Origin of the sequence: Promicromonospora sp. NFX87 (assembly GCF_048564965.1) — a bacterium.
Lineage (GTDB): Bacteria > Actinomycetota > Actinomycetes > Actinomycetales > Cellulomonadaceae > Promicromonospora.
In genome coordinates this window covers 1199003-1311800 of record NZ_CP183413.1, presented here as the reverse complement: position 1 = coordinate 1311800, position 112798 = coordinate 1199003, and the positions used below count along the sequence as shown (strand labels likewise).

The 112798-nt window shown below is 72.6% G+C and carries 103 protein-coding genes (2 of these 103 cut by a window edge); 34 read left to right on the top strand and 69 right to left on the bottom strand.

Annotated features, from left to right (window positions below; all coding sequences use genetic code 11):
* On the bottom strand, positions 1-257 hold the 5' portion of the coding sequence (locus ACNYC2_RS05825; protein ID WP_419706116.1) for a basic amino acid/polyamine antiporter. It extends 1180 nt beyond the left edge of the window; the window shows 257 of its 1437 coding nt (coding positions 1-257); the start codon lies at positions 255-257; its stop codon lies off the left edge, out of view.
* Positions 258-477: 220 nt separating this feature from the next.
* On the opposite strand from ACNYC2_RS05825, the gene dusB reads away from it, so the two are divergent.
* Complete coding sequence (dusB, locus tag ACNYC2_RS05820) at positions 478-1671, top strand: tRNA dihydrouridine synthase DusB (protein WP_419706115.1); 1194 nt, start codon at positions 478-480, stop codon at positions 1669-1671.
* Here dusB and ACNYC2_RS05815 read toward each other — a convergent pair.
* On the bottom strand, positions 1658-2893 hold the full coding sequence (locus ACNYC2_RS05815) for a hypothetical protein (RefSeq protein WP_419706114.1): 1236 nt from the start codon (positions 2891-2893) through the stop codon (positions 1658-1660). The two genes, dusB and ACNYC2_RS05815, sit on opposite strands and share 14 nt — an antisense overlap.
* Positions 2894-3091: 198 nt before the next feature.
* Between ACNYC2_RS05815 and ACNYC2_RS05810 the strand changes: the two genes are divergently transcribed.
* Together ACNYC2_RS05810 and ACNYC2_RS05805 are read left to right on the top strand one after the other, a co-directional pair.
* Entirely contained in the window at positions 3092-4918 is a 1827-nt protein-coding gene (locus ACNYC2_RS05810) for a protein kinase domain-containing protein (RefSeq protein ID WP_419706113.1), read from the top strand.
* A gap of 294 nt (positions 4919-5212) precedes the next feature.
* Positions 5213-6319, top strand: coding sequence for a helix-turn-helix domain-containing protein (locus ACNYC2_RS05805; protein ID WP_419706112.1), 1107 nt, complete (start codon positions 5213-5215; stop codon positions 6317-6319).
* A gap of 93 nt (positions 6320-6412) precedes the next feature.
* Here the strand turns inward: ACNYC2_RS05805 and ACNYC2_RS05800 are convergent, their stop codons facing one another.
* The 7 genes from ACNYC2_RS05800 to ACNYC2_RS05770 form a co-directional block, all read right to left on the bottom strand.
* Positions 6413-7993 carry an aldehyde dehydrogenase family protein gene (locus ACNYC2_RS05800; RefSeq protein ID WP_419706111.1) on the bottom strand — a complete coding sequence of 527 codons (1581 nt, stop codon included), beginning with the start codon at positions 7991-7993 and terminating at the stop codon, positions 6413-6415.
* Complete coding sequence (locus ACNYC2_RS05795) at positions 7990-9399, bottom strand: 2-oxoadipate dioxygenase/decarboxylase family protein (protein ID WP_419706110.1); 1410 nt, start codon at positions 9397-9399, stop codon at positions 7990-7992. Before ACNYC2_RS05795 ends, ACNYC2_RS05800 begins: the two co-directional genes overlap by 4 nt.
* A 41-nt stretch (positions 9400-9440) precedes the next feature.
* Positions 9441-10658: an NAD(P)/FAD-dependent oxidoreductase gene (locus tag ACNYC2_RS05790; protein ID WP_419706109.1), complete on the bottom strand. Its 1218-nt coding sequence runs from the start codon at positions 10656-10658 to the stop codon at positions 9441-9443.
* Between the two features lie 167 nt (positions 10659-10825).
* Positions 10826-11224 carry a Fur family transcriptional regulator gene (locus ACNYC2_RS05785; protein WP_419706108.1) on the bottom strand — a complete coding sequence of 133 codons (399 nt, stop codon included), beginning with the start codon at positions 11222-11224 and terminating at the stop codon, positions 10826-10828.
* The gene (locus ACNYC2_RS05780; protein WP_419707783.1) at positions 11224-12153 is read right to left on the bottom strand and encodes a metal ABC transporter permease; all 930 of its coding nucleotides are present in this window, start codon (positions 12151-12153) and stop codon (positions 11224-11226) included. The genes ACNYC2_RS05785 and ACNYC2_RS05780 overlap by 1 nt, the downstream gene beginning before the upstream one ends.
* Before the next feature lie 2 nt (positions 12154-12155).
* A complete protein-coding gene (locus tag ACNYC2_RS05775; protein ID WP_419706107.1) occupies positions 12156-12989 on the bottom strand; it encodes a metal ABC transporter ATP-binding protein in 834 nt (277 codons plus the stop codon).
* Entirely contained in the window at positions 12986-13969 is a 984-nt protein-coding gene (locus tag ACNYC2_RS05770; RefSeq protein ID WP_419706106.1) for a metal ABC transporter substrate-binding protein, read from the bottom strand. Before ACNYC2_RS05770 ends, ACNYC2_RS05775 begins: the two co-directional genes overlap by 4 nt.
* A 181-nt stretch (positions 13970-14150) precedes the next feature.
* Between ACNYC2_RS05770 and ACNYC2_RS05765 the strand changes: the two genes are divergently transcribed.
* From ACNYC2_RS05765 to ACNYC2_RS05740, 6 genes are all read left to right on the top strand, one after another.
* Positions 14151-15563, top strand: a complete 1413-nt coding sequence (locus ACNYC2_RS05765) for a glycine--tRNA ligase (RefSeq protein ID WP_419706105.1) — start codon at positions 14151-14153, stop codon at positions 15561-15563.
* Between the two features lie 240 nt (positions 15564-15803).
* Entirely contained in the window at positions 15804-16334 is a 531-nt protein-coding gene (locus ACNYC2_RS05760) for a hypothetical protein (protein WP_419706104.1), read from the top strand.
* A 158-nt stretch (positions 16335-16492) separates the two neighbouring features.
* Entirely contained in the window at positions 16493-17539 is a 1047-nt protein-coding gene (locus ACNYC2_RS05755) for a FecCD family ABC transporter permease (protein WP_419706103.1), read from the top strand.
* Positions 17539-18585, top strand: a complete 1047-nt coding sequence (locus tag ACNYC2_RS05750; protein WP_419706102.1) for a FecCD family ABC transporter permease — start codon at positions 17539-17541, stop codon at positions 18583-18585. The genes ACNYC2_RS05755 and ACNYC2_RS05750 overlap by 1 nt, the downstream gene beginning before the upstream one ends.
* Positions 18582-19376: an ABC transporter ATP-binding protein gene (locus tag ACNYC2_RS05745; RefSeq protein ID WP_419706101.1), complete on the top strand. Its 795-nt coding sequence runs from the start codon at positions 18582-18584 to the stop codon at positions 19374-19376. The genes ACNYC2_RS05750 and ACNYC2_RS05745 overlap by 4 nt, the downstream gene beginning before the upstream one ends.
* A 116-nt stretch (positions 19377-19492) precedes the next feature.
* Entirely contained in the window at positions 19493-20542 is a 1050-nt protein-coding gene (locus ACNYC2_RS05740; protein WP_419706100.1) for an iron-siderophore ABC transporter substrate-binding protein, read from the top strand.
* A gap of 114 nt (positions 20543-20656) precedes the next feature.
* On the opposite strand, the gene ACNYC2_RS05735 is transcribed toward ACNYC2_RS05740, so the two are convergent.
* The 5 genes from ACNYC2_RS05735 to ACNYC2_RS05715 form a co-directional block, all read right to left on the bottom strand.
* Positions 20657-21454 (bottom strand): isoprenyl transferase, encoded by a 798-nt coding sequence (locus ACNYC2_RS05735; protein ID WP_419706099.1) that lies wholly within the window; start codon positions 21452-21454, stop codon positions 20657-20659.
* Positions 21454-22200, bottom strand: a complete 747-nt coding sequence (gene recO / locus ACNYC2_RS05730; RefSeq protein ID WP_419706098.1) for a DNA repair protein RecO — start codon at positions 22198-22200, stop codon at positions 21454-21456. The genes ACNYC2_RS05735 and recO overlap by 1 nt, the downstream gene beginning before the upstream one ends.
* Before the next feature lie 62 nt (positions 22201-22262).
* Positions 22263-22892 carry a hypothetical protein gene (locus ACNYC2_RS05725; protein WP_419706097.1) on the bottom strand — a complete coding sequence of 210 codons (630 nt, stop codon included), beginning with the start codon at positions 22890-22892 and terminating at the stop codon, positions 22263-22265.
* An 83-nt stretch (positions 22893-22975) separates the two neighbouring features.
* Positions 22976-23731 (bottom strand): cytochrome d ubiquinol oxidase subunit II, encoded by a 756-nt coding sequence (locus ACNYC2_RS05720; protein WP_419706096.1) that lies wholly within the window; start codon positions 23729-23731, stop codon positions 22976-22978.
* A gap of 141 nt (positions 23732-23872) precedes the next feature.
* Positions 23873-24544: a nucleotidyltransferase family protein gene (locus ACNYC2_RS05715; RefSeq protein ID WP_419706095.1), complete on the bottom strand. Its 672-nt coding sequence runs from the start codon at positions 24542-24544 to the stop codon at positions 23873-23875.
* A gap of 91 nt (positions 24545-24635) precedes the next feature.
* On the opposite strand from ACNYC2_RS05715, the gene ACNYC2_RS05710 reads away from it, so the two are divergent.
* On the top strand, positions 24636-25628 hold the full coding sequence (locus ACNYC2_RS05710) for a type IV toxin-antitoxin system AbiEi family antitoxin domain-containing protein (protein WP_419706094.1): 993 nt from the start codon (positions 24636-24638) through the stop codon (positions 25626-25628).
* Positions 25629-25704: 76 nt separating this feature from the next.
* Here ACNYC2_RS05710 and ACNYC2_RS05705 read toward each other — a convergent pair whose 3' ends face one another.
* From ACNYC2_RS05705 to ACNYC2_RS05685, 5 genes are all read right to left on the bottom strand, one after another.
* Entirely contained in the window at positions 25705-26562 is an 858-nt protein-coding gene (locus ACNYC2_RS05705) for an ABC transporter permease (protein ID WP_419706093.1), read from the bottom strand.
* Complete coding sequence (locus tag ACNYC2_RS05700; RefSeq protein ID WP_419706092.1) at positions 26559-27353, bottom strand: ABC transporter permease; 795 nt, start codon at positions 27351-27353, stop codon at positions 26559-26561. Before ACNYC2_RS05700 ends, ACNYC2_RS05705 begins: the two co-directional genes overlap by 4 nt.
* A complete protein-coding gene (locus ACNYC2_RS05695; protein ID WP_419707782.1) occupies positions 27340-28098 on the bottom strand; it encodes an ABC transporter ATP-binding protein in 759 nt (252 codons plus the stop codon). The genes ACNYC2_RS05700 and ACNYC2_RS05695 overlap by 14 nt, the downstream gene beginning before the upstream one ends.
* Positions 28099-28172: 74 nt before the next feature.
* A complete protein-coding gene (locus tag ACNYC2_RS05690) occupies positions 28173-29219 on the bottom strand; it encodes an ABC transporter substrate-binding protein (protein ID WP_419706091.1) in 1047 nt (348 codons plus the stop codon).
* A gap of 150 nt (positions 29220-29369) precedes the next feature.
* Complete coding sequence (locus tag ACNYC2_RS05685) at positions 29370-29882, bottom strand: nucleoside deaminase (protein WP_419707781.1); 513 nt, start codon at positions 29880-29882, stop codon at positions 29370-29372.
* A 144-nt stretch (positions 29883-30026) separates the two neighbouring features.
* Between ACNYC2_RS05685 and ACNYC2_RS05680 the strand changes: the two genes are divergently transcribed.
* A complete protein-coding gene (locus tag ACNYC2_RS05680) occupies positions 30027-31001 on the top strand; it encodes a DUF2332 domain-containing protein (protein ID WP_419706090.1) in 975 nt (324 codons plus the stop codon).
* On the opposite strand, the gene ACNYC2_RS05675 is transcribed toward ACNYC2_RS05680, so the two are convergent.
* The 16 genes from ACNYC2_RS05675 to ACNYC2_RS05600 all read right to left on the bottom strand — a co-directional run bounded on the left by ACNYC2_RS05675 (position 30961) and on the right by ACNYC2_RS05600 (position 48102).
* The gene (locus ACNYC2_RS05675; RefSeq protein ID WP_419706089.1) at positions 30961-33816 is read right to left on the bottom strand and encodes a molybdopterin-dependent oxidoreductase; all 2856 of its coding nucleotides are present in this window, start codon (positions 33814-33816) and stop codon (positions 30961-30963) included. The genes ACNYC2_RS05680 and ACNYC2_RS05675 overlap by 41 nt on opposite strands.
* Entirely contained in the window at positions 33813-34661 is an 849-nt protein-coding gene (locus ACNYC2_RS05670; RefSeq protein WP_419706088.1) for an FAD binding domain-containing protein, read from the bottom strand. The genes ACNYC2_RS05675 and ACNYC2_RS05670 overlap by 4 nt, the downstream gene beginning before the upstream one ends.
* Before the next feature lie 11 nt (positions 34662-34672).
* Positions 34673-35506 (bottom strand): MurR/RpiR family transcriptional regulator, encoded by an 834-nt coding sequence (locus ACNYC2_RS05665; protein ID WP_419706087.1) that lies wholly within the window; start codon positions 35504-35506, stop codon positions 34673-34675.
* Positions 35503-36822, bottom strand: coding sequence for a Zn-dependent hydrolase (locus ACNYC2_RS05660; RefSeq protein ID WP_419706086.1), 1320 nt, complete (start codon positions 36820-36822; stop codon positions 35503-35505). The genes ACNYC2_RS05665 and ACNYC2_RS05660 overlap by 4 nt, the downstream gene beginning before the upstream one ends.
* The gene (locus ACNYC2_RS05655; RefSeq protein WP_419706085.1) at positions 36819-38042 is read right to left on the bottom strand and encodes a pyridoxal-phosphate-dependent aminotransferase family protein; all 1224 of its coding nucleotides are present in this window, start codon (positions 38040-38042) and stop codon (positions 36819-36821) included. The genes ACNYC2_RS05660 and ACNYC2_RS05655 overlap by 4 nt, the downstream gene beginning before the upstream one ends.
* Complete coding sequence (gene allB, locus ACNYC2_RS05650; RefSeq protein ID WP_419706084.1) at positions 38039-39511, bottom strand: allantoinase AllB; 1473 nt, start codon at positions 39509-39511, stop codon at positions 38039-38041. Before allB ends, ACNYC2_RS05655 begins: the two co-directional genes overlap by 4 nt.
* Positions 39508-40482: a factor-independent urate hydroxylase gene (gene pucL / locus ACNYC2_RS05645; protein WP_419706083.1), complete on the bottom strand. Its 975-nt coding sequence runs from the start codon at positions 40480-40482 to the stop codon at positions 39508-39510. The genes allB and pucL overlap by 4 nt, the downstream gene beginning before the upstream one ends.
* Positions 40483-40812, bottom strand: coding sequence for a hydroxyisourate hydrolase (uraH, locus tag ACNYC2_RS05640; protein WP_419706082.1), 330 nt, complete (start codon positions 40810-40812; stop codon positions 40483-40485). It abuts the gene before it with no gap.
* Positions 40809-41327, bottom strand: coding sequence for a 2-oxo-4-hydroxy-4-carboxy-5-ureidoimidazoline decarboxylase (gene uraD, locus ACNYC2_RS05635; protein WP_419706081.1), 519 nt, complete (start codon positions 41325-41327; stop codon positions 40809-40811). The genes uraH and uraD overlap by 4 nt, the downstream gene beginning before the upstream one ends.
* A 78-nt stretch (positions 41328-41405) precedes the next feature.
* Positions 41406-42173, bottom strand: coding sequence for a metallophosphoesterase family protein (locus ACNYC2_RS05630; protein ID WP_419706080.1), 768 nt, complete (start codon positions 42171-42173; stop codon positions 41406-41408).
* Positions 42174-42196: 23 nt separating this feature from the next.
* Positions 42197-42661 (bottom strand): DUF4383 domain-containing protein, encoded by a 465-nt coding sequence (locus ACNYC2_RS05625; RefSeq protein WP_419706079.1) that lies wholly within the window; start codon positions 42659-42661, stop codon positions 42197-42199.
* Positions 42662-42680: 19 nt separating this feature from the next.
* Positions 42681-43862 (bottom strand): amidase family protein, encoded by a 1182-nt coding sequence (locus tag ACNYC2_RS05620; protein ID WP_419706078.1) that lies wholly within the window; start codon positions 43860-43862, stop codon positions 42681-42683.
* A gap of 150 nt (positions 43863-44012) precedes the next feature.
* Positions 44013-45137, bottom strand: coding sequence for an acetamidase/formamidase family protein (locus ACNYC2_RS05615; protein ID WP_419706077.1), 1125 nt, complete (start codon positions 45135-45137; stop codon positions 44013-44015).
* Between the two features lie 46 nt (positions 45138-45183).
* The gene (locus ACNYC2_RS05610; RefSeq protein WP_419706076.1) at positions 45184-45807 is read right to left on the bottom strand and encodes a TetR/AcrR family transcriptional regulator; all 624 of its coding nucleotides are present in this window, start codon (positions 45805-45807) and stop codon (positions 45184-45186) included.
* Positions 45804-47426 (bottom strand): FAD-dependent monooxygenase, encoded by a 1623-nt coding sequence (locus tag ACNYC2_RS05605; protein ID WP_419706075.1) that lies wholly within the window; start codon positions 47424-47426, stop codon positions 45804-45806. Before ACNYC2_RS05605 ends, ACNYC2_RS05610 begins: the two co-directional genes overlap by 4 nt.
* Before the next feature lie 85 nt (positions 47427-47511).
* Positions 47512-48102: a TetR/AcrR family transcriptional regulator gene (locus ACNYC2_RS05600; protein ID WP_419706074.1), complete on the bottom strand. Its 591-nt coding sequence runs from the start codon at positions 48100-48102 to the stop codon at positions 47512-47514.
* 71 nt (positions 48103-48173) lie between these two features.
* Between ACNYC2_RS05600 and ACNYC2_RS05595 the strand changes: the two genes are divergently transcribed.
* The 4 genes from ACNYC2_RS05595 to ACNYC2_RS05580 are packed head-to-tail and all read left to right on the top strand — an operon-like array spanning position 48174 to position 50762.
* Positions 48174-49088, top strand: coding sequence for a DMT family transporter (locus ACNYC2_RS05595; protein ID WP_419706073.1), 915 nt, complete (start codon positions 48174-48176; stop codon positions 49086-49088).
* 27 nt (positions 49089-49115) lie between these two features.
* On the top strand, positions 49116-49535 hold the full coding sequence (locus ACNYC2_RS05590) for an ArsR/SmtB family transcription factor (RefSeq protein ID WP_419706072.1): 420 nt from the start codon (positions 49116-49118) through the stop codon (positions 49533-49535).
* Entirely contained in the window at positions 49532-50047 is a 516-nt protein-coding gene (locus ACNYC2_RS05585) for an SRPBCC family protein (protein WP_419706071.1), read from the top strand. Before ACNYC2_RS05590 ends, ACNYC2_RS05585 begins: the two co-directional genes overlap by 4 nt.
* Positions 50048-50087: 40 nt before the next feature.
* Positions 50088-50762 carry a GNAT family N-acetyltransferase gene (locus tag ACNYC2_RS05580; RefSeq protein WP_419706070.1) on the top strand — a complete coding sequence of 225 codons (675 nt, stop codon included), beginning with the start codon at positions 50088-50090 and terminating at the stop codon, positions 50760-50762.
* On the opposite strand, the gene ACNYC2_RS05575 is transcribed toward ACNYC2_RS05580, so the two are convergent.
* Both ACNYC2_RS05575 and ACNYC2_RS05570 read right to left on the bottom strand, forming a co-directional pair.
* Positions 50719-51504 carry a DUF3626 domain-containing protein gene (locus tag ACNYC2_RS05575; protein ID WP_419706069.1) on the bottom strand — a complete coding sequence of 262 codons (786 nt, stop codon included), beginning with the start codon at positions 51502-51504 and terminating at the stop codon, positions 50719-50721. The two genes, ACNYC2_RS05580 and ACNYC2_RS05575, sit on opposite strands and share 44 nt — an antisense overlap.
* 172 nt (positions 51505-51676) lie before the next feature.
* A complete protein-coding gene (locus ACNYC2_RS05570) occupies positions 51677-52627 on the bottom strand; it encodes a hypothetical protein (RefSeq protein WP_419706068.1) in 951 nt (316 codons plus the stop codon).
* A gap of 91 nt (positions 52628-52718) precedes the next feature.
* On the opposite strand from ACNYC2_RS05570, the gene ACNYC2_RS05565 reads away from it, so the two are divergent.
* On the top strand, positions 52719-54308 hold the full coding sequence (locus ACNYC2_RS05565; RefSeq protein WP_419706067.1) for a serine/threonine-protein kinase: 1590 nt from the start codon (positions 52719-52721) through the stop codon (positions 54306-54308).
* Positions 54309-54380: 72 nt separating this feature from the next.
* On the opposite strand, the gene leuA is transcribed toward ACNYC2_RS05565, so the two are convergent.
* Both leuA and ACNYC2_RS05555 read right to left on the bottom strand, forming a co-directional pair.
* Positions 54381-56099: a 2-isopropylmalate synthase gene (leuA, locus tag ACNYC2_RS05560; RefSeq protein ID WP_419706066.1), complete on the bottom strand. Its 1719-nt coding sequence runs from the start codon at positions 56097-56099 to the stop codon at positions 54381-54383.
* A 413-nt stretch (positions 56100-56512) separates the two neighbouring features.
* Positions 56513-58672 carry a hypothetical protein gene (locus tag ACNYC2_RS05555; protein ID WP_419706065.1) on the bottom strand — a complete coding sequence of 720 codons (2160 nt, stop codon included), beginning with the start codon at positions 58670-58672 and terminating at the stop codon, positions 56513-56515.
* A 219-nt stretch (positions 58673-58891) separates the two neighbouring features.
* Here ACNYC2_RS05555 and ACNYC2_RS05550 point away from each other — a divergent pair, with 219 nt between their 5' ends.
* Entirely contained in the window at positions 58892-59671 is a 780-nt protein-coding gene (locus tag ACNYC2_RS05550) for a 4'-phosphopantetheinyl transferase family protein (RefSeq protein WP_419706064.1), read from the top strand.
* 96 nt (positions 59672-59767) lie between these two features.
* Here the strand turns inward: ACNYC2_RS05550 and ACNYC2_RS05545 are convergent, their stop codons facing one another.
* Complete coding sequence (locus ACNYC2_RS05545) at positions 59768-61348, bottom strand: alpha/beta hydrolase family protein (protein ID WP_419706063.1); 1581 nt, start codon at positions 61346-61348, stop codon at positions 59768-59770.
* 68 nt (positions 61349-61416) lie between these two features.
* A complete protein-coding gene (locus tag ACNYC2_RS05540) occupies positions 61417-62022 on the bottom strand; it encodes a PadR family transcriptional regulator (RefSeq protein ID WP_419706062.1) in 606 nt (201 codons plus the stop codon).
* 82 nt (positions 62023-62104) lie between these two features.
* Between ACNYC2_RS05540 and ACNYC2_RS05535 the strand changes: the two genes are divergently transcribed.
* Entirely contained in the window at positions 62105-63310 is a 1206-nt protein-coding gene (locus tag ACNYC2_RS05535) for an FAD-dependent oxidoreductase (RefSeq protein WP_419706061.1), read from the top strand.
* A 7-nt stretch (positions 63311-63317) separates the two neighbouring features.
* Here the strand turns inward: ACNYC2_RS05535 and ACNYC2_RS05530 are convergent, their stop codons facing one another.
* Positions 63318-63659, bottom strand: a complete 342-nt coding sequence (locus ACNYC2_RS05530) for a winged helix-turn-helix transcriptional regulator (RefSeq protein ID WP_419706060.1) — start codon at positions 63657-63659, stop codon at positions 63318-63320.
* A gap of 79 nt (positions 63660-63738) precedes the next feature.
* Between ACNYC2_RS05530 and ACNYC2_RS05525 the strand changes: the two genes are divergently transcribed.
* A complete protein-coding gene (locus tag ACNYC2_RS05525; RefSeq protein ID WP_419706059.1) occupies positions 63739-64392 on the top strand; it encodes an FMN-dependent NADH-azoreductase in 654 nt (217 codons plus the stop codon).
* A gap of 178 nt (positions 64393-64570) precedes the next feature.
* On the opposite strand, the gene era is transcribed toward ACNYC2_RS05525, so the two are convergent.
* The 5 genes from era to ACNYC2_RS05500 form a co-directional block, all read right to left on the bottom strand.
* On the bottom strand, positions 64571-65539 hold the full coding sequence (gene era, locus ACNYC2_RS05520; protein WP_419706058.1) for a GTPase Era: 969 nt from the start codon (positions 65537-65539) through the stop codon (positions 64571-64573).
* Entirely contained in the window at positions 65536-66927 is a 1392-nt protein-coding gene (locus ACNYC2_RS05515) for a hemolysin family protein (RefSeq protein WP_419706057.1), read from the bottom strand. The genes era and ACNYC2_RS05515 overlap by 4 nt, the downstream gene beginning before the upstream one ends.
* 5 nt (positions 66928-66932) lie before the next feature.
* Complete coding sequence (gene ybeY / locus ACNYC2_RS05510; RefSeq protein ID WP_116676321.1) at positions 66933-67385, bottom strand: rRNA maturation RNase YbeY; 453 nt, start codon at positions 67383-67385, stop codon at positions 66933-66935.
* Positions 67382-68446 carry a PhoH family protein gene (locus tag ACNYC2_RS05505; RefSeq protein WP_419706056.1) on the bottom strand — a complete coding sequence of 355 codons (1065 nt, stop codon included), beginning with the start codon at positions 68444-68446 and terminating at the stop codon, positions 67382-67384. Before ACNYC2_RS05505 ends, ybeY begins: the two co-directional genes overlap by 4 nt.
* Positions 68447-68620: 174 nt before the next feature.
* A complete protein-coding gene (locus tag ACNYC2_RS05500) occupies positions 68621-68971 on the bottom strand; it encodes a histidine triad nucleotide-binding protein (protein WP_116676323.1) in 351 nt (116 codons plus the stop codon).
* Positions 68972-69222: 251 nt separating this feature from the next.
* Here ACNYC2_RS05500 and ACNYC2_RS05495 point away from each other — a divergent pair, with 251 nt between their 5' ends.
* Both ACNYC2_RS05495 and ACNYC2_RS05490 read left to right on the top strand, forming a co-directional pair.
* Complete coding sequence (locus ACNYC2_RS05495) at positions 69223-71004, top strand: helix-hairpin-helix domain-containing protein (protein ID WP_419706055.1); 1782 nt, start codon at positions 69223-69225, stop codon at positions 71002-71004.
* Positions 71001-71861, top strand: a complete 861-nt coding sequence (locus tag ACNYC2_RS05490; RefSeq protein ID WP_419706054.1) for an OmpA family protein — start codon at positions 71001-71003, stop codon at positions 71859-71861. The genes ACNYC2_RS05495 and ACNYC2_RS05490 overlap by 4 nt, the downstream gene beginning before the upstream one ends.
* Before the next feature lie 115 nt (positions 71862-71976).
* Here ACNYC2_RS05490 and ACNYC2_RS05485 read toward each other — a convergent pair whose 3' ends face one another.
* The 3 genes from ACNYC2_RS05485 to hrcA are packed head-to-tail and all read right to left on the bottom strand — an operon-like array spanning position 71977 to position 74935.
* The gene (locus tag ACNYC2_RS05485; RefSeq protein ID WP_419706053.1) at positions 71977-72744 is read right to left on the bottom strand and encodes a 16S rRNA (uracil(1498)-N(3))-methyltransferase; all 768 of its coding nucleotides are present in this window, start codon (positions 72742-72744) and stop codon (positions 71977-71979) included.
* 10 nt (positions 72745-72754) lie between these two features.
* Positions 72755-73876: a molecular chaperone DnaJ gene (gene dnaJ, locus ACNYC2_RS05480; protein WP_419706052.1), complete on the bottom strand. Its 1122-nt coding sequence runs from the start codon at positions 73874-73876 to the stop codon at positions 72755-72757.
* Positions 73877-73915: 39 nt separating this feature from the next.
* Positions 73916-74935 carry a heat-inducible transcriptional repressor HrcA gene (gene hrcA / locus ACNYC2_RS05475; protein WP_419706051.1) on the bottom strand — a complete coding sequence of 340 codons (1020 nt, stop codon included), beginning with the start codon at positions 74933-74935 and terminating at the stop codon, positions 73916-73918.
* A 362-nt stretch (positions 74936-75297) separates the two neighbouring features.
* Between hrcA and ACNYC2_RS05470 the strand changes: the two genes are divergently transcribed.
* From ACNYC2_RS05470 to ACNYC2_RS05455, 4 genes are all read left to right on the top strand, one after another.
* The gene (locus tag ACNYC2_RS05470; RefSeq protein WP_419706050.1) at positions 75298-75495 is read left to right on the top strand and encodes a hypothetical protein; all 198 of its coding nucleotides are present in this window, start codon (positions 75298-75300) and stop codon (positions 75493-75495) included.
* 98 nt (positions 75496-75593) lie between these two features.
* Positions 75594-78563 carry a helix-turn-helix transcriptional regulator gene (locus ACNYC2_RS05465; RefSeq protein WP_419706049.1) on the top strand — a complete coding sequence of 990 codons (2970 nt, stop codon included), beginning with the start codon at positions 75594-75596 and terminating at the stop codon, positions 78561-78563.
* Between the two features lie 81 nt (positions 78564-78644).
* A complete protein-coding gene (locus ACNYC2_RS05460; RefSeq protein WP_419706048.1) occupies positions 78645-79511 on the top strand; it encodes a DUF3097 domain-containing protein in 867 nt (288 codons plus the stop codon).
* Between the two features lie 36 nt (positions 79512-79547).
* Positions 79548-80084 (top strand): DUF4870 domain-containing protein, encoded by a 537-nt coding sequence (locus ACNYC2_RS05455; protein ID WP_419706047.1) that lies wholly within the window; start codon positions 79548-79550, stop codon positions 80082-80084.
* A 111-nt stretch (positions 80085-80195) separates the two neighbouring features.
* Here the strand turns inward: ACNYC2_RS05455 and ACNYC2_RS05450 are convergent, their stop codons facing one another.
* The 4 genes from ACNYC2_RS05450 to lepA form a co-directional block, all read right to left on the bottom strand.
* A complete protein-coding gene (locus tag ACNYC2_RS05450; protein WP_419706046.1) occupies positions 80196-81095 on the bottom strand; it encodes a hypothetical protein in 900 nt (299 codons plus the stop codon).
* Between the two features lie 89 nt (positions 81096-81184).
* Positions 81185-82252 carry a hypothetical protein gene (locus ACNYC2_RS05445; RefSeq protein WP_419706045.1) on the bottom strand — a complete coding sequence of 356 codons (1068 nt, stop codon included), beginning with the start codon at positions 82250-82252 and terminating at the stop codon, positions 81185-81187.
* A gap of 128 nt (positions 82253-82380) precedes the next feature.
* Complete coding sequence (hemW, locus tag ACNYC2_RS05440; protein WP_419706044.1) at positions 82381-83655, bottom strand: radical SAM family heme chaperone HemW; 1275 nt, start codon at positions 83653-83655, stop codon at positions 82381-82383.
* Complete coding sequence (gene lepA, locus ACNYC2_RS05435) at positions 83656-85536, bottom strand: translation elongation factor 4 (RefSeq protein WP_419706043.1); 1881 nt, start codon at positions 85534-85536, stop codon at positions 83656-83658. It abuts the gene before it with no gap.
* Positions 85537-85657: 121 nt separating this feature from the next.
* Between lepA and ACNYC2_RS05430 the strand changes: the two genes are divergently transcribed.
* Positions 85658-86215: a type 1 glutamine amidotransferase domain-containing protein gene (locus tag ACNYC2_RS05430; protein ID WP_419706042.1), complete on the top strand. Its 558-nt coding sequence runs from the start codon at positions 85658-85660 to the stop codon at positions 86213-86215.
* 64 nt (positions 86216-86279) lie between these two features.
* Here the strand turns inward: ACNYC2_RS05430 and ACNYC2_RS05425 are convergent, their stop codons facing one another.
* Together ACNYC2_RS05425 and ACNYC2_RS05420 are read right to left on the bottom strand one after the other, a co-directional pair.
* Positions 86280-87326: a CNNM domain-containing protein gene (locus ACNYC2_RS05425; protein ID WP_419706041.1), complete on the bottom strand. Its 1047-nt coding sequence runs from the start codon at positions 87324-87326 to the stop codon at positions 86280-86282.
* Entirely contained in the window at positions 87323-88720 is a 1398-nt protein-coding gene (locus ACNYC2_RS05420) for a hemolysin family protein (protein WP_419706040.1), read from the bottom strand. Before ACNYC2_RS05420 ends, ACNYC2_RS05425 begins: the two co-directional genes overlap by 4 nt.
* A 264-nt stretch (positions 88721-88984) precedes the next feature.
* Here ACNYC2_RS05420 and ACNYC2_RS05415 point away from each other — a divergent pair, with 264 nt between their 5' ends.
* On the top strand, positions 88985-89725 hold the full coding sequence (locus tag ACNYC2_RS05415; protein ID WP_419706039.1) for a maleylpyruvate isomerase N-terminal domain-containing protein: 741 nt from the start codon (positions 88985-88987) through the stop codon (positions 89723-89725).
* A 4-nt stretch (positions 89726-89729) separates the two neighbouring features.
* Here the strand turns inward: ACNYC2_RS05415 and ACNYC2_RS05410 are convergent, their stop codons facing one another.
* The 4 genes from ACNYC2_RS05410 to ACNYC2_RS05395 form a co-directional block, all read right to left on the bottom strand.
* A complete protein-coding gene (locus tag ACNYC2_RS05410; RefSeq protein WP_419706038.1) occupies positions 89730-90581 on the bottom strand; it encodes a transglutaminase family protein in 852 nt (283 codons plus the stop codon).
* Positions 90578-91507: an alpha-E domain-containing protein gene (locus ACNYC2_RS05405; RefSeq protein WP_419706037.1), complete on the bottom strand. Its 930-nt coding sequence runs from the start codon at positions 91505-91507 to the stop codon at positions 90578-90580. The genes ACNYC2_RS05410 and ACNYC2_RS05405 overlap by 4 nt, the downstream gene beginning before the upstream one ends.
* On the bottom strand, positions 91501-93135 hold the full coding sequence (locus ACNYC2_RS05400) for a circularly permuted type 2 ATP-grasp protein (RefSeq protein WP_419706036.1): 1635 nt from the start codon (positions 93133-93135) through the stop codon (positions 91501-91503). The genes ACNYC2_RS05405 and ACNYC2_RS05400 overlap by 7 nt, the downstream gene beginning before the upstream one ends.
* Positions 93136-93251: 116 nt before the next feature.
* The gene (locus ACNYC2_RS05395) at positions 93252-94139 is read right to left on the bottom strand and encodes an aminoglycoside phosphotransferase family protein (protein ID WP_419706035.1); all 888 of its coding nucleotides are present in this window, start codon (positions 94137-94139) and stop codon (positions 93252-93254) included.
* A gap of 112 nt (positions 94140-94251) precedes the next feature.
* On the opposite strand from ACNYC2_RS05395, the gene ACNYC2_RS05390 reads away from it, so the two are divergent.
* From ACNYC2_RS05390 to ACNYC2_RS05380, 3 genes are read left to right on the top strand one after another with little or no spacing between them, the layout of a single operon-like run.
* Positions 94252-95043, top strand: coding sequence for an alpha/beta fold hydrolase (locus ACNYC2_RS05390; RefSeq protein WP_419706034.1), 792 nt, complete (start codon positions 94252-94254; stop codon positions 95041-95043).
* A gap of 55 nt (positions 95044-95098) precedes the next feature.
* Positions 95099-95530, top strand: coding sequence for a type II toxin-antitoxin system PemK/MazF family toxin (locus tag ACNYC2_RS05385; RefSeq protein ID WP_419706033.1), 432 nt, complete (start codon positions 95099-95101; stop codon positions 95528-95530).
* A gap of 35 nt (positions 95531-95565) precedes the next feature.
* Positions 95566-96120, top strand: a complete 555-nt coding sequence (locus ACNYC2_RS05380) for a type II toxin-antitoxin system PemK/MazF family toxin (protein ID WP_419706032.1) — start codon at positions 95566-95568, stop codon at positions 96118-96120.
* Positions 96121-96190: 70 nt separating this feature from the next.
* Here ACNYC2_RS05380 and ACNYC2_RS05375 read toward each other — a convergent pair whose 3' ends face one another.
* Positions 96191-97315: a calcium:proton antiporter gene (locus tag ACNYC2_RS05375; protein WP_419706031.1), complete on the bottom strand. Its 1125-nt coding sequence runs from the start codon at positions 97313-97315 to the stop codon at positions 96191-96193.
* Between the two features lie 244 nt (positions 97316-97559).
* On the opposite strand from ACNYC2_RS05375, the gene rpsT reads away from it, so the two are divergent.
* The gene (gene rpsT, locus ACNYC2_RS05370; protein ID WP_116676346.1) at positions 97560-97820 is read left to right on the top strand and encodes a 30S ribosomal protein S20; all 261 of its coding nucleotides are present in this window, start codon (positions 97560-97562) and stop codon (positions 97818-97820) included.
* A 139-nt stretch (positions 97821-97959) separates the two neighbouring features.
* Here the strand turns inward: rpsT and holA are convergent, their stop codons facing one another.
* The 6 genes from holA to ACNYC2_RS05340 all read right to left on the bottom strand — a co-directional run bounded on the left by holA (position 97960) and on the right by ACNYC2_RS05340 (position 104858).
* The gene (gene holA, locus ACNYC2_RS05365; RefSeq protein ID WP_419706030.1) at positions 97960-98970 is read right to left on the bottom strand and encodes a DNA polymerase III subunit delta; all 1011 of its coding nucleotides are present in this window, start codon (positions 98968-98970) and stop codon (positions 97960-97962) included.
* 29 nt (positions 98971-98999) lie between these two features.
* The gene (locus ACNYC2_RS05360) at positions 99000-99827 is read right to left on the bottom strand and encodes a neocarzinostatin apoprotein domain-containing protein (protein ID WP_419706029.1); all 828 of its coding nucleotides are present in this window, start codon (positions 99825-99827) and stop codon (positions 99000-99002) included.
* Positions 99824-100513 (bottom strand): hypothetical protein, encoded by a 690-nt coding sequence (locus tag ACNYC2_RS05355; protein ID WP_419706028.1) that lies wholly within the window; start codon positions 100511-100513, stop codon positions 99824-99826. Before ACNYC2_RS05355 ends, ACNYC2_RS05360 begins: the two co-directional genes overlap by 4 nt.
* Before the next feature lie 10 nt (positions 100514-100523).
* The gene (locus ACNYC2_RS05350) at positions 100524-101315 is read right to left on the bottom strand and encodes a hypothetical protein (protein ID WP_419706027.1); all 792 of its coding nucleotides are present in this window, start codon (positions 101313-101315) and stop codon (positions 100524-100526) included.
* A gap of 169 nt (positions 101316-101484) precedes the next feature.
* Positions 101485-103869: a ComEC/Rec2 family competence protein gene (locus ACNYC2_RS05345; protein ID WP_419706026.1), complete on the bottom strand. Its 2385-nt coding sequence runs from the start codon at positions 103867-103869 to the stop codon at positions 101485-101487.
* A complete protein-coding gene (locus tag ACNYC2_RS05340; protein WP_419706025.1) occupies positions 103866-104858 on the bottom strand; it encodes a helix-hairpin-helix domain-containing protein in 993 nt (330 codons plus the stop codon). Before ACNYC2_RS05340 ends, ACNYC2_RS05345 begins: the two co-directional genes overlap by 4 nt.
* A gap of 265 nt (positions 104859-105123) precedes the next feature.
* On the opposite strand from ACNYC2_RS05340, the gene ACNYC2_RS05335 reads away from it, so the two are divergent.
* Positions 105124-105996 carry an alpha/beta fold hydrolase gene (locus tag ACNYC2_RS05335; RefSeq protein ID WP_419706024.1) on the top strand — a complete coding sequence of 291 codons (873 nt, stop codon included), beginning with the start codon at positions 105124-105126 and terminating at the stop codon, positions 105994-105996.
* Positions 105997-106022: 26 nt separating this feature from the next.
* On the opposite strand, the gene ACNYC2_RS05330 is transcribed toward ACNYC2_RS05335, so the two are convergent.
* Positions 106023-106904, bottom strand: coding sequence for a DegV family protein (locus ACNYC2_RS05330; RefSeq protein WP_419706023.1), 882 nt, complete (start codon positions 106902-106904; stop codon positions 106023-106025).
* Between the two features lie 92 nt (positions 106905-106996).
* Here ACNYC2_RS05330 and ACNYC2_RS05325 point away from each other — a divergent pair, with 92 nt between their 5' ends.
* The gene (locus ACNYC2_RS05325) at positions 106997-108817 is read left to right on the top strand and encodes a helicase HerA-like domain-containing protein (protein WP_419706022.1); all 1821 of its coding nucleotides are present in this window, start codon (positions 106997-106999) and stop codon (positions 108815-108817) included.
* Between the two features lie 149 nt (positions 108818-108966).
* Here ACNYC2_RS05325 and leuS read toward each other — a convergent pair whose 3' ends face one another.
* On the bottom strand, positions 108967-111924 hold the full coding sequence (gene leuS / locus ACNYC2_RS05320) for a leucine--tRNA ligase (protein WP_419707780.1): 2958 nt from the start codon (positions 111922-111924) through the stop codon (positions 108967-108969).
* A 126-nt stretch (positions 111925-112050) separates the two neighbouring features.
* Between leuS and ACNYC2_RS05315 the strand changes: the two genes are divergently transcribed.
* Positions 112051-112798: the 5' portion of an alkaline phosphatase family protein gene (locus tag ACNYC2_RS05315; protein WP_419706021.1), read on the top strand. Its footprint extends 587 nt past the window's final position; only the first 748 of its 1335 coding nucleotides appear in the window; its start codon is at positions 112051-112053; its stop codon lies off the right edge, out of view.

Below are 112798 nucleotides of genomic sequence, written 5' to 3'. Positions count from 1 at the left end.
GCCTTCGCGTAGGCGTAGACGCCCGAGTCGAGGTCGGGCTTGCGCATCGCGAGCCGCTGGAACACGAAGGCGAGCATGAGCATGCCGCTGCCCGCGATCGTCCAGGAGATGAGGGCTCCGAGCACCCCGGTCTCGCCGGCGAACCGGCTGGGTAGCGAGAAGACGCCGGCGCCCACCATCGAGCCCACCACCATCGCGGTGAGCGTGCCGACGCTGATCTTCGCCGTGCGCTCCTGTGTGCGGTCCTCAGTCTGCATCGCGAGACCCCCATAGCGGTCGGACGCGGCCCGGTGTGACGGTCCACGTGTCCGGTCGCCTCGCGCCCCTCGATGCTCCGGCAGATCCATTACAGACAGGCCCGCGAGGATCGGCAAAAGATCCTGCGGCGACCAAATCGGGCGATAACCCTCCGCGTCGTCGTAAAACGACCACGCACCTGCTGCCATATGAAATCCAGACCGGTGGAACAATGGCATCGTGACCTCCGCCCTCGACACGACCACCGCCCTGCTCGAGCCCCTGCAGATCGGGCCCATCACCGTCGCCACGCCGGTGGTGCTCGCGCCCATGGCAGGGGTGACGAACCGCGCCTTCCGCACGCTGTGCCGTGAGGCGGGGCAGTCGACAGGGTTCGATCCGGGCCTGTACGTCGCCGAGATGGTGACGAGCCGCGCGCTCGTGGAGCGCAACGTCGAGGCGCTGCGGATCGTGACGTTCGGCGAGGAGGAGCAGCCCCGCTCCGCCCAGGTGTACGGCGTGGACCCGGCGACGGTCGGCGCCGCGGTGAAGATCATCGCGGGCGAGGACCGCGCCGACCACGTCGACCTCAACTTCGGCTGCCCGGTGCCCAAGGTGACCCGCAAGGGCGGCGGGGCCGCGCTGCCCTGGAAGCGGCAGCTCTTCACCGACATCGTGAAGGCGGCCGTCGACGCCGCCGAGCCGTACGGCGTGCCGGTCACGATCAAGATGCGCAAGGGCATCGACGACGACCACCTGACCTACCTGGAGGCCGGCCAGATCGCGGAGTCGCTCGGCGTCGCCGCCGTCGCGCTGCACGCCCGTACCGCCGCGCAGCACTACTCCGGGCAGGCCGAGTGGGAGGCCATCGCGCGCCTCAAGGAGGCCGTCCGCACCGTCCCGGTGCTCGGCAACGGCGACATCTGGTCCGCCGAGGACGCCCTGCGCATGGTCGAGGAGACGGGTGCCGACGGCGTCGTCGTCGGCAGGGGCTGCCAGGGCCGGCCGTGGCTGTTCGCCGACCTGGCCGCCGCGTTCAACGGCTCCGACCTGCGGGTCCGGCCGGGGCTGCGCGAGGTCGCCGAGACGATCTACCGGCACGGCGAGCTCATGATCGAGTACTTCGACGGCGACGAGGGCAAGGGCATGCGCGACCTGCGCAAGCACATGGCCTGGTACCTCAAGGGCTACGCGGTGGGCGGCGAGAAGCGTCACGAGCTCGCCCTGGTCGACACCCTCGCCGAGCTGCGCGAGCGGCTCGACGCCCTGGACCTGGACGCCCCGTACCCCGGGGACGACGCCGAGGGGCCGCGCGGCCGTGCCGGTTCGCCGAAGACGCCGCACCTCCCGTACGGCTGGCTCGACTCCCGCGACCTGTCCGAGGAGTTCGAGGCGAAGCTCCGCGAGGCCGAGCTGAGCGTCAGCGGCGGCTGACGCCCGAAGGCTCGTCGTCCGGCGGCAGCACCCGCCCCATGATCGACGGCGCCATGACCAGCCCCGGTTCGTCCCTGCCGGCAGCGGGCTCCCGGCCCGCCAGGAGGGCCGCGCCGTCCCGCGCCCAGACGAAGCCCTCCCGCTCCGTCGCCGCCCCGTAGAGCACGTCCAGGTGGTCCGGGTGCCGCTCCGCGAGCAGGTCCAGGACCCAGGAGGGGGCATCGGGGTCGGCGAGCACCTGCGCGAGCCGCTCCGGCTTCCAGGACGCGAGGGGCGCGGTGTGCACCTCGCGGAGCTGCGCGTACCAGTCGAGCAGTCGCAGCCCCTTGACGGGGTGGTGCACCAGGGCGAACGCCTCGTCGTCGGGCTCGGCGGCGTCGTCGGGCAGCCAGCGTTCGTCGCGGAGCGACGGGAACAGCGCGAACTCCTCCGCCGGGGCGCCGATCCGGGCCTTGAACCGTAGGTAGCAGTCCATGACGTGCGACGCGGTGCCCTGCACCACCACGTCCCCGAAGAGGTCGCGGAACGCGCGGTGGTGGTCGGCGACGAGCTCGCGGGCGCGGGCCAGCGTGCGCGGGTTGCGGTAGGCGGGGCACGGCGTCGAGGTCAGCAGCCCGACGACGCCCCGCACGACCCCGACCACGGAGCCCGGCGAGAAGACCAGCGGGGTGTCCGCGAAGATCCACGCCGCCCCGACCGGCAGGAGGCGCACCGACAGGGGCAGGCCGGGCACCAGCGCCGTCGAACGGATCTCGGAGCGCCCCGTGTACACCCGGTACTCCAGGTCGTCCTCGAGGTTGTGCAGCACCGCGTGCTCGTCCACCAGGTCGGTCACCATGAAGTAGCCCAGCACGCCGCCGTCGCGCCAGTGCTCGAGCAGCGCACGCTCGGCGGCGGTCACGGTGAGGCCGGCCGGCGCGTCGTCGAGGAGCTCGCCGACCAGCGAGCCGCCCGTCTCGCGCGGCCCCACGTGCACGAGCATGTCGACCGCGCAGTCGCGCGTCATCGCGTCGCGCAGCTCGGAGTCGACGTCGTCGGGCACCAGCGACTCCGAGCGCACGTACTCGACCTGCCTCCGGACGGCCTCGGCGTTGCCGGGTCGCCGCACGTGCTCGACCAGGCGCTGCTCCAGCCGGGTCGCTAGGTCGAGGCGTTCGTGCAGGCCGAGCAGGCTGAGCGGGGCCGCAGCGCGAGTCGGTGTCGAGGGTGGTGTCGAAGCCATGCCCCAATGTTCTGTCATGAAATGCTATCGAGAAGGCTCAAGAGATTGCACCTGTGGATAACCGGGATGAGACATGGACCGGGGGTGGTGGTGCGATCCGGCTCGGACCAGTTCAGTTACGCTCGTGCAGCCGTCCGGCGAGCGCGCCGATCAGTCGGCCGTCCCTGACCGAGCACCCACGACCCGAGGGAGTTCTCCGTGCTGTCCGACGTGGCGCGACGTGTCCGCGCACCTGAGATCGCGCCGCGCACCGCCGACGACCCGACCGAGCTCGGCGGCTACGAGATCCGCGGCCGGCTGGGCAAGGGCGGCATGGGCGTGGTGTACCTCGGCGCCACCCGGAGCGGCCGGCTGCTCGCGATCAAGGTCATCCACCCGGAGAGCACCGACGAACGCGAGTTCCGGGCCCGCTTCCGCCGCGAGGTGTCGGCCGCGACGAGGGTACGCAGCCGCCGCACGGCGGTGGTCGTCGACTTCGACGTCGACGCGCCGAGGCCCTGGCTGGCCACCGAGTACGTGCCCGGACCCACCCTGGCGCACGCCATCGCCGAGCTGGGGAGCCTGCCCGAGGCGGCGGTCCGCGAGCTCGTCGCGGGTTTGGCGGAGGCCCTCGACGCGATCCATCGCGAAGGTCTCGTCCACCGCGACGTCAAGCCCACCAACGTGCTGCTCGGCCCCGACGGGCCGGTGCTGATCGACATGGGGATCGTCTCCGACTCGGACGCCACGTCGCTGACCAGCACGGGCATCCAGCCCGGGACGCCCCAGTTCATGTCGCCCGAGCAGGCCCGCGGCGAGACCGTCACCACCGCCTCCGACGTGTGGTCGCTCGGCGCCGTCGCCCACCTCGCGGCGACCGGCACCCCACCGTTCGGGACGGGCAGCCTCGCGACCGTCACCTACCGGATCGTGCACGAGACGCCCGACCTCGACGCCCTCCCGTCCGGCCTGCGTCACGTGGTCGGCGCCTGCCTCGCCAAGAACCCCGCCGCGCGCCCGACGGCGTCGGCGGTGCTCGCCTCGCCCGCTGACCCGCCGTACGTCGAGCCCGTCGACACCGGACTGGCCGGCCCGGGCCTGGCCGACCTGGACACGGTGCTGGGCGCGGCGGCACCGCCCGCCGACACGACCGCGACGGACCGTGCGGAGGCGCCGGCGCCGTCGGACCGGCTACGTCGCAGGGTCCTGACCGGCCTGGTCGCGGTGGGTCTGGTGCTGGCCGGCGGCGGGGGCGCGGCAGCCGTCGCGCACTTCCTGGCACCGGACGACTCGCCGACGGTCGCCGCACCCCAGGACGGGGAGTCGACGTCGGCCGAGCCGTCCGGCGAACCCAGCCCCAGCGCCCCGAAGAAGCCGAGGGAGAAGCCGTCGGCGTCGCCCTCGCCCGAGGACACTCCGGTCACCACGCCCGTCGACGAGCCCGCCGGCACGACCGAGCAGGACGCGGCCCCGGCCCGGTTCCGGCCGGGCACCGTGGCGATCCCGGCGCAGGTCCAGGTGGGCCAGGAGATCGTCGCGGAAGCTACCGGCTGGACGCCGCGCCCGGCCGCCACGACGTGCGTGTGGAGCATCGGCGGCGAGGAGCGGGACAACCTCGGGTCGTGCACCTACACCGTCGTGCTCGACGACGTGGGCAAGCCCGTCCAGGTCCGGCTCACCGCGGCCCGGTCCGGATATGCCGAGGCGGCGGTGCTCTCCAACGCCACCGGCACGGTGCCGCAGCCGACCGTGCCCCAGCCGAGCTGCTCGGTCCGCATGGACCCCGGCAAGGTGAACTCCGGCTGGATGACCTACTGCGAGGTCGACCAGGACCCGAACGTCACCTACACGTGGTCGTGGGTCGACGTCACTCGCAACGAGACCATCAGGTGGGGGAACTACACGCCCGGCCGGCGGATCTGGATCGGGGGTGGCCGGGCCGGTCACCAGGCGAGAGTGACGGTGACGGCGGAGCGGGCGGGCTACCGTTCCGCCGAGTTCGGCACCACGTTCACCCTGCCCGACGAGTGGGTCCCGAGCGGGTGAATCTCCCGCCTCGGCGGCGAGTCGCCGGGGCAACTGAGGCTAAATCTGCCTCGTAAAGAGCACAAAGGGCCCAACATGGTCCAAGATCAGCCTTGCACCATGTCTTCTTCAGTCGGGTTCCGACCACGCGTCCCGGCAGTACCGCCACACCGACCCGTACCGACGGAAAGGGATACACCCATCATGGCATCGGAGAAACGCCCCCGACGCGTTCCTGCGGTCATCGCCGACATACGCAGAAACCCAGGGTTCTTCCTGGGGGCCTTCGGCCTCTCGGCCTGGGCCTACATCGGCATGTCACACACCATCGCCGCCTATGAGGGGCCCGAGCTCGGCTACGCGCTTGGTATCGCCTACGAGGCACTGGTGATCGGCCTGGCCTGGGAGGGACGACGTCGGGCCGACCGCGCGCTCGAGAGCGGCCGTGAGCCGGCCGGGCACGGTCGCTGGCTCGGCGGCGCGATCGTCGTCGGCGTGCTGTCCGGCGCGCTCGCCGCCTGGCACGGCTGGCTGCTCGGTGAGGGCATCTTCGCCGTCTCCCGCGCCGTCGCCCCCGTCCTCGCGGCCGTCGCGGTGCACCTGTTCTTCCAGTCGGCGTCGAGTGCGCGCAACCTCGACCGGCTGGCGCAGATCGAGCTCGACCGCGAGACGGCCGTGCTGGACATGCTCGACGCGGTGCGGCTGGCACAGATCGCCCCCGAGGACGAGCGTGACGCACGCATCGCGGACGTGAACGCCGCGGTGACCCGGGTCCACCGCCACGTGCCCGCCGGCGTCACCGCGGAGGTGACGCGCCCGCACCTGGAGTCGGAGCGCACGATCCGCGACGTCGTCCAGGAGGCCGCGGCGCTGGCCGGCGAGTGGATGCCGGACCAGAGCGAGCTCGAGCGGACCGCGGCCGACCGCGCGCCGGTCCGCGTGAACCTGCCCGAGCTGGTCCTTCCCGCCGGCGTCCAGATGGGCCTGGCCGTGACCGACGGCGGCGACGAGCACGACAGGTCCGCGCACGACGAGCCGGCCCTGACCGGCCGCACCGACCCGGCCGCCGCGCCCGAGCGGATCCGGTCCGAGCCTGCCCTGACCGGTGAGACCGAGCGCGTGCAGCTGGAACGCAAGTACGCGCCCGTGACGCCGGCGACGGACTGGGAGACGCGCCCCAGCACCGGGACGCTGCCCACGGTCACCGGGGCGACGCCCGCGGTCACCAGCTCGGCGCCGGCGCTCAGCTCGCGGCAGATCAGCGAGATCCGCGTGCTCCGGTGGGAGCAGAACCTCTCGCTCGAAGAGGTCGCGGAGCGGGTCGGCGTCCCCGTCAGCGCTGTGAACAGGTACGCGCCCAGCACCGACGTCCCGACCACGGACACCGGTTCCATGATCGCGGTCCCCGCGGGCCGTTCCTGACCGGCACCCCGTCCGCGAAGTAGAGCGCCTGTCCGCCTCTCCCTGGTGTTACCAGGGAAACGCGGACAGGCGCTCTACTTCGCGGATCTCTGATCAGCCGAAGTTGACGCCCTGCGCCAGCGGCAGCTCGGTCGAGTAGTTCACCGTGTTCGTGGCGCGGCGCATGTACTGCTTCCACGCGTCCGAACCGGACTCGCGCCCGCCGCCCGTCGACTTCTCGCCGCCGAACGCGCCGCCGATCTCCGCACCGGAGGTCCCGATGTTGACGTTCACGATGCCGCAGTCCGAACCGACCTCGGACATGAACGTCTCGGCCTCGCGCACGTCCATCGTGAAGATCGCCGACGACAGGCCCTGGGGCACGTCGTTGTGCAGCGCGATCGCCTCGGACAGCTCCGAGTAGGTCAGCACGTACAGGATCGGCGCGAACGTCTCCCGCTTGACGACGTCGGCCTGCGTCGTCATCCGCACGATCGCGGGCTGCACGTACGCCGCGTCCTCGGCGCCGGGCACGGTGACCGCGGTGCCGCCCACGACGAGCCTGCCGCCCGCTGCCACCGCCTCGTCGATCGCGGCGAGCATGCGCTCGCGCGCACCGGCGTCGACCAGCGGGCCGACCAGGGTGCCCTCGGCACGCGGGTCGCCGACCGGCAGGCTGCCGTAGACCTTGGCGAGCCGCGCGACGACCTCGTCCGCGACCGACTCGTGCACGATCAGGCGGCGCAGCGAGGTGCAGCGCTGCCCGGCCGTGCCCGCCGCGGAGAACACCGCGCCGCGCACGGCGAGGTCGAGGTCCGCCGACGGCGCGACGATCGCCGCGTTGTTGCCGCCCAGCTCCAGGAGGTACCGGCCGCCGCGTGCGGCGACGACGGGAGCGACCTGCTGGCCCATCCGCTCGGAGCCGGTCGCGGAGACCAGGGCCACGCGGGAGTCGGCCACGAGGGCCTCGCCGGCCTCGCGGTCGCCGAGGAGCAGCTGCGAGACACCCGCCGGGAAGCCGGCCTCGGCCAGCGCCCGGTCGAGCAGCGCCGAGGCGCCCACGGCCGAGAGCAGCGTCTTCTCGCTCGGCTTCCACACCACGGTGTCGCCGCAGACGAGCGCGACGGCGGTGTTCCAGGACCACACGGCCACCGGGAAGTTGAACGCGCTGATCACGCCGACGACGCCCATCGGGTGCCACGTCTCCATGAGGCGGTGGCCCGGGCGCTCCGACGGCATCGTGCGTCCGCCGACCTGGCGCGACAGCCCGACGGCGAAGTCGCAGATGTCGATCATCTCCTGGACCTCGCCCAGGGCCTCGCTCGTGACCTTGCCCGCCTCGATGGTGACGAGCTCGGCCAGGTCGGTCTTGTGCTCGGTCAGCAGCTCGCCCAGGCGCTTGATCACCTGGCCGCGCACGGGGGCGGGGACGGAGCGCCACGTCGTGAAGGCCTCGGCGGCCCGGTCGACGGCGGCGGTGGCCTCCGCGGCGCCGTCGCGCTTGACGCCAGAGATCTGCGTGCCGGAGAGCGGCGAGACGGCGGGAAGAACCCCGTTGGTCGAGCTTGTCGAGACCCCGCCAGAGGCCTCGACGGGCTCGACCAGCGACAGGTCGGCGCCCAGCCGCTCCAGGGCGCCGAGAGCGGCGTCCCGCAGCTCGGTGGTCAGCGGGGTGTGGGTGGTGGTGCTGGTCATCGCGATGCTCCCGTTGTGCGGTTGGGCGTGGTGAGGGTGGCCGGGTCGACGCCGAGGGTCTCGGCGGCGCCGGTGAGCGACCTGGCCACCTGGTCGGCGTACAGGTCGAAGGGGTCGTTGAGCTCCCGGCCGAGCGCGCCGGACATCCAGTCGGCGTCACGGTCAGTGCCCTGCTGGCTCGCGTCCTTTGCGCCGTCCGAGGTCAGGTTGGACTGGAAGATGCCGGCCGCGGAACGCGGCAGGAAGTCCTCGTAGACGACGGGCTCGCGGCGCACGCCGGTGCCGTCGCCGTCCACCTCGTAGGTGAACCAGCCGAGGCCCTGGGCCGCGAGCTCCGCCTCCGTCGTCGGGAAGGTCTTCTGCCAGACGGCGCGGGCGATCTCCTGGCGCCGGGCCTCCGTGAAGCCGGGGTCCTCGGCGCGGGCCGCGGCAGCGGCCTCGTCGATCTCGACGACGGCGGCGTCGTACGCGGCACGGCCCTCGCGGGTCAGCGCGATGCCACGCGCCTCGACCTCGCCGAACCGCACGCGCAGGGAGTCGCTCACGATCTCGCCGTCGGCCGTGCGGAAGGTGCGCGGCTCGGCGAGCGCGCGGAACGACGTCTGGCGCAGGAGGACGTCCGGGCCCTCCCAGCGCGGCGGGCCCTGGATCGCGTCGATCATCGTGATGCCGCGGGCCTCCATGCGGGCGTACAGGTCGTCGATGTCGAGCACGCGCGGCGTGAGGTGGTTGATGTGCGTCGAGGCGATGCCGCCGATGTCGGCGGCCACGGCGCTGACGGCCTCCAGCTCGCGGTACCAGGCCTGGTCCACGGGCTCCCGGGACAGCTCGAACGCCTCGGTCGCCAGGCGCAGGAACTCCGCCGCCTGGTCCTTCGGCAGGCCGCCCTCGGCCTCGGCCCGGTCGGCCAGGGCCAGCAGCTCCGGGCCGAACAGCGTGCGGGCGCCGAGGAAGTTCTCCAGGCGCCGCTCCAGGTCAGCGGTGAAGAACCGGCGGTCCGCCGTCACCAGCATCGACGTGAAGACCCGGAACGGGTTGCGCGCCAGCTCCGCGCGCTCGATCGGCCGGAACGCCGTCGAGATCACCGGGACCGAGCTCGACGACGCGTCGCGCAGGTCGTAGAACCCGACCGGCTGCATGCCCATCGCGCCGAAGATCCGGGCGACCTGCGCCATCTCGGTGGGCGTTCCCACGCGGATCGCGCCGTGCCGCTCCGCGGTGACGCGTGCGATGGAGCCGAGCCGTTCGGCGTCCGCCCCGTGCTTCGTCACGAAGTCGGCGTTGACCTCGTGCGACACGTCCAGCAGCGTGGTGTAGGCCGGAACCTCCTGGCCGTACATGTCCGAGAGGCTGCGCGCGAACGCGGCCCTCAGCTGCCAGGGCTCGAGGAACGTCGGTGCCGACATCAGTGTCTCCTTGTCCGTCATGTGTTCCGTCAGATCGTCCGTCAGATGATGTTGGCCTCGGGGCCTCGTCGCCCCGGGCCGGTGGTGGTCGTTCCGGAGGCGTCCGCGGCGAACCGGTCGGCGCTGAACCCGGACACGTCGATCGGGGGCGTGCGGCCCGCGTACAGGTCGCGCACCGCCTCGCCGACCGCGGGAGCCTGCAGGAACCCGTGGCCGGAGAAGCCGGCGGCGTACAGCACGCGCCCCGGCACGCCGGTCGCCTCGCCGATGAGGGCGTTGTGGTCCGGCGTCATCTCGTAGAGCCCCGCCCAGCCCCGCGCTACGGGCACGTCGACCAGCTCGGGGGCGCAGGCTCCCAGCGCGCCGCGCAGCAGCGGCAGCCAGGCCGGGTCGTAGGTGCGCTCGAAGGCGATGGGCGTCGCCGGGTCGGCGATCCCGAGCAGGAGGCCGTCGGGCGCCGCGTTGTGGAAGTAGAAGGTGGTGCCGTAGTCGATGGTGAACGGGATCCGCGACGGCGCCGGTTCCAGCGCAGGGGTGAAGCCGATCTGCCGCCGGTAGGGGTCGACGGGCAGGTCGAGCCCCGCCTTGGTGGCCACGTCGCGCGTCCACGCGCCCGCGCACAGCACGACGGCGCCGGTCCGCACCCGGCCCTGGTTCGTCCACACCGCGACGACGTCGTCGCCCCTCGTCTCGACGTCGGTGGCCGTCACGTGCGTGCGGACGGTCGCGCCGTGGCGCTCGGCCCCCGCGGCGTACCCCTCGACGACGGCCTTGGGGTGGGCGAACCCGTCCCGCGCGGCGTAGGCGGCGCCCCGGTACCTGTCGACGTCGACGTACGGGTTGAGCCGGCGGACGGCGTCAGGGCTGAGCATGCGGCTCGCCACCCCGCGCTCGTTCTGCATGGCCACCGACTCCTCGAAGAGCGTGACGTCGTCGGCGTCCGGCAGGAGGAACAGGTAGCCCGGCTGCTGCAGCCCGATGTCCGCGCCCGGCCGGTTGGCGAAGTCCTCGTACAGCTCGAGGCTGCGGTTGCCCAGGTCGACGTTCGCGGGGTCGGAGAACTGCGCCCGCACTCCCCCGATGGGCTTGCCCGAGCTGCCCGAGGCGAGCTCTTCCGCCTCCAGGAGCAGCACGTCGACGCCGTCCTCGGCGAGGTGGAACGCCACCGACGCGCCGATCGCGCCGCCGCCGACGACCACCACCTCAGCCCGCGCGGGGAGCCTGCCCCGCCGGTCCGCGGGGTGCCGTGCTGAGGTCATGCACGCATCCTGCCACGTGCTCCTGCGAATGCGGACACCCGCCGGAACTCTTCCTGCTGTGGCAGCCCGGACCCGGGAACGAACCTGTCAGACACACGCCCAGGTGTCAGACGTACAAGTCACCCGAGTGACCTGTACGTCTGACAGGTCGGGGCGTGTCTGACAGGTCAGCTCGCGGCGGTCGCGCGGCAGTCCGCGCAGGTGCCCCAGAGCTCGATCGTGTGCTCGATGTCGTCGAAGCCCTGGGCCGCCGCGACCTTCGAGGCCCAGGCCTCGACCGTCGGCCCGTCGATCTCGACGGTCCGGCCGCACATCCGGCACACCAGGTGGTGGTGGTGCTCGCGGCGCGCGCACCGGCGGTAGAGGCTCTCGCCGTCCTCGGCGCGCAGCACGTCGACCTCGCTCGCGTCCGCGAGCGCCTGCAGCGCCCGGTACACGGTGGCGAGGCCGACGGACTCGCCGCGGGCGCGCAGGGTCTCGTGGAGCTGCTGCGCCGAGCGGAAGTCGGCGAGCTCGTCGAGCGCCTCGACGACGGCTGTCCGCTGGCGGGTCATACGTGCGGCCATCAGCGGCACTCCTTCGCGGCGGCCATCGCACGTTCCGTTGCGGCGGCAGGCAGGTCGACGTCGTCGGGCAGGTCTGGATGCGGGTCGTGCGCGGGGCGCCGCCGGGTCAGGAACGGTGCCACGAGTGAGACCACCGCGTAGACGGCGATGGCGAGGACCACGATAGTCGCGCCCGGCGAGACGTTGTACCAGTAGGTGATGGTCAGGCCGGACACGCAGACCACGACACCGACGACGCACGCGGTGAGCATGGTGCGCCCGAACGCGTGCGTGACCTGCTGGGCCACGGCGACGGGCACGATCATGAGCGCGCTGACGAGCAGCAGGCCGACGACGCGCATGGCGACCGTCACCGTGAGGGCGGAGACGACCGCGACGATGATGTTCAGCGCCCAGACGGGCAGGCCGGATGCGACGGCGAACTCCTCGTCGTGGCTGACGGAGAACAGCGCGTGCCGCAGGCCGACCCCGACGGCCAGCACCACGAGGGAGAGCACGACGGTGAGCCAGAGGTCGGCGTCGGTCACCGTGGAGATGGAGCCGAACAGGTACTGCATGAGGTTCCCGGAGGAGCCGCCGGCGATCCCGATGAGGAAGACGCCGCCGGCGATGCCGCCGTAGAACATGATGGCGAGCGCGAGGTCGCCGGAGGTGCGTCCGCGACGCCGGACCACCTCGATGAGGACTGCGCCGATCACCGCGGCGACGACGGCGCCGGGGATGGCGAGGGCGTCGTTCGGCGTCAGCCCCATGCCCGCGCCGACGAGCCAGCCGAGGGCGACGCCGGTCAGGGCGACGTGCCCGATCCCGTCGCCGAGCAGGGACAGCTTGCGCTGCACCAGGTAGGTGCCGACGACGGGGGCGGTGATGCCGACGAGGAGCGCCGCGACGAGCGCCCGCTGCATGAACGGGTCGGTCAGCATGAGCATGATCACGGTCGCACCTCCAGGTCGAGAGCCATGGCTTCGGCGTCCCGCGCCGTCCGGCTGCCGTTGTCGTCGGCGTGCGGGTGCTGGTGCCGGTGTCCGACGCGGTCGTGGTCGTGCCGGGCGCGCGGCGGGGCGCCGTCGTGCACCACCTTGCCGTGCCGCAGCACGACGGCGCGGGTGACGAGCGGCTCGAGCTCGCCGAGCTCGTGCAGGACGACGAGCACGGTGAGGCCGCCGTCGACCAGCCGCTTCATGGTGGCGGCGAACGCCTCCTGGCTGGCGACGTCGACGCCGGCCACGGGCTCGTCGAGGACGAGGAGGTCGGGCTGACGGACCAGGGCGCGCGCGATGAGGATGCGCTGCTGCTGGCCGCCCGACAGGAGGTGCACGGGGTCGCGCACCCGGTCGGCGAGGCCCACCTGTTCGAGGGCGGTGTCGACCTGGTCGCGCCAGCCGCGCGGCGGCCACAGCCGGCGGCCGTGCAGCAGGCCGGACGCGACGACCTCCTGCGCGGTGGACGGGATGCCGCCGCCGGCGGTCGCGCGCTGCGGCACGTAGCCGATGCGGCTCCAGTCGACGGCGGCCCCGCGCCGGCCGGCCCCGAGGGGCTTGCCGAGCAGCCGGACGGTGCCCTCGGACGGCGAGTTGATGCCGACGAGCGCGCGCACGAGGGTCGACTTGCCGGAGCCGTTCGCGCCCAGCAGCGCGACGACCTCGCCGCGGTCCACCGTCAGGTCGATGCCGCGCAGGATGTGGCTCGCGCCCGCACGGAAGTGCAGGCCACGGGCCTCTATGACGGGTTCGCTCGTCTCGGTCACCTGCCTAGTGTCCGTCATTCGCAGACCAGGCCCTCCTCCAGTGCGGCGAGGTTCGCCTGCATGACCGAGACGTAGTCGTCGCCCGCGGCCGTGGCGTCCTCGGACAGGCCCTCCAGCGGGTCCAGCACGGCGGTGCTCACGCCCAGGTCCGAGGCGAGGGTCTCGGTGACCTTGGGGCTCACGAGCGTCTCCGAGTACAGGGTCTTGACGCCGCGCTCCTCGACGATGTCGCCGATCTCGCGCAGGCGGGCCGGGGACGGCTCCACCTCGGGGTCGAGCTCGGAGATACCCACCTGCTCCAGCGCGTACCGGTCGGCGAGGTAACCGAACGCGGCGTGGCTGGTCACGAGCGTGGCGCCCTGGCAGGCGGCCAGGCCGTCCGCGAACTCCTGGTCCAGCTCGTCGAGCTGCTGGCCGAGGCGCTGGGCCCCGGCGGCGTACTCGTCGGCGTGCTCCGGGTCCACGGCCGCCAGCTCGTCGGCGACGGCCTGGCCGACGGTCGCGAGCTTGCTCGGGTCGAGCCAGAAGTGCGGGTCGGTGGCGCCGTGGCCGTGCTCGTCAGCGTGCTCCGCGTGCTCCTCCTCGGTCTCGCCCGCGTGCTCCTCCTCCGCCTCCTCGGCGTGCTCCACGAGGCCGGCGGCGTCGGCGGCGTCGACCACGTGCTGCGGTGCGCGCGCCTCGACGCCCTCGTCGACGGCGTTCTGGAAGCCGGACAGGTAGACCACCAGGTCGGCGGTGCCGATCTCGCGGACCTGCGCCGGCGAGAGCTCGAGGTCGTGCGGCTCGGCGGCCGGGGGCGTCAGGTTGTCGACGGTGACCAGGTCGCCGCCGATCTGCTGCGCCACGTACTGGAGCGGGTAGAACGAGGCGAGTACGGTGACGCCGTCGGACTCGCCGGAGGAGCCGCCCGCGCCCTGCGTCGAACAGCCTGCGAGGGTCGCCGTGGCGACGAGAGCGAGGCCGGCGAGCGCAGCGCCGGTGGCGCGAGTCTTCATCATGAGAACGATTCTCACGCCTGTTGAGAACCGTTGTCAAAGATCGGTGCCGAGAGGTCGGTCACCCCACCGGACGACCGCTGGTTGAGCTTGTCGAAACCTGGTCTCGACAAGCTCGACCACCGAGACCGGACGGTAGGCTGGGCGGACATTGTTTACCGCCTGTTCCCCTGGAGAGACCCTCGTGTCCGACAAGTCAGTGCGCTCTGCGCAGACCGCCAAGCTCGACGCCGTCGTCTCGCTCGCGAAGCGACGAGGTTTCGTCTTCCCGTCGGGTGAGATCTACGGTGGAACGCGCTCTGCGTGGGACTACGGCCCCCTCGGTGTGGAGCTCAAGGAGAACATCAAGCGTCAGTGGTGGCGTTCGACCGTCACGAGCCGTGACGACATCGTCGGTCTGGACTCGTCGGTCATCCTGCCCCGCCAGGTGTGGGTCGCCTCCGGCCACGTCGGCGTGTTCACCGACCCGCTCACCGAGTGCCTCTCGTGCCACAAGCGCTACCGCGTGGACCAGATGCAGGAGGCGCACGCGGAGAAGAAGGGCATCGACGACCCGGACTCCGTGCCGCTGACGGACCTGGTGTGCGTGAACTGCGGTACCCGCGGCCAGTGGACCGAGCCGCGCGACTTCAACATGATGCTGAAGACGTACCTCGGCCCGGTCGAGGACGAGTCCGGCCTGCACTACCTGCGCCCCGAGACCGCGCAGGGCATCTTCGTGAACTTCGCCAACGTGGCAGCGGCGGCGCGCAAGAAGCCGCCGTTCGGCATCGGCCAGATCGGCAAGTCGTTCCGCAACGAGATCACGCCCGGTAACTTCATCTTCCGCACGCGCGAGTTCGAGCAGATGGAGATGGAGTTCTTCGTCAAGCCGGGCGAGGACGAGGAGTGGCACCAGTACTGGATCGACCAGCGCACCAGCTGGTACACCGACCTCGGTATCTCGGCCGACAACCTGCGCCACTTCGAGCACCCCAAGGAAAAGCTGTCGCACTACTCGACCCGTACGGTGGACATCGAGTACCGCTTCGGCTTCCAGGGCAGCGAGTGGGGTGAGCTCGAGGGCATCGCGAACCGTACGGACTTCGACCTGAAGACCCACACGGAGAGCTCCGGCAAGGACCTCGCGTACCGCGACCCGGTGACGAACGAGAAGTACTACCCGTACGTCATCGAGCCGGCCGCCGGCCTCACCCGGTCCCTCATGGCGTTCCTCGTCGAGGCGTACGCGGAGGACGAGGCGCCCAACACCAAGGGCGGCGTCGACAAGCGCACCGTGCTGCGCCTGGACCCGCGCCTGGCGCCCGTCAAGGCAGCGGTGCTGCCGCTGTCCAAGACGGCGGACCTGCTCCCGGCGTCGGAGGCCCTGGCCGCCGAGCTGCGCAAGTACTGGAACGTCGACTACGACGTGACGCAGGCCATCGGCAAGCGCTACCGCCGCCAGGACGAGATCGGTACGCCGTTCTGCATCACGGTGGACTTCGAGACGCTCGACGACCAGGCGGTGACCATCCGGCACCGCGACTCCATGGAGCAGGAGCGCGTGGCGCTGGACAAGGTCGTCGGCTACCTGGCCGGCCACCTCGTCGGCGCCTGAGGCCTCGACCAGCAGACCGACCATGCGGTTGCTGCCAGACCACCACCCGGTCCGGCAGCAACCGCATGGTCGTTCCTGGCGCCCTCCCCCGGTGACCTCACCCGGGTGACTTCGGCGAAATTCGGGTCATATCAGGCGCGCCAGGGGCCTGTTACCTCGTAGCGTGCACAGCCAGCGCAGCCAGCGCTATCCAGCCCCAGAGGTAGGACCCACATGATTCGCCGAACCATCGTCGCCCTTGTGAGCGTTATCGCACTGGCCGGCACAGCGCCCGCATACGCGGCGCCCGCACCTACACAAGCACAAGCACTCCAGGCCGCCTACGCCACCGAGCTCGCGGCCAACGCCAAGCCCGAACCGGTAGCCAGCCGGAAGCCAGTCGTCGTCGCGGGAACCCTGGAGGTACAGCGGGGCGGGCGGTGGTACCCGCTGACCGACCAGGTCATGGCGATCTACTTCGACCCGACCGGCCCGGTCGAAATGAGCAAGGTCGGCACGGTCCGGACCACCGGCACCGGCGAGTACGCGCACAGGTTCGGCGCGACCCGCTCGGGCACGTGGGTCGTGAAGTACCCGGGCAACACCCGCTTCCAGCCCGCCCGGGCGGCCGACTACGTCTGCGTCTACGCCACCGGCAGGTGGCAGTGCCCGGTCTCGCCCTCGAACCCCGACCTCGACTGCCCGGACGTCGGCGACAGGGTCTGGGTGGGGTCGAAGGACCACCACGACCTCGACTCGGACGGCGACGGCTGGGGCTGCGACTCCTACTGACCGTCGGTGATCGAGCCTGCCGAGACCTGAGCCTGTCGGGCACCAGGTCTCGACAGGCTCGACCGGCGGAGCGTCCGACCAACTGAGCGTCCGGCCCGACCGGCGGAGCAGAGCGAGCGGCGTACTGACCACTCTGTGCCTTATGGAACACTTAGGCAATGCTTACCTCACCTGCGGCAGCGCCCGCGGGACGCCGTGAGGGTGCGGAGGCCGTGGCTCACCGCGCCCGCCGCAGGACGCTCGCGCTGGCGACGGCGCTCGTCGCCCTGCTGCTCGTCGTCCTCGCGAGCCTCGCGCTCGGCGTCCGAGACATCAACCCGGCAGAGGTCTGGCGGGCACTGACGGCGCCGGTCGCCGGCTTCGTGGACCACGACGTGGTGCTCGACCAGCGGCTGCCGCGCACCGTCGTGGGTCTGGCGGCCGGGGTCGCGCTCGGCACCGCGGGGACCCTGATCCAGGGGGTCACGCGGAACCCGATAGCGGATCCCGGCCTGCTGGGCCTGAACTCGGGCGCATCGCTCGCCGTGGTGTGCGCCGTCTGGCTCTTCGGCATCACCTCGCCGATCGGCTACGTCTGGTTCGCGTTCCTCGGCGCCGCCGCCGCCGCGGCGATCGTGTTCTCGGTGGGGCGCGGCCAGCCCGTGCGGCTGGTGCTCGTCGGCGCCGCCGTGACGGCGCTCATCACGCCCCTCATCACGCTCGTGCTCCTGCGCGACCAGCAGGCGTTCAACCTGTACCGGTTCTGGTCCGTCGGCTCCCTGACCGGACGCGGCCTGGACACCGTGCTGTGGCTGTGGCCGTTCATCCTGGTCGGCGTGATCCTCGCCGCCGTGCTCTCGCACCGGCTCAACATGCTGGCCCTCGGCGACGACGTCGCGACCGCGCTCGGCCAGCGGGTGGGCACCACGCGCACCCTCTCCGCGGTCGCCATCGTGCTGCTCGCCGGTACCGCGACGTCGCTCGCCGGGCCGATCGCACTGGTCGGGCTCGTCGTCCCGCACGCGGCGCGCCGCCTCGTGGGCACCGACTACCGCTGGGTCATGGCGATCGGCGCCCTCCTGGGCCCCGTGATGCTGCTGGCCGCCGACGTCCTCGGACGGCTGATCCTGCCCCGGTCCGAGCTCGAGGCCGGCGTCGTCGCCGCGCTCCTGGGCGCGCCGGTGCTGATCGCCGTCGCCCGGAGCAGGAACGTGGTGGGAGCCTGATGACCGCCGACACCCTCGACACCGCCCTTGCCGCCACGGTCGCCGACCTGCGCGCCGTCCGGCGCCGCCGGCAGGTCCTCGTCGTGGCCGGGATGGCCCTCCTGGTGCTCGTCGCCGGGACCGGCGCCCTGCTGATCGGCGCCGCCGGGCTGACCCCGGGCCAGGCGATCGCCGGCGCTCTCGGGCTGGGCGACAAGGGCGACGTCTTCATCATCCAGAAGCTGCGCCTGCCCCGCATCGAGGCCGCCGTGGTGGTCGGTGCCGCCTTCGGGCTGGCGGGCGCGCTGTTCCAGTCGACCCTGCGCAACCCGCTCGCCTCGCCCGACATCCTCGGGATCTCCAGCGGAGCGAGTCTCGGGGCGGTGACCGGCCTCCTCGCGCTGGGCATGAGCGGGGTGGCGCTGTCCGGCCTGGCCTTCGCCGGCGCCGGCCTCGTCGCCCTCGCGATCTGGCTGCTGGCCTGGCGCAAGGGCCTGCACTCGATCCGGTTCGTGCTGGTCGGCGTCGGGTTCGCGTACCTGTGCTCGTCCATGGTCGCCTGGGCGATGGCCCGCGCCGAGGAGAACGAGGCGGCGGGCGTGCTCATCTGGACCGTCGGCTCCGTGTCCGACATCCGCGGCGAACAGCTCACGCTCGTCGCCGCCGGCACCCTCGTGCTCGCGATCGCGGTCGCGCTCGTCGCCCGCACCCAGGGGCCGCTCTCGCTCGGGGACGACAACGCGCGCGCCCTCGGCGTGCACGTGGACGCCGCCCGGGTCGGCACGCTGCTGCTCGCGGTCGTGCTCGTCGCGCTCGCGACCAGCGCCGCCGGGCCGATCGCCTTCGTCGCCCTGGTCGCCCCCGCCATCGCCCGCCGCCTGGTGAACGACGGCGGCGCCGCGCTCGTCGCGTCCAGCGCCACGGGTGCGGCCCTGACCCTGGTGGCGGACGTCGTCGGACAGCACGCGCTGCTCGGCGTGGCCGCCCCCGTGGGCATCGTCACGGGGCTCGTGGGCGCCCCCTACCTGCTGTGGCTGCTCGCCACGAACGAGAAGAGGAGCCGATGACCAACCTGCGCGCCGAGGGCGTCAGCCTGGGCTACGAGGGACTACGTGTCATCGAGGACCTCGACCTGACACTGCCGGACGGCAAGATCACCGCCGTCGTCGGGCCGAATGCCTGCGGCAAGTCCACGCTGCTGCGCGGTCTGGCCCGCCTGCACCCGCTCGACGGCGGCCGGATCACGCTCGACGGCACCGACATCACGGCGATGCCCCGCAAGGAGCTGGCCCGCAAGGTCGGCATGCTGCCGCAGTCGTCCATCGCGCCCGACGGCGTCCGCGTCGCCGAGCTCGTCAGCCGCGGCCGCTACCCGCACCAGGGCTGGTTCGGCCGCCACTCGTCCGACGACGACGCCGTGGTCACCACCGCGCTGAGGTCCACCGGCGTCGCGGAGCTCGCGGACCGGCCCGTCGCCGAGCTGTCGGGCGGTCAGCGCCAGCGCGTGTGGATCGCCATGGTCCTGGCGCAGCAGACGGACATCGTGCTGCTCGACGAGCCGACCACGTTCCTCGACGTGCGCCACCAGCTCGACCTGCTGGACCTGCTCACGGAGCTGAACCGCGACCGCGGCACGACCGTCGCGATGGTGCTGCACGAGCTCAACCTCGCCGCGCGCTACGCCGACCACCTGGTCGTGATGTCGGCCGGGCGGATCGTCGCCGAGGGCGCGCCGTCGGACGTGCTGACCCAGGACGTGGTGAGCGAGGCGTTCGGGCTGCGCGCCCAGGTGGTGCTCGACCCGGTGGCGGGCTCGCCGCTCGTCGTCCCGGTGGGCCGCTTCCACTCCGGCGAGTAACGCACCTCACTTCAGGGCTCCCCAATTTCGCAACATCGTCGTTACCTAATGTGGTTAGGGTTACCTCATCTCGACCGGCATCCGCCGGTCGTTCGCCTGAACCCCCAGGAGTAACCGTGCGCCCTCGCCGTTCCCTCGCGGCGGCCGTCGGCATTGTCGCCGCGTCCGCCCTCGCCCTGTCGGGCTGCGCGTCCGAAGCCCCTGCCGCGGACGGCGCGACGCCGTCGGCCGATGCTTCCGGCGCGACCGACGAGTTCCCGCTGACCATCGAGCACGCCCTCGGCGAGACCACCATCGACGAGGCGCCCGTGCGTGTCGCCACGTGGGGCTGGGGTTCGACCGAGGCCGCGATCGCCGCCGGCGTCTACCCGGTTGCCGTCGCCGAGCAGACCTGGACCGTCGGCGAGGGCAACCTCCTGCCGTGGGTCGAGGAGGCCTACGACGAGGCGGGCATCGACAAGCCCACCGTGCTGACCGACGCCGAGTCCGGCGCCTCCGTGCCCTACGAGGAGTTCGCGGCCGCCGAGCCCGACGTCATCATCGCCACCTACTCGGGCATCACGCAGGAGCAGTACGACCTGCTCAGCGAGATCGCCCCGACCGTCGCCTACCCGGAGACGGCGTGGCAGACGCCGTGGGACCAGATCATCACGTCCACGGCCGACGCCCTGGGCCGCAGCGCGGCGGGCGAGGCCAAGGTCGAGGAGATCAACACCTACCTGGCCGAGCAGGCCGACGCGCACCCCGAGTTCGCGGGCAAGACGGTCGCCGCGATCGTGGACTCGCCCGAGGAGGGCCTGGTCTACGTCTACCGTGCCGGTGACCCGCGCGCCGGGTTCCTGGAGGGCCTCGGCTTCGAGACCGCCCCGGCCGTCGAGGAGCTCGCGCCGGACGACGGCCAGTTCTTCTACACGCTGTCGTACGAGGAGCTCGACAAGCTCGACTCCGACCTCGTCGTCGCGTACACGTACACCGAGGAGCAGGCCGAGGCGCTCCCGACCAAGAAGGAGCTGCAGGCCCTGCCCGCCGTCAAGGACGGCATGGTGGTCCAGCAGGTCGGCACCGTCGCGGTCTCCGCGGTCTCGCCGCCCACGGCCCTCTCGGTCGAGTACCCCGAGGGCATGCCGAAGCTGATCGACTCCCTGGCCACGACGCTGACCAAGTAGTCCCCTCCCGCCGAAGTAGAACTGTGGCGAGATAGAACTGTGGCGAAGTAGAACCCTGCTCAGGTTCTACTTCGCCACAGTTCTATCTCGCTGCAGTTCTATCTCGCTGCAGTTCTACTTCGGCGTGGGGGTGTCCAGGGCGCCGCCGTAGCGGCGGTCGCGCCGCGCGTACTCCTCGACGGCGCGCCAGAGGTGGCGGCGGTCGACGTCGGGCCACGGCTCGTCGAGGAACACCATCTCGGCGTACGCGGCCTGCCACAGCATGAAGTTGGACGTGCGCTGCTCGCCGGACGACCGCAGGAACAGGTCCACGTCGGGCAGGTCGGCCAGGTACAGGTACTTCTGCACCGTCTTCTCGTTGATCCGGTTCGGGTTCAGCCGGCCGGAGGCGGCATCGCGCGCCATGGCGGCGGCGGCGTCGGCCAGCTCGGCCCGGCCCCCGTAGTTGACGCACATCGTCAGGGTGCAGAGGTCGTTGTCCTTGGTGCGCTCCTCGGCCTCCTGGAGCACGTTGATCACCGACTTCCACAGCTTCGGACGGCGTCCGGCCCAGCGGATCCGCACGCCCCACGACGCCATGACGTCGCACTGGCGCCGCATCACGTCCTGCGTGAAGTTCATCAGGAAGCTCACCTCCTCGGGCGAGCGCTTCCAGTTCTCGGTGCTGAACGCGTACGCCGAGACGTACTCGACGCCGACGTCGACAGCCCCGGCGACGACGTCGAGCAGCGACATCTCACCCGCCCGGTGGCCCTCGATGCGGGGCAGGCCGCGGGCGTTGGCCCACCGCCCGTTGCCGTCCATGACGACGGCGACGTGGCGCGGCACGAACTCCTTCGGGATCCGCGGGGCCCGCGCGCCGGACGGGTGCGGGAAGGGCGCGACCAGCTCGCGGCTCGCGGTCCGGGCCATCAGCGCTCCACCATCTTCAACGATCGCAACGTTCTCTCCAGGTAGTACTGGCCATAGGCGGCGACGAGGCCGCTCGCCTCCTTGCGGTGCCGCGCGTCGGACGCGTCGGCGGTCACCCAGTCGCCCGCGAGCAGCGAGGACAGCAGGGCAAAGGTCTCGGGCGCGGGCGCGGTGGAACCCGGCGGCCGGCAGCGCGGGCAGACGGCGCCGCCCTGCGCCACGTTGAACGAGTGGTGCGGCCCCGGCTCGCCGCAGCGCGCGCAGTCCTCGAACGACGGCGCCCAGCCGGCCACCGCGAGCGCGCGCAGCAGGTACGAGTCGAGCACCAGGCCGGCGTCGTGGTGCCGCTCCGACAGCGCGCGCAGCCCGCCGGCGAGCAGCCAGTACTGCTGCACGGACGGCTCGTGCTCCTGCGCGACCAGCCGGTCGGCGGCCTCGAGCATCACGGTGCCCGTCGTGTACAGGTTGTAGTCCTGGCTGATGGCCCGGGCGTACGCCCCGATGGTCTCGACCTGCGTCACGGTGTCGAGCCCCATGCCGGGCCGCGGGCTGCGGCCGGTGTGGAACTGCACGTCGACCGCCATGAACGGCTCCAGCCGGGCGCCGAACTTGGACGACGTCCGCCGCACGCCCTTGCCCACGCCGCGCACCTTGCCGTGCTCGCGCGTCAGGAACGTGACGATGCGGTCCGCCTCACCCAGCTTGTGGGTGCGCAGGACAATCGCGTCGTCTCGGTACAGGGGCACGAGAACATCATCCCAGGTGCGTCTGACACTCCGCGCCCCTCGGGGGTCGAGCCTGTCGAGACCTATCGCTCGACGAACCTGGTGCCGTCCGACGACAGCTCCGGCTCCCACACGAACCGGTGGATCACGTGCTTCTCGAGCACGCCGCGGACGATGAGCGCGACGGTCCCCCAGATCGCGAAGAGCAGGACCGTCTGCAGGAAGTTGTTGGTGATCTTGTCGAACCCGGTGAGGGCGAGCGTGGGGATCAGGAACATCAGGCCGAGGAACGCGGGCAGCAGGTGTACGCCTATCCACTGCACCACCGAGAGCAGCTCGACGCGGCGTTCGGCGAGGACGCCGTGGAAGTCCATCACGTTGACCACGTGGTCCGCGCGCCACTTGGCGACGTGCCGGGCGACCGTCCACTGCGCGTCCCTGGCGTCCAGGGAGGAGCTTCCGCTCGGCAGCCAGATCCCGAGGATCTGGTGGATCTCGGCGGGCGTCAGGTAGCCCTTGTCGAGGATCGTCAGGCTGTGCACCGGCGGCTGGCGCGTGTTCGTCGGCAGCACGAGCGCGGCCAGGAACAGCAGGACGCCGCCGGAACCGAGCAGCGCCACCAGCGCGTCCGGGAGCCATGGCAGGAGCAGGGTCGCGGTGGCGAAAGCCAGCGCGCCGAGGAGCGCGCAGACTATGCGGTTCTTCATGGTCATGGTGAGCAGGACTTTACCGGCATCTCGCCCTGGCCAGTAGCAAAGGCCCGGCAGCGATCAGGAGAACAGATCAGAACGACCCATCAGAAGAACAGGGTGTCCCGCCTGCCCAGCGGGCGCGCGACGAGCCACCACGCGAGGACCTGGAGCGCAAGGATCACCGGCAGCACCACGATCGCCACGAACCCCAGCGACGCCATGGCCTCCGGGGAGATGCCGCCCTCGACGAGACGCGGCCACGCGGCGACGGCGGTCCCGACGACGGGTGCCGCGATCATCACCGAGGTGACGATCACCGCCAGCGGTCCCGTCCGGCGCAGGCGCCAGGCGACGACGGCGTCGCCGTGCAGGCGCGTCACCACCACCGCCACGATGCCGAGGGCCAGCGCCGCGAGGCCGTTCCCCCACGCCGCGCCGAGCAGCGCGCCCCAGCTCCCGGCGAGCGCGGTGCTCGCCACCACGAGCACGACGTCCCACACGTCCCGCCAGATCTTGCCGGGCCGCCTGCTGCGCAGCCAGATCCCCGCGTCGCGCAGCACCCACGACGTGATGAGCACGATCGCCACCGGGGACGCCGCGTCCAGCAGGTCTGCCGTGGCGTGCGGGAACACGCCGATCAGCACGCCGAGCGCGGCCACCAGCCACACCTCGCCGGGCACCAGCAGCGGCCCGACGGCGCCCAGCACCACGCGCCGCTCCGCCGGTTCGCGGCGCCGGTTTCCGCCGTCTTGGCCGCGTTCCTGCAGCAGGGTCGCGCCGGCACCCTGGACGGCTCCGTCGAGCAGCACCCACCCCGTCACCAGGACGGCCAGGAGGACTGCCCAGGCCGCTGCGTTCATCCGACCACCTCCGGCTCGGGCCTCACGTCCGGTGTTCCGGCACTCTCCAGAGACTACGTAGCCGGACCGGTCACGGCGACAGGATTCGGGCAGAACTGGGGAAAGGTCAGGGATCACCCCTAGCGCGTGATCGGGCAGGCCCTACCCCTGGTCGGGAGACCTCGCGGGACCGCGCCGGTCGACGTCGTCCCCGCCACCCAGGTCCGTGCAGTCGACGGCGACCGCGGCACGGGCGCGCAGGTACGGGCCGGCGCCCGTGTCGCCCCGTACCGCGTCGGCCAGTGGCCGCCAGTGCGCGCGGCCCACCAGCACGGGGTGCCCGGGCTCGCCGCCGTAGACGGCGCGGGCGAGCGCGTGCTGCGCGGCGTCCGGCTCCCCGGCCACGGCGAGCACCCGGCGGACGGCGTCGGCCCGCAGGCCGGGCAGGTCCACGAGGGAGACGACGGCGACGTCGGCTCGGCTCGTCCCGGCGGGCGCCCCTCCGGACGCCGTCGCCGCGCCGGCATACACGCTCTCGGCCGCCGCGAGGCCCGCCCGGAGCGACGCCGCTATCCCGGACGCCCAGTCGGCGGCGACCACTGCCGTGGCGGTGGCGGGCACCAGCTCCTGCGCCTCGTCGGCCCGCGCCCCGAGCACCACGACGACGTCCGCGCAGCCCCCGTCGAGCAGCGCGCGGCACGCGAGGTCGAGCCAGGGGGTGCCGTCGTCGCCCCGAACCAGCGCCTTGGGCATCCCGAACCGGCTCCCGCCCCCGCCGGCCAGGACCACCCCGACAGGGCCGACGAGAACGGGCTTGTGTTCATCCGGGCGCATCACAGGAACATAACCCCGTTCTCGACTGGCTTGTTATCAACAGGGGGTGGTTGGTCCGGTGACATCATTGGTTATCTTCTGGTGTCATGTGATGGTGTCTGCGGCCAAACCGATCCCCGACGCCCTTCTCGACCTTGCACGTCAGCAAGCAGGACTGCTCTCGTCCGCGCAGTGCGACGCCCACGGCGTGGGGAACGCTCGACGTCGGCGGCTGGTCACGACAGGCCTTTGGCGGCGGCCGACGCGCGGGGTGTTCGACACCGGCGAGCCGGACCCCGGCCTCCACCCCTACGACCTGAGCCGGCTCCGTTCGGCGTGGCTGGCGCTGCTCGCCTACCCGGGCTCGGCCTCGGTCGGAGCCTGTGCGCTCGCACTCCTCGGCGTCGCCGGACTACCCAAGGACCTCGTCCCCGAGGCGGCCTTCCCCGACGGGTCCGGTCGGGAGCCGCGCGACGGGATCGTGCTCCGGCAGTACCGGCGGTTCCCGCTGGTCGCGGTGGGTGGCCGGTTCGCAGCCGACGCCCCCCACGCGCTCGCTCAGGCTCTGCCGCTGTTGGACCGCGAGCACGCGGTGGCGGTCATGGACTCGCTCCTGAACAAGCGGATCCTCGCTCCGTCCGGCTTGCGCAAGGCCGAGCGGCTCACCAGGAACCGGCGGGATTGCGCCAGGACCCACGGCTGGTGGGGTGCTACCGACGGAAGGTCACAGTCCCCGGTCGAGTCCTCGGCACGGCTGCGATGTGTCGAGGCCGGGATCGGGCCCGACGATCTCCAGCGGGACGTGGTCGACGCCACGGGTAAGTTCCTCGGCCGCGCCGATCTGGCGTGGTACCTCGGCGACGGGCGCTGGCTGCTGGTCGAGCTGGACAGCGACGAGTTCCATACGTCGGCGGAACAGGTGCGCCAGGACGCAGTCCGGCAGAACAGGCTGCTCCGAGAGGGACGGCACGTGCTGCTCCGGTTCTTCACCAGGCACGTCCACAAGGGCGATGAGATGACCGACGCCATCCGCTCAGTCCTGACCCGCGAAGCTTGGCTCCCGAACCGCCCGATCCCCCCGGCCCCGCCCCGCCGACGTCGATAGGCAAGCCCGTCGAGAACGGGGTTGTGTTCGCCCAGAGGGGCTCCAGGGAACACAACCCCGTTCTCGGTAGGTCCGGTCAGCGGCCGTAGCGGGCCAGGACGAACGACTCCGCGATCTGCGCCAGGAGGTAGAGCGCCAGGGAGGCCAGCGTCACCACCAGCACGCACGCCCAGACCAGGTTGTTCTCGGACTGGCCGACGGCGTTGACCACCATGCTGCCGATCCCCCGGCCGGTGATCAGCCACTCGGCGAGCAGCGCACCCGTGATGGCGCCCGGCACCGAGATCCGGATCGACGCGAACAGCGCGGGCAGCGCCGACGGGAACGCGACCTTGACCAGCAGGGCGAACGGTCCGCCGCCGTACACGTGCACGACGTCGGACATCTGCGTGGACACCGAGCGCAGCCCCTGGACGATGTTCACCAGGGCGGGGAACAGCACGACGATCCCCGAGACCACGGCCACGCGGACCAGCTCGTCGGAGAAGAGCAGCCGGATGATCGGCGTGAGCGCGATGAGCGGCACCGCGCGCAGGATCAGCGCGACCGGCATGACGGTGGTCTCGACCGGCCGGAACAGCACGATCAGGGCCGCCGCGATCGTTGCCGCGAGCATGCCCGCCACGAACCCGATGGCGGCGTCGCCCAGCGTGATGCCGAGCGCCGTGGCGATCTCCGCGCGGGTCCGGGCGGCGTCGTCGTCGGCGAAGAGGAACTCGTAGACCTCGGCGGGGCCCTTGGCGACGAAGGTGTTGTCCACCAGCGCCACCGACACGACCCACACCGCGGTGAGGATCACGAGCATGAGCAGCGCCGTGCCGAGCGCCCTGCCCAGACCGGTCGCGAGGGCGCGGCCGGTGCCTCCGCCGTTGGTCGAGCCTGTCGAGACCCCGGTTTCGACAAGCTCAACCCGCGTGCTCGAGAGCTCGCTCATCCTCGTCCTCCTCCGGTCGACCACGGCACCGCGACCCGGCCCAGCAGGCCGAACGCCGCGTACCCGATGCCCGCGACGAGCGCGCAGGCGAACATGATTCCCCAGGCCCGCTCGACCATGAGGCCCTGACCGGCGGCGATGAGCGCGGGTCCGACGCCGCGGTCCACACCGCCGATGTACTCCCCCAGGATCGCGCCGAGGAACGCGGCGGGCGCCGCGATCTTCAGCGCGCTGATGATCTCCGGCAGCGCGGACACGAGCTGCACCGTGACGAGCTGCTTCCAGCGGCCCCCGCCGTACACGCGGACGACGTCGAGCGCCGCCCGGTCCGCGGACCGGAACCCGAGCACCGCCCCGACGACCGTGGTGAAGAAGACGGACAGCGCCGCCAGGACGATCGCCGTCGGCGAGGGCTCGCCCGAGTCCGGCGGGCCGAGCACGATGTACAGGATCGGCAGGACGGCGATGGTCGGCACGCAGTAGCTGATGACCGCGATCTGCGAGATCACCGGCTCCAGCCGCGGCGTGAGCAGCACGAGGGCCGCGAGGACGAGCGCCAGGCCGTTGCCCCACGCGAACCCGATCAGCGCCTCGACGACGGTCCCGCCGAAGTTGTTCGCGTAGAAGGCCCAGCCGTCGGCGCCGTACTGCCGGAGCACGCCGGGCGGCGTCGGCATCGACGAGCCGTCGAAGACCGTGACCGCGAGCAGCCACCACAGCGCGACGAGGCCGGCCAGCCCGGCCGCGCCGCCCAGCCAGGCGCGGGCGCGGGCGCCGTCAGGCATCTTCATCGGCCGTGAACAGGAGCTCCGACGCCCGGTCGTGCAGGGCGTGGAACTCCGGGCTGCGCATCATCTCGGGCAGGCGCGGGCGCGGCAGGTCCACCTCGATGATCTCCTTGATCCGGCCGGGCCGCGGGCTCATGACCGCCACCTGGTCGGACAGGAAGATGGCCTCCGAGATGCCGTGCGTGACCATGAGCGTGGTGGCCGGCTTCTCGGTCCAGATCCGCAGCAGCTCGAGGTTGAGGCGCTGGCGGGTCATGTCGTCGAGGGCGCCGAACGGCTCGTCGAGCAGCAGCACCGACGGCTTGACCACCAGGGCGCGCGCGATGGACACCCGCTGCCGCATTCCGCCCGAGAGCTGACCCGGCTTGGCCTTCTCGAAGCCGGTCAGGCCGACGAGCCGGATGAGCTCGGCGATCAGCTCGCGGTCGACGGGCTCGCCCGAGACCTCGAACGGCAGCCGCAGGTTGGACTCGACGGACCGCCAGGGCAGCAGGGCGGAGTCCTGGAACGCGATGCCGAGCTCGTGGCCCGCGCGCAGCTGCTGCGCGTCCTTGCCGTCCACCTTGGCGGTGCCCGACGTCGGCGCCTCCAGCCCCGCGAGGATCCGCAGGATCGTGGACTTGCCGCAGCCGCTCGGGCCCAGCAGGGACAGGAAGCTGCCCTGGTCGGTGTGCAGGGTGACGTCGTCGAGCGCGGTCACCGTCTTGCGGCCCGAACCGAACGTCTTGGACAGGTTGGCGATGTGCAGGCCGGTGCCGGCCCCACCCTCCGGGGTGGGGCCGGCGCCTACCGGGAGATCGGTGATGGACTGGTCTGTCACGATCAGCCCTTGAGCTCGGGCTTCTCTGCCAGCAGCTCCTCCAGGAGCGACAGGTCGAAGACGTCCTCCTGGGTGGCGTCGATCCCGGCCGCCTCGAACGTCGCCATGTTCTGCGCCATGAGCTCGTCGCTGATCGTGAAGAGGCCGTTCTCCGCGGTCTCGTCGGAGTTGATCAGCTCCTCGCACTGCACGGTGTTCTGCTCGATCTCCTTCTCCAGGTCGAGGTCCTGGTCGGCGCCGTACTCGTCGACGGCGAGCTTCGCGCCACCCTCCAGGTCGGTGCAGGCGTCGGTCCAGCCCTTGATCTCTGCCTCGAGGAACGCCTTGACCGCCTCGGGGCGCTCGGCGATGGTCTCGTCGGTCGCGATGACCGACTCGGCGACGAACGGCAGCCCGTTGTCGGCGAACAGGAGGTTGGTGACCTCCTCGCCCTGGGCCTCGACGATGATCGACTCGTTGGTCACGTACGCAAGGAACCCGTCGACCTCACCGTTGACCAGCGGCTGCGGGTCGTACTGCACCGGCACGATCTCGACGTCGTCCTCGGTGAGGCCGTTGGCCGCCAGGAGGGCCGAGAACAGCAGGCCGTTGCCGCCGTCCTGCACGCCGATCTTCTTGCCCTTGAGGTCCTCGATCGTCGCGATGTCCGCGCCGTCCTTGAGGGACAGGATCGTGAACGGGTTCTTCTGGAACGTGGTGCCCACGATCTTGATGGGCGCGTCCTCGTTCGCGACGACCTGGCCGACGGTCACCGCGTTGGTCAGGCCGAAGTCGGCCTTGCCGGAGGCCACCAGGTTCTCGGTGGCGCCGGGGCCGGCGTTGAGCGTGACCTCGCCGAAGCCGGCGTCCGTGTAGTAGCCCTTGCTGTCGGCCATGAACTCGCCGGCGAACTCCGCGTTCTTGATCCAGGAGAGCTGGACCGTGAGGTCGCCGAGGCCCTCCCCCTCAGCAGGGGCGTCGTCGCCGGAGGCGCACGCCGCGAGGGCGAGCGAGGCAGCGGCCGCGACGGCCGTCAGGCGCGCAGCGCGCCCAGGACGGGAAAGCATCATGAGTGATTCTCCTGTTGTGCTAAGTGGGGTGAGCCGAAACCCGCGTTTCTTTTCGAGCCGGACGCTAAGGACCCGTGGTTTCGCGCCCGGCGTCCACGGGTTACGCCGCCGTAAAACGTGCGGCGCGCGACCGGATCGTTACCCGGGCGGTCAGTACGGCGTGCGTGCGGTGTACGCACGCCATGCCTCGAAGGGCTCTCCCGCGCGGGTGATCCTGTGCTCGACGACGGGGTTGGGCCACGTCGAGCGGTCCCGCTCCAGGAGCTCGTAGAACTCGCGGTCGTCGAAGCCGGCCCGCTCCGCGTCATGCCGGTCCGCGGCGAAGACGACCCGGTCCGCGCGGGCCCACAGCGCCGCGGACAGGCACAGCGGGCAGGGCTCGCACGAGGCGTAGAGCGTCGCCCCGGCCAGCGAGAACGTGTTGAGGGCCTGGCACGCGGCCCGGATCGTCACCACCTCGGCGTGCGCCGTGGGGTCGAGGTCGCGGGTCACGCGGTTCCCGGCCGCCGCCACCTCGACGCCGTCGCGCACGACGACGGCCCCGAAGGGGCCACCGCCGTCGGCCACGTTCTGGGTGGCGACCTCGACGGCGCGGGCGAGCCAGGTCTCGTCGTCCGGGCTCACGGAGGCCAGGGACGTGCCGGACTTCTCGGTATGGCTGATCACCCTTCGATGCTCGCACCGCCGGATTTCAATTGCGTTCCCAGCAGGTCACCCCCACGAAACACCTGTTTCGAGCGGAGGGTGAACGTAGGCGCAGTCGCTCCTACGTTCAGCACCCGCAATCCGGTCGGTAGCGTGACACGTGTGGATACCGCCGCCGTCTACCGCCAGTTCGCCGGGAGCCAGGCGCTCAACGGCGGCTCGCCCACGTACCAGGACTGGGCGTGCGGGGTCGCCGTCGACCCGGAGCTGTGCGCCCTGCTCGACACGCTGCCCGAGGCCAGGCGGCAGCCCAACCTGCTGTTCGCGGCAGCGCGGCTGGCGGGGGCGCCCGCCCGCGGCTGGGCCGAGGTGCGGCCCTGGCTGCACGCCGCCTGGCCCGACGTCGAGCAGGTGATGCGCACCCACACCACGCAGACCAACGAGCCGCGGCGCTGCGCCACGCTCCTGCCGGCCCTTGCCGCGATCGACGGGCCGATCGCGCTGATCGAGGTGGGCGCGTCGGCGGGGCTGTGCCTCTACCCGGACCGGTACTCCTACCTGTACACGTCGCCCGACGGCGGCCGCACCCGCCTCGATCCGGCCGACGGCCCGGCCGATGTGGTGCTGCCGTGCGACATCGAGGGCCCGGTGCCGACGCGGATGCCTGACGTCGTCTGGCGCGCCGGTATCGACCTCAACCCCCTGGACGTGCGCGACCCGGCCGACCTCGCCTGGCTGGAGGCGCTGGTCTGGCCCGAGCACACCGACCGGATCGTGACGCTCCGCACCGCCGCGCGCGTGGTGGCCCAGGACCCGCCGCGGCTCGTCCCCGGCAACCTGCTCGACGGCCTGCCGGACCTGGTGGCCTCGGCACCCGCCGAGGCCACCGTCGTCGTGCAGAGCTCCGCCGCGCTCTACTACCTCGCGCCCGCCGAGCTGGCGACGTTCGAGGCCATGATGGCCGGCCTCAGGAGCACGCGCGGCGCCGTCTGGCTGAGCAACGAGGGCTGGACCGTCCTGCCCGCCGTCGCGGCCAGGCTTCCCGAGGGCCTCTCGCCCCAGTTCATCCTGGCCCGCCACGGCGAGCCGGTGGCGCTCACCGACCCGCACGGCCGGTCGGTGCGGCTGCTGACGTAGCGCGCAGCAGCTCCCACAGCCGGTCCCGCTGGATCGGCAGGTCACGCGGCCGGGCTCCCGTGGCGTCCGCTATCGCGTTCGCCAGCGCCGGGGCCACCGGGTTGTACGGGGCCTCGCTCATCGACTTCGCGCCGCGGGGCCCGAGGCGGTCGACGGTGTCGGCGAACAGCACCTCGGTGACCGGGACGTCGGACAGCTGCGGCACGCGGTAGTGCCGCAGGGCGCGCGTCACGACGACGCCGTCGCGCACCACCATCCGCTCCGTCGTCGCCGAGCCGAGCGCCTGCCCCACGCCGCCGTCGATCTGCCCGCGCAGCTGCTCCGGGTTGATCACGACCCCGGCGTCGGCGGCATGCACCGACTGCAGGATCCGCACTTCCCCGGTCCCCCGATGCACGCCGACCCGAAACCCGTGCACATTGAAGGCAACGGACCGAGGCGACCCGTCATGCGTAGCCTCAGCCCACATCCCGACCCGTTGAGTGCTGGGTATTTGTCCTGCCGAACCGTTTCGAGAGGGCAAATACCCAGCACTCAGCTGGTCCAGCTTGGTCTTGAGAGCGGACGCCGCTCGTTGGACCGCCAAGCCCGCTACTACCGAGCCCGCCGAACCGAAGGCGCCCGTGTCGTAGCCGGCCGTCGCCGTGTCCGACGGGCGCACGCGCACCCGCTCGACCGGCACCCCGAGCTCCGTGGCCGCGAGCTGCGCGTGCACCGTGGTGGTGCCGTTGCCGAACTCGGCGGTCCCGACGTCGACCACGAAGTCGCCGTCGGCATCGACCGAGACCTTGGCGTGCGTGAAGTGGCCGCGCGGGGGGATGGTCGCGATCATCGCGAGGGCTACGCCGGTGCCGACCGACCATTCCTCGTCCAGCCCGGTCTCGACAGGCTCGACCGGCGGGTGCGGGTCGACCGGCGGGTGCGGGTCGACCGGCGGACGCGGCCGGGCCAGGGCGCTCTCGACCAGGTCGAGGCACTGGTCCAGGCCGTAGGACCCGTACTCCAGGTCCCCGTCCACCGGCCGCCCCACGACGAAGGCGTCGCCCGGCCGGATCACGTTCCGGCGCCGCATCTCGACGGGATCGAGGCCGAGCTGTGCGGCCAGCTCGTCGATCGCACCCTCGATGGCGAACTGCACCTGCCCCAGCCCGTACCCGCGGAACGCGCCGGACGGCACGTTGTTCGTGTAGACTGACTCCGCGTCGACGCGCTTGTTCGGGGCCCGGTAGACGGCCATCGACTCGTGCACGCCGTGGAACATGACGCCGGGCGCGTGGTTGCCGTAGGCGCCGGTGTCGGCCAGGACGTCGATCGCGAGCGCCGTCAGCCGTCCGTCCGCGTCGGCGCCCGCGCGGACGCCGATCCGCATCGGGTGCCTGCACGGCACGATCGTGAACTGCTGCTCCCGCGTGAGCTCCCACTGCACGGGCCGGCCGGTGCGCAGGGTCGCGAGCGCGACGACGTCCTCGACGAGCAGCTCCTGCTTGCCCCCGAACCCGCCGCCCACGCGGCCCGCCACCACACGCACCCGCTCCTGAGGGAGGTCCAGGAGCCGGGCCAGCTCGTCGCGCACGAGGAACGGCACCTGCGTGGAGGTGCGCACGTGCAGGATGTCGCCGTCTGTGCCGGGCGCGAGCCACGACCGCGCGCCGTGCGTCTCCAGCGCCACGTGGTTCACGCGGTCGGTGGTCCAGGTGCCCTCCACGGTGGCGGCCGATGCCGCGAGCGCCGCGGCGACGCCGTCGTGCCCCGGCTCGGCGTACTCCTCGTGCAGCTGCGCGACGACGTTCCGGCTCGCCTCCGCGACGCGGTGCTCGCCAGGTGTCTTGCCGGGGTGGAGCAGGGGCGCGCCGGGCTGCCTGGCCGTCTCCGGGTCGAAGACGGCGGGCAGCGTCTCGTACTCGACGTCGACCAGGGCGAGCGCGTCGCGGGCCTGCCGGGGTGTCTCCGCGACCACGACCGCGACGCGCTGGCCCACGAACCGGAGCACGGGGTCGAGGATGCGGGTGTCGTCGGGGTCGTCGAGGCGGTTCTCGTGGCGGGCGGTCGAGTAGAGGGTGCCGGGGACGTCGTGATGGGTGAGCACGAGGTGCACGCCGGGCGCGCCGCGGGCCGCCGTCGCGTCGATGTGGGTGATCCGGGCGTGCGGGTGCGGGCTGCCGAGGACCGCGACGTGCAGCAGCCCGGGCGGGGCGGGCTCGTCCAGGGTGTAGGCCTCGCGGCCGCTCACGACGCGGGCGGCGGCGGGCGCGACGACGGCGCGGCCGAACGCCTCCCCCGCCGGAGCCACCTCGGTGTTCACCCGGCCGGCGAGGGCGTCCCGGATAGACCGGTACCCGGTGCACCGACAAAGGTTCCCTTTGAGCACCTCCCCCACCGAGATCGCCGAAGTAGAGCGCTTGTCCGCCTCCTCGGCCGGCTGGTCCGCGCTGGTCCCGGACAAGCGCTCTACTTCGGCGATCCCCAGCCCCGCGACCGTACAGACCATGCCTGGTGTGCAGAAGCCGCACTGGAATCCTGCCGCCTCGACGAACGCCCGCTGCACGGGGTGCAGGTGGTCGGCGTCCGCGGAAGGGTCGCCGCCCGGCCCGAACCGGCCCAGCCCCGCGGCCGTCACCACCTCGGAGTCTGCCGCCCGGTGCACGGGGATCAGGCATGACTGCACCGGGGCGCCGTCGAGCAGGACCGTGCACGCGCCGCAGTCGCCCGCGTCGCAGCCCTTCTTGACCGCCGTGGCCCCCTGCTCCCGCAGGTAGGTGCGGAGGCACTGGCCGGGGCGCGGCTCTGCCGCGGCCTCGACGCCGTCGATCCTCATGACGCACCGACCAGCTCGTCGAACGCCTCGTGGGCGAGCCGCCGTGTCATCGCGGCGCGCCACCCGCGGCTGCCGTGCACGTCCTCGAACCACGCGCCGGTGCTGTCCAGCCGGTCGATCCACCGGTCGACCGCCGCGTGGTCGCGGGCGTGCAGGCTGAGCGGCGCCGCCACGGACGCGGTCACCGTGAGCGTCGGACCCTGGTCGCCCGCCCGTCCCGTCACCATGGCTGCCGTGCGGCCGGTGGAGGTCAGCGACGCCCGGCGGAACACCGTGCGCCGCGCGAGCACGGCAGAAGGCACCCGTACCTCACGCAGCACCTCCCCCGGCGCGAGGTCCACGACCCCGGCGCCAGTGACGAGATCCGCCACGGCGACCTCCCGCGACCCAACCCCGCTGGTCGAGCCTGTCGAGACCCCCGACGTCCAGATCACCGCCACCGCGTCCAGCGCCGCGAACAGTCCCACCATCGACCCGGCCGGCAGCCCCAGCGCCAGGTTGCCGCCGACGGTCGCCGTCCGAGCGACCTTGGACGAGAGCGTCAGCGCCGACACGCACGGCGCCACGAGAGCGAGCGCGCGATACGGCCCGCCCGCATCCGCGCCCAGCGCACCCGGCCCGGACACGAACTCGGCCAGCGTGCACGTCCCGGCGACCCGCAGCCCCGCGCCGTCCACGGACCACGGCTCCCAGCCCATCCCCGTCAGGTCCACCAGGCCGGTCACCCCCGCGGGGACCGGCTCGGAGTACAGGTACGTGCCCCCGCCCAGGAAGGCCTCGCCGGGCCGCAGCACGCAGTCGGCCCGCGTCCGCGCCGTCCGCACGGTGTCGATGTCGAGATCCATGGCGCCGCCGGTCAGCTCTCGTCGATCTCGCGCAGCAGGGCGTACCTGGCGTCGATCGCCTCGACGCGGTCGGCCGCGCCGTCGAGCGCCCCGTGCACCCGGTCCGACAGGACCGCCACCACGCTGACGGGCGCCACCATCGAGTCGAAGGCGCCCTCCGTGGTGATCGGGCACTCGATCCACCAGGTCACGGCGCTCGCGAGGTGCCGGAGGCTGGAGTCCGCGAGCAGGAGCACCCGGACGCCGTCGGCCAGCAGGGCCTCGACCATCGCCGGGACCTTGAACGCGTGCCGGCGGATCGAGACCACGACCACGACGTCCTTGGGCCCGAGCCCGACGAGGTCGTCGGCGAGCGACTGGCCAGGTGCCGGTGCGAGGTGTACCCGGCCGCGCACCTGGATCAGGTTGCGCCGCAGCTGGGCGGCCGGCCCGAGCGAGCCACGGCGTCCGACGACCACCACGTCGCGCGCCGTGGCGAGCGCCTCGGCGACTTCGTCGAGCATCGTGTCGTCGAGGGTCGAGTAGACCTTCTCGAGGTTCTTGACCTCCTGCTCCAGCCGCTCGCGCAGGCCCGGCGAGGGGTCGACGGCGATCGGCAGCCCGCGCCCGCGCTGCACGCGGAGGTGCTCGCGCAGCCCCTCGAAGTCCTCGTAGCCGAGCTTGCGGAACAGCCTGCTCATCGTCGCCTTCGAGACCCCGGCGAGCGCGGCGAGCTCCGTGGCCCGGTATGTCCCCAGGTCGCCGAGGTGGTCCAGCAGGGCGTCGGCGGCCCGCCGCTCCTGCGGGGACAGGTCGCGGTAGCCAGCGGCTATCCGGTCCTCGAGCGGCGTGACCGCGGCCTTCATCGTGCCTCCTCGTGGTCGCGAGCCAGCGCGAGCACCGCCTCGGTGAACGCGTCGAGCGCGATGGCGACGTCCTCGGCCTCCACGTGCTCGTCCGGGTGGTGGCTGATCCCGTCGCGGCAGCGCAGGAACAGCATGCCGACGTCGGTCACCGCGTCCATCGCCATGCCGTCGTGGCCTGCGGGGCTCCAGAGCCCGAGCACGGAGCCCGATGGCGCCGCCACCCCTGCGGCGCTGGTGGCCGACGGCGCCGCCACCCCTGTCGAACGGGTCGCCTCCGCGATCCCCGCCGCGACCGCGGCCTGCATCCGTTCGGCGCAGGCGGTCGACGGCGCCCGGTGGGTCTCGACGACCTCGAGCTTCACGCCCCGCTCCTGCGCGATGTCGTGGCCGGCCGCCGATATCTCGTCCCACAGCGCGTCGCGCCCGTTGTCGGTGCGGCCGCGCAGGTCGAGCGTGAGCTCCGCCAGGCCGGGGATCACGTTCACGGCGCCGGGCTCCACCCGGATGTCGCCGACGGTGGCGAGGCAGTCGGTCGCCTTGGCCAGCTCCTCGATCCGGGTGACGAGGTGCGCGGCGGCGACCAGCGCGTCCCGCCGTCGGCTGAAGGGGGTGCCGCCCGCGTGCCGGGCCTCGCCGGTGATCGTGAGCACGAACCGCCGCGCCCCCGCGATGGACGTGACGTACCCGAGCGGCAGGTTCGCCGACTCCAGCACCGGCCCCTGCTCGATGTGCGCCTCCAGATACCCGACGAGGTCCTCGGGGCGGCGGGCGGCGTCGCCCACACGGTCCGGGGCCAGGCCGAACTGCAGGAACGCCTCGCGCAGGGTCACGCCGTCGGCGTCCGCCTGGTCCCACCAGGCCGGGTCCCACTGGCCCGACGCCGCGCAGCTGCCCAGCAGCGCCTTGCCGAACCGGGTGCCCTCCTCGTCGGAGAACCCGACGACCTCCAGCGCGAACGGGAGCGGGACGTCCCGCAGCCGGTGCGCGACGGCGATGGCGAGGACGACGCCGAGCATGCCGTCGTACCGTCCGGCGTCGGGCACGGTGTCGAGGTGCGAACCCAGCACCAGCGCCGGTTCGCCGGCGGTGCCCGGCCGCTGGGGCGTGCCGTCGGCGGCGCGGCGACCCCAGAGGTTGCCCGCGGCGTCGGTCTCGGTGTCGAGGCCCGCGTCGAGCATCCAGGCCCGGACCGCCATGTTGGCGGCGGAGTGCTCGGGCGACAGGTAGACACGTTCGAGCGCGTCGGGGCGCGACGAGTGGCGCGTCAGGTCGTCGCACCGCTCCATGACCCAGTCCGCTGTTCCGATCGGGCTCACGATCCCGCCTCCTCGTACGACGCCAGGGCGGCCTGGACGCCGCCACCCGGCGGGGTGGCGAAGCCCGCGCGGCGCAGCTCGTGCTCCAGGGCGGCCAGCGTGGTGAGGACGGCGTCCCGGCGGGCGTTGAAGCCCATGGTCCCGATCCGCCAGACGACGCCGTGCAGCGGCCCGAAGGACGTGCCGATCTCGATCCCGAAGTTGTCGAGGAGCCCGCCGCGGACGGCGTCCCCGTCCACGGCGTCGGGGATGCGCACGGCGACCACGTTGTGCATCTTGTGGCCGACGTCGCCGAAGACCTCCAGGCCCAGGCCCCGCACCCCGGCCAGCATCGCGCCGCCGTGCCGGGCGTGCCGGGCCACCGCCGTCGCCATGCCCTCGTCCTTGAGCAGCCGCGCGCACTCGCGGGCCGCGTACAGCATCGACGTCGCCTCGGTGTGGTGGTTGAGGCGGCGCGGACCCCAGTACTCCATGATCTGGGCGAGGTCGAGGTAGTTGGACACGATCGGGGCGCCGTGCGGGGCGACGTCGTCCGACGTGCGGATGCCGGCCTCGACGTGCTTGCGCCGGTCGATCGCCGCGGCCGCCGCGGGCGAGAGCGTCACGGGCGCGCTGCCCGACGGCCCGCCCAGGCACTTCTGCAGCCCGGCCGTCGCCGCGTCGATGCCCCACTCGTCGGTGTGGAACGGGTTGCCGCCGAGCGTCGCGGTGGCGTCGACGTACAGCAGGGCGTCGTGCTCGTGGGCGATCCGGCCCAGCTCGGCGAGCGGCTGCGCCATGGTCGTGGAGGTGTCCCCGTGCACGACGGCGAGCAGGCGCGGCCGCACGCGGCGGACGGCGTCCTCGACCTGCCCCGGGTCGAAGACCGTGCCCCACTCGCTCTCGATGGTGTGCACCTCGGCCCCGGCGCGCGCGCAGATCTCCGCGAGCAGGTGCCCGAACCGGCCGAACACCGGGACCAGCACCCGGTCCCCCGGCTCCAGCAGGGACACGAGAGCCGCCTCGATCCCGGCGCGCGAGGTGCCGTCCACGAGGAAGGTCTGCTCGTTGGCGGTGTCCCAGACCGTGCGCCACAGCGCCATGGCCTCGGTCATCGTGTCGGTCATGAACGGGTCGAACTGGCCCACGAGCGGCGCCGCCATGGCGCGCAGGACGCGCGGGTCGGCGTCGACGGGCCCGGGACCCATCAGCAGCCGGGCGGGCGGATGGATCTGCCTCATGCGGGCCTCCTCAGGAGCTTGCCGCCACCGTTCGTCGTGCCTTCGTTGGTCGAGCTTGTCGAGACCGGGGTCTCGACAAGCTCGACCAACGAAGGCACGACGGAGCCGGTGACGGTCAGGCCGTCGTACGCGCTGATCTTGTTGCGGTGCGCCAGGTCGGCGGCGCGGAAGGTTGTCGTCGCGTCAGGGGTGTAGACGATCAGGTCGGCGGCGGCGCCCTCCGCGATCACGCCCTTCGCACGCGGGACCCGGTCCAGGCCCACCAGCGCGGCGGTGTTCGCCGAGGTCCAGCGGGAGACGTCGGCGAGGGAGACGCCGCGGCGCCGGGCGGCGTCCGCCAGGGCGAGGAACCCGGCCTGCAGGCCCGAGATGCCGCCCCAGGCCTGCTGCAGGTCGACCTCGCCGGGCACAGCGCCCCGGTACTTCTCCTCGGCGGTGGCCGGCGAGTGGTCGCTGACCACGCAGTCGAGAATCCCCGCGCGCAGGCCGTCCCACAGCGCGTCCTGGTTGCCGCGGTCGCGGATGGGCGGGCAGCACTTGAAGGCGGCGTCGCCGTCGGGGATGTGCTCGGCGTCGAACACGAGGTAGTGGTGGCAGGTCTCGGCAGTGACCGGCAGGCCCTCCTCCTTGGCCTCGGCGATCAGGTCGAGCGCCCTGGCTGACGACAGGTGCAGCACGTGGGTGCGCGTACCCGTCTCGCGGACGGCGTCGAGCAGCCCGGCGATCGCCGTCGTCTCCGCCTCGTCCGGGCGCGAGAGCAGGAAGTCCGCGTACGCGCGGCTGCCCTCGTGCGGGGCGGCCGCGAGGGCCGCCGGATCCTCGGCGTGCACGATGAGCAGGCCGCCGAACCGCGCGATCCGGTCCGCAGTCTCCAGGAGCTCGCCCGGCGCGAGCGGCGGGAACTCGGGCACTCCCGAGTCGGCGAGGAAGCACTTGAAGCCGAAGACCCCCGCGTCCCAGAGCGGTTCGAGGTCGTCGGCGTTGCCGGGGACGGCACCGCCCCAGAAGCCGACGTCGCAGTGCAGCTCGCCGCGCGCCCGCACTGCCTCGGCGGCCGCGCGCTTCGTCTCCAGGGCCTGCACGGTGGTGGTCGGCGGGAGCGAGTTGAGCGGCATGTCGACGATCGTCGTGATCCCGCCGAGCGCCGCCGCCCGGGTCGCCGAGGCGAACCCCTCCCATGCGGTGCGGCCGGGCTCGTTGACGTGCACGTGCGTGTCGACGACGCCGGGCAGCAGCACCCTGTCGCCGAGCTCGACGACCTGCGGCGGGGGTGCGGGGACGGCGCCGAGCACCTCGCCGAACAGGTCGTCGGCCGGCTTGAGGACGGCGGCCGGGTCGGACGTGCCCCACCAGACCTGGTCGATCCGGTCGCCCTCGATCCGCAGGACCGCGGGCCGGAGCTCGCCCTCCACCAGGACCCGCTCGGACGCGACGACCAGGCTCCCGCCGGCCCCCGAGCTGCCGCTCATACGAATCCTCCGATCGTGGACCAGACGGGATGCTCTGCCGCCGGTGCGCCGGAACCGTCCGGGGCGTCGTCGTCCGCGGAGCGCTGGACGGCCGCCTCGATCAGCCCGTAGGGCCGGTCGGCGGCGAAGAACACCTCGCCGGGGTTGTCCAGGCCGAACGGCTCCAGGTCGACGAGGAAGTGGTGGTTGTTCGGGCACGAGAGCCGGATCTCGGCGATGTCGGGATACGCCTCCAGCACCGCCCTGCCCATCGCGTACACGGTCTGCTGCAGGGCCAGGGAGTGCAGCTCGGCAAAGGTCGCCAGCAGGATCGAGCGGACCGCCGCGAACCGCTCGTCGTACTCCTCGGGGCCCGCGGAGTCGACGAACGACTGCTCGTACCGCCACCACCCGCTGACGTCGGTCGCGAGGATCCGGTCCTCGGTCTCGGGCAGCGTCGTGTACCGGTCGCGCGGGAACCCCGCGAACTCCGAACCCGTCGACTTCAGCACCGTGACGTCGCGCAGCCCCGCGAGCACGGTCAGGCCGGCGGGGTCGGCGTGGACCAGCGCGGTCCGCCGCTCGGCGCCGCCCCGCACGAACGCGTGGTCGTGGCCGACGCGCCGTCCTGAGCCTGTCGAAGGGCCGCCGTCCCGTCCCGGATCCGCCGCGATCCGCTCCCAGCCGTACTGCTCCGCGAGCCAGCGCCCGCCGCTGATCTGCGGCTCCTGGAGGAAGTGCCGGGCGAGCCGCAGCAGGAACGTCTCCGGCGATCCGACGCCGTCCCGCGCGAACGCGTACGCGGTGTTCTTCTGCGTGTCCGTCGCGACGACGCCGGTGTTGTCCCCGGACTCGTGCGTGGCGCGGAAGTCGCCGCGGAGCTGCGAGGTGACGCTGAGGTCGGTGATGCGGTGCCGTGCCGTGCCACGGTCGACGCGCACGAGCCGCACCTCGGCCTTGCCGTACTGGTTGGGTCCCAGGACTATCGACATTCAGCTCCCCCGGTAGGTGGTGTAGGCGAACGGGCTCAGCAGGAGGGCGACGTGCGTGTGGTCCGGCCCGAGCACGACGTCGAGCACCACCTGGCCGAAGAACGTCTCCCGGTCCTGCGCCGCGAACCAGTCGCCGGCGGCGAAGGTCAGGACGTGCCGCCCGGGCGTGACCTCGCCCCAGCTGATGCGGCCGTCGTCGTCGGTCACGGCGTGCCGGGTCCCGTCGGCCTCGCTGGTCGAGCCTGTCGAGACCCGCTCGAGCGTGACCGCCAGCCCCCCGGCCGGGAGGCCGCGCGCGGCGTCGAGCACGTGCGTGGAAGCGGTGCTCACGACGCCGCCTCGGCAGGCTCCGCAGCCGGCTCCTCGACGAGCGTCTCCAGGCGCAGCAGCGCGATCTGGCGTAGCTGCTCGGCGGTCACCAGGGCCTCGGTGGCCGGGTCGTTGCCAAGTCGCTCGGTCAGGTTGGCGAGGATGTCGTCCGCCGTGCGCCCGGCGGCCCGGACCAGGTAGATCCGGCCGAACTTCTCCTCGTACGCGACGTTGCCGGCGGCGATCCGGGCGGCTGTCGCCTCGGCCGCCGTCGGCTGCTCGGTGCGGGACAGCCGCGCCTCGGTGCTGTCCCCCGACGCACGTTCCCCGATGCGGGGGTGGTGCGCGAGCGCCGCGTCGACGTCGGCGGCCGTCCACTCGGCGGCGGCGCGCATCGCTCGCAGCAGGAGCGAGTCCCGGCACAGGTAGGGGCGGCCGGCCACCACGTCGTCGACCCAGGAGTCGATGTCGGCGCACGGGCGGACCGTCGCAGCGGCGTCGGCGGCGGGCAGGGCATTGAAGGTCGTGAGGTCCACGAGGACAAACTTAGTTTCAAAGTGTCCCCCGCGGTGAGACGCGCGTTTCAGTCGGGTAAAACTTCGCCGGCTCCGGCGTCAGGAGAGCCGGCCCGTCCGGAGCATGTGGGCGAGGTCCGGCCGGCCCAGCTCGTCCGCCAGGGCGGCGGCGGCCTCGTGGTCGTACGGGACGGCGAGCAGCTGGGCCGTCCACCCGTCCGCCGCGTCGGACAGGATCGCGTACCGGGCCTCCGGCGCGCCGACCTCGACCCGGTGCGGGAGCGGGGCGTCATCGGAGTAGGCGGGCCAGCCCACGCTGCCGGGGTTGACCAGCAGCGACCCGTCCGGCAGCGGCCGGATCCGGGCCTGATGGGTGTGCCCGCACAGGTAGAGGTCGTGCGTGCCGTACGCGGCCCCGAGTCGTTCGACCAGCTCGTCGTCGGTCGCCTCGCGCACGCCGCTCGGGTGCTCCGCCGTCGGCCCGACGACGGTCTGGGTGAGGTAGGTGGCGTCGTCGTCCGGCACCGCATGGAAGGCGAGCACCCCGGGGACCGGCTCGGCGGTGAGCGGGAGCGAGCCGAGCCACGCGCGGTCGGCGTCGGCCAGGACGCCCGAGGCGATGCGGTCGACGGTGCCCATCTCGTCGTACGGCAGCGTCAGCACCTGGCGTTCGTGGTTGCCGCGGACGGTCACGATGTCGGGCCGCGTGGCGAGCAGGTCCAGGGTCCCGCGCGGGTCGACGGCGCCGGAGATGATGTCGCCGAGGTTCAGCACGAGGTCCACCCCCGCGGCGTCGACGGCGGCGAGGACCGCCGCGAGCGCCGGGGCGTTGCCGTGGACGTCGGAGAGGACAGCGATGCTGGTCATCCGCGCAGGCTAGCGGTGGGGCGCTACCTGATATCGCGGGGCAGGGTCTCCGAGGTTCCGGGCTGCTCCACCACGTGCCTGCGGTACGGCCAGACCGCGATCAGCAGGCCGACCACGGCGCTGCCCAGGTGGAGCCAGTTGTCGGCCTCGTTGATGTTCAGGTAGTTGATGTCCGGGTTGTCGACGGCGAACAGGCCGTAGACGAACGCCGCGCCGTAGCCGAGCAGCAGGAGCCAGCCGAACGTGCGGGCGCCGCCGGACGTGGGCCAGAGGCTGATACCCAGGATTCCGATCACCAGGTGCACGATGTTGTGCAGCGGGTTGATGGCGAAGCCCAGGAGCGTCTGGCTGTGGTCGTGCTCCATGAAGCCGTCGAGGCCGGTCACCGCGAAGCCGGCCGCACCGACCAGCAGGTAGACGACACCGACGACGAGCGCGAGCCACTGATGCGGGCCGCGGGCGATCCGAGGTGCTGTGGAGTGGGCCATGATCCTTCTCCCGTCCGACTCATGCCGTGTTCTCCACGGTCACGCCGTCCGGGACCACTCGCACGCCGATCCGGCCCGCCAGCTCCAGCAGCGACCGGTCCGACCCGGCCGGCCCGACGAGGCACGCGCCCGCCGGCAGTCCCTCCGCCGTGGTGACCGGCACGGAGACGGCGGGCAGCCCGCCGATCCCCGCGATGCACGTCAGCAGCATGGTCGCCTCGCGTGCGGCCTCTGCCTCCTCCGTGTGGGGCGCCACGGTCGCCGTCGACGGCAGCACGAGCACCCGCTCCCCCAGCCGCTCCCGGATCTGCGCCCGTGCCCGCCCGACGGCGGTCCTGGCCGCGTCCGCGTCCGCCGCACCGATGGCGCGCGCCCGCTCGAACCGCCCGCGCACCGCCGGCCCGAGCGTGTCCATCCGGCCTTCGAGCCAGCCGCCGTGGACGGCCCACGCCTCGGCGGCCTGGAGGGTCTGGAACGCGGCGAGCCAGGCGGGCTCGGGCGCCCAGTCGACGGGCCGCGCCCCGGCAGCCCGCGCGAGCTGCCCGACGGCGTCGCGCACCTCCGGCGCGGCCAGGGTGAGCAGGGCGTCGCTCAGCACGAGGGGGGCCGGGTCCGGCAGCGCCGCCGTGTCGGCGGGGAGCAGCACGTCGCCCACCCGGGCCAGCGTGGCGGCGTCGCGGGTCAGCCAGCCGACCGTGTCGAACGAAGGCGCGAGCGGCAGCAGCCCGCCGTCGGGCACCGTGTCGTGCGTGGGGCGGATGCCCCACAACCCCTGGTAGGCGGCGGGCACCCGCACGGAACCGCCGGTGTCGGTCCCGAGCGCGATGCTCGCCTCGCCGGCCGCGACCGCCGTCGTCGGGCCCGACGTCGAGCCGCCGCTGATGCGCCCGGGCGCCCGCGGGTTGGGTGGCGTGCCGTAGTGGGCGTTCGCGCCGGTCAGCGAGTAGGCGAACTCCTCGGTCTGTGCGATCCCGGCGAGCGCGGCCCCGGCAGCGAGCAGCCACGCGACGGCGTCCGCGTGGCTCTCCTCGACGGGCGCGGCCGCGAGCCAGGACGGGTTCCCCGCGCCGATCCGCTCGCCCGCGACGGCGAACAGGTCCTTGACGGCGACGGTCTCGCCGTCGAGCACGCCGGATCCGGTCGGTGCCGTCAGCGGGCCGGGCTCGGGGCGCACGCGCCACACGCTGGGGTCGAAGATCATGCGCACATGCTGCCAGCCAGGCGCTGCAAGACAGAGCCGGGATGGGACAGAACAGGGGTGGAGGTCCGCTTCCACCAAGGCGTTGCGCATGCTCTCGAGCCGAGAACCATGCCCGAACGCTTGGTGGAAGCGGACCTCCACCACGCCCGCTCATCGGGGCGCGAAGTCCGCCTTGCGGATCTTCGCGTGCACGCCCTTGACCACGTCGACGACCTGCGAGATGTCGAAGTCCGTCGCAGCCGACAGGTACGCGTAGGCGTGCGCCCGCGACATCCCGTACCGGACCTCCAGCAGCGCGATCGCCGCCCGTACGCAGTTCTGCACGGCGACGTCGAGATCGCGGTCCAGGCCGGTCGGGACCAGGAACTCGGCGGTCTCGGCGAGCGGCCCTGCCAGCTTCCCGAACGTCGCGACGGCGTCCGACGCCGGGATGAGGTCGAAGCTCAGCCGCACCCGCAGCGACGCCTCGAAGGCGGTGAGCGCCACCTCGCCGTCCCCCTGCGCGAAGTGCGGGTCGCCCACGTAGGCGAGCGCCCCCGCCGCCTGGACCGGGAGGTAGAGCGTGGACCCGGCGCCCAGGAGGTTGATGTCGATGTTGCCGCCGAACGGACCGGGCGGCACGGAATGAGGCCGTTCGTCCCCCGCGGCAGCGACGCCCATGATGCCGAGGAACGGGTGCAGGTCGAAGCCCACCGTCCGGTCGGCCCCCTCGAAGAGCGGGAGGCTCCCGCGCCCGGCGCCGTCGGACCAGGAGTCCACCTCGGCGAAGACGCTGACGCTGTCCACGCCGCCGGCCGGGTACTCGTCCGGCAGGGCCCCGCGGCCGTGCCGGTTGGAGATCACCCCGTACGGGACGCGGGGTTCGGTGGCCAGCACGCGGATCGCGAGCAGGTCGCCCGGCCGGGCGCCGCGGACCTCGATCGGCCCGGTCACGACGTGGCCGCCGTGGGCGCCGGGCACCCCCGGCAGCCCGGGCACCCGGTCGCCCAGGAGGGAGCGGCGGGCGCCCGCCAGCTCGACGGCGTCGGCCAGGACCGCGTTCTCGGCGACGCCGCGCTCCGCGAAGTACGCGAGCGGGTCGCCGCCCTGGTCCTCGAGGATGCCCTCGTGGGACAGGGTGTCGACGACCACCTCCTGCCCGGGGTCCACCGACAGCACCGCGCGGTCCGCCGCGCAGGGCAGCCGGCCCCAGTAGGCGGTCTCGACCGAGGTGGGCAGGTAGGTGGCCCCGCCAGGGACGTGGCTGCCGGGCTGGAGGATGGTCTGCTGGTGCACGGGGTGACTGTATCCACCGGGTCAATCCACCGGGTCAATCCACCGCTCACTGCCGCGGGATCATCCCGGCCTGTCCGTAGACGGCGCGCAGGTACTCCAGCAGCTCGTCGGCGTCGAGCGGGTCGGAGCGCAGGAGGCGGTAGAGGACGGCCCCGACCGTCATGTCGATGAGCGCCTCGATGTCCGTCTCCGGCGGCAGCACCCCCTCCTCGACGGCGCGCGACAGCGCGAGGTGCACGGTGCGGCGCCTGGGCAGGATGTGGTTCTGCCAGAAGGCCGCCATGAGTCCCGGATGGGTGACGCTGGAACCGAAGACCTGAGCGAGCATCGCGCGATACCCGGGCTCCGCGAGGGTCCGGGCACTGACCGGCAGCGCGTCGACGATCACCTGGGAGATCTCGGCGTACGACATGCCGTCGAGGTCGTCCGTACCCGGGTTCGGGATCTCGCCCCGGGCCGACTCCACGGCCGCCGCGATGAGCTCGTCCTTGCTCCCCCACCGCCGGTACACGGTGAGCTTGCCGACGCCGGCCCGCCGCGCGATCGCCTCGATGCTGGTCCCCGCGTGGCCGTGCTCGGTGAAGAGCTCCAGCGCCGCGCGCAGGATCGCCTCGTCGGTACGGGGGTCCCGCGGCCGCCCCCGGCCGCGTGTCGCCTCGGCGGCGCTCACCGGGTCCGCCCCGTGCGCAGCAGGTCGGCGAGCCATGGTGTGGCCGACGCCGGGTCGGTCCCGCGCCAGGCCAGGTGCCCGTCCGGCCGCACGAGCCAGGCCTCGGCGACGCCGTCCGTCCGGGTGAGCCGCGTGGGCTCGGCGGCCGGCTCGGTGCCCGGCCCGGCGGCCGGCTCGGCACCCACGGTGTCCGACGGCGGCACGAGCAGCGCCCAGCGCCCGCCGAGCTCGGCGTAGAGCTGGGTAGGTGCCCCGTCGCCCCGGGCGCAGTCGAGGTCCGGCACGCGGTCGCCGACGCAGATCCGCCGGCCGAGCCGGGCCGCCGTCCGCTCGGCCCTGCCGACCCCCAGGGGCCCCGACCGGTAGCTCACCCAGAGCTGGGAGGTCGTGAACGTGACCCAGCGCTGGACCCACGGCTGGTTGAAGAGCCGGATCAGCACCTGGTCGCGCAGGAACCGCCCGACGGGGCTGCGCGCCACGTTGACCCGGGTCACGTTGGCGGTGCCGCGCAGCACGTCGGTGGCCAGCGGACGCCGTTCCGCCTCGTAGGTGTCGAGCAGCGCTTCGGCGGCCCGGCCACGCGCGACGAGGGCCAGCTTCCAGGCCAGGTTCTCGGCGTCGCCGAGGCCGGTCAGCATGCCCTGCCCGCCGAACGGCGCGTGCGCGTGCGCGGCGTCGCCCGCGATGAGGACGCGGCCGCCGCGGTACCGGTCGGCCAGCCGGCGATGGATGGTGAACTCGGACAGCCACTCGCTGTCCAGGACCCGCACGTCCCGGCCGGTACGCTCGGGCAGGATCGCGCGGAACCGGTCCAGGATCTGCTCCTCGGTCAGGCGGCTGCGCCGGCCGTAGGCGTCGGCGGCCCGCGGCGCGCCCGCCGTCCCGGCCACCGGCGCGTCCGCCGTCTGCTCCAGCTCCGCGCTCGCGGGGTCGTACGCGATGAGCCGCCACAGATCGCCGCGACCCTCGTCGTCGGGCATCGGCATCGCTCCGAGCATCCCCGTCGGGTGCACCCAGCCCGAGGTCCCGGTCCGGTCCAGGTCCCAGTCCAGGTGCAGGTCCGCGAGCAGGAACCGCTCGCTCAGACGCACGCCCGGGGCGATGATGCCGACTGCCTTCCGCACCGCGCTGGCCGTCCCGTCACAGCCGACGAGCCACCGCGCGCGCACGGTCCGCCCGTCGTCGAGCTCCGCGGTGACGACGTCGTCGTCCTGTGTGAGGGCCGTGAGCGCCACGCCCCACTCGGGGGTCACCCCGAGCTCAGCCAGACGACGCCGCAGCTCGCCCTCCACGAGCGCCTGCGAGACGACCATCGGCGGCGCGGCGGTCCGCAGGCCGGGGTCACCGAACCGGATGCGCATCATCGGCCGGTCGCCGAGGTAGGTGGTGATCCGCATCGCCCGTACGGACCGCTGCGGCAGGTCGCCGAGCGCGCCCAGCCGGGCGAGCACCTCCGACCCGCGTACGTGCACGAAGTTGGCCCTCGACGTCGTCGCCGGAGCCGGCAGGCGATCGACGACGCGCACGCCGACCCCCTGCAGCCGGAGCCCGCACGCCAGGGCGAGCCCGGTAGGTCCGGCTCCGACCACGAGCACGTCGGTGACGTCGTCGACTGCCATCGTTACTCCTTTTATTAACGGACCGGTACCGTTAACAAAATAGCGCGGAAGCGTCGCGACCGGAAGCCCCCACCGGGTAGACGCCTCAGCCGGCCGGCGCGAGCAGCGCCCGCGCCGCGGCCCGGGCGGCGGCGAACGCGTTCGGCTGCGCCCGCGTCGTGTACGCGACCATCGCGCCCTCGTAGAGCAGGTGGACCTGCGCGCCGGCCTCCTCCGCGTCGGGGTGTCCGGCGTCGCGCAGCAGGTCGGTGAACACGCCGAGCATGTACAGCTTGTCCGCGAGGATCACCGCGTTGCCGGGGTGCTCGGACCCGCCGATCTCGCCGTGGGCGTTGACGAACGCGCACCCGCGCTCGTTCTCCTGCGCCCACTCCTCCGCGAGCTCCAGGGCGGCCACCACCCGGTCGACACCCCGTGCGGACCCGGCAGTGCCGCGTGCCGCGAGCCGCTCCCCGAACCATGTCGCCCAGCGCTCGTGCCGGCGCGTCAGGTAGGCAGCCACCAGGGCGTCCTTGGAACCGAACCGGTCGTAGAGCGTCTTCTTGGTGACCCCCGCCTGGTCGGCGATCAGGTCGACGCCGACGCCGCGGATCCCGCGGTGGTAGAAGAGGTCGGCCGCCGTGGTGAGGATCTTCTCCCCGGCCGGCGTGTGCGGGTTGGGGCTGCGTCGCGGCATGCGGGTCGCTCCGTCCGGGCTGCGGTCTGGGTGCACTGCGAGTATACCGACCTGTGTGGTTACCTGAATTCATGGGAAAGAGTCTTCTGGGACACCTCGCCCCCGCCCTGCTCGTCGTGCTGTGGAGCTCCGGCTTCGTCGGCGCCACGTTCGCCGCGCCCGTCGCCCCGGCCACGACCACGCTCCTGTGGCGCTACGTCGTCGCAGCGCCCCTGATGCTCGTCGCGGTGCTGGTCCTCCGCCGCCGCTACGGGCTCCGCTACCTGCGGCGCGAGGCGGTTCTCGGCGCCCTCGGCCAGGCCGGCTACCTCTACGGCGTGTTCCGCGCGGTCGAGGCAGGGCTGCCGGCCGGGACGGCAGCCCTGCTCGCCTCGCTGCAGCCCGCCCTGGTCGCCGTCGTCCTGTCCGGGTTCGGCAAGAAGGGCGGACGTCGCCAGGCGGCGGGCCTCGCGATCGGCTTCGCGGGAGTCGCGCTCGCCGTCGGGCCCGACGCCGTCGCCGGGACGGGCACGGAAGGAGCCCTCTGGGCACTGGCGGGCATGCTCTCGCTCTCGGCAGCCGCGGTGCTCGGCGACCTGTGGCCGGCCCCTGAGGAGAAGCACGACGTGCTGGACTCCCTGGCCGTCCAGGGAGTCGTGGCGCTCGCGTTCTTCGCGGTGGTGGCGTTCGCGACCGGTCAGGCCGCGCCGCCGGCCGACCCGTCGTTCTGGCTGGCGGTCGCCTGGCTGGTGGGCCTGGCGTTCCTCGGCGGCTACGGCATGTACCTGTACGTGCAGCGCACGCGCGGGCCGGTCGCGGTGAGCACGTGGCTCTACCTCACCCCAGCGGTCTCCGCGGCATGGGCCTGGGCCATGTTCGGCGAGCGGCTGCCGCTGCTCACGGTGGTGGGGTTCGCGATCAGCCTGGCCGGCGTGCTCGTCGTCCGGCCCGCGCCCGACCGCCAGAGGACCGGCCGGGATCGCCCGCTGGCAGGCGCCCGCGCTTGACAGATTGGTAACCCAAAGGTTACCAATATGACCATGGATGCCTTCGCCGCCCTCTCGGACCCCGTCCGTCGCGAGCTGCTGCGCCAGCTCGCGACCGGGCCGGCGAGGGTGGTCGACATGGCGGCGGCCCATCCGATCAGCCGCCCGGCCATCAGCAAGCATCTGCGCGCCCTGGGCTCGGCGGGGCTCGTGACCGCCGACGACGTCGGCCGGGAACGGCACTACCGGCTCGACCGGGCCGGGCTCGCGCCCGTGTCCGCGCTCCTCGCCGAGCTCGCGCCCGCACAGCCTGCCCCTGCCCCGCCGATCGCCGAGCAGGCGTTCGACGGCCTGGAGCTCGAGGTGCGGCGCGTCGGCCGGGACCGCCGGGCCGCCCCGGACGCAGCGAACATCGAGCGCACGAACACCGAGCACACGAACACCGACATCGCCGAGGAGACAGCATGAGCACCGACATCACCGCCACCGGCCGTACGGAGCAGCGCCCGGACGGCACCTACATCGTCCTTACCCGCACGTTCCGCGCCCCGATCGACGACGTGTGGGCAGCGGTCACCGAACCGGACCGCCTGGCCCGCTGGATAGGCCGCTGGACCGGTGACCCGGCGACGGGAAAGGTAGCGGTCGAGATGCTCTACGAGGGTGACGAGGTCGAACCCGAGGAGTACACGATCGACGCGTGCGACGCTCCCCGTCAGCTCGAGCTCACCTCGAAGGGGACGTACGGCGAGGACGCCCCCGTGACCTGGCACCTGAAGCTCGACCTCGCCGAGGCGGACGGCGTCACCACACTCACCTTCGCGCAGTCCATGGACGACCCCGCGATGGCGGAGAACGTCGGCCCCGGCTGGGAGTACTACCTGGACCGGCTCGTCGCAGCCGAGACGGGCGGCGACCCTGCCGCTGTCGACTTCGTCGACTACTACCCGGCGATGTCCGAGCACTACCGCACGCTGTAGCCCTGGCCGATGGAGGCCCGCCGGACGCTACGCTCCGGCGGTGAGGATCACCGACTTCCGGCCACGGCAGAGCAATGAGGCCGCCCAGATCGCGGCGGCGGCGTTCGCCGACGACCCGCTCTGGAGCCACACCCTGCCGGACCCGGAACGTCGGCGCCTGCCGCACCTGATCATGCTCGGCACCGCACTACGGCGGATCGGCCCACCGCAGATCGCCCGGGTGGCCCTGGACGGTGACCGGATCATCGGGTTCTCCTCCTGGACCGCCGCCGGATCCGACGATCCGTACGACCCGTTCGACGCCACCCGGCCGGCCGACCCGCACATGGCGCGCGCCACCCGAAAGTTCGTCCGCCGTGCCGCGAGCGACTGGCCGCGGCTCTCCGCCCTCTACGCCACGCTCGGCCAGTCGTACCCCAACGACCCGGGCTGGTTCCTCGGCGTGCTGGCGGTGCACCCGGACCATCAGCGCACGGGCGTCGGCACCGCGCTGCTGCGCGACGGCCTCGACCGGGTGGACCTCGACGACCAGCCAGTCTCCCTGCAGACGAGCACGCCCGAGAACGTCGACTTCTACCGCCGGCACGGCTTCGAGGTCACCAGGACCTTCGCCGAGCTGTACCCGGGGTCACCACCCCTGTGGACCATGCGCCGGCCGGCGGCAACACACGCTACGGCTGCCCCCAGCGAGCCAGGTGGTGCCAGACCTTCTTGAGGTCCTGCGGGTCGTGCTCGCCGGCGAGCACCGCCTCCCCCACCACCCGCGCGTCCAGCCAGCCGTCGCGCGTGTGCCCGACGGCGACCGCGCGCGCCACGTCCACGATCGCCGGCCCGCGGAACTCCGGCCGCGTCGCCAGCTCGTCCACGTGCAGGCGGAACCCGTGGTGCCACTCGACGTCGACACCGAGCCCACGGGCGGCGTCGGCCACGGGCGTGTCGCGGTAGCAGGGGTCCAGCACGAGCGCGGCGACGTCGTCCGGCAGGGCTATCGCGCCGTGCACCTGGGCCTCGACGTAGTCGTCGAGGAGGTCGTGGGCGCCGGCCGCCGTGTCGGCGTCGGCCATCGCCACCAGTGGTGCCGGGTCGACGGTGGCGAAGTGCTCGGGCTCCATGACGGAGTCGGGGTAGCAGAAGGTGGTGCGGGCCAGCACGTGCGGGCGGAGCCGCAGGTGGGCGGAGCCGAACCGGACGGCGCCGCCGGCGGCCCTGCCCCGGTGGTTGAGGGCGCCGTAGCGGGGGCGTTCGTGCGGCGGGCCGTCGTCGTACCGGCCCTCGAACATGCGCCGCTCCCAGCGCCAGCGGTCGCCGCCGTGGTGCGCCGTGAGGCCGCCGTTGCTGGTGCCGGTCTCGAACTGGGAACGCCAGACGCGGTCGTGCGCGAGGCGCTCGATCAGCGTCTCGCTCCCGTCGGCGACGAGCCGGTCGGGATGGAAGTTGATGGTGACCGGCCAGTCCATGCCCCGGAGGTTACCTGGCGCACGCCCGCGGCGAGCCCGGATGGTGGCCGGCGACTTCGGTCGGTTGCCTCGAGATCGGTCCGTTGAACGACCGATCTCGAGGCAACCGACCGAAGTCATCTCAAGCAGTGTGCGACTGACCGATCTCGCGGCGCGGGGCGACCGGGGCAGGTCAGCCCTGGACCTCGAGAATCCTGCGCCGAGCGCGGATCATCGCGGCTCCTGCCGCCGTGAGCGCGAGTCCCGCGCCCACCGCCGCGCCGACCTGGCCGCCGGTCTGCGCGAGCGCGCCCGGCAGGTCGCCGATCGGCGAGACGGGAAGGAGTCCGCCGAGATCGAAGCCGCCGCCCGGGTTGACCACCGGGATCGTGCCGCCGCCGGAGCCGTCGCCCGAGCCACCGGCGCCCCAGCCGCCGTCGCCGTCGCCGTCACCCGGGCCACCTCCACCGGGACCCCCACCAGGACCGCCGGACGACGGGCTCTCGAGCAGGTCGTCCACGACACCGTCCGGGCCCGCGACCGCGCCGATCGTGCCCGGGAGATCACCCCTGCCGACGTTCTCGCCGATCGAACCCACGTCGTCGATCAGCTCCGCGGGGAGGTCGTCGGTCAGTCCCCGCTCAGGCCTGTCCGCGCCCAGGACGTCGTCCACCGCGCCGTTCTCTCCGGCCACCGCGTTGAGCACGCCGGTGACACCACCCACCACGTCCTCGACGGGGCCGCGATCGGCGGCGACCGGCGCCGCGGCCGGCTCGGCAGCCGGCTCGGCGGCGGCCGCGCTGCGCGTGACGCCCTGCACCACGTCGTCGACCGCGCCGTCCTTGCCGGCCACGGAGTCGACCGCGCCCGTGACTCCCTGCACCGTGTCGTCGAGGGCGCCGTCCTTCTTGGTGACCTGCCCGACGGTGTCCGTCACCTGGTCCAGCGTGCTGTCGACGGCGCCGTCGTCCCCGAGGACCGCGTCGACGGTGCCCGTGAGGGCGCCGCCCAGACCACCGGTCGACTGCTCGGTGCTCGATGCGCCGCTCTCGTCGGCCGCCGTCGCGGACATCCCGCCCGCGACGAGCAGCCCGCCCGCGATGAGCGCAGACGGGAGCGCGCGGCTCACGAACTTCCTCTTCATGTCTCCCCCTGCAGTTGCGTCTAGCCAGCGAACGCAAATCACCATGACGGATATGTCGGGTGAATTCAAGGAAATCCGGTATGTTTTCACCATGATCTTGCCAGGCCCAGGGGCAGCCCCGCAGATCCACCCGCTCGAGCCGTCCGACCCGCAGGAGCTGGGCGGTTACGAGCTTCTCGGCCGCATCGGGGCCGGCGGCATGGGAGTCGTCTACCTCGCGGAGACCCGCACCGGCCGGAAGCTCGCCCTCAAGGCGATCCTGAAGGAATACGTCCAGGACCCGGAGTTCCGCACCCGGTTCCGGGCAGAGGTCGCCACGGCGATGAAGGTGCGCGGCCGGTTCCTCGCCACGGTGATCGATGCCGATCCGGAGGGCCCCCAGCCGTGGCTGGCCGTCGAGTACGTGGCGGGACCGTCCCTCACCGCCGTCGTCCGCACCCAGGGCCCGCTGCCCGAGCCCGACGTACGCCGCATGGTGGCCGGTGTGGCAGAGGCGCTGCGGTCCGTGCACCAGGCGGGCATCGTCCACCGCGACCTCAAGCCGTCCAACATCCTGCTCGGCCACGAGGGCCCGTTCGTCATCGACTTCGGGATCGCCAAGGCGCTCGACACGACGTCGCTGACCCGCACCGGCCTGAAGGTCGGCACGCCCGCGTTCATGGCGCCCGAACAGGTGCGCGGCAGCATCTCCACACCCGCGGCCGACGTCTGGGCCCTGGGCGCCGTCGCCCTCTATGCCGCGACCGGGCAGCGCGCGTTCGGCGAGGGCGACACGACAGTCGTGTACTACCGCGTGGTCCACGAGGAGCCCGACCTCAGCACGTGCCCCGCCTGGCTGCTCCCGCTCGTGCAGGCCTGCCTGGCCAAGGACCCCGAGGCCCGGCCGAGCCTGCAGGAGGTGCTCGACTTCCTGGACGGCACCCCGGACGGCCTCCGGACCCCGTCCATGAGGGTCGTCCCCGGGCCGGGCATCCCGAACGTCGTCATCGACGACGACGTCACCGCACTGCGGGACGACGAGACCGTGCTGAAGGCGGCGCCCAGTGAGACCCCGCCCGAGCCGGAGCCCGAGGCACCCCGCGGCAGCCTGCTGTCCCGGCCCCTCATCTGGATCGTCGCGGCCGCGGGGGTCCTGATCGTCGGCGGCGTCGCCACGGCGTTCCTGGTGGGCATGCCGTCCGGCGACGCCGACGCCGATGCCGGGCCGTCGTCCTCCACCTCGGCGACGCCGTCCGCGTCCGCCTCTCCGGCGGCAGTCATCGACGAGTGCCTGGTGGGCACGTGGCAGCTCGAGAGCTGGACCTCGACGCAGGACATCTCCAGCCTCGACGAGACCGTCAGGTTCACCGGCTTCGAGGGACGCGTGACGGAGTTCAGCGCCGACGGGACCCAGCGGGTCGACTACGAGGACGCCGAGCCCATCCGCGCCGGGTCCTCCGTCGGCGAGATCATCCAGACGTGGCGCGGCACGGCGTCGTACATCGTCTCGACCGGCGACGACGGCGTCCTCACGACCGAGGGCTCCGACTTCAGGGATATCTCGGTGACCATCGAGGTCGGCGAGGAGAGCGGCCCCTACAACCCCAACGGCCGGACCCAGCCGCTGGAGTACACCTGCGACGGGACGACCTACACGGAGCAGGCCGACGGCTTCGAGGCCACCTACACCAAGCTCCGTTGAGTGCGAGCCCTCGCTGGTCGAGCTTGTCGAGACCCGGTCTCGAGAAGCTCGACCAGCGAGGGCTCGGGGTTGTCAGGCCGTGCGTTCCGCTCGGTTGACCGCCGACACGATCGCCTTCAGGGACGAGAGCGTGATCGACGGGTCGATCCCGACGCCCCACAGGACGTCGTCGCCCACCGCGCACTCGACGTAGGCGGCGGCACTGGCGTCGCCACCCTCGGACAGCGCGTGCTCGACGTAGTCCAGCACCCGTACCTTGACGCCGACCTGCGCGATCGCGTTCACGAAGGCGTCGATGGGCCCGTTGCCCGAGCCGGTCAGGGTCAGCTCCTGCCCGCGGTCCAGCACGTCGACCTCGAGCGTGTCCTGCTCGCCCTCCGCCGACACCGCCCGCGTGCCGCGCAGCTCGAGCCGGCCCCAGTGCTCCAGGCCGGACGGCGCGTTCTCCTCGACCGGCAGGTACTCGTCGGTGAAGATGCGCCAGATGTCCGCGCCGGTGACCTCGGTGCCCTGGGCATCGGTCACCTTCTGCACGGCGTGGGAGAACTCGATCTGCAGGCGCCGGGGCAGGTCCAGCTTGTGCTCGCTCTTGAGCAGGTAGGACACACCACCCTTGCCGGACTGCGAGTTGACCCGGATCACCGCCTCGTACGAGCGGCCGACGTCGCGCGGGTCGATCGGCAGGTACGGCACGCCCCAGTGCAGCTCGTCGACGGTGACCCCCGCGGCCTCCGCGCGGCCGGCCATGTGCTCGAAGCCCTTCTTGATGGCGTCCTGGTGCGAGCCCGAGAACGCCGTGAAGACCAGGTCGCCCACGTACGGGTGGCGCTCGTGGACGGGCATCTGGTTGCAGTGCTCCACGGTCCGACGAATCTCGTCGATGTCGTGGAAGTCGATCTGCGGGTCGATGCCCTGGGAGAACAGGTTCAGGCCCAGGGTCACCAGGTCGACGTTTCCGGTGCGCTCGCCGTTGCCGAACAGGCAGCCCTCGATGCGGTCGGCACCGGCCAGGTAGCCCAGCTCGGCGGCCGCGACGGCGGTGCCGCGGTCGTTGTGCGGGTGCAGCGAGAGGATGACGTTCTCGCGGTGGTTCAGGTGCCTGCTCATCCACTCGATCGAGTCGGCGTAGACGTTGGGCGTGGCCATCTCGACGGTCGCGGGCAGGTTGATGATGACCTTGCGCTCCGGCGTCGGCTCGAAGACCTCGATGACCTCGTTGCAGATGCGCACGGCGAACTCGAGCTCCGTGCCCGTGTACGACTCGGGCGAGTACTCGTAGTAGATCCGCGTATCCGGGACGGTCTCCTCGAGCTTGCGGCACAGCTTGGCGCCGTCCAGCGCGATGCTCACGATGCCGTCCTGGTCGGACCGGAACACGACCTCCCGCTGCAGCACGGACGTCGAGTTGTACAGGTGCACGATCGCCTGCTTCGCGCCGGTGATCGCCTCGTACGTGCGCTCGATCAGGTGGGCACGCGCCTGCGTCAGGACCTGGATCACGACGTCGTCGGGGATCCGGTTCTCGTCGATCAGCTTGCGGACGAAGTCGTAGTCGGTCTGGCTCGCGGAGGGGAACCCGACCTCGATCTCCTTGTAGCCCATGGAGACCAGCAGCTCGAACATGCGGAGCTTGCGCTCCGGGTTCATCGGCTCGATGAGGGCCTGGTTGCCGTCACGCAGGTCGACCGCGCACCAGCGCGGAGCCTTCTCGATGCGCTTGGTGGGCCAGGTGCGGTCGGGGATGTCCACGGTGATCTGCTCGTGGAACGGGAGGTACTTCTGGATCGGCATGCCAGAGGTCTGCTGCGGGTTGTCTTCGATGATTCCGCCCGCTGTGCCATGCGCTCCTGCGCCATGCAGTCCTGTGTCGTGAACTCCGCCGGGGGTGGTGGCGGTGATGCTGTTCTCCATCATGCGTCCTTCGCTCGGTGAGGATGGCCGGCACACCAAGCCTCCGCGACGAGGGACCGACCTGTCTAGGCCTCGTCGCGGCAGGGAAGGAGAAGGATCACCGTCATGCGCACGCGGTCACTGTACCCCCGGAGGTGACCCGGACCACCCGCCGCGCCCACGATCCGGACGCCCTCGGCGAAGTAGAGCGCCTGTCCGGCCGCACACCGGACGCACGCTCTACTTCGCCGATCGGTGGTCGGCGAAGTAGAGCGTGCGTTCGGACAGGCGCTCTACTTCGCCGAGGCAGTGGGTCAGCGGCGGTTGCGCAGCGCGGCGTCGACCTGCGGGTCACCGAGGGCGCCCAGCCAGTCCAGCAGCGCGGGGTAGGTGGACGGGTTCGCGGCGACCTGCGGACGCAGGTGCGGCGCCTCCTGCACGATCTTCGCCAGGTCCGCCAGCGGGGTGGCCGGGTCGAGCGCCACTGCCGGCGTCCACCTGCCGCCCACGGGCGGCAGCACTGCCGTGTGACCCGGCTCGGACCCGTAGTCCGCGGCCGCGGGGCGCTGGCTCTGCTCCTGTCCGACGACGACGCGGCGCGTGACCTGCTCCTGGCCCGCGTCGCCGGCAGCCGCACCGGCGTCGGCCTGGGCCGCCTGCTGACCGGTCACCGGCCGGATGCGCGCCGTCGGCTGGGCGGAGGCCACCTGCTGGACGGGGGCCACGGGCTGCGCGGCGGAGACCGGCTGGGCGGACGCCACCGGCGTGGCACCGGACCGGACCGGTGGCATGGTCGCCGTCTCGCTCGCCGACGAACCGGCGGGCGCGCCCGCTGCCCGCAGCTCCTCGACGGTGCGCATCGCGCTGATCGGGACCTCGCTCGACTCCGGCTTCGCGGACTGCACGGGAACCACCCCGTGCTGGACCGCGGCGGCACCCGCGACGGTGCGCACGGCGCCCGTCGAGGTGACCCGGCGCGGCTCGGCGGGCCGGCGCAGCTCGGGCGCCGACCGCACGGGCTGCTCCGGGAGCGAGACGGGCGGCGCCTTGTCGCCCTTGGGGCGCGGCGGCGCCCACAGGTAGGCCTGGCTGCGGTCGACGTCGGTGTCCCCACCGATGCCGACGGTCTGGAAGTGGTCACGCACCGCCTTGGGGATCATCAGCGCGGACGCCGCGACGACGGGCAGGCCGAGGGCCATCAGGAGGTCGCCGAGGTTCACACCGAGGCTCGCGCCGGACGTCGCGATGACGACGACGAGCCCCAGCACGCCGGCCACGCACGCCGCACCGACGGCGGGCACGTGGCCCGTGCTCGGGTCGCGCTGCAGCGAGCGCCGCGCGAACCAGGCGATACCGCCGACGACGACGCCGAGCACGAGCCGCACCACGAGCGTCACGCCGGCGCCGGACCCGATGAAGCCGGGGTCGATGAGCTGCACGAGGGCGGCCAGCGCGCTGCACACCGCGAGCAGCACGATGACGTCGAACGCGCGCATGGCGACCCGCACCCACAGGCCGGCAGCCTGCTCGGTGCTGACGTCCTCCTCCGCCGCGGGGTCGCGGCGCACCGCGGGCGAACCGGCGACGGCGGCGGCGAGCGGCAGGAGCACCAGGCCGAACCTGCTCGGGTCGGTGACGCCGGGGCGCATGGACTCGAGGCCGGTCAGCGAGTCGCCCGAGGTGAAGATGAAGAGCAGCGCCAGCACGATGCCGGCGGCGACCAGGACGAGCCGCGAGGGACGGTCGTGGCGGACGGTGCCGCCCACCAGGAGCCACGCCAGGCCGACGACCAGCGCGAGCCAGACGGGCGCGAGCAGGCGGTCGCCGAGCGTCGCGTCCTCGGCGAGCTCGGCGAGCAGCGTGGACGTGACGGCACCCACCGCGATCAGGATGCCGACGCCGGCGAGGCCGAGGCGCCAGCCGCGCACGACGGCGCCGTCCTCCTCGATGGGTCCGAGCTCGCTGTCGCGCGGGGTCGCGGCGAGCGCCGCGCCCGCCAGCGCGAGGCCCAGGCCGGTGCCGACGCCCGCACCGCTGCGGACGTCGAAGATGAGGTGGAGCAGGCCGATCACGGCGATCGGCAGCCCGGTGAGCAGGCGTGCGCGACGCGTGGAGTGCACGGTCCACCTGGCCGGCAGCACGGCGAGGCGCGCGAGGTAGGGCAGGGTCAGCGAGGCGAGGGACAGCGCGACGGCCAGGACCACCTCGACGCGGTCGGCTCCCCGGTCGGCCAGGTTCCACGGCAGCGCGAGCGACACGAGCAGGGCGAGTGCGGCGATGGCGTCGCGCACGTAGTCGGCCACCGCGATGTTGGCGAAGGGTCTGGTGTCGTCGGACGTGTGCCCGGACTCGGTCTCCGCGGAGATCGTTGCGACGTGCTCGTGGCCGAGACGTTCGGTCGGCGCGCCGTTCGCGTCCTGCGCGCCGTCTGCCGAATCTCTCTCGTCACGCTCGGAAGCGTGCTGGTCCATCATCCGTTCACTCCTCGATAACGCCGCTGGTCGAGACTGGGGAAGTGTGGCTGGTGGCGTTGGGTCCCCGACGTTACTACCCGCCGGGGACGGAGCCTGTCAGGCCGAACCACGGCGAGTCCGGTCACACCTGCATTTCTGCGCACGTCCATCACATTCGACGTGGGTGGAACACCGCTGTCGGCCGCAGCCGGCAGCTCGCCGAGGTCACAGGAGAACGCAGTGGACCTAGCTGCCGCACCGGCACCCCGCACCTGCGACGTCTGGCTCGTTCCGGTCCGACGTCGGAACGCCTGGACGCGCCTGCTGACCGTACCGGATCGCGAGCACCTCGTGGGTCTGGACTCCGTCGCCACCGCGGTCCACCTGACGTCGCGCGCCGCCCAGCGGCTGATCCTGTCGCGCTACCTCGGCGTGTTCCCCGACGAGGTGGTCGTCGACCGGTCGTGCGAGCGCTGCGGCGACCCGCAGCACGGGCGGCCGCACGTGCCCGGTGCGCCCCTCGACTACTCGGTGTCGCACACGCGGGCCTGGGTGCTGGTCGCGGTGGTGGGTGACGGCAGGGTCGGTGCGGACCTGGACGCGCGCCCGGCGGACGGCGACCTGGAGGACCTGGCGGCCGCCGCGCTCACGCCCGCCGAGCGGCGTGCCTGGCGGCGCCTGCCGGCCCGCGACCGCGCGGACGCGCTGCTCGCCTCCTGGACCCGCAAGGAGGCGACCGCCAAGCTGACCGGGCACGGGCTGACGATCCCGCTGCGCGATCTCGACGTCAGCGGCCCGCGGCCGACGCTCCTGGGGCGGGACCCGTCGGTCCGGCTCCCCCACCCCCGCCCGTACCTGACGCACGTGCCCGCGCCGGCGGACCACAGCGCCGCGCTGGCGACGACCACGCACGTGGACCAGGTGCGGCACCTGCGCCTCCCGGACACGGTGCCCGACGACGTCGTACCCGTGCCGGCCCCCCGCACCTCTAGGCCCTCAGCCCTGCTGGCGCCGAGATAGAACCCTGGCGAGATAGAACGCTGGCGAAGCCGGACTCGCCGGCGTTCTATCTCGCCAGAGCTCTACTTCGCCACAGTTCTACTCCGGCGGGGTCGGTCAGATGCCCAGCTGGTAGGCGCCCCAGTACGCCAGGGTGACGAGCAGCGCCGTCGCGCCGAGCACCGTCGCCCAGAAACCCGTCCGGACGACGACGCCCGCGGCGCCGGCCCTCTCCGCGACGGTGACCCGCTGTGCCGTGTCCGCGACTGCCGGGCGCACGACCCTGCCGCGCAGGTCGCGGAGCCGGTTGAGCAGCAGCGCCGCCGCCACGACCGTCGCGATGCCGAGCAGCCGGACTCCGATCCAGCCGCCCTGCACCACCAGTGCGTTCTTCTCGTAGTCCAGGGCGAGGCGCGCGACCGCCGCCAGGTACACGGCGAGCCCGACGGTGGTCACCACCGCGCCGATCGCCAGACCCGCCAGGGGCGCGCGCAGTCCCCGGGCGAGGTGCGTGCCCGGGCGACCGGAACGACGTCGGCCGAGGCGGCCCGCCAGCGCCGTACCGCCGATCAGCAGCGGGCCCACCAGCAGCAGCCCTGCCGCGGTGATCACCATCCCCACCAGCCAGTCGCCGTCGCCGTACCACTGCGGCTGCGGCACCGGCGCGGCGAGGTAGACCTGCCGGGGCTGGGCTCCGGCGAGCTGGGGCGGGGCCGACGCCGTCGCGGGGAGGCCGAGCACCCAGTCGGCGACGTCGGTGGCAAAGTCGGGGTGCAGCACCAGCCCGTCGGGTGTCTCGACGTTGATGCCGTGGTTCGCGTGGTCGTAGAACCGGACGGTCACGTCGTCGGCGGTGTCCAGGAGCTCGCGCGTGCCCTGTTCGAGCGGCATCGACGCGTCGTTCGTGCCGTACACGGCGAGGATCGGGTCGTCCTGCTGCTCGAGCCAGGGCCGCACCTCGAAGTCGGCGTACTCGAACCCGCCGCCGGGCAGCCTCATGCCCACCGCACGCGGGATGGCACGGAAGACCCCGGCCGGCACGTCGGTGTTCCGCAGGTAGTTGTCGACCGCGTAGGCGGCCTGCTGCCGGGGCGGGACCACCGGCGCGGAGACCAGGATCTGGAACGCGAGCCGCGGGTCGTCCACCATCATCACGGGCGACACCCACGCCCCCTCCGACTCCGCGTACAGCCCTGTCTCGTCCGGGTCCACGCCCGGGACGTCGCGCAGGTAGCTCACCGAGTGGGCGTAGTCGCGCGCCATGGCCTCGTAGTCCCGGTGCCGTGTCGAGTAGTTGTCCAGCCGCTTGTCCGGCACGAGCGTGGTGATCCCCGCGCTCGCCAGCGCCGTGGCGGCAAGGGTGAACGCGTCGACGGCCTTGCCGGTACCCGCGCCGTGCACGAACACGATCCCCGGGTGGTCCCCGGAGCCGGCGTCGACCGGCTCGCGCAGCAGCCCGCCGACCTCCAGCCCGTCGGCGAGCGGGATGGTCACCTCGGACTCGCGCACCTCGTAGTCACCGGGCTCGCCGGCGCCGGTCCCGCCGCCGGACAGAGCGCCACCGATCGCCGTCGACGTGGACCCGAGGCGCAGGTGCGAGGTCACGGGCGCGGGCTCCCAGACCGGGCCGGCGACGGCGCCGGTCAGCGCCAGGGCGACAAGGACTGCGGCGGATGTGGCGACCGTCCGAAAGATCACGATCGGATGCTACGCCCGCGGGCCCGGGCCCTCGCCCGGGGCGCGGCAAACAAGCCGGGCGCGGCGAGTCATTCGGGCGGGCGGGTCGCTAGCATCTCCTCGGTGTCCCAGGTCAGGGCCCCGGACCGGAGGTCGGCGACCACCTGGCGCACCCAGTCCAGCTCGGCGCGCGTGACGGCCACGAGGTGCTCGTGCTCGAGCATGAGCACCCTGGCCAGGCCCCATTCCTGCGCGGCGGCGGCCTCGCGCTCGGCCCCGGCGAGCACGGCCTCCAGCGCCCGCACCCGCTCCTCGAGCCGGGTCCGCACGAGGTCCGGACCCGTGATCGCGAGCACGGCCAGCACCGCCCGGAACTCGGGGAACTCTCGTGCGGGAGTGGCGAGGGCGGCGTCCATCCAGCGCGTCAGGGCGTCCCGGCCGTCGCTCGTCAGGGCGTAGACGATGCGGGCCGGGCCGGACTCGGCCGCCAGCTTCTCGTGGACCTCGATGAGGCCGTCGCGGAGCAGGCGCTCGATCGACTGGTAGACGCTGTTGCTGCGCGCCACGTTGACGACGTCGTCCTTGCGCCGGTACTTGATCAGCCGCTGCATGCGGTAGGCGTGCATGGGCTCCTCGGCGAGCAGCGCCAGCAGCACCATCGCGAGCGGCGCGCGCGGCCGGGAGTCCTGGGTCACGGGAGCCAGCCTAAGTCGCCCCCGTCCGGGTTCTCGCTCCAGCACCTTGCCATTTTATGGTTACCCATCTTATGGTCATTGCATGAGAGCGATCATCATCGGAGCGGGCATCACCGGACCCGTGACCGCCATGGCCCTGCAGAAGGCGGGCATCGACGCTTCAGTTCACGAGGCGTACCAGCGCACCGCGGACGGCGTCGGCGCCTACCTCAACCTCGCCCCGAACGGCCTGGCCGCCCTCCAGGTGCTGGGCATCGACCAGCACGACCTCGGCGGGTTCGACACGCACACCCTCACCCTGCGGTCGTCGTCCGGCAGGCCGCTGGCCCACCTCCCGATGGGCCGGGACGACGCCGAGGGCACGGTCAGCCAGACCGTCCGGCGTTCCGACCTCTACGTCCGGCTCCGCGACGAGGCCGTGCGTCGCGGCATCGCCGTCCACTACGGCAAGCGCCTCGTCGACGCCACGACGCTGCCGGACGGCGGCGTGGTGGCCTCGTTCTCCGACGGGAGCACGGCCGAGGGCGACCTGCTCATCGGCGCGGACGGCCTGCACTCCCGCGTGCGGGCGATCCTCGACCCGGCCTGCCCGCCGCCGCGCTACACCGGCCTGCTGAACACCGGCGGCTACGCCTCGGGTGTCCACGTGGACGCGCCCGAGGGCACGTTCACCATGACGTTCGGCAGGCGCGCGTTCTTCGCCTACGCGAACCGGGCGCCGGGCGACGTCTGGTGGTTCGCCAACGTCCCGCAGGCACGGGCGGCGACCGACGAGGAGCTCGCCGCATGGACCCCTGACCGCTGGCGGGCAGAGCTGACCAGCCTCTTCGCCGACGACGACGGCCCCGCGCTGGACCTGATCGCGGCGACGCCGGAGATCATCGCGCCGTGGAACACGCTCGACCTGCCGACCGTGCCCGTGTGGCACCGCGGCCCGATCGGGCTGGTCGGGGACGCGGCCCACGCCATCTCACCGACCTCGGGCCAGGGCGCCTCGCTCGCGATCGAGGACGGGGTGCTGCTCGCGCGGTTCCTGCGCGACCACGGCGACCCGGCCACGGCGTTCGCGACCTTCGAGATGTTCCGGCGGACCCGGGTGGAGAAGCTGATCGCCCAGGCGAAGCGCACGTCGAACCAGAAGATCCCCAACCCGCTGACCCGGGTGCTGCGCGACCGCGTGATCCTGCCGCTCGTGGGCCGGGCCGCGGCCCGGACCACCCGCGACTGGATCACCGACTACCGGATCGACTGGGACGCGCCGACGAACCGTGCTCCGTCGCGGGCGTGATCGCGGATCAGCGGTGGGCGACGCCGGCCATGTTCTCCAGGGCCCAGCGACCGAGCTCCTGCAGCACCGGCTGCAGTTCCTCACCGGAGGCCGTGAGCGCGTAGGCCACGGCGACGGGCGGCCCGGGATCGACGTTCCGGGTGACGAGCCCGGCATCGGCGAGCTCCGAGAGCCGGTCCGACAGCACCGCGTCACTGATGCCGGTGACGGCGCGCCGCAGGGCAACGAACGACAGCGGTCCGGAGCCGAGGACAGCCACGATCATGCCGTTCCAGCGCTTGCCGAGGATCGAGAAGGCGAGCGTGATCGCCGCATCGCACTGGTGCACCTGCGGGTCGTCCGCTGCCATCGCGCCAGTTTACCCGTGCTACCGTCTGACTAGTCGCTCTGTTTTTCTTAGCGACTCTGAAAACAAGAACGGAGCAGTCGTGACCCTTTTCCGCCTGGACGCGAGCATCCTCCCCGCCTCCTCCGCCAGCCGTTCCCTCGGCGACCTCGTCGAGGCGGAGTGGACCGCCGCCCACCCCGCGTCGACCGTGGTGCGCCGCGACCTCGCCGCCGACCCGGTGCCGACCACCGCATGGCAGAACGCAGTGCTGGGCGGGTTCACCCCGGACGAGCAGCGGACCGACGCGCAGCGCGAGGCGACCGCCCTGGCCCGCACCTTCGCCGACGAGCTCATCGACGCCGACGCCCTCCTCTTCACCGTGCCGCTGTACAACTACGGTGTCTCGCAGCACTTCAAGACGTGGTTCGACCTCGCCTACACCGAGCCGCGCATCGACCCGCAGGGCACCGCGCTGCGCGGCAAGCCCGCCACCCTGGTCACGGTGCTCGGCGGCAACTACGCCGAGGGCTCGCCCAAGGAGGGCTGGGACCACTCCACCGCGTGGCTGCGTCGCGTGCTGGAGGACGTCTGGGGCCTCGACCTGCGCATCGTGCACCGCGCGTTCACCCTCGTGGGCGTCAACCCGGCGCTGGACGCCTTCGCCGAACCCGCCGCCGAGCTCAAGCGCGACGCCGAGACCGCCGCCGTCCGCTACGGGCGCGAGCTGGCGGAGTCGCGCAACGCGAACGTGTAGGTGGGGCGAGCGGTCGCGAGATCGGTCGGTTGCTTCCGCCGTCGTCCGAGTTCGGTCGGTTGCCTTGAGATCGGTCCATCGAACGACCGATCTCAAGGCAACCGACCGAACTCACGTCAAGCCGCGTGCAGCTGACCGATCTCGCGGCAGCACCACGTGCACGGCGAGACGCAGGAGATCAGAACCCCAGCCGACGGAGCTGCTTCGGGTCGCGCTGCCAGTCCTTCGCGACCTTGACGTGCAGGTCGAGATAGATCCGCTGGCCGAGCAGCTTCTCGATGCCCTGGCGCGCCTCGGTGCCCACGGCCCGCAGCCGGGACCCGCCGCGCCCGATGATGATCGCCTTCTGGGAGTCGCGCTCCACGAACAGGTTGACCCGCACGTCGAGGAGCGGCGGCCTGCCCTTCTCGGGGTCGCCCGTCCCCTCGCGGGGAACCATCTCGTCCACGACCACCGCGAGGGAGTGCGGCAGCTCGTCGCGCACGCCCTCCAGGGCGGCCTCGCGCACGAGCTCGGCGACCATGACGGCCTCCGGCTCGTCCGTCAGCTCGCCGTCCGGGTAGAGGTCGGGCCCCTCGGGCAGGTGCGAGATGAGCACCGCCTCCAGCTCCTCGACCTGGTACCCGTCCTTCGCGGAGACGGGCACGATGTCTGCCCACTCGCGGTCCACGGTCCTGGCCAGCTGGTCCACGGAGAGGAGGTGCTGCATGAGCGTCTCGCGCGGGACGAGGTCCGCCTTGGTCACGACGGCGACGACGGGCACCCGACGGCGTCCGGTCATCAGCTCGGCGAGCTGCGCGGCGATGTAGCGGTCGCCGGGGCCGACCTTCTGGTCGGCGGGCATGCAGAACGCGATGACGTCCACCTCGGACAGCGTGTCCCGCACCAGGTCGTTGAGCCGCTCCCCCAGCAGGGTCCGCGGCCGGTGCAGGCCCGGCGTGTCCACCAGCACGAGCTGGGCGTCCGGGCGGTGCACGACGCCGCGGATCGTGTGCCGCGTGGTCTGCGGCCGAGCCGACATGATCGCGACCTTCTGCCCCACGAGCGCGTTCGTCAGGGTGGACTTGCCGGCGTTGGGGCGGCCCACCAGGCAGGCGAAGCCGCTCCGGTGCTCGGCGGTCTGATGCACTGCGGGCTGGTCGCTCACGAGGTCACTTCCTTCTGGTCACGCTTCTGATCACGGTGGTCGTGCTGATCGGGACCACCGTTGCTGTCGTCCGGCTCGGCGGCCGGCTCCGTACGATGTACGAGTATCGTCGAGATCTGCTTGCGGCGGCCCTCCACACGCTCCGCCTCCAGGTGCACGCCGCCCACCTCGACGGACGAGCCCGCGAGCGGCACCTTGCCCAGCACCTTGGCGAGCAGACCCCCGGCGGTGTCCACGTCGTCGTCGTCCAGGCGCAGGTCAAAGAGGTCGCCGAGCTCGTCCACGGGCAGCCGCGCGGGCACCCGGAACACGCCCTCGCCGAGGTCCTCGATCTCCTGGACGGGCACCGTGTCGTGCTCGTCAGTGAGTTCGCCCACTACCTCCTCGAGGAGGTCCTCGATGGTCACGAGCCCCGCCACCCCGCCGTACTCGTCCACGACGAGCGCGATGTGGCTGGCGGACGCCTGCATCTCGCGCAGCAGGTCGTCGATCGGCTTGGACTCGGGCACGAAGACCGCGTCGCGCGCGACGTCGGCGGCGGGACGCTGCGAGGGACGGCGCGCGGCGCCGTCGTCCACGGGCCAGTGCACCGCGGCCACGACGTCCTTCAGGTAGGCGACGCCGACGACGTCGTCCGCCGACTCGCCGACCACCGGCACGCGCGAGAAGCCGGAGCGCAGGAACAGCCGCAGCACCCGGTCGAGAGAGGTGTCGGCGGTGACGGTCACCATGTCGGTGCGGGGCACCATCACCTCGCGGGTGATGGTGCCGCCCAGCTCGATCACCGAGCGGATGAGCTCCCGGTCGGACTCCTCGAACGCGCTGCTCTCCGAGAGGCTCTCGCCCACCCGGTCGGCGATGTCCCGGAGCTCGGCCTCCGTGGGCGGGGACGGGTCGTAGCGCGGCACCGAGAACCTGGTGAGCCAGGCGACGGCCCGCGACACCCCGGTCAGCGGACCCACGAGCGCGAGCAGCACCGCCACCGGGTTGCGGAAGCCGAGCGCGCGCGGCGAGACCCGCACGAAGATCACGCCGATGACGACCCCGACGACCAGCGCGACGAGCATCACGGGCAGCTCGTCCGGGACGCCCTCGCCGGGCATCGTCTGCTGCACCAGCAGGGTCCCGGCCGCGATGGCGACCACCTCCGACATCACGCGCACGAGCGCGAAGGAGGCGACGATCGCCGTCGGGTCGACGACGAGCGCCTGGGCCCGCCGGATGCGCGACGCGCGGTCCGGATCGGGTGACCGCCCCAGCTCCGCCTCGGCGAGCGCCTCCGTGAGGGAGGCCCGGGTGACCCGCAGGAGCGCGGCCTCGCCGGCCGAGAGCATGCCCGCCAGCGAGAGGCCGACCAGCATGACGAGCGTGAGGAGCAGAGCGATCACGCCGGTCACCGAGTCGCGAGGAAGGTCAGGAGAAGCTTGCGCTGCAGCGCGAACATCTCCTTCTCCTCCTCCGGCTCGGCGTGGTCGTAGCCGAGCAGGTGCAGGATCCCGTGCGTCGTCAGGAGCAGAAGCTCCTCGGTGGTGGAGTGGCCGGCGGCCTTGGCCTGGGTGACCGCGACCTCCGGGCACAGGACTATGTCGCCGAGCGTCCCGGCCGGGGTGACGTCACCGTCGCGTCCGGGGCGCAGCTCGTCCATCGGGAAGGAGAGGACGTCGGTGGGGCCCGGCTCGTCCATCCACTGCACGTGCAGGTCCGTCATGACGGTGGTGTCGACGAAGATGATCGACAGCTCCGACTGCGGGTGCACCCGCATGGCGTCCAGCACGAACCGGCCGAGCGCGGCGAACTCCGCCTCGTCGACCTCGAACCCGGACTCGTTGTTGACCTCGATGCTCACCGGCGCTGCCTCTTGCTCCCCTGGTTGCCGCCCTGACGGAAGTCCTGCGGCTGACGGCCCGGACGGCGGTCGTCCGTGAGGACGTCCCACCGCGCGTACGCGTCGATGATGTCGCTGACCAGCCGGTGCCGCACGACGTCGGACGACGTGAGGCGGCAGAACTCGACGTCGTCCACACCCATGAGGATGTCCTCGACGACGCGCAGGCCGGAGGTGGTGCCGCCGGGCAGGTCGATCTGCGTGGCGTCGCCCGTGATGACCATCTTGGAGCCGAAGCCCAGGCGGGTCAGGAACATCTTCATCTGCTCGGTCGAGGTGTTCTGCGCCTCGTCGAGGACGATGAAGGAGTCGTTCAGCGACCGGCCGCGCATGTAGGCCAGCGGCGCGACCTCGATGGTGCCCGCCTCGATCAGCTTGGGCACCTGCTCGGGGTCGACCATGTCGTGCAGCGCGTCGTACAGCGGACGCAGGTACGGGTCGATCTTCTCCGACAGCGTGCCGGGCAGGAACCCGAGGCGCTCCCCCGCCTCGACGGCGGGGCGCGTGAGGATGATCCGGTTGACCTGCTTGGCCTGCAGCGCCTGGACGGCCTTGGCCATGGCGAGGTAGGTCTTGCCGGTACCGGCCGGGCCGATACCGAACGTGATGGTGTTGGTGTCGATCGCGTCCACGTACGCCTTCTGCCCGACCGTCTTGGGCCGGATGGTGCGGCCACGGCTCGACAGGATGTTGAACGTGAGGACCTCGGCCGGGCGCGACGCCGATGCCGCGCTCAGCATGGCGACGGAACGCTTCACGACCTCGGGGGTGAGCTGGGTGCCCGCCTCGACGACCTCGATCAGCTCGTCGAGCAGCTGGGCGACCAGGGCGACGTCGCCCGCCGGTCCGTTCACGGCGATCTCGTTGCCACGGGCGTGGACATCGACGCCGGGGAAGCCCTCTTCGACGGCCCGCAGCACCGAGTCCCGGCTCCCGAGGAGCGCGACCGTCGGGATGTGGGCCGGAACGACGATCTTGTGCTCGATCCGGGTCTGCGACTGTGTGCTGGGCGTAGTTGTCATGAGCCGGCCCGTGGGGCCGATCCGCTCCTTCGTGCGGTAGGGATGACTATGGTCCACATCCTATCGACCAGAAGGGTCGCTGCCACGGTCTTTCCGCTCCCGAGGAGTTGTCAGACGTACACGCCACTCGCGTGACCTGTACGTCTGACAGGTCCAGGAGGGTCTGACAAGTGGTTACGCGAAGCCGGGCAGCTCCCCGCCCGCGAGCAGGTGGGCGTGCACGTGGAAGACGGTCTGCCCGGCCTTGGGCCCGGTGTTGAAGACGAGGCGGTACTGGCCATCGGCCAGCTCGCTCGCGACGCCGTCGGCGAGCCCGATGACGCTCGCCAGGCCCGCGGGATCCGTCGCGGCGAAGGCCGGGACGTCCGGGTAGTGCTCCTTCGGGACCACGAGGACGTGCACGGGCGCCTTGGGTGCGATGTCCCGGAACGCGATCGCCGTGTCCGACGACGCCACGACGTCCGCGGGGATCTCCCCCGCCACGATCTTGCAGAAGAGGCAGTCAGGGCTGTCGGTGCTCGTCATGCTCTGCAGGCTACCGGCGAGGGTCTGGACCGACCCCCGGAGGCGGCCCCCGGGCCCCTGGCCGAGCGGGCTCGGGGGCATATTTTTCCGTACCGTTACACAGTTCGTAATGCCCGGGTGAAAGGGATGTGGGAGAGTTTGCGGCATTCGATGGAGATTGGCGCGCTGCGACACCATTTCGTCGCCATTCGTCCCGCGGGTCCCGTCGTCACCCTCACACCACACACCGCAGTAGTCACCTGGAGGTCCGCGTGGGTTGGTTCATCGCCCAATCGCTCGCATTCATCATCATCGCAGCCCTGATCGGCCTCGCGATAGGCATCTGGATCGGCTGGCTCGTCTGGGGCCGCCGGGCCAAGGGCAAGCATGCGGCGGAGAAGGCGGAGGCAGCCGCACGCACGGCCGCCGTCGCCGCCCCGGCCTCCGACGCCGAGGCGGAGTCCGCTGCCGGTTCCGAGGCGGACGCCGACGCGGAGGCCGCCGAGCCCGCTCCCGCCCTTGCCGTCGCCTCCACCGGCACCGCGGCGGAGGCCGGCGTCGAGACGCCGGAGGCCGAGCCCGCAGCCGGCAGCGGCACGGTCCTGCCGGTCGCGGACGGCGCGGCCGGATCTGACGACGAGCCCGCCACCGACGGTGCGGGCACCGACGAGGCCGAGGTCGAGGCCGCCGGGTCCGACGTCGTCGCAGAGGCCGAGGCCGTCGCGCGCAAGGCCGCCGAGGCGGAGGCCGCGGCCCAGGCCGCCGTCGTCGCCCCCGCCGACGAGGCTGCCGACTCCCCCGCCGAGGAGGCCGCGGCTGCCCCCGAGCCCGACGACCTGCAGCGTATCGAGGGCATCGGCCCGAAGATCGCGTCCGCGCTGGTCGCCGCCGGCTACCCGACATACGCGTCGATCGCCGCGTCGAACGAGGAAGAGCTGCGCGCGGCCGTCGCGGGCCAGGGCATCAAGTTCGCGCCCGCTGCCGCCAGCTGGGCCGACCAGGCCCAGTACCTGGTGGACAGCGACACGAAGGGCCTCGACGAGTACCAGGACTACCTGGTCGGCGGCCAGGAGCGGCGCGCCAAGTTCAGCGAGAAGGTCGACTACGCGGACGTCGACGAGATCGCCGACGCCGACGAGAAGGCCGCCGCCATCGCGCAGGACGAGGCGGAGGCTGCCGCCGTCGCCGCCGCTGAGCCGGAGCCCGAGCCCGAGCCGCAGCCCGAGCCGCAGGATCTGCAGCGTATCGAGGGCATCGGCCCGAAGATCGAGGCCGCGCTCAAGACGGCCGGGTACACGACGTACGCCAAGGTCGCCGGCGCGTCCGAGGCGGAGCTGCGCGAGGCGCTGACCACGGCGGGCATCAAGTTCGCCCCCGCCGCCACGAGCTGGGCGGACCAGGCCCAGTACCTGGTGGACGGCGACGAGGACGGCCTGCGCGAGTACCAGGACTACCTCGTCGGCGGCCAGGAACGGCGCGCCAAGTTCAGCGAGAACGTCGACTACGCCGACGTCGACGAGATCGCCGACGCCGACGCCAAGGCCGAGGCGATCGCCGAGGACGAGGCGGAGGCCGCCGCCGCCACGGCCGAGGTCACCGAGCCGGAGCCGGAGCCCGAGCCCGAGGCCGAGCCGCAGGATCTGCAGCGCATCGAGGGCATCGGCCCGAAGATCGAGGCCGCGCTCAAGGCCGCCGGGTACACGACGTACGCCAAGGTCGCGGCGGCGTCCGAGGCAGAGCTGCGCGAGGCGACCGCCACGGGCGGCATCAAGTTCGCGCCCGCCGCCGCGAACTGGGCGAACCAGGCGCAGTACCTCGCGGACGGCGACGAGGACGGCCTCCAGGAGTTCCAGGACTACCTGGTCGGCGGGCAGGACCGCGCGGCGAAGTTCAAGAAGGACGTCGACTACACCGACGTCGACGAGATCGTTGACGCCGACGCCAAGGCCGAGGCCATCGCCGAGGACGAGGCAGAGGCGGCGGCAGTCGGCGACGACACCGGGTCGGACACCGAGTCAGACACCGAGTCGGCGGGCTCCGGGGCGAAGGCATGAACCTGAGGTCGGTCCTGCCCCCGGTCATCGTCGCGGTCCTCGGCCTGGGCGCGCTCTCGAGCGTCCAGGACACGGGGTTCCGCGAGGGGATCGAGGCCGACCTGACCGAGCGTGCGCAGAGCGCGCTCGCCGCTGCCGACCTCGACGGTGTGGACGTCGAGGTCACCGGCCGGGACGCCGACGTGACAGCGGCGACCGACATCGACGCGCTCCTGGCCACCGAGGTGGTCAGTGACGTGGAGGGCGTCCGTACCGCGGCGGCGTTCGGGCCGAACGGCCCGGTGTCGGGCGACATCGGGCCCGCCCAGGCCTTCTTGACCGAGAGCGACCCCGAGCCCACGCCCTCCGAGGACACGACGGACGACGACGCCGAGGCGACGCCCTCGCCCGAGGCGACCGACCCGCCGTCCGACGGCGCATCGGCCGAGCCGGAGAAGGACGAGCCGGAGAAGGACGAGCCCGAGGACGACGAGCCGAAGCGCAAGCCGACGAGCAAGGAGCGCGAGGAGGCCCAGGAGGACCTCGTCGAGATCCCGAACATCACGTTCGTCACGGACAGCGCGAAGCTGACCAAGAACGGCCGGGCGGTGGTGCGCGAGGCCGCGGAGGTGCTCGCGGAGCACCCCGAGGTCGAGGTCCGCATCGAGGGGCACACGGACTCTCGCGGGACCTGGGCGGCCAACAAGGAGCTCAGCGAGCGTCGCGCCGACGAGGTGCTGGACCGGCTGGTGGACCTCGGCATCGACGAGGACCGGCTGACCGCGAAGGGCTACGGCGAGTCGGACCCGCTGGTCGTGCCGAAGTCCTTCGCCGACCTGGAGACGAACCGCCGCGTGGAGTTCATCGTCCAGAACTGACGAGCACCGCGAAGTAGAGCGCCTGTCCGGACACACGCTCTATCTCGGCGCCTCAGAACGCGCGAGGTAGAGCGTGGGTTCGGACAGGCGCTCTACTTCGCCGGGTGGGGTGGGGTTACGCCCAGCGGTTCAGGCGGGTGCTCAGGAGGGCTATCGCCACCGGGCCCGCCGTGGACGTGCGAAGGACGTGCGGGCCCAGGCGCGCGGTGACGGCGCCCGCCTCGATCAGCAGGGCGACCTCGGCCTCCGAGATCCCGCCCTCGGGGCCGACGACGAGGAGCACCTCGCCGGCGGAGGGCAGCGCGAGCGTCGCCAGCCCCGCCTTCGCCTCCTCGTGCAGCACGGCCACGGTCCCGCCCGCCGCGACGACGTCGCGCGTCCGCGCCGCGAGCTGCTTGGTGCTCAGCGGAAGCTCGACGTCGGGGATGCGGCAGCGGCGGGCCTGCTTCGTCGCGGCCCGCACGGTGCTCACCCAGCGTGCGCGCGACTTCGCGGCCCGGTCCCCGCGCCAGACGACGACCGACCGCTCGGCCTGCCACGGGATGATCGCGTCCACGCCGACCTCGGTCGCGGCCTCGATGGCCATCTCGTCGCGGTCACCCTTCGCGAGGGCCTGGACGAGCGTCACGACGACGGCGGGCGCCGGCTCGACGTCCACCTCCTCGACCCGGAGGTGCACCTCGGCGCCGGCCACCGACTCGACGACGGTCCGCAGGCGCACGCCCGCGCCGTCGACGACGTCGATCCGCTCCCCGGGGCCGCGCCGCTGGACGACGCCGGCGTGCCGGCCTTCCGCGCCGTCGAGCACGTAGACCGAGCCCGCGGCGTACTCGGAGAGCGGATGGGCGGTGGACGCCTCCGCGAGAAAGACTGGCGCGCTCATGGGTGGGCGGTCAGCGCCCGCTGAGCTTGTCGCGCAGCCGCGAGAACACGCCGCCGTGCACGGACGCGAGGCGCGACTCGGGCCGCTCCTCGCCGCGCAGGACCGCGAGCTGCTGCAGGAGCGCCGTCTGCTCCTCGTCCAGGGCCGTCGGCACCTGGACCTCGATGTGCACGTTGAGGTCGCCGCGCCCGGGCGAGTGCAGGTGCCCCACGCCGAGGCCCTTGAGGGTCATGACCTGGCCGGGCTGCGTGCCCGGGCGCAGGTCGATCTCCTGGAGCCCGTCCAGGGTGTCGAGCTCGAGGACGGTGCCGAGCGCGGCCGCCGTCATCGGCACCTGGAGGGTGCAGTGCAGCTCGTCGCCGCGCCGCACGAACGTGTCGTGCGCACGCTCGCGGATCTCGACGTACAGGTCTCCGGCGGGCCCGCCACCGGGGCCTACCTCGCCCTGCGCGGAGAGCTTGATGCGCGTACCGGTGTCGACGCCGGCAGGGACGTTCACGGAGACGGTGCGGCGCGAGCGCACGCGGCCCTCGCCGGCGCAGTCGGTGCAGGGCTCGGGGATGACCGTGCCGAAGCCGCCGCAGGCGGAGCAGGGCTGGTTGGTCATGACCTGGCCGAGGAACGAGCGCGCCACCCGCTGCACGGAACCGCGGCCGTGGCAGACGTCGCAGGTACGCGCCGAGGTGCCGGGCCGCGCGCCGTCGCCGGCACAGGTGTTGCACACCACAGCCGTGTCGACCTGGATCTCGCGCTTGGCGCCGAACACAGCCTCGGCGAGCTCGAGGTCGAGCCGCACGAGCGCGTCGTTGCCGCGCCGGGCGCGCGGGACCGGCCCGGCGGGCTGCCCGCCGCCGAAGAAGGTCTCGAAGATGTCCTGGAAACCGAACCCGGCACCGAACCCACCACCGGCGCCGCCACCCGGCGCGGTCGGGTCCACGCCCATGTCGTACTGCTGGCGCTTGTCCGGGTTGGACAGCACCTCGTAGGCGCGCGCGACGTCCTTGAACCGGTCCTCGCCCACGTTGCCCGCCACGTCGGGGTGCAGCTCACGGGCCAGCTTGCGGTAGGCCTTCTTGATCTGCTCGGGCGAGGCGTCGCGCGGAACACCGAGAATCTCGTAGTAGTCGGTCACAGGTCTCTCTTTGTGAGGAGGTTTGTGGAAAAGGGGATGTCAGCTGGGCAGCACACGCGACAGGTAGCGCGCGACGGCGCGCACCGCGGCGATGGTGCCCGGGTAGTCCATACGGGTGGGGCCGATCGAGCTCAGGATCGCGACGGAGTCGCCGTCGGACGAGCCGTAGCCGGACGTGACGACCGAGGTCTCGGACAGGCCCGCCAGCCGGTTCTCGTGGCCGATGCTCACGGCAACCCCCGCGTCGTCGGTCATGTCGGTGAGGAGGCCGAGCAGGACCACCTGCTCCTCGAGGGCCTCGAGCACGGGACGCAGGCCCTGCTCGAACCGCATGCTGGAGCGCGCCAGGTTGGCCTGGCCCGTCAGTACTATGCGCTCCTCGCTCTCCTCCGCGAGCGCGGCGGTCACCACCTCGGCCACGGCCGTACCCAGCGCGCGGTGCTCGTCGGGCATCGCCTCGGTGACCCGGGCGAAGGCGGTGCCGATCTCGGTGAGCCGGTGGCCGGCGGCCGCGGCGTTGAAGCGCGCGCGCAGCTCGCCGAGCGTCGCGTCGTCCATCCCGGGGGGCACGTCGAGGTACCGCTGCTCGACCCGTCCCGTGTCCGTGATGACGACGACGAGGAGCCGCCCCTCGGCGGAGGGCACGAGCTCCAGGTGCCGCAGCCCGGAACGACGCAGCGACGGGTACTGCACGACGGCGACCTGGCCGGTCAGCTGGGCGATGAGGCGTCCGGCGCGGGCCACCACGTCGTCCAGGTCGACCGCCTCGGACAGGAACGTCTCGATGGCGCGCTTCTGGGGCACGGTCAGCGGCCGCACCTCCGCGAGCTGGTCCACGAACAGCCGGTAGCCCTTGTCCGTGGGGATGCGGCCGGCCGAGGTGTGGGGCTGGGCGATGAGCCCGGCCTCTTCCAGGGCGGCCATGTCGTTGCGCACGGTCGCCGGGGAGACACCGAGCTTGTGCCGCTCGGTGAGTATGCGGGAGCCCACGGGCTCCCGTGTCCGGACATAGTCCTCCACGATCGCTCGCAAGACATCGAGCCTGCGTTCTTCGCTCACCGCGCTCACCTCCGTCCCAGGTAGAACGTCCGGGACCTGCACCCGGGTTCCGGCCGGCGCTCCAGCACTCTCGCCAGCCGAGTGCCAATCCTACGCGGCACACGCCACAGGCCAAGTCCCCGACCCGCCACCCGTCCCCACAAGCCGGGCCCGAACCGGACGGACCCGCAGGTCAGGACGCCTCAGCCTAGTGTCCTCCCCGTTCGCGAGGGGCGGAGTAGGGCAATGCCTTAGGTGCCGTCGAACGCCTCAGCGGAACCGGCCCGGAAGATGCGGCGACCGCCCGATCCGCCGGCGGTACCTCACGGACGAACCTTGAGTCATCGCCGGCGACGGGCCGGCGACGACCAGGAGGCAACACCATGTTCGGTTTTTCCGACTTCGCCGAGTACCGCAGGAACGAGCAGGACCTCAACCGCCGGGCCGAGCAGTCCCGGGTGGCCCGCGAGCGCAAGGAGAACGCCCGCCGGAAGGCGACCGAGCAGCGCACCGCAGAGCGCACCGCAGAGCGCACCCGGCAGGCCGACGCCGCCCGCACGGCCCGGCCCCGCGTCGCCTGACGCGCGGCGCCAGACCGCGCCTGACAGCTGCCGGACAGCCGTGACCAGCGACGATGACCAGCGGACCGACCAAAGGACCGGCATGGGACGATGAGCCCATGCCGGTTCCCCGCGCCCGCCTGGTGGGTCGAGCCCGAGAGCTCGGCGAGCTCACAGCCGCCCTCGACGCGATCCGCTCGGGTGACAACCGCACGATGGTGATAGCGGGCGAGGCAGGGATCGGCAAGACGCGCCTCCTCGACGAGCTCACCTCGCACGCCGACGGCGTCGCCGTCCTCACCGGACAGTGCGCCGACGAAGGATCCGGGCCCCTCCCCTACGCCGCCCTCGCCGGACTGCTGCGCGGGATCGTCCGGACGGTGGGCCCCGAGGCAGTGGTCGCCGCGGCCGGGCCCGCGGCGGGCGCCCTGTCCGCCGTCGCACCCCAGCTCGTCGCCCCGGCGTCCGACCCTTCGGCAGGCTCGGGACAGCGCGCCGGAGCGGACCGCCTCCCCGAGGTCCTCACCAACCTGCTCGCCGGCCTCGCGGCCGAGCGCCCCGTCGTCGTGATCATGGAGGACCTGCACTGGTCCGACGACGTCACCCGCGCCGTCGCCCTCCGCCTCGCCCGCACCGCACCGCCCGGTCTGCTCCTGCTGCTCACCTACCGCAGCGACGACGTCGGACGCGCGCACCCCCTGCGCACCGTCATGGCCGAGCTCGACCGGGCCCGGCTCACGACCCGCCTCGACCTGGCCCGCCTGGGCGTCGCAGAGGTCCGGGAGATGGCGCACGACCTGCTCGCCGGCTCCCCCCACCTCCAGGACAGCCTCGCACGCGGCCAGGAGCGCGGGCGCGACGCCGGACCGGACGCCGGCCTCACCGCCGAGCCGTTCGCCGACCTGGCCGACCGCAGCGAGGGGGTCCCCTTCTACGTCGAGGAGCTGGTCGGCTTCCTGGACACCGACCTGCCCGACTCGCTCCGCGACATCCTCCTGCTGCGCTACTGGAACCTGAGCCGCGAGGCCCAGGCCCTCTGCCGGGTCGTCGCGGCCGCCGGCCCGCGCGTCTGGCACGACGTGCTCGACGACGTCCTGGCCGACCCTTCGACAAGCTCAGGACAGCGTGTCACCACTGGCGCCGGGCCGGAACCTGAGGATGCGCTGCGCGAGGCGGTCGACGCGCAGGTGCTGGTGACGACAGACATCGGCTACGCCTTCCGGCACGCGCTGGCCCAGGAGGCCGTGTACGCCGAGCTGCTGCCGGGCGAGCGCCGCCGCCTGCACGCCGCGTACGCGCGGGCGCTCGAGGGCGCCCTCGTCCGGCGTGCCCGGTCGGTCGCCAAGCTGTCGCGGATAGCGGACCACTGGTGGCGCGCCGGCGTCCTGGACAGGGCGCTCGCGGCGGCGGTCGTCGGGCACCAGGCGGCAGCGGACGGCGCCGCGTCGTCCACCGCCGTCGCGCTGGGCGAGCGCGCCATGGAGCTCTGGGAACAGGTACCCGACGCCGAGGGCGTGGCCGGCCTGCCGCACCACGAGCTGCTCCGCACCGTCGCGGAGTCGCTGCGCGGGTCGACCCGGACCGCCCGCGCCCTGGCCGTGGCCCACGAGGCGATCGCCGAGTGGCCCGGCGACGACCCGGCGGGCCTCGCCGGCATGCTCTCCGACACGGCGCTCATCGCGGGCCACGCCGGCTCGGGCGAGGGGCCAGAGCTCATCGAGCGGGCCCTCACGCTCGTGGAACCCGGCCGGGACGACGCCGTCCGCGCCCACCTCCTGATGCTGCGGGCACGCCACGCCATGCTCGACGGCCGGACCGAGGAGGGGATCGAGGCAGCGACGGCCGCCTACGAGGCCGGGATCGCGATCGGCAGCCCCGAGGTCGCGTCGGTAGCCCTGAACCTGCGTGGCGTGAGCCGGGTCCAGCGCGGTGACGCCGGCGGCTTCGCCGAGATCGACGCCGCGCGCGACGCGGCCGCGGGCGCCTGGCGAGGGCTGAGCCGGTACTACACCAACGGGTCGGACTCCCGGATCCTCGTCGGCGAGTGGGACCGGGCGGTCGAGATCGCCCAGGAGGGGGTCACGGAGGCACGCCGGCACGGCGCGTCCGAGGGCTCGCGGATCATGATCGAGGGGAACGTCGTCGAGGCCTGGATCGGGCGCGGCGACTGGGCCGAGGCGGCCGCCTGGTACGAGCGCACGGTGCCCCTCATCCACGACAGCGTGTACACCGCCTACCTGACCGAGCGCCGCGCCTGGCTCCTGATGTGGCGCGGCGACGTCGAGCGCGCGCAGGCCGAGGCCCGCCACCGGGCCGCCACCTGGGAGCGGTTCGGCCGCCTGGAGGAACAGATCCGGTCGCGCAGCATGGGCACCCAGGCGGAGCTCGAGCTGCTGCGCGGAGAGCCTGCGGCGGCGCTGGAGCGCCTGTCGGTGGTCGTCGCGCCGGACCACCCGCGCAGCCCGGCGTACGACCTCACGACTCTCGCCCTGTCGGCCCGGGCGGTCGCCGAGCTCCGGGCGACCGGCCAGGACATCGACGACGCCCCGTACCGCGCGGCGCTGGCCGAGTGCGCCCACTGGCCGACGTTCCCGGTGTGGTCCGCGGTGTTCGAGGCGGAGCTCGGCACCGGACCGTGGACGGCGGTCGCCGAGCAGCCCGGCCCCGCGCCCGCCCACCTGCGCCCGTACGCGCTGTACCGCGAGGGCGTGCGGCTGCTGGAGGCCGGCGACCGGCCCGGAGCGCGCTCGGCGCTCGGGTCGGCGATCACCGAGGCGGAGAAGATCGACGCGGGGCTGATCGTCCAGCGGGCGCAGGGCCTGATCGACCGGGCCGGTCTGAGCGGCCGTGGCGGGCCTGCCGAGACGCCCGCGCCGGCGGCGTCGTCGTCAGCGGCGGGCGGCGTGCCGGACACGCTCACCCCGCGGGAGCAGCAGGTGCTCGCGCTCGTCGCCGGGGGCCTGACCAACAGGCAGATCGCGGAGCGGCTGTTCATCTCGGCCAAGACGGCCTCGGTGCACGTCTCGGCGATCCTGCGCAAGCTGGGCGTGTCGACCCGCACGGAAGCGGCCCTCCGCGTTCCTCGCTGAGTGCTGGCCATTCGCCCTGGATGACACTCCGAACGGGCGAATATCCAGCACTCAACGGGGTGGCGGAACTAGGGTCAGCCCGTGGTTGACGATCGGTATGGACCTGATGTGCTGTCCCCCGCGTTCCCTGGTGCGCAGCGGGGGCGGAGCCGGCCGACGTCGCAGCCGATGCCCGCCGACAGCGGGCTCGTGGTCGAAGAGGTCGAGACCGGCTGGGTCGGCGCCGTCGTACGCGTCGAGAAGTCGGGCGGGATGCACGTCGTGGTCCTCGAGGACCGTCGCGGCCGCACCCGGACCTTCCCACTCGGCCCAGGCTTCTGGGTGGAGGGCAAGCCGGTGGTGCTCACCGCGCCCGTCCTGAACCGCGCACCCGCTCAGCCCACGCGCACCGCCTCCGGGTCGGTGGCGGTGCACGGCGCCAGGGCCCGCGTGGCCCGGGGCAGCCGCATCTGGGTGGAGGGCAAGCACGACGCCGAGCTGGTCGAGAAGGTCTGGGGCGACGACCTGCGCGTCGAGGGTGTGGTGGTCGAGATGCTCGACGGCGTGGACCACCTCGCCGAACGCCTCGCCGAGTTCGGGCCCGACGCCGACCGCCGCGTCGGCGTGCTGGTCGACCACCTGGTCCCCGGCTCGAAGGAGCAGCGGCTGACGGACGACGCGCTGCGCCACGTCCCGCAGGGCACGGTGCTGGTGCTCGGCCACCCCTACGTCGACGTGTGGCAGGCGGTGCGCGCCGAGCGGCTCGGGCTGGACCGCTGGCCGGTCATCGACCGGGGTACCGAGTGGAAGCTCGGCATCCTGCGTTCCCTGGGCTGGCCTGCCGAGACGCAGGCCGACGTCGCCCGCGGCTGGCAGCGGATCCTCTCCGCCGTGCGCGACTTCCGGGACCTCGACCCGGCGCTGCTGGGACGTGTCGAAGAACTTATCGATTTCGTGACCACGTCATAGGCCATCTCGTACGCCACAGCCTCTACGGTTATGGCCATGTCCGAGAACCCGCAGCAGTCGCCCCAGCCGCCTGACCAGCCGCAGCAGCCCGGCCCGTCGCCGCAGCAGCCCCCCGCCTACGGCTCGCCCCAGCCCGGCCAGCCGCCGCACCAGGACCAGCCCGCGCCCGGCCAGCCGGTTCAGCCGCAGCCCGGCACCGGGTACGGCCCGCCCTACGGCTCCGGTGCGCCGTACCAGCCCCAGCCGCTCACCCCGTCGGACGAGCGCACGTGGACGATCCTGGCCCAGGTCGGCCCGTTCATCCTGTCGTTCATCGCGCCGCTGGTGATCTGGCTGGTGTTCAAGGACCGCAGCCGGTTCGTGGACCAGGAGGCCAAGGAGGCGCTGAACTTCCAGATCACGCTGGTCATCGCCTCCGTGGCGATCGGGATCATCTCCCTCGTCACGTTCGGGTTCGGCACGATCCTGTACCTCGCCTTCATCGCCGCGGTCGTCTTCATGATCCTGGCCGCCGTGGAGAACGGTAAGGGCGCTCCGTACCGCTACCCGGTGAACATCCGCCTCATCAAGTAGTCCGCTCCGCGAGGATGACCATGCACCTGCTGCCAGGATCCGAGTGATTCTGGCAGCAGGTGCATGGTCATCTTGTCGGGACGACGACGGCGGCGAGCCGCCGGGGCGGCGTCAGGCCGCGGCGGGCCCGGCCGCGACCGGACCGCCGGTGATCCGGCGGAACGCGAACGCCATCGCGACGATCGACAGCGGGGCCGTGATGAACAGGCCCAGCCCGCACGGGATCGAGCCCAGGATGTTGATGCCCAGCAGCGCGAGCTCGAGCAGGAACACCGGGCCGAAGTTCTTCCCCACCAGGCGGAACGACGAGGTGAAGGCCGTCCACGCGCCCAGGTCCTTGTCGACCACGTGGTGGTAGGTGAACGGCGCGAAGATCGCCAGAGCGATGCTTCCGAGGCCGCACAAGCAGGCGCCGATCACGTTGGCGACCAGCAGCAGGAGCGCGGTGAGGAGGATCTTCCCGTAGCTGCTGACCTTGAAGAGGTTGCCCCAGGTCGCCTTCTCCCCGGAGACCTCACGCAGCCCGGCGTTGATCCCCAGGGCCGAGAGCACCGACAGGATCAGGAAGCCGATGAGCCCGAGCGACCCGCTGCCGAGGCTCACGCCCGTCCAGATCCCCATGCCCATCCCCACGCCGGCCGACGTCTGGGAGTCCGCCGCATCGTTCACCCGGTCGCTGTACTCGGCGATCGTGCTCCCGTTGAAGATGCCGAACACGACGATCAGGAGCAGCACGAACAGCACCCAGAACAGCCAGTTCCCCTTGAACCGGTCCCACGCGAAGCGCAGCGCCTCACCGACCTGGAAGGGGCTCGCCGGCTGCGTCCCGTACGGCACCGCCGGTCCGCCGTAGCCGGGGGGCTGGCTCGCGCCGCCGTAGACGGGCGGCTGTGCCGGGCCTGGCGGGGGCGTAGGGCCGGCGGGGTTCGGCGGCGTCGGTCCGTCCGACGGCGGCGGGGTGGCGCCACCCGCGTTCGGCTCGTACGGGTTCTGTGGCGTGTTCTCACTCATGTGTTCCCCTTGGCTGGTCATTGATCCAGCCCACCTTCACCTCTTCTCCGCATTTGCGCATGTGCAACCGCGGAGTTGTTACCGGGTCGTCAGCCCTGCACGGGCTCCCCGGTCCAGCGCTGGACCAGATACGCCCCCACCAGCAGCATCGCGGGCACCACGACGACGAGGCCGATCCCGCACGTGGCGATGGAGGCGATCCCCAGCCCGGCGAAGATGCCGAGGACGCCGAGGACGGTCCCGAGGTGCGAGAACACCAGGCCGACACCGCGGGCGAACGCCTTGCCGAAGCCCACGCCGCCCAGCAGCAGGAAGGGCACCGGGATCAGGACGAACGTCAGCACGACCTGCACCAGCACGCCGGCCACGGGCAGCGCCGTGCCGGCGAACCCGAGCGCTCCGGTGACCACCGCGAACACCACCAGCCCGCCGAAGCCACGGAGCACGAAGAAGTCGCGGACGCGGACCTTGCGGGTCCGCGTCGCCGCGAGCGCGCCGGCGTACAGGAGCGCCTGCAGCAGGAAGACCACCGCGGTGCCGGCCGCCACCAGCCCCCTGGCCTCGAGCGTCCGGCCCGCGGCCAGCGCCGCGTCGACCGCTGCCGGGTCGGTCGAGCTCGCGAGGGCGTCCATCGTGGACGGGCTGAACGCGAGGAGCGCGGCGACCTGCGCCAGGCCGAGCAGCAGGCTCATCAGCACCCAGGTGCCCCAGCTCGCGCCGAACGCGCTCCAGCCCCAGCGCCACGCGTTGCCGATCGTCGGGGGCTCGTCCACGTCCGGCCGGCGTTCGGTCCCGGAGTCCGCCGGGTACTGCGGGAGACCGGGCTGGGCCGGGGGCTCCTGGTACCGCTGCGGGGGTGCGGGCTGCTGCGGCTGCGGAGCCCGCTGGCCGCCCTGGTAGCCGCCCCACTCACCCGGCCGCGGATCCTGCTGTTCCGGCCGCCGCAGGGGCTGGTAGTCGGGCCTGCCGTACGGGTTGGCGGGGCGGCCGTAGGGATCGCGCGGGCCGTAGGGGTCGAACGGCTGAGGCTGCGGGGGCTGGGCCTGCTGCGGCTGCGGATCCTGCTGCTGCGGGACCTGCGGGACCCGCGGGTGCTGCGCCGTCCGGGGCTCGGGGTCCGGATCCTGTGGGTTCCAGCCGCCGTAGGTGTTGCTCATGCGCGTACCCCTCGTCAGACGTGCTGGTGCCGCTTCGTAACGGTATGAGTCGGCACAAGATAACGGCGATTTCGCCCGCACTGCAAACAAACCGTGCGGCGCTCCGACGCCGCGCGGCGGCAGTGGTTTCAGGCGGTGAGGTCGCGCACGACGGAGTCGGCGAGCAGGCGTCCGCGGCGGGTCAGCACCGCACGCGCGGGGCCTCCTCCGGCGCCGACCGCCGCCCGTCCGTCGAGCAGCTCGCGCGCCACCAGACCCGCCACCGCGGTGCGTCCGGCGTCGGACAGCACCCCGAGGTCGAGACCCTCGCGCAGCCGTACGCCGAGCATCACTCGCTCCAGGTGCGCCTCCGTGCGCGTGAGCAGCTCGCGCCCCGCGCCGGGGCTCTGTCCGGCCTCGAGCCGCGTGGCGTAGGCACGGGGATGCTTCACGTTCCACCAGCGGACGCCGGCGGGGGTCTCGACAGGCTCGACCACCGGTGTCGGCGCCGACACGTAGCTGTGCGCACCCGGGCCGACGCCCCACCAGTCGTCGCCGCGCCAGTACCCGATGTTGTGCCGGCACTCGTGCCCCGGACGCGCCCAGTTCGACACCTCGTACCAGCGCAGGCCCGCCTCCGTGAGCAGGTCGTCGACCAGCTCGTACTTGGCGGCCTGGTCGTCCTCGTCGGGCAGCTTGACCTCGCCGCGGCGCACCTGGGCGGCCATCTTCGTGCCGGGCTCCACCACCAGCGCGTACGCCGACACGTGGTCGACGCCGGTCGCCAGCGCCGTCTCCACGCTCGTGCGCCAGTCGTCGAGGGACTCGCCCGGCGTGCCGTAGATGAGGTCGAGGGACACGTCGAGCCCGGCGTCGCGCGCCCACCGGACGACGTCGGGGATGCGCAGCGGGTCGTGGGTGCGCTCGAGCGTCGCCAGCACGTGCGGCACCGCCGACTGCATCCCGAAGGAGACCCGCGTGAACCCGGCGTCGGCCAGGACCCGCAGCGACTCGGGCGTGACGGAGTCCGGGTTGGCCTCGGTGGTCACCTCGGCCGCGGCGGCCAGGCCCCAGGCCTCCTTGATACCGCCCAGCACCCGGGCGAGGTCCTCCGCCGGGAGCATCGTGGGCGTGCCGCCACCGAAGAAGACGGTGGAGACCGCGGCGGGCGCGCGACCGGCGTCGGACAGGACCTTCGCCGCGAGGTCCACCTCCAGCAGCGCCGTCGTGGCGTACCGCGCCTGGTTGGCGCCGCCGCCCAGCTCGGACGCGGTGTAGGTGTTGAAGTCGCAGTAGCCGCAGCGCACCGTGCAGAACGGGACATGCACGTAGACGCCGAACGGCCGGTCCGCCGGCGACGGGCCTGCCCAGGCGGGCAGCGCGCCGTCGTCGGGCACCGGGATGCCGGAGGGAAGTGCGGGCACCTACTTCTTCTTGTCCTTGGGGCCGTCCGAGTCGGAGGAGAGCGCGGCGATGAACGCCTCCTTCGGCACCTCGACCGAGCCGATGTTCTTCATGCGCTTCTTGCCCTCCTTCTGCTTCTCCAGCAGCTTGCGCTTACGGCTGATGTCGCCGCCGTAGCACTTGGCGAGCACGTCCTTGCGCATGGCGCGGATGGTCTCGCGGGCGATCACGCGCGCGCCGATGGCGGCCTGGATCGGCACCTCGAACTGCTGGCGCGGGATGAGCTCCTTGAGCTTGGCCGTCATCATGACGCCGTACGAGTACGCCTTGTCGCGGTGCGCGATCGAGCTGAACGCGTCCACGTGCTCGCCCTGGAGCAGGATGTCGACCTTCACGAGGTCCGCGGCCTGGTCACCGGACGTGTCGTAGTCGAGGGACGCGTAGCCGCGGGTCTTCGACTTGAGCTGGTCGAAGAAGTCGAAGACGATCTCGCCGAGCGGCAGGTGGTAGCGCAGCTCCACGCGGTCCTCGGACAGGTAGTCCATGCCCTGCAGGTCGCCGCGCTTGGACTGCGAGAGCTCCATGACCGCGCCCACGAACTCGCTCGGGGTCAGGATCGTGGCCTTGACGACGGGCTCGCGGACCTCCTTGATCTTGCCCCCGGGGAACTCCGACGGGTTGGTCACCACGACCTTGGTGTTGTCCTCCAGCGTCACCTCGTAGATGACGTTCGGGGCGGTGGAGATCAGCTCGAGGTTGAACTCGCGCTCGAGGCGCTCGCGCACGATCTCGAGGTGCAGCAGGCCGAGGAACCCCACGCGGAAGCCGAAGCCGAGCGCCACCGACGTCTCGGGCTCGTAGTTGAGCGCGGCGTCGCTGAGCTTGAGCTTGTCCAGGGCGTCGCGCAGCACCGGGTAGTCGGAGCCGTCGATCGGGTACAGGCCCGAGAAGACCATGGGCTTGGGGTCGCTGTAGCCGGCGAGCGCGACCGTGGCGGGCTTGGCCGCGTTGGTGACGGTGTCGCCGACCTTGGACTGGCGCACGTCCTTCACGCCGGTGATCAGGTAGCCCACCTCGCCGACGCCGAGACCCTTGGTCGCGTGCGGCTCGGGCGAGCTGACCCCGATCTCGAGGAGCTCGTGGGTGGCCTTCGTCGACATCATCGCGATCTTCTCGCGCGGGTTCAGGTCGCCGTCGATCACGCGCACGTAGGTCACGACGCCACGGTAGGTGTCGTAGACGGAGTCGAAGATCATGGCGCGGGCCGGGGCGTCCGGGTCGCCGGTCGGGGCCGGGACGCGCTGCACGATGCGGTCGAGCAGCGGCTCGACGCCGACGCCGGTCTTTCCGCTGACCTTCAGGACGTCCTCGGGCTCGCAGCCCACCAGCTTCGCGAGCTCCTCGCCGTACTTCTCCGGCTGCGCCGCCGGGAGGTCGATCTTGTTCAGGACCGGGATGATCTCGAGCTCGTTCTCCATGGCCAGGTACAGGTTGGCCAGCGTCTGCGCCTCGATGCCCTGGGCGGCGTCGACCAGCAGCACGGCGCCCTCGCACGCGGCCAGCGAGCGGGAGACCTCGTACGTGAAGTCGACGTGACCCGGGGTGTCGATCATGTTCAGCGCGTACGGCGTGAGCACGCCCGCCTCGTCGTCGACCGCCCACGGCATCCGCACGGCCTGCGACTTGATGGTGATGCCGCGCTCGCGCTCGATGTCCATGCGGTCGAGGTACTGGGCGCGCATGTCGCGCGACTGGACCACGCCGGTCAGCTGCAGCATGCGGTCGGCCAGCGTCGACTTGCCGTGGTCGATGTGCGCGATGATGCAGAAGTTGCGGATCAGCTCGGGCGCTGTGGCGTTCGGCTGGAGGCGCGCCGTGAGCGCAGGACCGGGGATGGGCAAAGCGTTCTCGCTCCGTAGTCATGGGTGGGAGGGCCAACGCTTATTCTCCCACGTCCCGTGCGAGCGGGGCGCGGCCGTGCCTACGGTCGGAGAGCACTGATCCCGACGAAGGAGGAGAACCATGTCGCACCTGACCGGCAAGCAGGTACTGGCGATCGTGACCAACTACGGCGTCGAGCAGGACGAGCTCCTTGAACCGGTACGCCACCTGCGCGATCACGGCGCCGTGGTGACCGTGGCCGCCGTGACGGGGGACGACGTCCGCACCCTGGTGGGCGACGAGAAGCCTGGTGAGACGGTCGCTCCGGACACCACCATCGACGAGGTGGACCCGGCCGGTTTCGACCTGCTGCTCGTGCCCGGCGGGACGATCAACGCCGACACGCTGCGGCTGCAGGCTCCCGCCGTCTCGGTGGTCGAGGCGTTCACGTCCTCCGGGCGTCCGGTGGCGGCGATCTGCCACGGCCCGTGGGCGCTCGTGGAGGCGGGCAAGGTCTCGGGTGCGCGGCTGACCAGCTATCCGTCGCTGGCCACCGACGTCCGGAACGCGGGCGGTACGTGGGTGGACGAGCCGGTGGTCCGGGACACGGGCGCGGGCTACCCGCTCATCACGTCCCGCACCCCGAAGGACCTCCCAAACTTCCTCGACGAGATAGACGCGGTCCTAGAAACCCGTTGAGTGCTGGATCTTCGCCCTCCAGAACCGCAAGAAGGGGCGAACATCCAGCACTCAACGGGTGGGGTCAGGCGGGGCGGGGGGTCGTCGTGCGTGGGAGGAGGCGGCGGAGGACGTCGGCGAGGGTGACCACGCCGTAGTCCGCCGCCGGGCCGTCCGGGCCGTCGGCGTCCGGCCTCGGCACCACCGCGAGATGGTTGCCCGTCTCCCGCATGGTCGTGAGGGCGGTGTGCAGCGGCACGTCCGCGGCCAGCTCGAAGACGGGGCGGGTGACGTCCGCGACGGGCGCGTCGTCGGGCATCAGGAGCGTGTCGCGCACGTGCACGACGCCGTCCGGCCGCCCGCTCACGCCCTGCACGAGGATCCGGAGGTGGCCCGAGACGCGGGACACCTCCTGCACCTCGGCGGCCGTCGCACCGTGCCCGACGGCGGACGGCGCCGCGCGGTCGGCGAGCAGGTCCTCGACCGTCAGGCGGCGCAGGTCGAGCGCTCCGGAGAGCTGGTCGGAGTAGGCCATGGAGAGCGCCCCGACGCTGACGGAGTGCTCCACGAGGTGCCGCAGGTCCTCCGGGCCCTGCCCGGAGGCCACCTGGTCCGCCGGCTCGACGCCCAGGCGTCGCAGGCACCAGTTCGCGGCGCCGTTGAGCGCCACGAGCACCGGCCGGGTCACGAGCATGAAGGCCCGCATCGGCAGGGCGAGCATCGTGGCGCTCGCCTCGGGGTGGGCGATGGCCCAGGACTTGGGCGCCATCTCCCCCACCACCAGGTGCAGGAACGTGACGATGACCAGGGCCAGCACGAAGCCCGCGACGTCGGCGGCCCAGAACGGAGCGCCCCACGTCTCGAACACCGGTGTCAGCCAGTGGTGCACGGCGGGCTTGGTGATCGCGCCGAGGGCGAGGGTGCAGACGGTGATGCCGAGCTGCGAGCCCGCGAGCAGCAGCGTCAGCTCGCTCGCACTACGTAGCGCGGCGCGCGCTGAGCGGCTGGTGGGCGCGGCGTCCTCCAGCCGGTGCCGCTTGGCCGCGAGGAGCGCGAACTCCACCGCCACGAAGAACGCGCTCAGCGCGATGATGACGACGGTGGCCACGGCCACCACCCACGGGTTGCTCATCGGGCCTCCTCGCTCGCGGTCTCGGTGTGCTCGGCGTCCTCGGCCTCCGCCGGTGCGTCCACGACGGTGACCCGGACGCGGGACGGCACGTGCCGCTCCACCTCGAGCACCTCGATCCGGAGCACCTCGTCCGGGTGCGGCTCCGCCGCGACCAGGTCGGCCGGGTCGGCGGGCAGCGCGACGTCGACCACGTCGCCCGCCGCGGGCAGCGAGCCGTGGGCGGCGATCGCCAGCCCGGCGATCGTCTCGTGGTCGCCCTCGGGCAGGTCGCGCCCGACGGACCGCTCGACCTCGTCGAGGTGGACGTCGCCGGCCATGACCCACACCCCGTCCGACGCCGCGGTCACGGGGTCGATCTCGTCGTCGTGCTCGTCGGTGATCTCGCCGACCAGCTCCTCCGCGAGGTCCTCGACGGTGAGCACGCCGGCGAAGCCGCCGTACTCGTCGACGACGCACGCCATCTGGTTCCGCGTGGCCGAGAGCTCCCGGAGGGCGTCCGGGAGGGCCATGGCGGTGGGCAGGACGAGCGCCGGACGCTGCAGGTCCGCGACGGTCGCCGCGGCAGGCCCCGCGGACAGCAGGTCCGCCAGGTGCACGACGCCGACCACCTCGCCGTCGTCGTCGAGCACCGGGTAGCGGGAGTGCCCGCGGGCCATCAGCTCGCGCACCGCCGCGAGCGAGTCGTCGGCGCGCACGACGCCGACCCGCGCCCGCGGGATCATGGCGTGCTCGACGTCCTGGCGGGGGAAGTCGAGGATGCGGTCCAGCAGCACCGACAGGTCGCCGGGGAGATCGCCGCTGGCGCGCGAGTCCGCGACGATGTGCTCGAGGTCGCGGACCGTCGCCGAGTGCTCGACGTCGTGCACCGGCTCGATCCGGAGCAGGCGCAGCAGCGCGTTCGACGCGGCGTCGAACACCCTGATCAGCCAGCCGAAGACCGCGAGGTAGACGGTGGTCGAGCGCGCGAGCCACAGCGCCACGGGCTCGGGCCGCGCGATCGCCAGGTTCTTCGGGACGAGCTCGCCGAACAGCATCTGCACGAGCGTCGAGAGCAGGAGCGCCAGGACGGTGCCCACCGCGACGCCGACGCCGGTCGGCACCCCGACGCCGCCGAGCGCCACGCCCAGCGACTCACCGACCAGCGGCTCGGCGACGTAGCCGACCAGCAGGCCGGTGACCGTGATGCCGAGCTGCGCACCGGAGAGCATGAAGCTGGTGCGCCGGGTCACGCCGAGCGCGCGCCGCGCCCCGGCGTCGCCGGCCTCCGCGCGGGCTGCCAGGCGTGCCCGGTCGACCGCCATGTACGCGAACTCCTGCGCGACGAAGTAGCCCGTCACGGCGGTGATCGCGAGGATCACCACGACGCCCAGCAGGAGCGAGATCACCCAGCTCAACGCCACCACCTCCGCCCTGCGGGGTTACGGCGTACGGCTGGGCAGGGACTATGACTGTCGGCGTCCATGATCCTTCGCGAGATGTGGTGCGGTCCGGTGGCGGCCCGAGGGTCTCCGGCCGGGATGCCGCTGGGGCATCGCGTGGAAGAACGACGGACGTGCCCCTACGGTTCCACGGCGCGCGGCGGTAGTCATCCTGAGCGTCGGTCCTGTGCGCCCGTCCTGTGCGTCAGAGTGTCGGTGGCGGGCGGTACGTTTCGGCGCATGAGCCTCGACCACCTCGCCCTGCTGACCCGGTTCCAGGGCGACTTCCTCGCCGCGGTGCCGGACGCCGACGCCGACGCGCGGGTCCCCGCCTGCGGCGACTGGACCGTCCGCGGGCTCGTGGAGCATCTCGCGGAGATCCACCACTGGGCCGCCGGAAACGTCCGCGGGGTCAAGGGGCCGGGCCTCGGCGGCGGGCCGTTCGACCTGGCACCGCACTACGCCGCCCAGGCCACGACCCTGCGCGCGGCCTTCGCCGAGATCGACCCGGACGCGGTCGGCCGGGTGCTCGCCCATCCCGAGCCGATGGGTCCTGGACCGGTGCGGTTCTGGCACCGGCGGCAGGTCCACGAGACGCTCGTGCACCTGCACGACCTGCTCGCGGCGCGTGCCGGGTCGGGTTCCGTCGGCCTGGCCGGGGCCGGGGCCGAGGTCTGGGCGGACACCGTCGACGAGGTCGTCACCGTGCTCCAGCCGCGCCAGGTGGGCCTCGGCCGCATGGCGCCGCTGCGGCACCCGGTGGCCCTCGTGGCGACCGACGTCGACGGCACGCGCACGTGGGTGCTCGGCGCTCCCGGCGAGCGCGCGGAGGAGGAGGCGATCCACACCGTCGTCTCCGGGCCGGCCGAGGGGCTCGCACTCATGCTGTGGCGCCGGCTCACCCCCGTCGAGGCAGGGCTTCTCGTCCAGGGCGACCGCTCCGTCCTGGACACGGCGCTGGCGGAGCCCATAGTGCCGTGACGGGCTACCCGAGCCGCGTGATGTCCACCGTCACCGCGAGCGTCGACGAGGCGGCGCCCGCGTAGACGCCCTTGAACGGCGGCACGTCGCCGTACTCCCGCCCGCGCCCGACCACGACGTGGTCGCCGCCGACGAAGATCCGGTTCGTGGGGTCGTAGCCCACCCACTCGCCCGTCCACCACTCGACCCAGGCGTGCGACTCGCCGCGCACCTGCTCGCCCATGCCGGCGTCGGGCTCGGGGTGCACGTATCCCGACACGTACCGCGCGGGGATGCCCACCGAGCGCAGGGCGCCGAGCGCCAGGTGCGCCATGTCCTGGCACACGCCCTTCCGCGCCTCCCACGCCTCGACCGCCGGCGTGTGCACGGTGGTCACACCCGGCACGTACTCGAGCCGGTCCCGCACGGCGAGGCAGATCGCCTCCGCCGCCCGGTCGGGGTCCAGCCCGCCCGCGGCCTCCAGGGCGACCGCCGCGAGGTCCGACGGCGGCGTCGTGACCGGCGACTCCGCGAGGAACGCCGACTGCGCGTCCAGCACCGCCTCGCTCGCCAGGTCCCCCCACCCGGGCACGTCGCCGGCGGGGCGACCGTCGGCCGAGTAGCCCGAGGCCTCGACCAGTGCCTCCGCGACGATCTTGAGCTGCGTGTGCGGCCGCAGGATCTCGAACGCGGTGACGCTCGTGCCCCAGTAGTCGGTGTGGTCGGAGGACCACGTGGTCGGCGACACCACCAGGGTGGCCGAGCGCACCGTCTGACGCCCGTCCTCGACGGGGCGCATGCGCGTCTGGTTGTACGAGTCGGTGACCGGCGACGCGTAGTCGAACAGGGTCGTGTGGACCACCTTCAGCAGCGTCACAGCGCCTCCTCCACCCAGGCCGTCGTGGCCACCGCCGGAAAGTACCGGTGCTTGATCGCGCTGCTCGCCCGGGTGCACGCCACCTGCACGCGCTCCATCGTGTCCGGTAGGTCGGCGAGGAGGTCGCCCAGGCGGGCGAACTCCAGCTCGGAACGCATGATGCCGAGCGCCCGGCGCGCGTCGTCGGACACCGCGTGCCTGCCCTCCACCGGTTCCAGCTCCCGCAGGGCACCCTCGGCGGCGTGCAGCGCGTAGACGATCGACCGCGGGAACAGCCGGTCGAGGATGAGGAAGCCCGCGGCGTCGGCGTCGGACGCCCGGCCACGGTAGGTCCGCAGGTACGCCTCGTAGGCCCCGCAGGAACGCAGCATGGCGTTCCAGCCGGGGCCGCCCGTCCCGAGCCGGGCCTGGGTGGTGATCAGGCGGGCCGTCATGTCGGCCCGCTCGATGGCCTGGCCCAGCACCATGAAGTGCCAGGTCGAGTCGCGCGGCGTCGCCGACTCCATGAGCCCCGCCACGACGGCGGCCCGCTCCCGCACCCAGGAGAAGAACTCGTGCGGCCCCCTCCCCGCGTGGGACGGCAGCGTGTTGCGCGTCGTGTTGAGGCACTCCCACAGGTCGGTCGAGACGATCTCGCGGGCACGGCGGGCGTTCTCCCGCGCGGCGAGCATCGACCCGGCGATCGACGACGGGTTCTCCCGGTCGTGCGCCAGCAGCCGGAGCACGGTGTCGCGGTTCACCTCGCCGTCGTCGGGCCGCGCCGGATGGTCCATGATCGCCAGCAGGGACCGGCAGGCGGTGGCCTCGTCGGCCCACGGGTCCTCCGACAGCATCTGGACGTGGACGTCGAGGATCCGGGCCGTGTCGTCGGCGCGCTCGACGTACCGGCCGATCCAGAACAGCGACTCCGCGATCCGGCTCAGCATGCGGTGCTCCCCTCGGCGCCCGTCGAGGACTGTTGCTGCTGTTGTTGTTGCTGCTGTTGTTGCTGCTGTTGTTGCTGCTGGTTCGCGGCCGCGTCGTCCGGGTTGGTCGCGCGGGGCACGCCCGCCGTCGGCTCAGAGACCCGGGCGCTCGCCCGCGGCTCCTCGACCGGCGTCGGCGCCGCCTGCCGGGGTCCCGTGCCGTCCTCCAGCACCCAGGTGTCCTTGGACCCGCCGCCCTGCGACGAGTTCACGACGAGCTGCCCCTCCGGGAGCGCGACCCGGGTGAGCCCGCCGGGCAGCACCCAGACGTCGGAACCGTCGTTCACGGCGAACGGCCGCAGGTCCAGGTGGCGGGGCCGGAAGGCGCCGTCGACGAACGTCGGGCCGGTCGAGAGCTGCACCACGGGCTGCGCGATCCAGCCGCGCGGGTCCTCGACGATCCGGGACCGCACGGCGGCGATCTCGGCGCGGGTGGCCTGCGGCCCCACCACGATGCCCTTGCCGCCCGAGCCGTCGACCGGCTTGACCACCAGCTCGTCGATGCGGTCGAGCACCTCGGCGCGGGCGTCGGGCTCCTCGAGCCGCCAGGTGTCGACGTTCGCCAGCACGGGCTCCTCCGCCAGGTAGTAGCGGATCAGGTCGGGCACGTAGGTGTAGACGAGCTTGTCGTCGGCCACCCCGTTGCCGAGCGCGTTCGCGAGCGTGACGTTGCCGAGCCGCGCGGCGTTCACCAGGCCGGGCACGCCGAGCATGGAGTCGCCGCGGAACTCGACGGGGTCGATCCACTCGTCGTCCACCCGGCGGTAGATGACGTCGACGCGGCGCGACCCCTCGGTGGTCCGCATGTAGACCCGGCCGCCCTTGGTGTACAGGTCGCGCCCCTCGACCAGCTCCACCCCGAGGAGCCGGGCCAGGAGGCTGTGCTCGAAGTACGCGGAGTTGTAGACGCCCGGGGTGAGCACCACGACGGTCGGGTCGGGGACACCGTCCGGGGCGCTCGCCACCAGGGCGGCGAGCAGCCGCTGCGGGTAGTCGACGACGGGCTGCACCCGCAGCCGGCTGAACAGCTCGGGGAACGTGCGGACCATGGCCCGGCGGTTGCTCACCACGTAGCTCACGCCGGACGGCACCCGGACGTTGTCCTCCAGGACGCGGTACCCGCCGTCCTCGTCACGGATCAGGTCGATGCCGCTCACGTGGCAGCGGACACCGCCCGCGGGGCGGATGCTCGCAGCGACCCGCAGGAAGTCCGAGCTGGACTGGATCAGGCGCTGCGGCACGACGCCGTCCTTGACGGCCCGCTGCGCGCCGTAGACGTCGTCGAGGAACGCCTCCAGGGCCCGGACCCGTTGCTGGACGCCGAGCGCGATCTCCGTCCAGTCGTCCTGCTCGATGACGCGCGGCACCACGTCCAGCGGGAAGGGCCGCTCCTCCCCCGCGAAGTCGAAGGTGACGCCCTGGGCCAGGTAGGACCGGGCGAGCGCGTCGGCACGCGACGCCACCTCGTCGGCGGTCAGGCGGGTGAGCCGGCCGTGCACCTGCTCGTAGCAGGACCGCAGCACGCCGTCGCGGTCCAGCATCTCGTCGAAGGCCTGCTGGAGGGGATATCCATCGAACAGGTCTGTCATGTCCGAACTGTAAGACGACGGGTAAGACGTACCGGTTCCGGGCGTGTTTCGGCTTGGTGTCGCCTTGCCGCCCGCCTTGCCGCCCGCCCTGCCGCCCGCCTTGGCGGTCCGCGAGGTCAGTCCGCGAGCACCGCGGCGATCCGCTCCTGGCTCCCGCGCGCGAAGGCGGGCCAGCGGTCCCAGTAGTACGGCAGCGCGATCACCGCCTGGACCAGGACCCAGCCCCGCCCGCGGTCCCAGGCGTCGTCCGGATCGGTCAGCCCGTCGGTGGCGGGCTCCCGGAACGCCACGCGCTCGGCGCCCGTGAACTGGGTCCAGGCGGGAATCAGGTCGGCGGCCGGATCGCCGACTCCTACCCCGCCCCAGTCGATGACGGCGGTCATCCGGCCGCCGTCGGCCAGGAGGTTGCCGGGCAGCAGGTCGCCATGGATCCAGGACCCCTCCGACGCCGGGCGCGCGGCCAGCGCCTGGTCCCAGGCCTTCGTCACGGCTCGGCCGTCGATGCGGGTGCCCGACTCGGTGATGGCGGCGCGCACGTCGTCGTCGAGCCGCGCGAGCGGGACGCCGCGCGAGGTGCCCTCCTTGACCGGAGCACCGTCGGTGCTCACCGTACGCAGGGCCGCGACGAACTCGCCGAGCTGCCGGGCGGCGGCGGTGCCGAGCTCGCCGACCGCGGGCGGTGCGCCGTCGAGCCAGGGCGTGACGGACCAGCGGAACGGGAAGCCCTCGCCCGGCTCGCCGACCACCTCGGGCACGGGGAGCCGGAGCGGCAGGTGCGGCGCCAGGTGCGGGAGCCAGCGGGCGTCGGAGACCGCCTGGTCCTGCGCCCAGCCGATCTTCGGCATCCGGACCAGCAGCTCGCCCCCGAGGCGGAACAGGTGGTGGTCCGTGCCGCCCGCGGGCCCCGGCGTCACGGGCAGGTGTGCCCACTGCGGGAACTGCTCCGCGACCAGGTGGTGGACCAGCTCGGGGGTGGAGGCGACCTCGTCGTCGTGCAGGCTCATGCCGCCACCCTGACACCGCCACGGAGGACCGGTCGACGTTTTTCGCCGCCACTGCCCGATGCCGCTTCGACCCCACCGATGAGTTACGGGCCGGCACGTCGTCGGACCAACCATGACTGAACTCGCGACCACCAGCCAGGGCGACCGCGTCGCCTACGACCTGCGCGGCGGCACCGGACCGGCCGTCGTCTTCGTGACGGGCGCCGGCCCGGACCGCGCCGACGACCCGATCACCGCCGAGACCGCCCAGCGCGTCGCCGACGCCGGGCTCACCGCCATCACGTTCGACCGGCTCGGCCGCGGCGAGAGCCCTGCCGTGGGCCGTCTGGACCTCGACCGCGAGCTGGCCGCCGTGGCCGCGATGATCGAGGTCGCGGGCGGTTCCGCGGTGCTGGTCGGGCACTCGTCGGGCTGCGCCCTCAGCCTCCGGGCCGCGGCGGCAGGGCTGCCGGTCACCGGCCTCGCCCTCTGGGAGGCACCCCTGGGCGACCCCGCGGAGACGACGCAGGTGTGGACCGACGAGATCGAGCGCCTGCTCGACGCCGGCGACCACGAGAACGCGATGCGGCACTACATGAAGGACATGCCGCCCGAGTGGCTCGCCGAGATGGAGGCCTCCCCGGCGTGGTCCGAGATGGCCCGCACCGTCGCCGCCTACCGCGCCGACGCGCAGTCGCTCGCCTGGGCGCAGCGGGCGCTGGAGCACGGCACGCTCGACGTCGCGGTTCCTGTGCTGGCCATGTACGGGGTCGAGACCTTCCCGGAGATGCCGGTCGCGGCCGCGAGCATCGTGGCGGCGGTGCCGAAGGGCACGGAGAAGGAGCTGCCGGGTGCGATGCACAGCTGGGAGCCGGAGCCGATGGCGGCGGAGCTGGCCGAGTTCGCCCGGGCGTGCGCCGGCTGATTCCTGCCGTTAGATCCCTGATGCGCGGTTAACCCGTTCCGGTACGGTTTCGGGCGTGACCTTCGCATCAGACAACAGCTATCCCGGCGACTTCGAGGGTGAGGTCCACCCGATCTACAACCCCGAGCTGGACGGTGACCCGGACCCCGGCGAGGTCGTCTGGACCTGGGTGCCGTACGAGGAGGACCACAGCAAGGGCAAGGACCGTCCGGTGCTGCTCGTGGGCAAGGACGGTCCCTGGCTGCTCGGGCTGCAGCTCACCAGCCAGGACCACGACCGCGACATGCTCCAGGAGGTGCGCGCCGGCCGGATCTGGATGGACGTCGGCACGGGCGCCTGGGACGGCACGGGCCGCGACTCGGAGGTCCGGATCAACCGCGTCATCCGCGTGGACCCGGACGACGTGCGCCGCGAGGGCGACATCCTCGCGGAGGTCGTCTTCAACGACGTCGTGAAGTACATGGACCGGGCGCTCGACCTCACCTGATCCCGATTCTCGGCCGCCGGGCTACCCTGCCCTGCGTGAACCAGAACCCGTGGATCAAGCTGCTCGGTGACGTCGTCGAGGCCGTGGCGAGCGCCTTCTTCGACCAGAGCGACCGCCGCACCGACAGCGACCGGCCGGCGTCGGGGCCGACGCCCCGGGACCGCCGTCCGGCATCCGGCCGGAACCTGCCCGAGACCGATGGTTACCCCGGCGACTACGTGGGCACGGTCAAGCCCGTCTACCGGCCCGAGCTCGACGGCGAGCCCGACCCGGGCGAGGTCGTCTGGTCGTGGGTGCCTTATGAAGAAGATCACAGCCAGGGCAAGGACCGCCCGGTGCTGATCGTGGGCAACGACGGCCCCTGGCTCCTCGCGCTGCAGCTCACCAGCCAGGACCACGACCGCGACGCCGCGCAGGAGGCCCGCGCCGGCCGCCAGTGGATGGATATCGGCACCGGCGCCTGGGACAGCACCGGCCGCGCCTCCGAGGTGCGCCTCAACCGCGTGATCCGCATCCACCCGGACGCCGTCCGCCGGGAGGGCGCGATCCTGGACCGGGCCGTCTTCGACCAGGTGGCGGCGGCACTCTGAAGCTCCCCCGACGTGTCAGACCGTCAGGTCACCCGGGTGACCTGACGGTCTGACACGTCGGATCGACGCGCTACGGCTGGATCGACACCACGAGGAAAGCCGCCAGGAGCACGAGGTGCACCACGCCCTGCAGCGTCTTGGCCCGGCCCGGCGCGATGCTCAGCATCGCCACGACCACCGAGACCGCGAGCAGCACCATCTGGACGGGCTCGAGGCCGAGGGTGAGCGGCCCGTCCATCCAGATCATCGCGACGGCGATGGTCGGGATGGTCAGGCCGATCGACGCCATGGCCGAGCCGTAGGCGAGGTTGAGGCTGGTCTGGACGCGGTTGCGCAGCGCGTTGCGGACCGCGGCTATCGACTCGGGTGCGAGGACGAGGAGCGCGATCACCACACCGACCACCCCGTACGGCAGGCCCGCCGCGGCCACCCCGTACTCGATGGTGGGCGAGAGCATCTTGGCCAGGAACACCACCGAGACGAGCGCGAGGACCAGCAGCGCGACGCTGATCCACGCCTCCTTCGCGGCCGGCGGGTCGGCGTGGTCGTCGCCGTCCTCGTCCCGGATGACGCCCGTGACGCGGCCGTACTTGTCGCTCGTGACGGGCAGGAAGAAGTCGCGGTGCCGCACGGTCTGCGTGAAGACGAACGCCCCGTAGAGCATCAGCGACGCCACGGCCGCGAAGGCGAGCTGGAAGGGCGTGTATGCGCCGCCGTCCGCCGACGTCGTGAAGCGGGGCAGGACCAGCGTGACCCCGGCCAGCGCGATCACCGTGGCGAGCGCCGACCCGGTACCCGACGCGTTGAAGCTGACCAGGTGATGCTTGCTCGCACCGACGAGCAGCGACAGCCCGACGATCCCGTTGAAGGTGATCATGACGGCGGCGAACACGGTGTCCCGGGCGTAGGTGCTGGCCGCGTCGCCGCCGCTGCTCATCAGCATGATGATCAGGCCGACCTCGATCACGGTCACCGCCACCGCGAGGATGAGGGAGCCGAACGGCTCGCCGACCTTGTGCGCCACCACCTCGGCGTGGTGCACCGCCGCGAGCACCGAACCGACCAGAGCGGCGCCGATCGCGGCCAGGATCACCGGGTGTTCATGACTGCTCCACGTCACCACGAGGAGCACCGCGGCAAGGACTGGAACCACCACGGTCCACTGGAAACGGCCTCTCAGAGTCGCGGTAGTCATGGTTCGGATTCTAAGGTGGCTCGTCAGGGCCCTTCTGGGCCGACGGCGGCCGTAGCCGGTGTCACACCGGGCTGCTCGCCCGGGACGCCCGAGCCTCTGGTAAACTTGGAGGTCGCGTGTCCGCCCAGGTCGGCGGGCACAGTCCCAGCTCCTCTCCACGGGTCCCCACCCCAGTCCCGGAGCTGCGACCGCCCTCTACGACCTATCCGCTCGCCGTCAGGCGAACACACCAGGAAGTCCCATCGTGGCAAACATCAAGTCCCAGATAAAGCGCATCAAGACGAACGAGAAGGCTCGTCTGCGCAACAAGTCCGTCAAGTCAGAGCTGAAGACCCACGTGCGCAAGGTGCGCGAGGCCGTCGCAGCCGGCGACAAGGAGACCGCGACGGTCACCCTTGCCACCGCGTCGCGCAAGCTCGACAAGGCAGCTGCCAAGGGCGTCATCCACGCGAACCAGGCCGCGAACCGCAAGTCGGCCCTCGCGAAGTCGGTCGCCGCTCTCTGAGCAAGCTTCGAAAGACGCCGTCCACCCCCTGGGGAGGACGGCGTCTTTCGCATGCCCGCCCGGATCGTTGAGTGCGTGATTTTCGCCCTTGAAACGACTCCAGCAGGGCGAATGTCACGCACTCAACGAGTCGGGCGGGTCAGGAGCGGCGGGAGCGGGCGATAGTCAGGACCGCACGTTCCACGGCGAACACCGGGTCCCTGGACTCGCCCTTGACGTCCGCGTCTGCCTGCGCGACGGCGGAGATCGCCGCCGCCAGGCCCTCCGGCGTCCAGCTCCGCAGGTCCTTGCGGGCACGGTCCACCTGCCAGGGCGCCATGCCGATGTCGCGGCTGGAGAACCCGCCGCCGCCGCGCATCGACGCGACCTTCGCGAGGTTGCGCAGCCGCAGCGCAAGGGCGGCGACGATGGGCACCGGGTCCAGCCCCGTGTCGAGTGCGTGCCGCAGGAGCGCGACGGCGCCCCCGGCATCACCGGCCACCGCGGCATCGGCGACGCGGAAGCCGGTCGCCTCGACGCGCCCGCCGTAGTACTTGTCCACGGTGGCGGCCGTGATGGTGCCGGTCGTGTCGGCGATGAGCTGCGAGCAGGCCGCCGCGAGCTCGCGCAGGTCGCTCCCGAGGGCGTCCACCAGGGCACGCACCGCCTCGGCGTCGGCCCGGCGGCGAGCCGCCTTGAACTCCCCTGCCACGAACGACGCCTTCTCGCCGTCCTTGGTCACCGGCTCGCACACCATGACCGGCGCACCCGACTTGGTGATGGTGTCGAGCATCTTCTTGCCGCGCTGCCCTCCACCGTGCACGACCACGAGGACGGTCTCCTCGTCCGGCGACCCGACGTACGAGATGAGGTCGGCCATCAGGTCCTCGGTGCCGGACTCCGCCGACCGGACCACGACGATCTTCGCCTCGCCGAACAGCGAGGGGCTCGCGGCGACCACCAGCTGGCCCGGACCGTACGTGGTGCCCTCCAGCTCGACCTTCTCGATCTCGGGGTCGCGCGCACGTGCCAGCCCGACGACGCCGTCCACCGCACGTTCGGCCAGGAGCGGCTCGGCCCCGCGCACGAGCACTACCGGGGCGAGCGTCGGCTCGTCCCAGCTACGGCCGGTGGCAGGTGTGGCGGTACGGCGCTTGGTCGCTGGAGGCACTGACACAGCCTGCCACGCACCACCGACAATCACTCCCAGAGGAGGTCGGCCACCGCCATGCGTCCGCCGTCGGTCCAGGCGTTGGCGACCACGCACGCACCCGCCACCGCACAGTCGGCGACGCCGCCGCCCACCAGCTCGATCTCACGCTGGACGGCCAGCCGGGCGAGCACGGAGCCCGTGCGGTCGGCGACCACCCGCTTGCCGTCGTCGTACAGGCAGTTGTCACCGTCGACGCCGCCGTCCGGCGTGGTGGCACACTGCACCAGCCGGACCGTGGCGCCCTGCGCGTAGCCCTCGCCCGTCACCGTGACGCTGCCCTTGTCGGTGCCGAGCTCCTGCTCCGAGAGGACGAGCGTCGGCGCGTCGGGTGTCTCCGAGCCGTCGGGCAGCGGGGCGGCGGCCGCCGCGAGCACCACGTCGGACAGGTCGGCGACGGCCAGGGCGCACGGGTCTCCCGTGCAGTCCACCTCGGACACCGACCCGACGTTGACGAAGGCCCGAGCGGGCCGCGTCGCCGAGATCCGGCCCTCGGCGTCCGCCACCACCTGCGCGCTGGTCGACATGTCGCACTCGTCGAGCGCCTTCGTACCCGCCGTCGTGCCGCCGGTGCACTGGACCAGGTACTGGTTGCCGCCCATGAAACCCGTGCCGCGCACCACCCAGGCGCCGCCGGCGGAGCGGACGGTGATGGCCGGTTCGTCGCCGGAGCCCTCCGGGTCGCCCGACGCCGACGGGTCGGGGCTGCTCGTGGCGCCGGGCTCCTGCGCCGGGCCGGGGTTCGGCGGAGCTGCCGTGCAGGCCGCCAGCGCGAGCACGACGGCGGTGACCGGGGCCAGCAGACGCGCGCGCCTCACGGGTAACCCAGGAAGACGTCGATGCTGCCGGCGATCCGCCAGCTCCAGGTGTTCCGGTCCCGCATCCAGCTCACTCCCTCGTCCCACACGTGGTACTCCTGCTCGAGGTAGCAGGCGACGGCATTGGTCTGGTTGAGCTCGCCCAGGTCGGTGCGGTACTGGCGGGCGTCGTTCGTCCCGGGGCTGGCCGAACCCACTATCGACGTCATGATCCGCGCGCACTTGCGGCCGGCCGCCGACACGTACATCACGTGGGTGCCGAACCGGTCGGCCGAGAGCTTGGTCTCGCACGACCGGTTGATCGCGTTGGAGTGGATCGGCACGTGCACGTCCGCTCCCACCCGGTTCGAGTTCGCGATGTTCTCCGTGGTCAGGCCGGTGCCGCGCACGACCTTGTAACCACGCTCCAGGAAGTTCAGCTGCTTGGCGCCCGTGTGGGTCGTGGCGGTCATCGCGACCAGCCGGGCGTTCGCGTTCTCGCTGAACCCGTCGCAGCCCGTGTTCGTGTGGCACACGGTGTCGCCCCGGTCGTGGCACGCCTGGGAGAGGTAGACGACCTTGCCGTTCCAGCTCTCCGGGACGTAGGTGACGTCGGCCGACGCCGCCGGGGCCACCGCGAGCAGCCCGGTGAGGACGAGCGCCAGGGCCGTGAGGGCCGTCAGGAGCCGACGGGGTGTCGCGCGCATCGTGGCCTCCTCAGCCCAGGTCGATCGGCAGGTCGGTCGAGGCGCACATGTCGCCGCCTGTCGCGTAGGCGAAGGCGAGGCAGTCCCCGGCGAGCGTGAACTTCACCGAGTCGATGTTGCCGTTGCTGTGCGCGGTGAACAGGAGCGCCTGCCAGACGTCGCCCGGGTACACCCCGGCGTCGGACAGCGCCTGCTCGAACCCGGCCGCCACGTCGACCGTCGCCTCGCCCTTGTGGATCCGGACCTTGGTGGGCGCCAGGCCTGCGTCCGGCAGGTAGGTCGCGAGGACCTCGTCGACAGCCTTGGCAAGAGTGTCCTTTGCTGGGCCCTTCCCGACCGACCGGGCGGTGGCCTGGACGTCGCCGTCCGGCTCGCAGCCCAGGTAGGGGGTGGTGGCGCCGTCGGCGGAGCGTGGGCCTTCGGGAGTCTCCGGGCACGGCTCGTCCGTCGACGGCGGGTCGCCCGCGAACGCCTCGGCGTCGAGCTTCGCACGGTCCTCGCCGGACTTGCTGTCCATCCCGGCCACGACGACGGTCCAGCCGTCGAGCACCTCCGCCGACTCCTCGAGCCAGGCGTCCGCGGCCGCGGGATCCTCGGCGACGTCCACCCGGACCGTCTGGTCGGCCTCCGAGACGTCGGTGACCACGGACTCCGCCAGGAGCTCTTGCCGGAGCTCGAGCTGGGCGGCGGCCTGGTCCCGCCCAGCGGCGCTGAACGCCATCGCCGGTACGAACAGAGCCGCCGTCACGGTTACCGCGATGGTCCGGCGATACCGCCGGACGGTCAGCTTGAGATCAGCCACGAAGCCCCCCTTCGTAGGTGCTGACGAACTCTCCGTCCTCACCCACGTTAGAGCGGCCCACGGGATCCGCAACGTTTCGCGAAGTGTGGCGAGCCTGCCGCAATACCTCGGCGTGACCTGGTACAAGAGGTGTGGGTGTGCCGGACGGCGACCACCCGGGAGAACGTGGTCAGCAGCCCGCCAGCGACACCTCCTGCCCGCGCACCACGAGTGCCACGGTGCCGCACTCGTCGGTCCGGACGACGGCGGCGCCGACGCCCGCGTACAGGTCGAGCGCCTCGTCGGTCGGATGGCCGTAGTCGTTGTCCCGACCGGACGAGACCAGCGCCACCGCCGGGCGCAGGCGTTCCGCCAGGGCGCGGGACTGCACCGCCGAGCCGTGGTGGGCCACCTTGACGACGTCGGTCCGCCCGGCCAGCGGCACCAGCTCCGCCTGACCCGCATCCTCCAGGTCGCCGAGCGCGAGCACGTCGAGCCCGCCGGTCCGGGCCGCGAGCACGATGCTCGAGTCGTTCGCGCCCTCGCCCGCACCCGCCTGCAGCACCTGCCAGGTCAGGTACCCCGCCGTTCCTTGGTGCCCCGTCCGTGCGACGCCGACCGGCACACCCGCGGCCGCCAGCGCCGCCCCGGTCGCCGCTGCGTTCGCGGCGGGCTCCGGCATCGGGGACACGAGCGCTGCCGCCACCTCCCGGCCCGCCAGCACCGGCCCGAGGCCGCCGACGTGGTCCGCGTGGAAGTGGCTCAGCACGAGCAGGTCCACCCTGGCCACACCGAGTTCGTCGAGGCAGCGGCCCGCCGCGGGCCCGTCGGGTCCCACGTCGACCATCACCGCCGACGTCGGCCCGGTGCGCAGCGCCAGCGAGTCCCCCTGCCCGACGTCGCACGCCACCACGAGCCAGTCCCGCGGTATGCCCGAGCGGACGGCGAGGCGGGGCACCGCCAGCGCGACCACGAGCGCCGCCACCGAGCCGGCCGCCAGGAGCGCCACGACGCGCGCCCGTGTGAGCCGCCGGCGCCGCGTTCTGAGCGCCTCGCGCAGGCTCGACCGGGCCGCCGTGCGCCAGGACTCGGGCCAGCCCGGGTGCGGGGCGCGCCGCAGCACCGCCCACAGCACGACGCCGGTGAGCACCGCCAGCAGGAGGGCTCCCGGAGGCCCGCCCAACCACGGGACGACGGCGCCGGGAAGCGCGGCGCACCAGTGCGCGACGGCCGCGATCCACCACGTGGCGCCGCTCGCGGCCCAGGCCACGAGGCTGGCGAGCGTCGGCAGCCCCGGCGCGAGGACCGTCGCGACGAGCCCCAGCACCGTCGCGGGCACCAGGGCCGGGGCGGCCAGCAGGTTCGCGAGGACCGACACGGTGGACACGGACGGATCGAGCAGCACCAGCACCGGGCCGCACGCCGCCTGCGCGGCGAGCGGGACCGCCAGGGCGAAGGCGGCCGCGTCGCCCGTCCAGGGCGCGAGCCGGGCAGCCAGCGGCGCCGCGAGCAGCACCAGACCGCCGGTCGCCGCCGCGGACAGCGCGAACCCGAACGAGCGGGCCAGCCACGGGTCCACCACCAACAGCCCCACCACCGACGCCGCGAGCGCCGGTACCGACTGCGACGGCCGGCCGAGGGCGACTCCGGTCAGGGCGAAGGCCGCCATGACCGCGGCGCGGAGCACTGCGGGCTCCGGACGGACGAGCGCCACAAAGGCGAGGGAAGCGAGTGCGACGAGGGCCACCCTGACCGGCCTCGGCAGCCGGGCCAGCGAGCAGAGCAGGGTCAGGACGGCGACGACCACCGCGAAGTGGCCGCCCGATACGGCGGTGATGTGCGCCAGGCCAGTACTGCGCATCTCCTCGGCGAGGTCGTCCGGAAGGCGGGTGGTGTCGCCGATGGCGGCGCCCGGGACCAGCCCGCGGCCCTGGGCGGACAGCGGGTCCGTCACGTCGAGGAGCGCCGTGCGGTGGGTGTCGAGCACGCGCAGGCCCGCGGGTGGGGCACGGATCTCGCTCGCGCTGCCGGCGGTCAGGCGGGCGGCCTGCGCCGCACCGGGCTCGGCGGGCCGCAGCGCGCCCGAGACGGTCACGGTCGCCCCGTACCGGGGCGCCGTGCTCGAAAGGACCTGGACGTGCGCCCCTGCCGCCGAGCCGACGCCGCGCGCTTCCACTCCGCGGGCCGCGAGGACCCAGCGGTGCTGCCCTGCGCCGGGCGCGAACGACCCCGGGGCGAACGAGAACGGCTCCGGCTGGGAGACGACGAGGCCGATGAGGGTCGCGGTCACCCGCCGTTCCGCGAGGTCGCCGAGCGGAGCGCGACCCGCGAGCTGGACGTGCGCGGAGACCGTGACCGCCAGGGCGCAGGCGGCGGCGAGGGCCGCGTGCGCGACCGCAGGCCGGCCCGCCCCTCGCGTCAGGGTCGCCGTGAGCAGCAGGTGGAGGCAGGTGCCCGCGACGAGCGCCGCGGCCACCCACGTCGCCGGGCCGGTCCAGCCGGCTCCTGGCCCGGTCAGCAGCCACGCCACGGCCCAGACCGCGAGGGCCGCCGGCGCCATCCGTAGGTCGGTCATGGCCCTACCCGTGCGCTGTCGCGGATCTCGGCCAGCGTCGCCGGGCCGATGCCCGGTACGTCCTCCAGCTCGTCCACGCTCGCGAACGGTCCGTTGGCGTCACGCCACTCGACTATCGCTCGGGCGATCGAGGGACCGATACCGGGGAGCGCCTCCAGAGCCGCCGCGTCCGCGGTGTTGATGTCGACGGTGGCAGCCGTGGATCCGCCGCTTGCGCCCGGTCCGCCCGTGCCCGATGCCGGCCCGCCGGCTCCGGGTGCCGGGGCTCCGGGCGCCGGGGCTCCGGGCACCGGCTCCCCCGGCCTGGGCACGTACAGCTGCTCGCCGTCGACGACCGCGCGCGCCAGGTTCACGGCGGTCAGGTCGGCCTTGCGGGTGGTGCCGCCGGCCGCTTCGAGGGCATCGGCCACGCGGGCGCCGTCGGGCACCGTGACGAGGCCCGGCTCGGACACCTCGCCGACGACATGCACGAGCAGGCCGCCGTCCGCTGCGCCGGAGGAGCCGGGTGCCGGGTTTTCGGGCAACGGGCTGCTCGGTACGGGCTGCGCGGACTGCCCGGACGCGCCCGCTGGTCCGTCGGCCGGACCGCCCACCGGCTCCCCGCCGTCCGCCAGCTCTGTCAGCGGCTCGACGCCGTCGCCGCGGAGGGACAGCACCGCAACAGCCACGCCGAGCAGGAGCACCGCCACCAGCGCGACCACCGCGGTCGTCCCCTTCAGTGCCCACCTGCGGGCGCCCTGCTCGGGCCGCGGGTCGGTCGGGTGGCCGTGCGCGGCCGCGTAGGCCGCGGCCACCCCGGAGGCTGACCGCCTGGAACGCAGCCGGGCCACCAGCTCGTCGGCGTCGGTCCGGGCCTCGTCCAGACGGGCCTCGTCCGGACTACCTTGCCCTGGGACCGGCTGGGCGCCGGGCACGTCGCCGCCGGGCCCGCGCACCGGGCTGAACGGCCACGGGTCGGGAAGTCGCTGTTGCGCGGTCTCTGGCTGCATGGATCAAGACGCTAGGCGGGCGTCGCCGTCCTCCGGTGAGCTCCGTGGCCCGTCTGTGCACAGACACGGAAAAGCGCTGGCTGTGGTCGGCCTCGCACCCGCATCCGGCCGTCGCGAGGGTCTGCGTGCTCGACCGACGTAAATCCATCGGCGCCGCACAGATGAGTCCTGTGCGGCGCCGTCGTCGAACCTGGCAGAGAGCGCGAGAGCCCGTACGGCACCCCAGCAGACCGGACCACGCGCCACGGATCCAGGAGCGAACACCATGACCGACAAGAAGACCTTCACCCTCGACGTGCCGGGCGCCGTCCTCACCTACGACGTGCGCGAGCCCGCGACACCGACCGACGAGCCGCCCCTGCTGCTGATCGGCCTGCCGATGGGCGCAGAGGGCTTCGCCACGCTCTCAAGCCACTTCACCGACCGGACCGTGGTGACCTACGACCCGCGCGGCATCGAGCGCAGCACCCGGGAGACGAGCGCGGACCTGCCCGGCGTCCCGGACTTCGCCGACGACGTGCACCGGATCATCGAGACCGTCGGCGGCGGCCCCGTCGACCTGTTCGGCTCCAGCGGCGGCGGCGTGGTGTCGCTCGACCTCGCGGCGCGGTACCCGGAGGACGTGCGGACGGTCGTCGCGCACGAGCCGCCGCTGCCGACGGTGCTGCCGGACCGTGACGCCATGGTCGCCGCGATGCGGGACATCTACGACACCTACCAGGCCAAGGGCTCCGGACCCGCCATGGCGAAGTTCATCGCCCTGGTCATGGCCGAGGGCGAGCTCACCGCCGACTACGCCGAACGGCCCGCCCCGGACCCGGCGATGTTCGGCCTGCCCACCGAGGACGACGGCTCCCGCGACGACCTGCTGCTCGGCGCCACCATCCAGACGATCCCGCTGTTCGAGGCAGCCTACGAGACCCTCCGGACCGGCGCGCCGCGCGTCGTGATCGGCGTCAGCACGGACTCGGACCAGGGGATGGCTGGTCGGTCGGCCACCGCGGCCGCCGCTCTGCTCGGCACCGAGCCCGTGGTCTTCCCGGGCGGACACGGCGGGTTCAGCGGCGGCGAGTACGGCCAGCCCGCCGACAAGCCCGTGGAGTTCGCGGCGAAGCTGCGCGAGGTCCTGACCAGCTGAGCACCGGCCGGGCCGCGCTCTCGAGCTCAGTGCGCGTGGTCGCCCAGGTCGGCGACGACGACCGCGAGCGTGCCCGGGCCGACGTGGACTCCTAGCACCGCGCTCAGCGGTGTGACCTCGACGTCGACCCGGGTACGCGTGTGCAGGCGGCCCGCGAGGGCGAGCGCCCGGTCGTGCGCGCCGAAGTGGTGCACGGCGACGACCGGCCGTGTCGCCTCGGCGACGAAGCCCGCGGCCTGCTCCAGGAGGCGCTCGGCACCGACCGCTCGGGTCCGCACCCGCTGGGAGAGCTCCACGGCGCCGTCCGAGAGCTTGAGGATCGGCTTGACCCCGAGGACCGTGCCGAGCGCCGCCGCCGGGCCGGACAGCCGGCCGCCGCGCCGCATGTGCTCCAAGGTGTCGACGACGAACAGGGCGTGCGCGGTCCCGGCGACCTCGATGGCCCGGGCCGCCACGTGGGCGGCGTCGGCCCCGGCGGCGGCGCACTCGGCGGCGGCGCGGGCGGCGAAGCCGAGGCCTGCCGCGCTGGTCCGCGAGTCGACGGCACGCACCTGCAGGGGTGACCGCGCCGCGGCCGTACCGGCAGAGCCGACCGTGCCGGACAGCGCCCCGGACAGGTGCACCGACACGATGGACCGGGCGCCCTCGTCGCCGAGGCTGCGGTAGACGGCCGCGAAGGCCTCCGGCGGCGGCTGGGACGTGGTCATCTGAGCGCCCCCGGCGACCAGCTCCGCGAGCCGCTCCGGCGTGACGTCCTCGCCCTCCGCGTAGACCTCGTCACCCACGAGGACACGCAAGGGCACCACGACCGGGCCGCCCGACAGACCGGCGGGCAGGCTGGCGGTGGAGTCGGTGACGACCCGCACCTCCTGAGGTGCCGGGCGGGATGTACGACGTCGGGTGCGCATGACCGCGCCACTCTATCCGCGCGAGGATCCGGACGACGAAACCGCGCGTTCTCCCCGCGCGCGGCGCGCCGGCCCGACCTAGCATCCGAGACATGCCCGATGCATCGAAGCCCGACCTCGCCGCACTGCGGGAAGCTGCCGCGGCAGCCCAGAAGGCCCTCGAAGATGCGGAGCGCGCCGCCGAGCCGGCCCCGGCGGCCGGTGCGGATCCGGCCGTCGCTGAGCCGGCTGTCACCGTCGCTGAGCCGGCTGTCACCGGACCGGCCGACGCCGAACCGGCCGCCGCCGGTCCCGCCGTCGCTCAGCCCAGCGCGGCCGCCGTCCAGGGCTACGCGGCCGAGGTGGCCGCGGGCTACGCGGCGGAGGCGACGCTGCCTCTGGGTGCCCTGCTCGAAGGTGAGCCGGGCGGGGTCGCCGTCCCGAACCCGCAGGTCCAGGTCGGTTTCGCGCTCTCGATGTTGAACCGGCACGGCCTCGTCGCGGGCGCGACGGGCACCGGCAAGACCAAGACCCTGCAGGGCATGGCCGAGGGACTCTCCCTGGCCGGCGTGCCCGTCTTCCTCGCGGACGTCAAGGGCGACCTGTCCGGGCTGGCGCTCCCTGGTCCGGACAACCCGAAGGTCGCGGAGCGGGCCGCGAGCATCGGGCAGGACTGGACGCCCACCCAGTACCCCGTCGAGTTCTACTCGCTGGGCGGGATCGGCAAGGGCGTCCCGATCCGCACGACGGTCACGGACTTCGGGCCGCTGCTGATGTCGAAGGTGCTCGGCCTCAACGAGACGCAGGAGTCGAGCCTCACGCTGATCTTCCACTGGGCCGACAAGAAGGGCCTCGCGCTGCTGGACCTCAAGGACCTGCAGTCGGTGATCGCCCACCTGACCTCGGACGAGGGCAAGGGCGAGCTCAAGGGCATCGGCGGCGTCTCGGCGGCCACGGCGGGCGTGATCCTGCGCGAGATCGTGGGCCTGGAGGGCCAGGGCGCCGACGTCTTCTTCGGGGAGCCCGCCTTCTCGACGTCGGACCTGATCGCCACCAAGGGCGACCTCGGGGTGCTGAGCGTGCTGGAGCTGCCCGCCGTGCAGGACCGGCCGCAGCTCTTCTCGACGTTCCTGATGTGGCTGCTCGCGGACCTCTTCCAGGAGCTGCCCGAGGTCGGCGACGTCGACAAGCCGAAGCTCGTGTTCTTCTTCGACGAGGCGCACCTGCTGTTCGCGGACGCCTCGAAGGATTTCCTGCAGCAGGTCGTCCAGACGGTCCGGCTGATCCGGTCCAAGGGCGTCGGCGTCTTCTTCGTGACGCAGTCGCCGAAGGACGTGCCGTCCGACGTCCTGGCCCAGCTCGGCAACCGGGTGCAGCACGCGCTGCGTGCCTTCACACCCGACGACGCGACCGCGCTCCGGGCCGCCGCCCGCACGTTCCCGACGTCGCCGTACGACCTGGAGCGTCTGCTGCAGGAGCTGGGCACCGGCGAGGCGGTGGTCACCGTGCTGACCGAGAAGGGTGCGCCCTCGCCGGTCGCGTGGACCCGGGTGCGTGCCCCGCAGGCCTCGATGGATCCCGCGGGGGACGCGGAGATCGACCGGGTGGTGGCCGCGTCCGCCGGCCAGGCGAAGTACGGGACGGCGGTCGACGCCGAGTCGGCGTTCGAGCTGCTCCAGGCCAAGGCCCAGGAACAGGCTGCCGGGCGCGCCGCCGCCGACGGCGAGGCCTCGGCCGCCGAGGACGAGCGCGAGATCGCCAAGGAGCGCGTCAAGCTCGAGCGGGAGGCCGCTACGCGCGAAAGGGCGGAGGCACGACACAAGGAGCAGACCGCCCGGGAGCGCAACCGCGTGGTGGGCTCGCTGGCAAGAACGGCGGGCACGGTCATCGTCCGAGAGCTGACCCGCTCCCTCTTCGGCACCCGCCGCCGGTGAACCCTAGACGCACGACAGCCCCCGACGGTGCGGGGGCTGAAGGCAGGGCGCTCAGGATCTCTCCCTCTTGCGCTCTTCTACTTTAGGCCGGGCGCCGGGCACGGTCCACAAGGGACGGCGCCCGGCGCTTGCCTGAACTGATCCGTGGGTCAGGCTGGGACTATGTTGACCAGGTTGGGGGCCCGGACGATCACCTTGCGGACGCCGCGGCCGTCCAGGAACTTGACCACGTTCGGCTCGGCCAGGGCCGTCGCCTCCAGGTCCTCCGCGGAGATGTCCGGGGCGACCTCGAACCGCGCGCGCACCTTGCCCTGGACCTGGACCACGCAGGTCACGGTGTCCTGGACCAGGTACTGTGCCTCGGCCGTCGGGAACGGCGCGTGCGCCAGCGACTCCTCGTGCCCGAGCCGCGACCACAGCTCCTCCGCGATGTGCGGCGCGATGGGCGCCGTCATCAGGACGAGCGGCTCCACGGCGGAGCGCGGCACGGCCGGGAGCCCCGTCAGGTGGTTGTTCAGCGTGATGAGCTTGGCGATCGCCGTGTTGGGCCGCATGTGCTCCATCTCGGCGCGGACGTCGGCGATGGCGCGGTGCACGGCACGCAGGGTCGCGGTGTCGGGCTCGTCGTCGGTCACCGTGAGCTCGCCGGTCTCCTCGGAGACGACGTTGCGCCAGAGCCGCTGCAGGAACCGCTGCGAGCCGACGACGGCGCGGGTGTCCCACGGGCGCGACAGGTCCAGCGGGCCCATCGACATCTCGTAGACACGGAACGTGTCGGCGCCGTACTGCTCGTACATGTCGTCCGGCGTCACGACGTTCTTGAGCGACTTGCCCATCTTGCCGTACTCGCGGTTGACGGGCTGGCCCTGCCACGTGAAGCCGGACTGCTCGTCGCCCTCGACCTCCTCGGCGGGCACGTACTGGCCGCGCGAGTCAGTGTAGGCGTACGCCTGGATGTAGCCCTGGTTGAACAGCTTGCCGAACGGCTCGATGCTCGTCACGTGGCCCAGGTCGAACAGGACCTTGTGCCAGAACCGCGCGTACAGCAGGTGCAGCACCGCGTGCTCGACGCCGCCCACGTACAGGTCGACGCCGCCCGCGGGGCCGGACGTCGGGTTGTGCTGCGGCCCGAGCCAGTACTGCTCGAGCTCGGGAAGCGCGGCGGCAGTGGTCTCGGTGGGGTCGAGGTAGCGCAGGTAGTACCAGCACGACCCGGCCCAGTTGGGCATGGTGTTGGTGTCGCGGCGGTACTTCTTGGGCCCGTCGCCCAGGTCGAGCGTGACGTACACCCAGTCGTCGTTGCGGCCCAGCGGCGCCTCCGGCTCGGAGTTGGCGTCCTCCGGGTCGAAGGTGCGCGGCGCGTAGTCCGGCACGTCGGGCAGGTTCACCGGGAGCAGCTCGTCGGGGATCGCCACCGGACGGTCGTTCTCGTCCCAGACCACGGGGAACGGCTCGCCCCAGTAGCGCTGGCGGCTGAACAGCCAGTCGTTGAGACGGTAGGTAGTGGTGCCCTCGCCGATGTTCTTGCTCTCCAGCCAGGCGATGATCTTCGCCTTCGCCTCGACGACACCGAGCCCGTCCAGCGAGATCTCGTCGTTCGAGGAGCGGACGGCGACGCCGTCACCCGCGTACGCGCCGACGTGGTCCGCGGGCAGGCCGCCCTCGGGCTCGACCGTGTGGATGACCGGCAGGTCGTAGGCCTCGGCGAACGCGAAGTCGCGCTCGTCGCCACCCGGCACGGCCATGATGGCGCCGGTGCCGTAACCCATGAGCACGTAGTCCGCGGTGAACACCGGGACCTGCAGGCCGCTGGTCGGGTTCACGGCCAGGTGCCCGGTGAACACGCCGGTCTTCTTGCCCGCGTCGGCCTGCCGCTCGACGGCGGTCTTCGCGGACGCCTCGCGGCGGTAGGCGGCGACGGCCGCGACCGGCGTGTCGTACCCGCCGGTCCAGCTGCTGCGCGTCCCGTCGGGCCAGGCGGAGGGCACCTCGTCGAGCAGCGGGTGCTCCGGGGCGACCACCATGAAGGTGGCGCCGAACAGCGTGTCGGGGCGGGTGGTGAAGACCTCGAGCGTCCCGGCCGCGCCGGCCGGGTCGCCCTCGGCGGTGCCGACGACGTCGAACCGCACGTTGGCGCCGATGGACCGGCCGATCCAGTTGCGCTGCATCGACTTGACCTTGTCCGGCCAGTCGATGAGCTCCAGGTCGTCGGCCAGGCGGTCCGCGTAGGCGGTGATGCGCATCTTCCACTGGCGCAGGTTGCGCTGGAACACCGGGAAGTTGCCGCGCTCGGACCTGCCCTCGGAGGTGACCTCCTCGTTCGCGAGCACCGTGCCCAGGCCGGGGCACCAGTTCACCGGGGAGGAGTCGACGTAGGCGAGGCGCTGCGCGTCGATGACGTCACGCTGCTCCTCCGCGCTGAGCGCCGACCAGACGGCCCCGCCGGCGTTGTCGCCGTCGTGCCCGGGGACGGGACGCGTGCCGGCGGCCAGCTCGTCGCGCAGCTCGGAGATGCGGCGGGCCCGCCCGCGGCCCGTGCCAGAACCCGTCGAGGGGCCCGGACGCTCGGCCTCGGCGTCGTACCAGGAGTCGAAGATCTGCAGGAAGATCCACTGCGTCCAGCGGATGTACTCGGGGTCGATCGTCGCGAAGGTGCGGCGCGAGTCGTGGCCCAGGCCGAGGCGGCGCAGCTGGCGCCGCATGTTGATGATGTTGGCCTCGGTGGTGGTGCGCGGGTGCTGGCCCGTCTGGACGGCGTACTGCTCGGCGGGCAGGCCGAACGCGTCGTAGCCCAGCGCGTGCAGCACGTTGTCGCCGCACATGCGGCGGAAGCGCCCGGTCACGTCCGTAGCGATGTAGCCCAGCGGGTGGCCGACGTGCAGCCCCGCACCCGAGGGGTACGGGAACATGTCCATGATGAAGTACGGGTCGCCCTCGGCCGGGCTCCCGCCCGGCCCCGTAAGTCGCCCCTGCGGGTTCGCCGCGTGGAAGGTTCCGCGCTCCTCCCAGACGTCCTGCCAGCGCAGCTCGATCTGCTGCGCGAGGGTCGGGGTGTAGCGGAAACGGGGCTCGTCCGAAGACGTGGTGCGCTCGGGTGCGTCGGGCATGGTCACCCGCCCGAGTCTACCGACCGACGGGGTCCCTGCCCTTCGCTCGTCCACAGGGTGAAGGTTCATCCGACATTCGCTCGCACCTCCCCCGAAGTTCCCTCCTCGGGTGCTCGAATTGCCCGCATGATGCCCTCGTTGCGAAAGGTCCTCGCCACCAGCATCGCCGCCACCTTCGTGTGGACGGCCTCGACCGCCGCCGCCGCGCCGTTGCCCGCGGACGACGCCGACCCCACCCTCGCCTCCGCCTCCGGATCAGCCGGGAACGGCCCGGCCGACCACGTCGTCTTCCTGGCGCTCGACGGGTTCGACGTCGAATACCTCGACCTGGTCCGGTCCGGGACAGCACCCATGCCGAACCTGCAGAGCCTCCTGCGCCGGGGCAGCGTCACCACCTCGACCGGCGTGATGACCTCGATCACCAACCCGTCGTGGTCGTCCGTGGCGACCGGCGCCTGGCCGGAGACCCACCGCAACACCGCCTACTGGTTCGACCCGGCCACCGGCACGGCCAGGAGCCAGCAGCGGGACCTGGCCGTGCCGACCATCGCCCAGTCGATCCGCGAGCAGGGCGGCACCGTGTTCTCCGCGCAGTGGTTCATCCTGCAGAACTACGGCGTCACCTTCGGCGACCCGGACGGCCTCTACACCCAGCCGGGCGGCGACTGCGCCCGCCGCACCGACGACGCCGTCGCCGTGCTGCGCGGCGAGCCCGTCAGCTCGGGTGGGCAGCTCGTCACCACGAACGGCATCCCCGAGCTCATGACCGTCTACTGCGACACCCTCGACGCGATCGGGCACGAGGGCGGCGACGCGGACCCACGCATCCCCGGCGCCCTCACCGAGATAGACCGGCAGCTCGGACGCATCGTGC

Bases quoted from the DNA above. Each gene is read 5' to 3' on its own strand.
- ACNYC2_RS05815 (WP_419706114.1), bottom strand. From the start codon at position 2,893: ATGGCTTCGACACCACCCTCGACACCGACTCGCGCTGCGGCCCCGCTC.
- ACNYC2_RS05805 (WP_419706112.1), top strand. From the start codon at position 5,213: ATGTCACACACCATCGCCGCCTATGAGGGGCCCGAGCTCGGCTACGCG.
- ACNYC2_RS05800 (WP_419706111.1), bottom strand. From the start codon at position 7,993: ATGACCAGCACCACCACCCACACCCCGCTGACCACCGAGCTGCGGGAC.
- ACNYC2_RS05795 (WP_419706110.1), bottom strand. From the start codon at position 9,399: ATGTCGGCACCGACGTTCCTCGAGCCCTGGCAGCTGAGGGCCGCGTTC.
- ACNYC2_RS05790 (WP_419706109.1), bottom strand. From the start codon at position 10,658: ATGACCTCAGCACGGCACCCCGCGGACCGGCGGGGCAGGCTCCCCGCG.
- ACNYC2_RS05785 (WP_419706108.1), bottom strand. From the start codon at position 11,224: ATGGCCGCACGTATGACCCGCCAGCGGACAGCCGTCGTCGAGGCGCTC.
- ACNYC2_RS05780 (WP_419707783.1), bottom strand. From the start codon at position 12,153: ATGCTCATGCTGACCGACCCGTTCATGCAGCGGGCGCTCGTCGCGGCG.
- ACNYC2_RS05775 (WP_419706107.1), bottom strand. From the start codon at position 12,989: ATGACGGACACTAGGCAGGTGACCGAGACGAGCGAACCCGTCATAGAG.
- ACNYC2_RS05770 (WP_419706106.1), bottom strand. From the start codon at position 13,969: ATGATGAAGACTCGCGCCACCGGCGCTGCGCTCGCCGGCCTCGCTCTC.
- ACNYC2_RS05755 (WP_419706103.1), top strand. From the start codon at position 16,493: ATGCTTACCTCACCTGCGGCAGCGCCCGCGGGACGCCGTGAGGGTGCG.
- ACNYC2_RS05750 (WP_419706102.1), top strand. From the start codon at position 17,539: ATGACCGCCGACACCCTCGACACCGCCCTTGCCGCCACGGTCGCCGAC.
- ACNYC2_RS05745 (WP_419706101.1), top strand. From the start codon at position 18,582: ATGACCAACCTGCGCGCCGAGGGCGTCAGCCTGGGCTACGAGGGACTA.
- ACNYC2_RS05735 (WP_419706099.1), bottom strand. From the start codon at position 21,454: ATGGCCCGGACCGCGAGCCGCGAGCTGGTCGCGCCCTTCCCGCACCCG.
- ACNYC2_RS05725 (WP_419706097.1), bottom strand. From the start codon at position 22,892: ATGACCATGAAGAACCGCATAGTCTGCGCGCTCCTCGGCGCGCTGGCT.
- ACNYC2_RS05720 (WP_419706096.1), bottom strand. From the start codon at position 23,731: ATGAACGCAGCGGCCTGGGCAGTCCTCCTGGCCGTCCTGGTGACGGGG.
- ACNYC2_RS05715 (WP_419706095.1), bottom strand. From the start codon at position 24,544: ATGCGCCCGGATGAACACAAGCCCGTTCTCGTCGGCCCTGTCGGGGTG.
- ACNYC2_RS05710 (WP_419706094.1), top strand. From the start codon at position 24,636: ATGGTGTCTGCGGCCAAACCGATCCCCGACGCCCTTCTCGACCTTGCA.
- ACNYC2_RS05705 (WP_419706093.1), bottom strand. From the start codon at position 26,562: ATGAGCGAGCTCTCGAGCACGCGGGTTGAGCTTGTCGAAACCGGGGTC.
- ACNYC2_RS05700 (WP_419706092.1), bottom strand. From the start codon at position 27,353: ATGAAGATGCCTGACGGCGCCCGCGCCCGCGCCTGGCTGGGCGGCGCG.
- ACNYC2_RS05690 (WP_419706091.1), bottom strand. From the start codon at position 29,219: ATGATGCTTTCCCGTCCTGGGCGCGCTGCGCGCCTGACGGCCGTCGCG.
- ACNYC2_RS05675 (WP_419706089.1), bottom strand. From the start codon at position 33,816: ATGAGGATCGACGGCGTCGAGGCCGCGGCAGAGCCGCGCCCCGGCCAG.
- ACNYC2_RS05670 (WP_419706088.1), bottom strand. From the start codon at position 34,661: ATGGATCTCGACATCGACACCGTGCGGACGGCGCGGACGCGGGCCGAC.
- ACNYC2_RS05665 (WP_419706087.1), bottom strand. From the start codon at position 35,506: ATGAAGGCCGCGGTCACGCCGCTCGAGGACCGGATAGCCGCTGGCTAC.
- ACNYC2_RS05655 (WP_419706085.1), bottom strand. From the start codon at position 38,042: ATGAGGCAGATCCATCCGCCCGCCCGGCTGCTGATGGGTCCCGGGCCC.
- allB (WP_419706084.1), bottom strand. From the start codon at position 39,511: ATGAGCGGCAGCTCGGGGGCCGGCGGGAGCCTGGTCGTCGCGTCCGAG.
- pucL (WP_419706083.1), bottom strand. From the start codon at position 40,482: ATGTCGATAGTCCTGGGACCCAACCAGTACGGCAAGGCCGAGGTGCGG.
- ACNYC2_RS05630 (WP_419706080.1), bottom strand. From the start codon at position 42,173: ATGACCAGCATCGCTGTCCTCTCCGACGTCCACGGCAACGCCCCGGCG.
- ACNYC2_RS05625 (WP_419706079.1), bottom strand. From the start codon at position 42,661: ATGGCCCACTCCACAGCACCTCGGATCGCCCGCGGCCCGCATCAGTGG.
- ACNYC2_RS05620 (WP_419706078.1), bottom strand. From the start codon at position 43,862: ATGATCTTCGACCCCAGCGTGTGGCGCGTGCGCCCCGAGCCCGGCCCG.
- ACNYC2_RS05605 (WP_419706075.1), bottom strand. From the start codon at position 47,426: ATGGCAGTCGACGACGTCACCGACGTGCTCGTGGTCGGAGCCGGACCT.
- ACNYC2_RS05600 (WP_419706074.1), bottom strand. From the start codon at position 48,102: ATGCCGCGACGCAGCCCCAACCCGCACACGCCGGCCGGGGAGAAGATC.
- ACNYC2_RS05595 (WP_419706073.1), top strand. From the start codon at position 48,174: ATGGGAAAGAGTCTTCTGGGACACCTCGCCCCCGCCCTGCTCGTCGTG.
- ACNYC2_RS05590 (WP_419706072.1), top strand. From the start codon at position 49,116: ATGACCATGGATGCCTTCGCCGCCCTCTCGGACCCCGTCCGTCGCGAG.
- ACNYC2_RS05585 (WP_419706071.1), top strand. From the start codon at position 49,532: ATGAGCACCGACATCACCGCCACCGGCCGTACGGAGCAGCGCCCGGAC.
- ACNYC2_RS05575 (WP_419706069.1), bottom strand. From the start codon at position 51,504: ATGGACTGGCCGGTCACCATCAACTTCCATCCCGACCGGCTCGTCGCC.
- ACNYC2_RS05570 (WP_419706068.1), bottom strand. From the start codon at position 52,627: ATGAAGAGGAAGTTCGTGAGCCGCGCGCTCCCGTCTGCGCTCATCGCG.
- ACNYC2_RS05565 (WP_419706067.1), top strand. From the start codon at position 52,719: ATGATCTTGCCAGGCCCAGGGGCAGCCCCGCAGATCCACCCGCTCGAG.
- leuA (WP_419706066.1), bottom strand. From the start codon at position 56,099: ATGCCGATCCAGAAGTACCTCCCGTTCCACGAGCAGATCACCGTGGAC.
- ACNYC2_RS05555 (WP_419706065.1), bottom strand. From the start codon at position 58,672: ATGATGGACCAGCACGCTTCCGAGCGTGACGAGAGAGATTCGGCAGAC.
- ACNYC2_RS05535 (WP_419706061.1), top strand. From the start codon at position 62,105: ATGAGAGCGATCATCATCGGAGCGGGCATCACCGGACCCGTGACCGCC.
- ACNYC2_RS05530 (WP_419706060.1), bottom strand. From the start codon at position 63,659: ATGGCAGCGGACGACCCGCAGGTGCACCAGTGCGATGCGGCGATCACG.
- ACNYC2_RS05505 (WP_419706056.1), bottom strand. From the start codon at position 68,446: ATGACAACTACGCCCAGCACACAGTCGCAGACCCGGATCGAGCACAAG.
- ACNYC2_RS05500 (WP_116676323.1), bottom strand. From the start codon at position 68,971: ATGACGAGCACCGACAGCCCTGACTGCCTCTTCTGCAAGATCGTGGCG.
- ACNYC2_RS05490 (WP_419706054.1), top strand. From the start codon at position 71,001: ATGAACCTGAGGTCGGTCCTGCCCCCGGTCATCGTCGCGGTCCTCGGC.
- ACNYC2_RS05485 (WP_419706053.1), bottom strand. From the start codon at position 72,744: ATGAGCGCGCCAGTCTTTCTCGCGGAGGCGTCCACCGCCCATCCGCTC.
- ACNYC2_RS05470 (WP_419706050.1), top strand. From the start codon at position 75,298: ATGTTCGGTTTTTCCGACTTCGCCGAGTACCGCAGGAACGAGCAGGAC.
- ACNYC2_RS05465 (WP_419706049.1), top strand. From the start codon at position 75,594: ATGCCGGTTCCCCGCGCCCGCCTGGTGGGTCGAGCCCGAGAGCTCGGC.
- ACNYC2_RS05455 (WP_419706047.1), top strand. From the start codon at position 79,548: ATGTCCGAGAACCCGCAGCAGTCGCCCCAGCCGCCTGACCAGCCGCAG.
- ACNYC2_RS05450 (WP_419706046.1), bottom strand. From the start codon at position 81,095: ATGAGTGAGAACACGCCACAGAACCCGTACGAGCCGAACGCGGGTGGC.
- ACNYC2_RS05445 (WP_419706045.1), bottom strand. From the start codon at position 82,252: ATGAGCAACACCTACGGCGGCTGGAACCCACAGGATCCGGACCCCGAG.
- ACNYC2_RS05430 (WP_419706042.1), top strand. From the start codon at position 85,658: ATGTCGCACCTGACCGGCAAGCAGGTACTGGCGATCGTGACCAACTAC.
- ACNYC2_RS05425 (WP_419706041.1), bottom strand. From the start codon at position 87,326: ATGAGCAACCCGTGGGTGGTGGCCGTGGCCACCGTCGTCATCATCGCG.
- ACNYC2_RS05415 (WP_419706039.1), top strand. From the start codon at position 88,985: ATGAGCCTCGACCACCTCGCCCTGCTGACCCGGTTCCAGGGCGACTTC.
- ACNYC2_RS05405 (WP_419706037.1), bottom strand. From the start codon at position 91,507: ATGCTGAGCCGGATCGCGGAGTCGCTGTTCTGGATCGGCCGGTACGTC.
- ACNYC2_RS05400 (WP_419706036.1), bottom strand. From the start codon at position 93,135: ATGACAGACCTGTTCGATGGATATCCCCTCCAGCAGGCCTTCGACGAG.
- ACNYC2_RS05395 (WP_419706035.1), bottom strand. From the start codon at position 94,139: ATGAGCCTGCACGACGACGAGGTCGCCTCCACCCCCGAGCTGGTCCAC.
- ACNYC2_RS05390 (WP_419706034.1), top strand. From the start codon at position 94,252: ATGACTGAACTCGCGACCACCAGCCAGGGCGACCGCGTCGCCTACGAC.
- ACNYC2_RS05375 (WP_419706031.1), bottom strand. From the start codon at position 97,315: ATGACTACCGCGACTCTGAGAGGCCGTTTCCAGTGGACCGTGGTGGTT.
- ACNYC2_RS05355 (WP_419706028.1), bottom strand. From the start codon at position 100,513: ATGCGCGCGACACCCCGTCGGCTCCTGACGGCCCTCACGGCCCTGGCG.
- ACNYC2_RS05345 (WP_419706026.1), bottom strand. From the start codon at position 103,869: ATGACCGACCTACGGATGGCGCCGGCGGCCCTCGCGGTCTGGGCCGTG.
- ACNYC2_RS05340 (WP_419706025.1), bottom strand. From the start codon at position 104,858: ATGCAGCCAGAGACCGCGCAACAGCGACTTCCCGACCCGTGGCCGTTC.
- ACNYC2_RS05335 (WP_419706024.1), top strand. From the start codon at position 105,124: ATGACCGACAAGAAGACCTTCACCCTCGACGTGCCGGGCGCCGTCCTC.
- ACNYC2_RS05330 (WP_419706023.1), bottom strand. From the start codon at position 106,904: ATGCGCACCCGACGTCGTACATCCCGCCCGGCACCTCAGGAGGTGCGG.
- ACNYC2_RS05325 (WP_419706022.1), top strand. From the start codon at position 106,997: ATGCCCGATGCATCGAAGCCCGACCTCGCCGCACTGCGGGAAGCTGCC.
- leuS (WP_419707780.1), bottom strand. From the start codon at position 111,924: ATGCCCGACGCACCCGAGCGCACCACGTCTTCGGACGAGCCCCGTTTC.